We start from the raw sequence: 113,324 nt of genomic DNA on the forward strand, positions 1-113,324 counted from the left end.
TTCCCAACCCCCTCCCCCAAAAGACCGCAGCCTCCTTCGCCGAAGAGAGACAGGAAAAAACAAAAAAAAGGGTTGGCCGTGCAGCCCCCCCCCCCCCCCCCCCCCACCTCTTTCCGGCCAGTGTCAGGCGCTCCGCGTCAGCGCGCGTATCCGGCCCAGCAGCGCCTGTACGGAGCTGTCGGCGACCGCCGCGACCTCGTCGTAGCCGAACCAGCGCAGATCCAGCGACTCGTCGCTGATCGCCTCGACGGCGCCCTCGGGGGCGACGACCGCGTACTGCACGTCCAGATGCCACGCGCAGGGCGTACGGTGCCGGTCCAGAGCCACCGGCTCGGGCCGCAGCAGGCCGAGACCGGCGATCCCGGACTCCTCCGCGCTCTCCCGCAGCGCCGCCCCGGCCAGGGTGGTGTCCTGCGGCTCGCAGTGGCCGCCGGTCTGGAGCCACATGCGCAGCTTGGCGTGCAGCGTCAGCAGGGCGCGCTCGCGCGGCGGGTCGACCACCAGCGCGCTCGCCGTGATGTGCCCGTCGGCGCACGCCTTCCACATGCCGTCGGGATACGCCGCCAGGTGCGCCAGATACTCCTCGCGCAGCCGCTCCTGCCCCTCGTCGGGCGCACTCCACCGCTCCAGGACGCCGACCGCGTCCGCGTGCAGAAGGCTCACTTGCCGGAGTCGCCGTCCTCGTCGGGGTTCTCGCCCTTGTCGGCCGCGTCGCCGGGCGCCTCGGGCTTGCGGTCGCCGCCGCTCGCGGCCTCGCCGAGCATCTTGTCCAGCTCGGAGAAGTCGACGCCCTCGCTGTGCACGAAGCCGTCCGGGTCGTCCAGGTCGGCGGCGGTCGGCAGCATGTCGGGGTGCGCCCACAGGCCGTCGCGGCCGTCGACACCGCGGGCGTCGGTCAGCGAGGCCCACAGCCGGGAGGCGTCCCGCAGCCTGCGGGGCCGCAGCTCAAGACCGATCAGGGTGGCGAAGGTCTGCTCGGCGGGACCGCCGGTGGCGCGGCGGCGGCGCAGCGTCTCGCGCAGCGCGCCCGCGGACGGCAGGTGCGGGGCGGCGGCCTCGTGCACGACCGCGTCCACCCAGCCCTCGACGAGCGCGAGGGCCGTCTCCAGGCGGGCCAGCGCCGCCTTCTGCGCCGGGGTGTCCTCGGGCTGGAACATGCCCTGCTGAAGCGCTTCCTGAAGCTGCTCGGGCTGCGAGGGGTCGAGCTGCCCCACCGCCTCCTCCAGCCGCGCGGTGTCGACCTTGATCCCGCGCGCGTAACCCTCCACGGCGCCGAACAGATGCGCGCGCAGCCACGGCACGTGCGCGAAGAGCCGCTGGTGGGCGCTCTCGCGCAGCGCCAGGTAGAGCCGCACCTCCTCCTGCGGGACGCCCAGGCCCTCGCCGAAGGCGGTCACATTCGCGGGGAGCAGCGCCGCCTTGCCCGCCGGGCCAAGGGGCAGGCCGACATCGGTGGAGCCGACGACCTCACCGGCCAGGGTGCCGAGCGCCTGCCCGATCTGGGAGCCGAACATCGCGCCGCCCATCGAGCGCATCATCCCGATCAGCGGGCCGGACATGGCCTGCATCTCCTCGGGCAGCACATCGCCCATCGCCCCGGCGACGCGCTCGGCGACCGGGTCGACCAGTTCCTTCCACACCGGAAGCGTCGCCTCGACCCACTCCGCACGGCTCCAGGCCACCGCGGAGCCGGACCCGGACGGCAGCGAGGTGGCGCTGTCCAGCCACAGATCCGCCAGCCGTACGGCCTCCTCGACCCACGAGCGGTCGGCGCGGCCGACGGTCGCGTCCTTGACGCCGTCCTGGGTGCCCTGGGCGACCGTCTGGCGGGCGATGTCCTTGGCCATGTCCCAGTTCACCGGGCCGCCGTCGTAGGACAGCATCTGGCCGAGCTGCTGGAAGGCGGCCCCCAGGTCGTTGGGGTTGAGCGAGCCGAACATCGCCGCGAACGGGTTGTCGCCGGCGGCGCCGCCGCCGACGCCACCGAAGCCGAACGGGTTCGGCGCTCCGCCCTGGCCCCCTTCGCCCTTGTTCTTCCGGCCGTCGTCCCCGTCCTCGGGCTCCTCGGGAGGGACGCCGAATCCGAATGGGTTGTCACTCACGGGATTCCTCGGCTCTGTGTTGTGATGGGCTGGGGTTGTGTCGGGCTCGGTGTACGGGCAGTACCTCCAGCCTAGACACGTGTCAGGCAGGATGGCTGCGTACCGACGTCACGCCGATGGCGTGCGCCAGCCGCACCCGTACTTGAAACAACCGTGGGAGACACCCGGTGAGTTCCCCAGAAGGACACGTTCGCCCAGAGCGGAGCGCGGGCAGGGCCGCGTCGGGACCGGTGGTCGCGATCACCGGCGCCGCGTCCGGCGTGGGCCGCCAGCTGGCGCTCAGGCTCGTGGAATCCGACCAGGTCAAGAAGGTCGTGGCGATCGACGAACGGCGCGGTGACGTGCCCGGTGCGACCTGGCGGGTGCTCGACGTGCGGGACCCGGTCATCGCCGACAAATTGCGCGGCGCGGACGTCGTCGTCCACCTCGCGCTCGACCTGGACCTGGAATCCGACGCCAAGGCGCGGTCCGCGTTCAATGTGCGCGGTACGCAGACCGTACTGACCGCCGCCGCTGCCGCGGGCGTGCACCGTGTGGTGCTGTGCACCTCGGCGATGGTCTACGGCGCCCAGGCCGACAACGACGTGCCGCTCGCCGAGGACGCCCCGCTGCGGGCCACCTCGGAGGCCAGCTTCGTGGACGACCTGCTGGAGATCGAACGGCTCGGCCGCCGCGCCCCGCGCGCCCACCCCGGCCTCAATGTGACGGTTCTGCGCCCGGCCGTCCTGGTCGGCGGCACGGACACCGCGCTGACCCGCTACTTCGAGTCGCCGCGGCTGCTGGTGGTGGCGGGCAGCAGGCCGTGCTGGCAGTTCTGCCACGTCGAGGACCTGGTGTCGGCGCTGGAGTACGCCGTCCTGGAGAAGGTCGACGGCGAGATGGCGGTGGGCTGCGACGGCTGGCTGGAGCAGGAGGAGATCGAGGAGCTGACCGGGATCCGGCGCATGGAGCTGCCCGCGGCCATCGCCTTCGGCGCCGCCGCCCGGCTGCACCGCCTCGGCCTGACCCCGTCGCCCGCGGGGGACCTCGCGTACACGATGCACCCGTGGGTGGTCAGCGGCAGCCGCCTGCACGAGGCGGGCTGGCGCCCGCAGTGGTCCAACGAGGAGGTGCTGGCCGAGCTGCTCGCCGAGGTCGAGGGCCGCAATTCGCTCGCGGGCCGCAGGCTCGGCCGCAAGGACGCCACGACGCTGGGCGCGGCGGGCGCCACGGTCGCGCTGGTCGGTACGGCGGCGCTGGTGCGCAGGGCCCGCAAGCGGCGCGGCCTCTAGATCCGATAGATCCGAAGGCGTGTCCGTCGCCCCGCGGCGGTGGAAGCCGCTTTCCGTATCGCGGGCATATGAGGCAGCATGTGCCGCATGGCATCCACGCACGACGAACACGCCGCCCCCGCCGACCGCGCCCGGGCCGCCGACGGTCCGATCCGGCTGCTCGCGATCCGCGACACCCCGCTGTCGCTGGACGAGGTCTTCGCCTCGGTCGGCGACGACGCGGCCGGCGGCACGGCGCTGTTCGTCGGGACGGTACGCGACCACGACGGCGGTTCGGCCGCCGAGGTCACCGGTCTGGCGTATTCGGCGCACCCCAGCGCGGAGGCCGAACTGCGCGGGATCGCCGAGAAGATCGCCGCCGACTACCCGGTACGCGCGTTGGCCGCCGTCCACCGGGTGGGTGAACTGCGGGTCGGCGACATCGCGGTGATCGTCGCCGTCTCCTGCCCGCACCGCGGCGAGGCGTTCGAGGCCAGCCGCCGCTTCATCGACGACCTCAAGAGCGAGGTCCCGATCTGGAAGCACCAGACGTTCACCGACGGCACCGAGGAATGGGTCGGCGTCTAGGGCCTGTCCGGCGGATCGTGAGCGACGCGCGGGGGCGTAACCCCGTACCCCACCGGGCCGTTGGTGCACAGAGCGGTTAATCTGCTCATACGTCCGTTTTGGTGTACATGGGGTCGGGAGTTCGACGTGGCAGCACTCGCTTGGTTGCTCATTCCGCTGGTCGCCGCGGTGTTCGCCGCGGTCTGGGCACGCTGGGCGTCGCACACCCGCACCACCGGGGACGGCGCGTCGCTCGCCGGGTACGAGCGGTTCCGGCAGGCCATGCAGGCCGAGTCGGCGGAGAAGCCGGACACCGAGACGGTCTGAGGACCGGGCACCGGGACGGCAGAACAGGCGCCGCACGGCCGCGTACCCGTCCGGACTCACCCCGCGGGCCGGTTGTCCGGCGGTTCCCGTAGGGTCGTGCCATGCCACGCCGCACCGCGACGCTGCTCGCCTCGACACTGACGCTGATAGCGCTGCTGTGCATCGCGCTGCTGGCTCCCGCACCGTACTCGGAGATGTCGCCGGGACCGACGGTGAACACGCTCGGGAGCTACGACGGCGAAATGGTCATCCAGATCGGCGGCCACAAGACGTACGCGACGTCGGGTCACCTCAACATGACCACCGTGCGGGTCACCGGCGCCGACTACTCCATGAACCTGGTGGAGTCGCTGCTCGGCTGGGCGCGGCGGGACGACAAGGTCGTGGAGCACGACACGCTGTACCCGAAGGGGCAGACGGCCCAGGAGGCCGACCAGCAGAACGCCGAGGAGTTCAGCCAGTCACAGGACAGCGCCAAGTACGCGGCGCTGACCTCGCTGAAGATCCCCGTGCCCTCGCGGGTGATCGTGGCGGCCGTCGTCAGCGGCGGGGCGTCCGAGGGCGAACTGCACGCGGGCGATGTGATCAAGGCCGTCGACGGCACCGCGATCACCAAGGCCGACCAGGTCGCGGGCCTGGTCACCAAGCACAAGCCGGGCGAGAAGGTGGTCTTCACGATCATCCCGGCCGCCGACGCGAAGAAGAAGCTGGACACCACGCAGAAGGTGACCATCACCACCCGCGCCTCGGACGACGGCGGCCCGTCGCGCGCCGTGGTCGGCATCCAGGCGGGCGTCGAGCACCTGTACCCGTTCACCATCGACATCAAGCTCGCCGACGTCGGCGGACCCAGCGCGGGCATGATGTTCGCGCTCGGCATCATCGACAAGCTGACGCCCGACGACCTGACCGGCGGCAAATTCGTCGCGGGCACCGGCACGATCGACGACAACGGCAAGGTCGGACCGATCGGCGGCATCAGCCTGAAGACGATCGGCGCGCGCGACAAGGGCGCGCAGTTCTTCCTCACCCCGGCCGACAACTGCGAAGAGGCCGCCAAGAGCATCCCCTCGGGCCTCACCCTGGTGAAGGTGAAGACCCTGGACGACGCCTTGGCGGCGCTGAAGGACATCAAGTCGGGCAACGACGCGGCGCTGCCGAGCTGCAAGAGCTGAGACCGGCTCGGTCCCGGTCAGCTCAGACCCGGTCAGCTCAGGTCGGTTCAGCCCGGCCGCGCCACCGGGCGCTCAGACCTCGAAGGTCGCCGACAGCGCCTCCGCCAGACCCGGCACCAGATCGGAACCGGTCAGCACCTCGGTCGGCGTGTCCTTGGCCCGCAGCCGTACGGCCGACTCCCGCGCGCCGTCCCGCAGCACCGCGACCGTCATCCGCACCTCCTGGCGCTGCGGGTGCGCCGCCACCCACGTGGCCAGCGAGGCGTCGTCCAGGCCCTCGGGGATGGCCGCCTCGGCGGCGGGCGGCAGCATCAGCCGCTCCACGGTCAGCGCGCAGCCCGCGATCACCTCGGGCCACGCGATCGTCGCCAGGAACTCGTCGAGCGCCGTGCCGGACGGCAGCTCGTCCTGCTCGATCGGGGTCAGCGACCCCGTCTCGTTCGTCTCGGTCAGGCCGAGTTGATCGGCGAGGCCGGGTTCCTGCGTACGGAGCTGCGCGGTGTCGACAAGGGCGAACAGCCGTGCGGGCCGGTCCCAGCCGAGGCCGGACGCGTACTCGTCGATTTCCAGTACGGCACGGGTCAGCGGGCTCGCCGCGAGCGGTGCACCATCGGTCGCATTGTTGGACATGGTCAGTATCCTGCCTCTTCCCTTGCCGGAATCGGGAACCGGCCAAAGCGTAGGTAAGTTGCACCAGTGGGAGTCCGACCCGGGACACCCCAGAAATACGGACAATTCGAGGTGCGCACCTTGGTATTCGAGATGCCGGACCGCGGCGGAGGATCGTCGGGGCCACGGATCAGAGTCGGCCGCCCATCCCGGCGGACCCGGACGTTGCTCATCACGATCGGCGTGCTCGCCGGTCTGATGATCGCGTTCGTGATCTTCGCGGGATTCTGGACCGACTGGCTCTGGTACCGATCGGTTCACTACTCGTCGGTCTTCACCACCACGCTCTGGACCAAGGTCGGTCTGTTCTTCGTCTTCGGCCTGCTGATGGCCGGAGCGGTCGGCGTGAACATCTATCTGGCACACCGGCTCCGCCCGCCGCTCAGCGCGATGTCGCTGGAGCAGCAGAGCCTCGACCGCTACCGGATGGGTCTCGCGCCGTACAAGAAGTGGGTGCTCCTCGGGGTCTGCGCGGTGGTCGGGCTCATCGCCGGCGGATCGGCCTCGGGGCAGTGGCGGCTGTGGCTGCTGTGGACGAACGCCACGAAGTTCAACGTCAAGGACCCGCAGTTCCACAAGGACGTGTCCTTCTACGCCTTCGACCTGCCCTGGTACCGCTTCCTGCTGAGCTTCGGCTTCGCGGCCGTGGTGCTCTCGCTGGTCGCCGCCGCCCTGGTGCACTACCTGTACGGCGGGCTGCGGATCACCTCGCCCGGCGGCCGGGCCACGGCCGCCGCCACCGGGCATCTGTCGGTCCTGCTGGGCGTCTTCATCTCGCTCAAGGCGGTCGCCTACTGGCTGGACCGCTACGGCCTCGCGGTGAAGTCCAGCGGCTTCAAGGCCACCGACAACTGGACCGGTCTGCGGTACGTGGACGCGAACGCGTATCTGCCCGCCAAAACGATCCTGTTCTGCATCGCGGTGATCTGCGCGCTGCTGTTCTTCGCGACGCTCTGGCGCCGCACCTGGTCGCTGCCGATGATCGGCTTCGGCCTGATGGTGCTCTCGGCGATCCTGATCGGCGGCCTCTACCCGGCCATCGTGCAGAAGTTCCAGGTGCAGCCGAACGAGGCGGCCAAGGAAGCGCCGTACATCCAGAAGAACATCGATGCCACGCGGGCCGCGTACGGCATCAAGGACAGCCAGGTGAAGCCGTACAGCGGCACCAGCGAGTCCAGTACGGAAAAGCTGCGGGCCGACGCGGACACCACGGCGAGCGTGCGCGTGCTGGACCCGAACGTGGTCTCGCCCACGTACCAGCAGTTGCAGCAGACGCGCGGCTACTACGCCTTCCCCTCCACGCTCGACGTCGACCGCTACAGCGACGCCAAGGGCAAGGAGCAGGACACGGTCGTCGGCCTGCGCGAGCTGAACATCAACGGCATCCCCGAGAACAACTGGATCAACGACCACTTCAAGTACACCCACGGCTACGGCATCGTCGCCGCCAAGGGCACCGATGTGTCCAGTGACGGCTCACCGGCCTTCACCGAGAAGGACCTGCCGACCACCGGCCAGCTCGGCACGTACGAGCAGCGGGTCTACTACGGCGAGCGGACGACGCAGTACTCGATCGTCGGCGGTCCGACCCAGGAGATCGACTACACCGACGCGGGCGGCGAGAAGCCGTTCACGTACACCGGCAAGAGCGGCGTGGACCTGTCCAACCCGCTGACGCGGGCGGCGTACGCGGTGCAGTTCGGCGAGCCGCAGATCCTGTACTCGGGGGCGATCGGCAAGGGCTCGAAGATCCTCTACAACCGCACTCCCAAGGAGCGGGTGGAGTCGGTCGCGCCCTGGCTGACCATCGACGGCGACCCGTACCCGGCCGTGGTCAACGGCCAGGTGGAGTGGATCGTCGACGCCTACACCACCACCAACGGCTATCCGTACGCGTCGCGCACCACGCTCGGCGACACCACGACCGACTCGCTCACCGACGACCAGCGGTCCGTCATCGCGCAGCAGAATCAGGTCAACTACATCCGCAACTCGGTCAAGGCGACCGTGAACGCGTACACCGGTGAGGTCACGCTCTACCAGTGGGACACCCAGGACCCGGTGCTCAAGACGTGGATGAAGGCGTTCCCGCACACGGTGCAGCCGAAGGACAAGATCAGCGCCGAGCTGATGGACCACCTGCGCTACCCGCAGGACCTGTTCAAGGTGCAGCGGCAACTGCTCACCAAGTACCACGTCACCAAGGCGTCCACCTTCTACACCGGCAGTGAGGTGTGGGAGGTCCCGGACGACCCGGCCGCCCAGACGGGCAAGGCGGTGCCGCCGTACTACCTGAGTCTGAAGATGCCCGACCAGTCGGAGCAGGCGTTCTCGCTGACGTCCACCTTCACGCCGAACGACCGCTCCAACCTGAGCGCGTTCATGGCGGTGAACGCCGACGCGTCCAGCAAGGACTACGGCACGATCAGAGTGCTGCAACTGCCGCCGAACACCACGGTCGACGGGCCCAAACAGGTCCAGGCCAAGCTCAACTCCGACAACAAGGTCGCGCCGCAGATCAACCAGCTCAAACGGGCGGGCGCGGACACCACCGTGGAGTACGGCAATCTGCTCACCGTGCCGATGGACGGCGGGCTGATGTACGTGGAGCCGGTGTACGTACGCGGCGCGGGCAACAACTACCCGCTGATGAAGAGCGTGGTGGTGCTCTTCGGCGACCGGATCGGCTTCCAGCCCACGCTGAAGGCCGCGCTGGACGAGGTGTTCGGCCCCGACGGCGAGTCGACGACGAAGCCGCCGCCGGACGACACCACGCAGCCGCCGACGACGACCAGCCCGCCGACCACCAGCCCACCGGGCGACGCGACGCTGGAGCAGGCCCTGACGGACGCTCAGAAGGCGTACGACGACGGTCAGGCGGCGCTGAAGAAGGGCGACTGGCAGGCGTACGGCGAGGCGCAGAAGAAGCTCTCCGAGGCGCTGAAGCAGGCGCGGGAGGCGGAGAAGGCGGCCAAGGGGACATAAGACGGGGCCGATCGACCTGATGGGTCGACAAGCGGGCTGATCGGGTGACACTCCGCGTCGTGGTACGGTGAGGACACAACGACGCGGGGTGGAGCAGCTCGGTAGCTCGCTGGGCTCATAACCCAGAGGTCGCAGGTTCAAATCCTGTCCCCGCTACTGTACGAAGAGGGCCAAAGTCAACTGACTTTGGCCCTCTTCACTTATATGGGGGATGTTCGGTGAACGGGGTTTCGCAAGCCGCCTTGTCGGGAAGTCGACAAACCGCTGAAGTGACCAATCGGGTTGCGGTATACCAGGTGTACGGCGGTAGTGGACGGTGCGACGATGGACCTCATGGGGGATGGTGCAAGACTGCTGAACACTCGTCAGATCCACGAACGGCGTGGTTCTACGGGCGATGTCGACATGTCGACCGAAAGGTTGGCCCAGGAGTCGGCTTCGACGCCCGTGACCGCGTCCGCGACCGTGCCCGTCACCGCGACCGCGCTGCTGCCCGCACCGCGCCCGTCGGCTGAGCAGCCCGCGTCCGCCGAACTCACCGCGTCCACCGGGACGGTGGCCACCCGGTCCCTGGGGCCCGTCGCCGCCCCGGCCGCCGGGCTCAACGACCTGCCCGGGCTTCCCGAACCGACCGACGAGGACGGCCTCGCGCTCCGCGAGGAGGCCGAGATCGAGGCGCGCCACCGGCACGCCGCCGACCTCGGCGACCCGTACGCCATGAGCGCGCTCGGCACGCTGCTGCTGCGCCGCGGCGACCTCGACGGCGCGGAGCCGTACCTGCGCGCCGCCGTCACGCACGGGGACCGCGCCGCCGCCAACAACCTGGCCCTGCTGCTGCACCAGCGCGGTTACGCCGACGAGGCGGCCGACTGGTGGCGGACCGCCGCCGTGGCGGGCTCCGCGCCCGCCGCGCACGCGCTGGGCCGGCACTACCGCGAGCGCGGCGACGAGCCCGCGGCCGAGTACTGGCTGCGGCAGGCCGCCGAGTCCGGCCACACGCTGGGCGCGTACGCGCTGGCCGACCTGCTCGACCACCGGCGCGAGAGCGGCGCCGAGCGCTGGTTCCGCGCCGCGGCCGAGCACGGCCACCGCGAGGCCGCGTACCGCCTCGCCCGGATATGCGCCGCGCGCGGCCAGAACCACGAGGCAGAGCAGTGGTACCGGCAGGCCGCCGCGCGCCGCCACCGGCGGGCCGCGCTGCGCCTGGGCACGCTCCTGGAGGAGCGCGGCGAGCAGGCGGAGGCGGGCCGCTGGTATCTGACGGCCGCCAGGGACGGCGAGGCGCGGGCCGCCTGCGCGCTGGCGTTCCTGCTGCGCGACGCGGGCGACATCGACCAGGCCGCCACCTGGTGGCGGCGCGCCGCCCAGGCGGGCGACGGCCAGGCCGCCAACGCGCTCGGCGCGCTGCACGCCCAGGAGGGCGAGACGCAGACCGCCGAGCGCTGGTACCGCACGGCCCTGGACGCGGGCGACATCAACGGCGCCTACAACCTCGGCCTGCTCTGCGCGGGCCAGAGCCGCAACGTCCAGGCCGAGCAGTGGTACCGCAAGGCCGCGTACGCCGGGCACCGCGAGGCCGCCAACGCGCTGGCCGTGCTGCTGCTCCAGCGCGGCGACGCGATGGGCGCCGAGCCGTGGTTCTCCAAGGCCGCGGAGGCGGGCAGCATCGACGCCGCCTTCAACCTCGGCATCCTGCACGCCGGGCGCGAGGAGGCCGACACCGCGCGCGCCTGGTACGAGCGGGCCGCCGCCGCCGGGCACGCCGAGGCCGCCCTCCAGGTGGCCATCGCGCTCCAGCGCGACGGCGACCACCACGCCGCCGAGCGGCACCTGCGGTGCGCCGCGGGCGGCGGCAGCCCGGAGGCCGCCTTCCGGCTCGGCGCGCTCCTGGAGCGCAGGCAGCGCGAGCGGGACGAGGGCGACGCGGGCGCGGAGGCCACGGGCAGCGTCGAGGCCGAGGAGTGGTACGAGCGGGCCGCCCGGCAGGGGCACCGCCGCGCCCAGGTACGGCTCGGCATGTGCGCCGCCAAGCGCGGGGACGTGGTGGACGCGGCGCACTGGTACCGGCAGGCCGCCGAGGCCGGTTCGCGCAACGGGGCCTTCAACCTCGGGCTGCTGCTGGCCCGCGAGGGCGCCGAGCCCGAGGCCGCCATGTGGTGGACGCGGGCCGCGGACGCCGGGCACGGCCGCGCCGCCCTGCGGATGGCGCTGCTCTCCGCCCGGCGCGGCGAGCTGGCCGAGGCGCAGCACTGGTGCTCCCGCGCGGTCACCTACGGGCCCGCCGAGGTCGCCGAGCGCGCGGCCCGGCTGACCGCCGCGGTCAAGCACGAGCTGACCGCGTGAGCCGACGGTCGTCAGCGGCGGTTGACCAGGTCATCCGTACGGTTCCTGACCGTTTCCGGCTGAGGGGCGCCCCGCCCGGGGCACCCCTCAGCCGGAATGGCCACCCGCTGCGACGGCCGCCCGCCTATGGATTTGCGCTGGTCAGGAACGCTGGTCTACAGTGAGGGCACAACGACGCGGGGTGGAGCAGCTCGGTAGCTCGCTGGGCTCATAACCCAGAGGTCGCAGGTTCAAATCCTGTCCCCGCTACGGAAAGAGAAGGCCCGGAAGCCATTGGCTTCCGGGCCTTCTTCCTGTGCGACACCGGTCGTCGGCCGGGCTGCGGGGCCGGGTCGCTGGACGCTGCGCGCGCGGCGGCACCGCGCGCTTTCTCTTAGTCTCCTTGTGCGGGCTTCTTATTCGGGCAAAGACCCGCCGAACCGTCTTGGGCGCGGCACCTTCGCGCGCGATCCTGGTCGGGTACGACGGGCGAGGAGGCGGGATTGCTGCGCAGGCGGCGAGGGCGATCCGAGGCGGGTGTCACCGTGGTGGACACGGGACGCTGGCAGCGCTGGTGCGAGGCCGCGCTCGGCGGGCGTCGCGAGGACGCGGTGACCTTGCTCGCGGGCCTGCGCGCCGTCGTCGAGGACGGACCGCCGTACGACAGGGCCGCCGCGCTCGCCGCGCTCGGCGACGCTCCCGCCGACCTCCTGCTGCTGCTCGACCGGCACGCCAGGCCCTGGCACGGCGGCGGCGCCCACCGCTGGGCCGCCGGCGGCCACGCCGGTGTCGATCCGCTGCGTCTGCTGCTGGCCTCGCTCGACGAGGACGGCCGGGTGCGGGCCGGGGCCGTCGAGAGCCTGGCCGGGTGCGGCGGGCCGCTGGCCGTGGCCGCGCTCGCCCTGCGGACGGTCGACTGGGTGCCGGAGGTGAGCGAGCGCGCCACCGCCGCCCTGGTGGCCCGCAACGCGCCGGACGAGGTGGCCGCTGCCGTCCGCGTGCTGCTCAGGCTCGGCGGCAGGCGCCGGGCGGGCGGGCTGCTCGCCTCGTACCGCGCGGTGCTGAGCGAGCCTCCGCACCGCCGCGCCGTGCGGGCGCTGGCCGCCGACTCCGACCCGCTGGCCCGCCGCTTCGGCGTCGAACTCGCCCTGGACCTCGGCAGTTACGTCCGCGGCGACCTGCTGCGGACCGCGCTGCACGACCGCGACCAGGTCTGCCGCAGGCTCTGCGCGCAGCGGCTGCTGGAGCTCGACCCCGACCAGGCGGGCCGGTTGATGTGGGCGCGCGGCGCGGGTGTACGGGAGCTGGCGGTGGCCGCACTGCCCGGCGACGTGCCCGCCACGCGGCTGGTCGCGCCGCTGGCCGACCGGGCCAGGATGGTACGGGCGCAGGCCCGTTGGCAGTTGTACCGGCGCGGGGAGCCGCCCGCCGACGTCTACCGCCGGCAGCTCCGCAAGGTCGGCAGGACGACCGCGCCCCGGCTCGTCGCGGGACTGGCGGCCGGTCTCGGGGAGTGCGGGGACGCCTCCGACGCGGCGCTGCTGACGCGGCTGCTCGGACCCCGCGAGCGCGACCATGCCGAGAACTGGCCGCCGATGGTGCGCAGGGCCGCCGCCCGCGCGATCGGGCGGCTGGCCAAGCCCGCCGAACTGGTCGGCCTGCTCGGCCCGTTGGCGACCGACCCCGATCCGGGCGTGGCGCGCGAGGTGTTCGAGGCGCTGGCCCGGGTGCCTGCCGATGTCCCGGTGGAGACCCTGTGGGTCGGCAGGACCCGTACGGAACCGGCCGTACGCAGGGCCGCCGAGCGGATCGGCGGCAGGGCCTGCGAGCGGACCGTGCCTACGAGCAGTCCGGGCACAGTCCCCGGTAGGTGACCTCGGCCGCCTGGACCGCGAAGCCGAAGCGTTCGGTCGGGGGGAGGGCCGCGAGCGGGTCGCCGTGCGGGTGGACGTCGCGGATGGTGCCGCAGCGGGAGCAGACCAGGTGCTGGTGCGGCCGGTGCGCGTTGGGGTCGTAGCGCTTGGCGCGGCCGTCGGTGGCGACCTCGATGATCTCGCCGATGCTCACCATCTCGCCCAGCGTGTTGTACACGGTGGCGCGGGAGATCTCCGGCAGCCGTGCGATGGCACGCGCGTGCACCTCGTCGGCGGTGAGATGGACATGGTCGCCGTCGAGGACCTCCGCCACCACGCGCCGCTGGGCGGTCAGCCGCCAGCCGCGTTCGCGCAGTCGTTCCAGCAGGTCGCTCATGCGAGCCAGGGTAACAGCGGGGCAACCTGGATCGAAAGGGTCTGTTCCTGACTCTCATCCTCTATTGGCTCTCTTCTTGACTTAGACATTGTCCAGAGTAGGATCAGCTCCGGCGCGAGCCGATGGGCATGCCGGGGGGCCGGACGATCTGGAGGAGAAGCACGTGACGGTTGAGGAGACGGGTCCGCTGACCACGAGTGCGCTGACCACGGAGGCCGGAGCGCCGGTCGCGGACAACCAGAACAGCGAGACGGCGGGCCCCGGCGGCCCGGTGCTCGTCCAGAGCCAGCACCTGCTGGAGAAGCTCGCGCACTTCAACCGCGAGCGCATCCCGGAGCGGGTCGTGCACGCGCGCGGCGCCGGTGCGTACGGCACCTTCACGCTGACCCGTGACGTCTCGCGCTGGACGCGGGCGAAGTTCCTGTCCGAGGTCGGCAAGCGGACCGAGACGTTCCTGCGCTTCTCCACCGTCGCGGGCAACCTCGGCTCGGCCGACGCCGTCCGCGACCCGCGCGGCTTCGCGCTGAAGTTCTACACCGAGGAGGGCAACTACGACCTCGTCGGCAACAACACCCCGGTGTTCTTCATCAAGGACGCCCTGAAGTTCCCCGACTTCATCCACACCCAGAAGCGCGACCCGTACACCGGCTCCCAGGAGGCGGACAACGTCTGGGACTTCTGGGGGCTCAGCCCGGAGTCGACACACCAGGTGACCTGGCTCTTCGGCGACCGCGGCATCCCGGCCAGCTACCGGCACATGAACGGCTACGGCTCGCACACCTACCAGTGGAACAACGAGGCCGGAGAGGTCTTCTGGGTCAAGTACCACTTCAAGACCGACCAGGGGATCAGGAACCTCGCCACCGGGGAGGCCGTGCGCGTCTCGGGCATGGACCCCGACTCCCACCAGCGCGACCTGCGTGAGGCGATCGAGCGCGGCGCGTTCCCGTCCTGGACCGTGCAGGTGCAGATCATGCCCGCGGCGGACGCGGCCACGTACCGCTTCAACCCGTTCGACCTCACCAAGGTGTGGCCGCACGCGGACTACCCGCCGGTCGAGATCGGCAGGCTGGAGCTGAACCGCAACCCGGAGAACGTCTTCGCCGAGGTCGAGCAGTCGGTCTTCAGCCCCGCGCACTTCGTGCCCGGCATCGGCCCGTCCCCGGACAAGATGCTCCAGGGCCGCCTGTTCGCGTACGGCGACGCGCACCGCTACCGGGTCGGCGTCAACGCCGACCACCTGCCGGTCAACCGCCCGCACGCCACCGAGGCGCGGACGCACAGCAGGGACGGCGCCCTCTACGACGGCCGCCACCAGGGTGCCAAGAACTACGAGCCGAACAGCTTCGGCGGCCCGGCCGAGACCGGCCGCCCGCTGTGGGAGCCCGTCGAGGTGTCCGGCGCGACCCGGTACTCCGCCGCGCCCGCGCACGCCGAGGACGACGACTTCGGGCAGGCGGGCACCCTGTACCGGCTCATGTCCGAGGACGAGAAGACCCGGCTGATCGACAACCTGGCGGGCTTCATCGCCAAGGTCTCCCGCGAGGACGTCGTCGAGCGCGCCGTCGACAACTTCCGCCGCGCGGACCCCGACTACGGCAAGCGACTGGAGGCAGCGGTCCAGGCCCTCCGCACCTGACCCGTCGCTCGCCGTTGGCCGAAGAGGCCGGACGCCAAAGGGCTCCGGCCTCTTCTGCGCGTCCGCGTGCGGAACCGAAGGCGCGTGTGTGCCGTTCCGAAGCCGAGCGTGCCGGCCGTTCCGAAAAGCGGTTACGCGCTGGTCAGGGCGGTCGCGGCCGGTGTCCCGGCCGGTGTCGCGGGCCGCTGCCCGGACCAGCAGCGGATGATGTCGCGGACGGAGACCACGCCGATCGGATCGCGGCCCTCAAGGACGACCAGGTGACGGAAACCGCCGTGCAGCATGGCGGCGGCGGCCTCGTCGAGGGTCCACTGCGGGGCGGCGAAGACGACATCGGTCGTGGTGTGGGCGTGGGCGAGTTCGCGGTCGGGGCTGAGACCGTCCCCGATCGCGTCGAGGACGTCGCGCTCGGTGAGGATGCCGAGACCGCAGGTGTCGGTGTCGAGGACTATGGCCGCGCCGACTCGGCGGGCGGACATCAACTGGGCGGCCTGGCGGAGGGTGTGGGCGGGGCCGATGGTGAGTACCACCGTGCTCATCGCGTCGCGGACCAGCATGGGACGGGCACCTCCTTGTGTGAAGCCCTCACACGGGACCGCCGTCCGGCGAGCCGGGAGACGCTCGCGTGAACGGTTTCACAAGTTCACAAGCGGGGGCACCTTCATAGTCACACGCCCCCGGAGGACCGGCAAGGGGGCGCGCGAAGCTCCCGCCGCGAGGTGACCCGCCGCCGCGCGCGGCTCGCGCCGCGCCGCTCCGACCTGCTAGGCGACGCCGTCCGAACCGCCCACGTACCCCAGCAGCTCCTCGTGCAGCAGGCCGTTGGAGGCCGCCGCGTTCCCGCCGAAGGGGCCCGGCTCGCCGTCGAGCGAGGTGAAGCGGCCACCGGCCTCGCGCACGATCACGTCGTTGGCCGCCATGTCCCACGTGCTCAGCTCGGGCTCCGCGCAGATGTCCACCGAACCCTCGGCGACCATCATGTACGGCCAGAAGTCGCCGTAGCCGCGGGTGCGCCAGACGTCGCGCGACAGGCGCAGGAAGCCGTCGAGCCGCCCCCGCTCCTCCCAGCCGCTCAGCGAGGAGTACGCGAAGGACGCGTCCTCCAGCCGGCTCACGCCCGAGACGTGCAGCCGGGTCGCCGACGACAGGCTGCGGCCGGTGTACGCGCCGTCGCCCTTCGCCGCCCACCAGCGGCGGCCGAGCGCGGGTGCGGAGACCACGCCGACCACGCTCTCGTCGCCCTGCTCGCCGCGGACCATCAGCGCGATCAGGGTCGCCCACACCGGAACGCCGCGCACATAGTTCTTGGTGCCGTCGATCGGGTCGATCACCCAGCGGCGCGGCCCCGCGCCCTGGCTGCCGTACTCCTCGCCGAGCACCGCGTCCCGCGGGCGCGCCCGTGCCAACTGGCCCCGGATCAGCTCCTCGGCCGCCTTGTCCGCCTCGCTCACCGGCGTCAGGTCGGGCTTGGTCTCGACCTTGAGGTCGAGCGCCTTGAAGCGGGCCATGGTCGCGGCGTCGGCGGCATCGGCCAGCACGTGGGCCAGGCGCAGATCGTCGTTGAATTCGGGCATAAGCCGAACAGTAGCGATCTCGCCTGGTCCCGGTCATCTCCGCCCTGCGCGCAACCTTGACAGACCAGGACAGCGCGTCAATTCTTTCCGCACGGCCGCTGTCCGCGCCATCGCGCGGACACCTCGTGGCGCCTTGGAGGCAATGATGCCTACAGCGCGGGAATCGCTCCTGGACGCGGCGTTCGCCGCGCTCGGCGACCGGCCCTGGGAAGCCGTACGGATGGTCGAGGTCGCGGCGGCGGCCGGGGTGTCGCGGCAGACCCTCTACAACGAGTTCAGCAGCAAGGAAGGGCTCGCGCGCGCCCTCGCCCGGCGCGAGACCGAGGGCTATCTGGCCGGTGTCGACCGCGAGTTGGCCGCCGCGGGCCGGGTCGGCGCCGACGCGGGGGAGTGCTTCGCGGGCGCCGCGGGCTGGACCCTGCGGTCCGCCCGGCGCAGTCCGGTGGTCGCCGCCGCCCTCACCGGCGCTGACGGCGGCCTGGTCGAATCCCTCAAGGCCCGTACGGTCGACGCGCTCGTCCGCGGCTACCCGCGGCTGCGGCCCCAGGACATCGGATGGGCCTGCGAGGCGGCGATCCGGCTCACCCTGTCGTACGTGATCGCGCCCGCCGCCAGTGACGAGGAGGCGTGTCTGCGGGTGGCGCAGCTCGTCCGCAGCCTGCTGTCGTGGCCCGCGACGGGGGAGGAGCCGTAGCGGCGCACGGTCCGCGCGGGCGCCGCCCGTGAACCGTCAGTGCGCCGAGCCGGAGATCTGGAGGCCGATGACGCCCGCGATCACCAAGGAGATGGACACGATCTTCAGCGTGGAGACGACGTCGCCGAGGAAGATCATGCCGTAGATCGCGGTGCCCGCCGCGCCGATGCCGGTCCAGACGGCGTACGCCGGGCCGACGTCCAGCTTCTTCAGCGACAGCGTCAGCAGACCGAAGGAGCCCAGCGCGAACAGGGCGAAGGCGATGGTCGGCCAGATACGGGTGAAGCCGTGCGACAGCTTGAGGCAGACCGCGAACCCCGTCTCAAGGATGCCTGCGACCACCACGAGCAGCCAGGCCATCGGGTGCCTCCCGTTCCCACTCCGTCTCCGAAACCTGTGTGCGCTGTCGATCATCACACAGCCTGCCCGGAAACCGCCCCTCCGGTCGCCGAAAGGACGTCAGTCTCCCTCGCGCCGCTCGCGGGTGGCCAGCAGCCGCCGCAGCGAGTCCAGCCGGGCGGGCTCGGCGTGCCCCGCCGCGACCCACGCGTCCAGCGCGCACTCCGGCTCGTCGTGCGAGCAGCCGCGCGGGCACTCCTCGGTGCCCGGCTCCAGGTCGGGGAAGGCGTGGATGACCCGCGACGGATCGATGTGGTGCAGGCCGAACGACCGTACGCCCGGGGTGTCGATCACCCATCCCGTGTCGCCCGGCAGCGGCAGCGCGAGCGCCGAGGTGGTGGTGTGCCGGCCGCGCCCGGTCACCGCGTTCACCGAGCCGGTGGTGCGCTGACGCTCCACCAGCGCGTTGACCAGCGTGGTCTTTCCGACGCCGCTGTGGCCGACGAAGGCCGTCACATGCCCGGCCAGCCGCTCGCGGATCTGGTCGACCCCGCCGGTCAGGAAGTCGTCCCTGTTGGTCACCACATACGCCAGGTCCAGCGCGCCGTACGTCTCCAACAGCGGCGCGGCCGGGGCCAGATCGGACTTGGTGAGCACCAGCAGCGGCTTCAGGCCCGCGTCGAAGGCCGCGACCAGGCAGCGGTCGATCATCCGGGGGCGCGGCTCGGGGTCGGCCAGCGCCGTGACGATCGCGAGCTGGTCGGCGTTGGCGACCACCACCCGCTCGAACGGGTCGTCGTCGTCGGCCGTCCGCCGCAGCACCGACTTGCGCGGCTCGATCCGTACGATCCGGGCCAGGGTGTCCTTCGCGCCCGACAGGTCGCCGACGACCGCGACCCGGTCGCCGACCACCATCGACTTGCGGCCCAGTTCGCGGGCCTTCATCGCGACCACCTCGCGGTCGTCGACCAGCACGGTCAGCCGCCCGCGGTCCACGGTCAGCACCATGCCCTCGGTGGCGTCCTCGTGCTTGGGCCTGATCGTGCTGCGCGGCCGGTTCCCCTTGGCGTTGGGGCGGACTCTGACGTCGTCCTCGTCGGGGTTCTTTCCGTAGCGGCGCACGGCGGTCCTCAGCCCCGGCCCGGCGCGGTGGTGTCCGCTGTGTCTGCCGTGTCCGTCGCGTCCGCCGTATCCGTCGGGTCCGCTGTGCCGGTTGTCTCCGCTGTCTCGGTCGTCTCCGGTGCGGCGGCGCCCGGGGTGACGGCGCCCGGCGTGGAGATCCCCGGCGCGGGCGCGCGGCCCGCGAGCATCGCCGTCCACAGCTCGGGGAATTCGGGCAGGGTCTTCGCGGTCGTCGCCACGTTCTCCACCTGGACGCCGTCCACGGTCAGGCCCAGGACGGCCGCGGCGGTCGCCAGCCGGTGGTCCTCGTAGGTGTGGAAGACCCCGCCGTGCAGCGTGGTCGGCCGGATGCGCAGGCCGTCCTCGGTCTCGGTGACGTCACCGCCCAGCTCGTTGATCTCCTTGGCCAGCGCGGCCAGCCGGTCGGTCTCGTGCAGCCGCAGATGCGCGATGCCGGTCAGCACGCTCTCGCCCTCGGCCAGCGCCGCGACCGCCGCGATCACCGGGGTCAGCTCGCCGACCTCGTGCAGATCGGCGGTGATGCCGAGCACCCGGCCGGTGCCGCTGAGGGTCAGCCCCTGCTCGGTCAGCTCGTACGAGCCGCCCATCGCGGTGAACAGCGTGCGCAGCGCGTCACCCGGCTGGGTGGTGCGGCGCGGCCAGTCCGGGATGGTCACCCGGCCGCCGGTGATCAGCGCGGCGGCCAGGAACGGTGCCGCGTTGGACAGGTCGGGCTCCACCGTCAGGTCCCGGCCGAGCAGCGCGCTCGGCGCCACCCGCCACACATTGCGCGCGCCGCCGTCCTGCGGGGCGTCCACCTTGGCGCCGGCCTTCCGCAGCATGTCCACGGTCATCCGGATGTGCGGCTGGGACGGCAGGGTGCGGCCGGTGTGCCGCAGTTCGAGGCCCCGGTTGAACCGCGGCGCGGACAGCAGCAGCGCGCTGACGAACTGCGAGGACGACGACGCGTCCACGGACACGCTCCCGCCGGACAGCGAGCCCGCGCCGTTCACGGTCAGCGGCAGGGAGCCGCGGCCCTCGTCGTCGATCCTGGCCCCCAGCGCGCGCAGCGCGTCGATCACGCCGTGCAGCGGACGCTCGTACGCCCGCGCGTCGCCCTCGAAGCGGACCGGGCCGTCGGCGAGCGCGGCGACCGGCGGCAGGAAGCGCATCACGGTGCCCGCGTTGCCGACGTCGATCCGGGCGGGGCCGTGCAGCCCGGCCGGGATGATCCGCCACGCCTCGCCGCCGGACGGGTTGACCGTCTCGTCGATCTGCACGCCCATGGCGCGCAGCGCGTCGGCCATCAGGACCGTGTCGCGGCTGCGCAGCGGACGGCGCACCCATCCGGGTTCCGTGGAGTGCGCGGCGAGCACCAGAGCGCGGTTGGTCACCGACTTCGAGCCGGGCACCGTGACGGTCGCGTCCACGGCGCGGGGCGCGGTCGGGGCCGGCCAGAGGGCGGTCTGCGCGGTGCTGTCGCTCATGGGGCCCAAGCGTAGTGGCTCAGGCACAGGGAGATAGGACGGCGAATGCGGCGAAATCTGCCGGAAACAGGTGCTGTCACTCTCGGCCACATGCGCCGGGGTCGTGCGCCGGGCTCATGCGCGGGGCCACTGCCGTGGGTCTGTGCGCCGGTCTGCCCCTGTTGCCCCGGCCGTTCTCTCCGCCGGGGCCGCCACGGCCGTCACGGTGGGTGTTCCCCGTCACTCCCGTCACCGCGGTCACCGCGTTATTGGAGGAGCAGCCACCGGGCGCCGCCCACCAGCGAGCAGATCGCGACCGCGTAGAACAGGAGCAGCCACAGGGCCGCCGGAGTGTGCGTGAGCCGGGCGAGCTGGTCCGCGTCCGAGGTGCCGGAGCGCTCACGGCGCCGCGTACGTTGCAGCTCGGCGACCGGCCGCGCGCCGCCGACCAGCAGGAACCACACCACCAGATACGCGAACGCCGCCTGTACCTGCGCCTTGGTCAGCCAGGACACCAACAGGAAGATCGCGCCGGTGACCACCACGGTCAGCGCCCCGTACGCGTTGCGGATCATCACGAGCATGACCAGCAGCAGCGCCGTCGCGCCCCACAGCAGCGCGGTGATGTGGCCGGATGCCAGCAGCCCCGCGCCCGCAAGGCCCAGCAGCGGCGGCGCGGTGTACCCGGCGGCGGCCGTCAGCACCATGCCCACGCCGTGCGGCTTGCCGCGCGAGACGGTCAGGCCCGAGGTGTCCGAGTGCAGGCGTATGCCCTCAAGGCGCCGCCCGGTCAGCAGCGCGAGCAGCCCGTGACCGCCCTCGTGCGCGATCGTCACCGCGTTGCGCGTGACGTGCCACACCCGCCGCAGCAGTACGGCCGCCAGCGCGAGCAGCGCCGTCGCGCCGATCAGCCAGCGCGAGGGATCGGGCTGTGTCCCCGTCAGCCGGTCCCACATCTCGGTGACGCTCGCGACGTTCATGACGTGGCCAGTCCTTGCTACTAGGGGGCTGCGGAGGGGGGTGCCGGGGGCTTGCGAAAGGGCGGACCGTGGGCCGTTCGGGTCCACGGTCGTGGCAGTCTGGCACCTATGTGCGGTCGATATGCGGCGAGCCGGAAACCAGAGGATCTCGCAGGACTCTTCGAAGTCCGTAAGTGGGACCCCACCGAGACCATCGCCCCCGATTGGAACGTCGCGCCGACGAAGGACGTCTACGCGGTGCTTGACCGTCCCGTGCGCGACTCCGGTTCCCCGGAACCGGTCAGACAGTTGCGCGTGCTGCGCTGGGGCCTGGTCCCGTCGTGGGCCAAGTCGCCGGAAGGAGCGGCCAAGCTGATCAACGCGCGGGCCGAGACGGTGCACGAGAAGCCGTCCTTCCGCCGCGCGCTCACCGCCCGGCGCTGCCTGATACCCGCCGACGGCTATTACGAGTGGGTGACGGCGCCCGAGGAGCGCGCGCTGGAGGAGCAGGGCAGGAAGAAGCGGTCCCGCAAACAGCCGTATTTCGTGACGCCCGCCGACGGCTCGGTGATGGCGATGGCCGGGCTGTACGAGTTCTGGCGCGACCGGACGCTGCCCGACGACCACCCGATGGCCTGGTGGGCCACCTGCACGGTGATCACCACGGCGGCCGAGACCGACACCCTGGCCGGATACGCGGGCGAGGGTCCGCGCTCGCTCACCGACATCCACCCCCGGATGCCGCTGATGATGACCCCCGACCGCTGGAACGCCTGGCTCGACCCGGCCACCACCGACCCCGACGCGCTTGGCGCCCTGCTCGCCCCGCCGCCCGGCGGCCTGATGCGCGCCTATCCGGTCGGCACCGGTGTGAGCAGTGTGAAGAACAACGGACCGGAGCTGCTGACGGAGCTGGAGGCACCCGAGGAGGAGACGCTGTTCTGATGACAGCACGCGCAGCACACACAGCGTCCCCGTCCCCCGAGCGGTCGGTGGAAACGGTCGGCACCCCCGCGGGCGAGGCCCGCGTCACCTGGCACCGCGCCCGCGCCGCCCGCGCGGTCCTCGCGCTCGGCCACGGCGCGGGCGGCGGCATCGAGGCGCGCGACCTGGCCGCGCTCGCGGCGGCGCTGCCCGCGCACGGCGTGACCGTGGCACTGGTCGAGCAGCCCTGGCGGGTGGCGGGCAAGAAGCTGGCGCCCGCGCCCAAGACGCTGGACACCGGGTGGACGGCGGTGTGGCCCGCGCTGGCGGAGCCGGGGCTGCCGGTGGTCGCGGGCGGACGCAGCGCCGGCGCCCGGGTGGCCTGCCGTACGGCGAAGGAGCTGGGCGCCGCGGCCGTCCTCGCGCTGTCCTTCCCGCTGCACCCGCCGGGGAAGCCGGAGAAGTCCCGCGCGGCCGAGCTGGACCTGGGCGCCGCGGCCGGGCCGCTGCTGATCGTGCAGGGCGGCAACGACACCTTCGGGCGGCCCGCGGAGTTCCCCGCCGGGTACGAACCGGTCGAGGTGCCGTACGGCGATCACTCGTTCGCCGTACCCAAGCGCGCGGAGTTGACGCAGGACGCGGCGCTGGCCGTGCTGACCGGGGCCGTCAGCGACTGGCTGGCCGGGCTCGGACATGCATCCGCTCGCCCTGGCGGCCGAAAAGGCTGAGCACCTCGACGGTCTCGTCCCCCGCGGGCCCGAACCAGTGCGGCAGCCGGGTGTCGAACTCGGCTGCCTCGCCCGCCCGCAGCTCCAGATCCTTGTCGGCGAGCAGCAGCCGCAGCCGCCCGGAGAGCACGTAGATCCACTCGTAGCCCTCGTGGGTGCGCTGCTCACAGGGCTTGTTCGGCTCGATGATCATCTTGTACGCCTGGAGCGCGCCCGGGTGCCGGGTCAGCGGCAGCACCGTCATGTGGTCCATCTTGCGCGGCACCGTGCGCACCCGCGGGTCGCCGACCTCGGGCGCGCCCACCAGTTCGTCCAGCGGCATCTGGTGCGCGCGGGCCAACGGCAGCAGCAGTTCGAGGGTGGCGCGCCGCTGCCCCGACTCCAGCCGCGACAAGGTGCTCACCGAGATCCCGGTCGCCTCCGCCAGCGCGGCCAGCGTCACCCCGCGCTCCAGCCGCGCCGCCCGCAACCGCGGCCCGACCTCGGCCAGAGTGCGCTCGACGCCGTCGTCCGTGCCTTTGGGTGCTTTCTCCGCCATGCGCCGATTTTGCCATACCGGCAAGCACGTTTGCCGTACGACCCCGGCGCGCACTCCGGACCACCGCCGTGCGACTTCCGCGCGATCCGCCCGCGCGCCCCCTGTGCCACCGGGAATGAGCCGCGCGATACCGGTGTTGTGCGAATCGGCAGAACGATTCGATCCCGCATTGACGAAGCAATCCGTGAGATCTGTGAGAGAGGCAGCCGCATGGTTTCAGCCGCTTGCCGGTCCCGCGCAGAGGCCGCACAGGCCACCGCGCGACCGGACGCAGCCGCGCCCTACCTGAACTGGGCCGAATGGCCGGTCAAGGACGACGGCAAGGGCGCATCCGGCACGTCGATCTCCAGCGGGATATCCTCCGGAACAGGCGTGGCCGCTTTTGGGCGCGCTGACGTTTCTGAGGAGGTGGGTGCGGTCACCGGCACCGACGACAGCACGGCGGAAAACGCGAGTGCGTCCGGTGAGGCAGCACAGGAGAGCAGCGCGGAGCGCACCGAGCGCTTCGAGCGGGACGCCCTTGGCTTCCTCGACCAGATGTACTCGGCCGCGCTGCGGATGACCCGCAATCCGGCCGACGCGGAAGACCTCGTCCAGGAGACGTACGCGAAGGCGTACGCCTCCTTCCACCAGTTCCGTGAGGGCACCAATCTCAAGGCGTGGCTCTACCGCATTCTCACCAACAGCTTCATCAACTCCTACCGCAAGAAGCAGCGCGAACCGCTGCGCAGCGGCTCGGAGGAGATCGAGGACTGGCAGCTCGCACGAGCCGAATCCCATATGTCGACCGGCCTGCGCTCCGCGGAGTCCCAGGCGCTCGACCACCTGCCCGACTCCGACGTGAAGGCGGCGTTGCAGACGATCCCCGAGGAGTTCCGCATCGCGGTCTACCTCGCGGACGTCGAGGGCTTTGCCTACAAGGAGATCGCGGACATCATGGGAACACCCATCGGCACAGTGATGTCCCGGCTGCACCGCGGGCGTCGCCAGTTGCGTGAGCTGCTGGAGGACTATGCGCGGGACCGCGGTCTTGTACCCGCGGGCGCGGCGGATGAGAAGGGCGCGGATTCATGAGTTGCGGCGACGCACATGAGACGGACTGCTCGGAGGTGCTCGGCCACCTCTACGAGTACCTCGACAACGAGATGCCCGACGAGAGCTGCGCCAAGTTCAAGGAGCACTTCGACGAGTGCCACCCGTGCCTGGAGAAGTACGGCCTCGAACAGGCCGTCAAGAAGCTCGTCAAGCGGTGCTGCGGCTCCGACGACGTGCCGACCGACCTCCGTTCGAAGGTCATGATGCGGATCGAGCTGATCCGCTCCGGTGAGGTCGCCCCGGTCCCGGACCAGGCGCCCGACATCCTCGCCACCCCGACCGAGGCCGAGGCCCGCTAGCTCCTGTCTCCACCGCCGGGCGCGCCAGGGCTTCCCCGCCGCCGTCGGCCACCGCCGGGACACCCCCCGGTACCCCTTCGTCCCGGCTCGTACCCCGTTGCGCTTGTGGACGGGGTTCGGGCGTTCGGACGAGGGCGCATACGCCTCACGTCACCCGTGCGGGTGAGCGTCGGCTCCCACGGACGGCCCAACCCCGGCAAACGCCTCTTCCACGACGGGCGCGGCCCTATCCTCCTGACTCTCAACGGGCCGGGAGCCGATCGGGCCGCGCCCGCCGCGCGTTCGCGCACGTTCGCGTACGGAGGAGGCCGCCTCTCGTGTCCGCCATGCCGACACCCGCACGGGTCACCGTGGCCGCCGTGTGCGCCGCCGGGACGCTGTGCGCCGCGCCCGCCCTGCGGCCCGCCACCGCGTGGGGGACCGTCGCCGTACTCGCCGCCCTGTACGCGCTGTGCGAGCCCGGCGTGCTCCCCGACCGCGCCGCGGGCCGCCACCCGCCCGCCGCCGTCGGCCCGTTCCTGCCCGTCCTGCTGGCCGCCGCCCTGCTGCTGCCCCCGGCCGCCGCCGCGCTGGTGGCCGTCCCCGGCTCGCTCGCGGGCCGCGTGGAGCAGGAGCCGCGCCGCGTACGGCGGCTGTGGCGCGCCGCCCACCTGGCCGTCGCCGTCTGGGCCGCCGCGCTCGCCGCCCGGCTGCTCGACGGCCCCCGCGCGCTGGCCGCCGCCGACCTGCCGTACGCGCTGCTGCCCGCGACCGCCGCCGCGCTCGTCCTCTGCGTCACCGCCACCGCGCTCACCGGCGCCGTCCTGGTCACCGCCGAGGGCCGCACACCGCGCGCGGCCTGGGGCGCACCGCTGCTCAGCGGCCTCGCCCCGCACCTGACCTACGGCCTCGTCGCCCTCATGACCGCCGTCCTGTGGCAGGCCCGCTACGGCGCCTTCGCCGCGGTGCTCGTACCGCTGCCGATGTACGTGGCCTGCTGGGGATTCGCCCGCGCCCGCCGGGAACGCGACGCCCACCGGGCGACCGTGCGTGCGCTCGTCCAGGCCGTCGAGATCAAGGACCACTACACGCGCGGGCACAGTGAACGCGTGGGCCGCGCCTCGGTGTTCATCGCCCGCGAGCTGGGCATGCCCGAACCCCGCGTCGACGCCCTGCGGTTCGCCGGAATCCTGCACGACATCGGCAAACTCGGCGTCCCCACCCGCCTGTTGCGCAAGAACGGGCCGCTGACCCCGGCCGAGCGGCGGGTGGTCGAGCTGCACCCGGAGTACGGGCACGAGATGGTCCGCGGCATCGCCTTCCTCGGCGAGGCGCGGGACGCGATCCTGCACCACCACGAACGCCTCGACGGCAGCGGCTACCCGCACGGGCTCGCGGGCGACCAGATCCCGGAATTCGCCCGCGTGGTCGCCGTCGCGGACGCCTTCGACGCCATGACGTCCACCCGCTCCTACCGGCGCGCCCGGCCGGTTCGCGCCGCGCTCGACGAACTCCACGCCTGCGCCGGTACGCACTTCGACCCGGCGATGGTCGCCGCCCTGACGCGTGCGCTGGCCCACCACTCCTGGCCGGTGGCCGCCTCGGGGCCGGTCGGCGCCACCACCGCCGGGCGGGGCCCGCTGCTTCTTCCGGCCGCCGTCTCCGCGCCGGTGCCGCGATGAGGGCCCGGCTCGTCCGGGGCGTGTACGGCGCCGCCCTCACCCTGACGGCCGCCGCCGTCGCGCGTACCGCCCTCACCGGCCTCTCCGCGCCCGGCACCGCCCTCGCCTTCGCCGCCGTCATCGCCGTGGGCGTGACCTTCCGCCTTCCCGCCCCCCTCGCCCCTCTCGCCTTCGGGGTCGACCGCGACACCGCGCCTCTCGCCACGGCGACGGCTCTCGCCTACGCCCTCCTGGCGCCGGGCCGCCACGGCCTCGCCCAAACCGTGGCCGTCTCCGCCCTCGCGGCCGCCGTCCCGCTGACCCTGAGCTGCCCCCGCCCCCGCCACGCAGCCGCCCCCGCCCCGCCCCCCTCACCCAGGTGGGCACCCCCCAGGGCCGTGGCGGCCGCGGGTCCCTTGCGCAGGTGGCTGCCCCCCAGGGGCGCGGCGGGTGAGGGCCCTTTGCGCAGGTGGGTGTCCTCCAGGGCCGCGGCGGGCGCGGGTCCCTTGCGCAGGTGGGTGCCCCGTAGGGGCGCGGGGAACTGCGCGCTCAGCCACGACGCTCCCGCAGGTCACCACCCGCCCCGGCGGGGCAGTTCGGTGGTCTCCGGACCACCGGCCGGTGGGGGCGGGCCGCGCAGTTCCCCGCGCCCCTACGGGGCGGACCCTCCTGGGCAGGCGCGCCCGGGTTCGGGGCGGCATGGGGGGTCGGGGGCCAAGGGGGACGGTGAGGTGCGGCGGGTCGCGGCAGCGACCTTCGCCGGGGTGTGCGCCCAACCCTTCGCGGGAGGCGAAGGCCCCGCGTACGCCGCCGCACTCCTGGCGGTCCTCGGCCTGACGGCGCTGTGCGACGCGGCGCTGGCGGCGGCCCTGGGCGCGGCCAGGACCGGCCACCCGTACGCCCCGGCGCTGCGCGACGAGGTGCGGGCACTGGCGGGGATGGCCAGCGCGGTGTGCGCGGGCGGTGTGGTGATGGCGCTGGCGGTCGCGACCGCCGGGCTGTGGGCGCTGCCCATGGCCGCGGCGCCGCTGCTGCTGGCGCAGATGTCGCTGCGGGGCCAGGCGGCGGTGCGGGCCACGTACCGGCAGACGATCGGGTCGCTGGCGCGGGCCACCGAGGTGGCCGGGTACACACCGGAGGGGCACGCGCGGCGGGTGAGCGAGCTGGCGACCGCGGTCGGCAGGGAGCTGGGCCTGCCCGCCCGCCACCTGATGCTGCTGGAGTACGCGGCGCTGATGCACGACATCGGCCAGCTCTCGCTGGTCGACCCGGTGCCGCGCGGGGCGACGGAGCCGCTGGACGGCGAGCGGCAGCGCGCCATCGCCGCGCTCGGCGGCGAGGTGGTGCGGCAGACCGGCGCCCCGGCCGAGGTGGCGCTGATCGTGGAGCGGCAGGCGCACCCGTACCGGGAACAGCCGTTGGCGGGCCGGATCGTCCGGGCCGTCAACGCCTACGAGGACCTGACGGGGGAGCCGGGCGCGGCCCTCGGCCACCGGCTCGCGGCGGTCGAGCGGCTGCGGTTGGCGACCGCACGTGAGTACGATCCGCAGGTGGTGGCGGCACTCACCAGGGTGCTCGCACGGCGCCCCACCTGGGCATGGTTGGATGCCCACGGGAGTGGCAAGGGTGTCGAGTGAGGAAGCGCGCTCACCGGGGAGCCGCGGACCGCACGGACCGGGTCGCCGGCCCCGGGGGACGGGGGCGACGGCCGGGCTGAGACAACGGCCAAAATGTGCAAGGTTGGAGTCGTACGGGGGGACGCGATCGTAGTGGTGCGGGAAGGCGACGTCCTGGCAGTGATCGGCTGAGCGGGCAGGCGGGTAACGACGTTGAACATCTTCGGAAGAGTGCGGCACCGGCCGTCGCCCACGTGGCGGCAGGCCACTGACCGGGCGTTCTCGCTGATCGGCGACGGCCGTTACGAGGACGCCGGAGCGCTGCTGACCCGAGCCGCCGATCTGGAGCCGTGGCTGTCGGAGTCCTGGTACAACCTCGCGCTGCTGCACAAGTTCCGGCACGACTGGGCGCAGGCCCGGATCGCCGGGCTGCGCGCGGTGGCGCTGCTCGACCGCCCGGTCGGCTCCCCCGACTGGTGGAACCTGGGCATCGCCGCCACCGCCGTGCAGGACTGGCCGCTGGCCCGCCGCGCCTGGCAGGCGTACGGCCTGCGGATGCCCGCGGGCACCGCGAGTCACAACGGCGAGGAGTCGGTACGGCTGCCGCTGGGCAGCGCCGCCGTACGGCTGTCGCCCGAGGGCGAGGCCGAGGTCGTGTGGGGCCGCAGGCTCGACCCGGCGCGGGTCGAGGTGCTCTCCATCCCGCTGCCGTCGTCCGGGCGCCGCTGGGGCGAGGTCGTGCTGCACGACGGCGTCCCGCACGGCGAGCGCGCCACCGCCGACACCGCGGGCGGCGCGGTCTACCCCGTCTTCGACGAGATCGAGCTGTGGGCGCCGTCCCCGGTGCCGACCTGGCTGGTGCTCCTCGAAGCGGACACGGCCGCCGACCGCGACGCGCTGGAGCGGCTGGCGGCGGAGGCCGGGTACGCGGCCGAGGACTGGTCGTCGTCCGTCCGGCTGCTGTGCCGCACCTGTTCGGAGAGCCGGATGCCCACCGACGACGGCTCGATGGCCACGCGCGACCCGCACGACCACGGTGAGCCCGGTCACCCCGGCCATCTCAGCCACCACAGCGCGGGTGTGCGCTGGTCGCCGGAGCGCGAGTGCGGGATCGCCGCCCCCGCGTCCCTGGTCCGCGGCCTGCTCGACGGCTGGGTCGCCGACAGCCCGGACACCCGGGACTGGCGGGACCTCGAAGAGGTCTGCTGAACCGCACGCCCTGAACCGCGTGCCCCGAACGGCGAGGTGCGACGAACCACGAGGTGTGGGGAACACCGTCGTGCGCGGGCCCGTACCCTAGGGGGGTTCGTTTACGGGTTCGCGGAAGGCGTACGGCGCAGATGTCCCAGCAGCACACCGAGCACGGCCACGGTCACCAGCACCACCACGGGCATGACCACGACCACGCGCACAGCCACGACGCGGCCACCGAAGGCTTCCTCGACGACGTGACCGACGCGCAGGCGCGCGAACTGGCGTACCGCGAGCGCGGCACCGTCCGCCCGATCACCGTGGTCGGCAACCCGGTGCTGCACCGGGAGTGCAAGGACGTCACGTCCTTCGACGACGACCTGGACGCGCTGATCGCCGACATGTTCGCCAGCCAGCGCGCCGCCGAGGGCGTGGGCCTGGCCGCCAACCAGATCGGCGTCGACCTCAAGGTCTTCGTCTACGACTGCCCGGACGACGACGACAACCGGCACGTCGGCGTCGTCTGCAACCCCGTACTGGACGAACTGCCCGCCGACCGGCGCCGCCTGGACGACTCCAACGAGGGCTGCCTGTCCGTCCCCGGTGCCTACATGGAACTGGCCCGCCCCGACTACGCGGTGGTGCGCGGCCAGAACGCCAAGGGCGAGCCGATCGTCGTCCACGGCAGCGGCTACTTCGCCCGCTGCCTCCAGCACGAGACCGACCACCTCTACGGCCGCCTCTACATCGACCGTCTCTCCAAGCGCGACCGCAAAGACGTCATGAAGCAAATGGCCGAGGCCACCCCGAAGTTCGAAACGGTCCCCAACGACTGACCCGCCCCGCGCGCCCGCCCGACGGGAAAGGGGCGGCGGAAGGCTCATCGCCCTCCGCCGCCCCTTTCGCCGTTGACCGTTCCAACCCGGGGTCTAGAAGTCCTCGTCCAGGGCGAAGCTGCCCTCCACCGCGACCTGGTAGGCGGACGGGCGGCGCTCGAAGAAGTTCGTCAGCTCCTGGACGCCCTGCAACTCCATGAAGGAGAAGGGGTTCTCCGAGCCGTAGACCGGGGGGAAGCCGAGGCGGGCGAGGCGCTGGTCGGCGACGCACTCCAGGTAGGCGCGCATGGACTCGGTGTTCATGCCGGGCAGGCCGTCGCCGCACAGGTCGCGGCCGAACTGGAGCTCGGCCTCGACGGCTTCGCGCAGCATGTCGGTGACCTGCTGCCGCAACTGCTCGTCGAAGAGGTCCGGCTCCTCCTTGCGGACGGTGTCGACCACGTCGAAGGCGAAGCTCATGTGCATGGTCTCGTCGCGGAACACCCAGTTGGTGCCGGTCGCGAGCCCGTGCAGCAGGCCGCGCGAGCGGAACCAGTAGACGTACGCGAAGGCGCCGTAGAAGAACAGGCCCTCGATGCACGCGGCGAAGCAGATCAGGTTGAGCAGGAAGCGGCGGCGGTCGGCCTTGGACTCCAGGCGGTCGATCTTCTCGACCGAGTCCATCCAGCGGAAGCAGAACTGCGCCTTCTCGCGGATCGAGGGGATCTCCTCGACCGCGTCGAAGGCCGCCGCCCGGTCCTCGGGATCGGGCAGGTAGGTGTCGAGCAGCGTCAGATAGAACTGGACGTGCACGGCCTCCTCGAAGAGCTGGCGGGACAGGTACAGCCGCGCCTCGGGGGAGTTGATGTGCTTGTAGAGCGTGAGCACCAGGTTGTTGGAGACGATCGAGTCACCGGTCGCGAAGAACGCGACCAGGCGGCCGATCATGTGCTGTTCGGCGGGGCTGAGTTTGGCGAGGTCGGACACGTCGGAGTGGAGGTCGACCTCCTCCACGGTCCAGGTGTTCTTGATCGCGTCGCGGTAGCGCTCGTAGAAGTCCGGGTAGCGCATCGGACGCAGGGTCAGCTCGAAGCCCGGGTCGAGCAGATTCTTGTCGGTGGACGTCATTACTGGCAGGCCTCGCAGGACTCGGGGTTCTCAAGGGAGCATGCGATCGCGTCGGCGTCGGCGATCACCGGTACGGGGACGGGGGTGGCGGCCGTCTGCTGCTGGGCTCGGGCCGCGCGGGCGATCCGGGTCGCGGGCCGGGACCGCAGGTAGTACGTCGTCTTCAGGCCCTGCTTCCAGGCGTACGCGTACATCGAGCTGAGCTTGCCGATGGTGGGCGTCTCCAGGAACAGGTTCAGCGACTGGCTCTGGTCGAGGAACGGCGTACGCGCCGCCGCCATGTCGATCAGGCCGCGCTGCGGGATCTCCCACGCCGTGCGGTACAGCTCGCGGATCTCGGCCGGAATCCAACTGAAGCCGTTCACCGAGCCGTTGGCCTCGCGCAGCGCCTCGCGGGACTGCGCGTCCCACACGCCGAGCCGCTTGAGGTCGGCGACCAGGTACGAGTTGACCTGGAGGAACTCACCCGACAGCGTCTCGCGCTTGAAGAGGTTGGAGACCTGCGGCTCAATGCACTCGTAGACACCGGCGATGGACGCGATGGTCGCGGTCGGCGCGATGGCCAGCAGCAGCGAATTGCGCATGCCGGTGGCCGCGATCCGGGCGCGCAGCGCCGTCCAGCGCTCCGGCCAGTTCAGCTCGGTCGCGTAGTGGTCGGGGTGCAGCACACCGCGGGCGGTACGGGTCTTGTCCCAGGCGGGCAGCGGGCCCTGCCGCTCGGCGAGGTCGCAGGACGCCTCGTACGCGGCGAGCATGATCCGCTCGGCGATCCGGGTGGACAGCTCGCGCGCCGCGGCCGAGTCGAAGGGCAGCCGCAGCTTGAAGAAGACGTCCTGAAGACCCATCACGCCCAGGCCCACCGGGCGCCACTTGGCGTTGGAGCGGCCCGCCTGCTCGGTCGGGTAGAAGTTGATGTCCACGACCCGGTCGAGGAAGGTCACCGCGGTCCTGACGGTCTCGTCGAGCCGCTCCCAGTCCATCTCGTCGCCCGCGCCGCCCCCCGGGGTGGCGAAGGCGCCCAGGTTCACCGAACCCAGGTTGCAGACCGCGGTCTCGCCGTCGTCGGTGACCTCAAGGATCTCGGTGCACAGATTCGAGGAGTGCACGGTACGGCCGGGCTCCGCCGTCTGGTTGGCCGTACGGTTCGAGGCGTCCTTGAAGGTGATCCAGCCGTTGCCGGTCTGCGCGAGGGTCCGCATCATCCGGCCGTACAGCTCGCGCGCCGGGATCGTGCGCTGCGCCAGGCCCTTGGCCTCCGCCCTGCGGTACGCGGCGTCGAAGTCGTCGCCCCACAGGTCGACCAGCTCCGGCACGTCGGACGGCGAGAACAGGGACCAGTCGGCGTCGGTCTCCACGCGGCGCATGAACTCGTCCGGGATCCAGTGCGCCAGGTTCAGATTGTGCGTGCGGCGCGCGTCCTCACCGGTGTTGTCGCGCAGTTCGAGGAACTCCTCGATGTCGGAGTGCCAGGTCTCCAGGTAGACCGCCGCGGCGCCCTTGCGACGGCCGCCCTGGTTGACCGCGGCCACCGACGCGTCCAGCGTCTTCAGGAACGGCACGATGCCGTTGGAGTGGCCGTTGGTGCCGCGGATCAGCGAACCGCGCGAGCGGATCCGGGAGTAGGACAGGCCGATCCCGCCCGCGTGCTTCGACAGCCGCGCCACCTGGTGGTAGCGGTCGTAGATCGAGTCCAGCTCGTCCAGCGGCGAGTCCAGCAGGTAGCAGGAGGACATCTGCGGGTGCCGGGTGCCGGAGTTGAACAGGGTGGGGGAGCTGGGCAGGTAGTCCAGCGCGCTCATCAGCCGGTAGAGCGAGGCGACTTCCTCGGCGGCGCGCACCGAGTCGTCCTCGGCGAGACCGCAGGCCACGCGGAGCATGAAGTGCTGCGGGGTCTCGATCACCTGACGGGTGATGGGGTGCCGCAGCAGGTAGCGGCTGTGCAGGGTGCGCAGGCCGAAGTAGCCGAAGCGGTCGTCCGCGCCGGCGGCCAGCGCCTCGTCCACCAGCGCGTCGAGCCGGGTCTTGTGCAGGGCCACGAAGGCGGCCGTGCGGTCGGCGATCAGGCCCTCGCGGTGCCCGACCGAGACGGACGCGGAGAACGACACCGCACCCTGGCCCGCGGCCTCTTCGGCGATGGTCGAGGTCAGCAGCCGGGCGGCCAGCCGCGAGTACGCCGGGTCCTCGGAGATCAGGCCGGCCGCCGCCTCGGTGGCCAGGCTGTGCATCTCGGCCGCGTCGGAGGCGGCGTTACGGCCGCGCAGCGCGGCGGCGGCGACCCGGCCGGGGTCGGTGTCGGTCAGGTCGGCGGTGAGCCGCACCAGCGTACGCAGCAGGTCCGCGCCCGGGCCCTCGTCGGGACCGGCGGGAGGTCCGGGGAGAGGTCCGGAGGGGGGAGCCGAGGGAATCCGGGGGGCGACGGTGCGGAGTTCGGCTGAAGCGGGGTCTGCGGGCGCGATGGTCACGGTGGTGCTCTCTCCCTCGAACGCGGCGACGGCCAGGCGGGGAGGAGCGGGTACGCGTGCGGAGGCGCACCCCTGCTCAGGCATGGGCGTGCCGCGACGCGTCCGCCGGCCCAATCCGCGAGGCCCGGACACAACTGCGCCCGTCGCTTGTGGGCGCTACGGGCGCGCTGGCGGCAGGTCCTCGGGCTGTGCGGGCGTACGCCCGCTCACCGTTGCGGGGCAGCGCCGGATTCGCACCGGCTTCCCCTGCTCGACAGCGAAGTTGAGCATACATGTAGTGCCGCGGTTCGCGTGGAAGCCCAGATGTTGTGTCGTGAGGGCGGGTCGCCGAGGTCGGCGCGCAAGCGCCGGAGGGGATTTTATTCCCTCCGGCGCCCTCAGATCCGCGGGGCCGCGACCGCTGTGAGGGCCGGTTCGCGGCCTGGTTCGCGGTCCGCGCGCGCGGCGCGTCTCGCGTGCGCCCGGCGTGTCGCCTCGGCCTCGCGGGCGGCGTCGGCCGCGCGGATCTGGCGGGTGATCCTGGCCTCGGCGCGCAGGCCCAGGACGGGGACGAAGGAGAGGATGAGGAGGAGGGCGGAGAGGGCTGCGATGTCCAGGAGAACGGTCATGGGTCAATCGTGCTCGCGCCGCTTACCCGCGAACAGTGGCAGGACCGCCGTACTACCGCGACATCCTGCCACGTGGCATCCTCGGGAGCATGCTGAAGAACGTGGCCGCGGTACTGCTCGACGGTGTCCACCCCTTCGAACTCGGGGTGATCTGCGAGGTGTTCGGCCTCGACCGCAGCGAGGACGGGCTGCCCGTGTACGACTTCGCGGTGATCTCCGGCGAGGGCCCGACGCTGCGCACGCACGCCGGGTTCGAGCTGTCGGCCTCCTGCGACATGGACCGGCTGGACGAGGCGGACCTGATCGCCGTACCGGCCGGGGACTCGTACATCGACCGGGACTTCCCGCCGCAGGTGCTCACGGCGCTCAACCGGGCCGTGGAGCGCGGCGCGACGGTGCTCAGCGTGTGCTCGGGCGTCTTCGTGCTGGCCGCCTCCGGCATGCTCGACGACCGGCGCTGCGCCACGCACTGGCGGCACGCGGAACGCCTCGCGAGCCGGTACCCGCAGATCAAGGTCGAGTCCGACGTGCTGTACGTGGACGACGCGGGGGTGATCACCTCGGCCGGTACGGCCTCCGGCATCGACGCCTGCCTGCACCTGGTGCGCAAGGAGCAGGGCAGCGCCGTCGCCAACGGCATCGCCCGCCGCATGGTGGTGCCGCCGCACCGCGAGGGCGGCCAGGCGCAGTACGTGGACCGGCCGCTGCCGCGCGGGCAGAGCGACACCGTGGCCGGGGTGCTGTCCTGGATGGAACGGCACCTGGACCGCGAGGTGACCGTCGAGGAGCTGGCCGCCCGCGCCCACATGTCGCCGCGCACCTTCGCCCGCCGCTTCCAGCAGGAGACCGGCACCACCCCGTACCGCTGGCTGCTGGGTCAACGGGTGCTGCTGGCACGGGAGTTGCTGGAGGCCACCGACCACACCATGGACGCCGTCGCGCTCCGCGCGGGGTTCGGGAACGCGGCGACCATGCGGCATCACTTCGCCCGCTGGACGGGGACCACGCCGCAGGGGTACCGGCGCACTTTCGCCTCGCGCTGAGGCGCGGGTCCCCAAGGCGCGGGTCCCCAAGGCGCGGGCCGCACACCACAACGCGGCCTCGCGCCCCCGGGACCCGCCCCCTCGCGCTCTACTACGCCGGTGCGGGAACCGCCTCCTTCGCCGCCTCCTCCGCCTCCACCACGTAGTCGCCCTTCGCCGTCTCGTCCACGCCGTCGGGGGCCTTGAGGGCGCGCAGGACCAGGGTGAGGACGACCGCGACCGCCGCGTTCAGGACGAAGGCGGTGAGGCCGATGTAGCCGAGCTCGCCGATGCCGGGGATCTTCGCGGAGTTGCCGCCGAAGTGCGACTGGCTGGCGCTGGTCTGCTCGTACGCCTTCCACGTGCCGTACGCCATGCCCGCCGCCCAGCCGGCCAGCAGCGCCCAGCGGTGGAACCAGCGGGTGAACAGGCCGCCGACGATGGCCGGGACGGTCTGGAGGATCCAGATGCCGCCCAGGAGCTGGAAGTTGATCGCGACCGTCTTGTCCATCGACAGCACGAAGACGAGCGCGCCGACCTTGACCACCAGGGACGCGGCCTTGGAGACCTTGGTCTCCTGCGCGGGGGTGGCGTCCGGTTTGAACAGGTCCTTGTAGATGTTGCGGGTGAACAGGTTGGCCGCCGCGATCGACATGATCGCCGCCGGGACCAGCGCGCCGATGGCGATGGCGGCGAAGGCCACCCCGGCGAACCAGGAGGGGAACATGTCCTCGAAGAGCTGGGGGATGGCCAGTTGGGCGTTGTACCCCTTGACGCCCTTTCCGACGCCCGCCGCCAGCGCCATGAAGCCGAGCATCGCCAGCAGGCCGAGCATCAGCGAATACAGCGGCAGGATCGTGGTGTTGCGGCGGATGGTGTTGCGGCTCTTGCCGGAGAGCACGGCCGTCACCGAGTGCGGGTACAGGAAGAGCGCCATCGCCGAGCCCATCGCGAGCGTGGCGTACGCCCATTGGGCCTGCGGCGCCGACACCAGTGAGCCGCGCGGCTTGCCGGTGGCGGGGTTGGTCACCTTGTAGGCCGCGTCCGCCTTGTCGAAGATGTCGCCGAACCCGCCCAGTTTGTACGGGATGTAGATGATCGCGACCACGATGACGATGTAGATCAGCGCGTCCTTGACGAAGGCGATCAGCGCGGGCGCGCGCAGCCCGGAGGAGTACGTGTACGCGGCCAGCACACCGAAGGCGATCAGCAGCGGCAGGTCCTTGACGAACCAGTTGGTGGAGTCGCCGCCGCCCACGCCCATCACGTCCAGCACGGCCTGGATGCCGACGAGTTGGAGCGCGATGTACGGCATGGTCGCGACGATCCCGGTGAGCGCCATCGCGACCGACAGGCTCTTCGACCCGAACCGGCCGCGGATGAAGTCCGACGAGGTCACGTACCCGTGCTTGTGCGAGACCGACCACAGCCGCGGCAGGAAGAGGAACACCAGCGGGTAGGTGATGATCGTGTACGGGACCGCGAAGAACCCGGCGGCGCCCGCGGAGTAGATCGCGGCGGGCACGGCGACGAAGGTGTACGCGGTGTAGAGATCGCCGCCGAGCAGGAACCAGGTCACCCAGGTGCCGAAACCCCGGCCGCCCAGGCCCCATTCGTCCAGGTGCAGGGCGTTCTCCGCGCGTCGCCAGCGGGCGGCGAGGAAGCCCATCACCGTGACCAGGAGGAAGAAGAAGACGCAGACGCCGAGCGCCACGCCGTTCACGTCGTTCGTCACTTGGCCGCACCCCCCTTGCGCGCCCGCTCCTCGCGGCGCACCAGGACGTACGCGGTGTACGTCAGCAGCGCCGCCGCCGGCACCCACGCCATCTGGTACCAGTAGAAGAACGGGATGCCGATGAACCTCGGGGTGAGCCGCGAGTACGAGCCGACCCAGAGCAGCGCCACGAAGGGCGCGACCAGGCATATCCCGGCGATCACGCGCGACGCGGTGACCACCGGCCGCCGCGGCGGTGCGGGGTGTTCCTCAAGTGATAGGTCGTCGGGCATACGTGCGGCTCCCGTCCCCTAGAGCTACGAGTGTGACTCGCGGGAATCTAGGGGAGGGGAGTAGCGCACGTCACCATGTGTGCGGCGATCTCACTCGTGAGAAGTCAAACCGGCGGTCTCAGTCGGTGGGGCGGCTCAGTCGTGCCACGAACTTGTAGCGGTCGCCGCGGTAGACCGAGCGCACCCACTCGACCGGTTCGCCGACGGTGTCGATCGAGTGCCGGGAGAGCATCAGCATCGGCAGGCCGACGTCGGTGCCGAGCAGTCCGGCCTCGCGCGGGGTGGCCAGCGAGGTCTCGATGGTCTCCTCCGCCTCGGCCAGCCGCACGTCGTAGACCTCGGCCAACGCCGTGTACAGGGACGTGTACTTGGCGAGGCTGCGGCGCAGCGCGGGGAAGCGCTTGGCCGACAGGTGCGTCGTCTCGATCGCCATCGGCTCGCTGTTGGCCAGCCGCAGCCGCTCGATCCGCAACACCCGGCCGCCGGCCTTCATGTCGAGCAGCCCGGCGAGCCGGTCGTCGGCGGTGATGTAGCCGATGTCCAGGAGCTGGGACGTGGGTTCGAGACCCTGGGCGCGCATGTCCTCGGTGTACGAGGTCAGTTGGAGCGCCTGGGAGACCTTCGGCTTGGCGACGAAGGTGCCTTTGCCCTGGATGCGTTCGAGCCGGCCCTCGACCACGAGTTCCTGGAGCGCCTGGCGGACCGTGGTGCGCGAGGTGTCGAACTCGGTGGCCAGCGTGCGCTCCGGCGGTACGGGCGTGCCGGGGGGCATGGTCTGGGTGATGTCCAGAAGATGCCGCTTGAGCCGGTAGTACTTGGGCACGCGTGCGGTACGGCCCGCGGTGCTCGCGGTCCCCGCCGTACTCTCCGCGCCACTGCCCGCGTCGCTGTCCATGACGTCTACTCCCGACTGCTGTCGTGCTGCCGTCACCGGCTCCTCCGTTATATGCGGCTCACATCGTGGCACGGCCTGACCTGGAGCGGGGAGGCGGTAGTGGTCGCTTCCCGCTCAGGTGTCGGTCCGATAACAGAGCCGACATGGGTTCTTATACACCCTTGACACCCCCAAAGGTCTAGGCCAAGCTCCGGGTACTGGTCTAAACCATTAACGACCAAATCCCAGACCCACGAGCAGGACGCGGCTGCACACGTGTCTCGCGGTAGCCGACATTTCGGGTGGTGGGGGGAGTTTCGGGCATCCTGAGGAGGGTGGCGTGAAGCGCAAGCTCATCGCGGCGATCGGCGTCGCGACCATGATTGCTGGTATTGCGGCCTGTGGGTCGGACAAGAAGGACGACAAGGCCGCTGAGAAGCCGGCCGACCAGACCGGCACGGTGACCGTCTGGCTGATGGCCGAGGCGCAGACCGCCTGGCCCGAGCTGGTACAGAACACCACCGCCCAGTTCAAGGCGAAGTACCCGAAGGTCAACGTCAAGATCCAGTACCAGCAGTGGAGCGACAAGGTCCAGAAGCTGGACGCCGCGCTCTCCGGTTCCAGCGCCCCCGACGTGGTCGAGCTGGGCAACACCGAGACCCAGACGTACATCCTCAACGGCGCTCTCGCCGAGCTGGACAAGAAGACCTTCCAGAACTCGGACACCTGGATCAAGGGCCTCGAGGACACCTGCACCTACCAGGGCAAGCTCTACTGCGCGCCCTACTACGCCGGTGCCCGCGTCGCGATCTACAACACCGCCGACTTCAAGGCCGGTACGGGCTCCGACGCCTTCCCCGCCACCGAGGACGAGCTGACCGCCGCCCTGGACAAGATCGAGGCGAAGAAGGGCGGCGACAAGACGTACTCGCCGCTCTACCTCCCCGGCCAGTACTGGTACGCGGCCATGTCGTACGTGAAGGCGTACGGCGGCCAGATCGCCAAGACCGACGGCAGCAAGTGGACCGCCGACCTGGAGAGCCCGCAGGCGCAGCAGGGCATCCAGCACTTCATCGACCTGGTGAAGAAGTACAACCACGGCGACCAGACCAAGGACGAGGCGGACCACGCCAACGTCATGGCCCACGAGAAGGCCGGCGTCATCTACGGCAACGGCTGGGAGTCCGGCTCGGTCATCACGCCGCCGAACGGCAACGCCAAGCTCAAGGACGTCATCAAGACGGCCACGATGCCCGGCCCGAACGGCAAGGCGCTGCCCTCCTTCATCGGCGGCTCCGACCTCGCCGTGGTCAACAAGTCCAAGGTGAAGGACCTCGCCAAGGAGTGGATCGCGGACTTCACCGACGAGAAGAACGAAGCCGCGCTGGTCACCAAGGCGACGCTGCCGAACAACACCAAGCAGCTCGAGCCGATGAAGGCCGACCCGGCCACCGCCGCCGCGGCCAACGCCGTGCCGGACGCCTGGTTCACGCCGATCGCACCGGGCTGGGCCGCGATCGAGAAGCAGGGCATCCTCAAGTCGATGCTGCTCGACATCCTCAAGGGCAAGTCCGTCGCCGACGCCACCAAGGCCGCCGACGACAAGATCAACTCGCTGATCAACACCGCCTCCTGACACGGCGGTCGTCACCAGGGGAGGGCGGTCCGCGGTCGCGGGCCGCCCGCCCCGGTATCCCGGCATGGACACCGAAGAAAGGTCAGAGCGGATGAGTGCCGCCGACACGCATGCCACCGAGCCGGTGACGGGGGGCCGCCCGCAGATCCCGCCGCCGCGCTCGACCGGTCCGGTCGCCACGACAGCGGGCCGCGCCGCCGGGCGCAACCGGCAGAGCAGATCGCTGCCGTATCTGCTGATCGCTCCGGCGCTGCTGATCATGATCGGCGTGCTGGGCTACCCGCTCGTCGACACCATCGTGCTGTCCTTCCAGGACGAGCGCCGCAACAACCTCTGGAACGGCGTCGCGGCGCCCTGGGTCGGCTTCGACCAGTACAGCTCGATCCTCGGCGACAGCGAGTTCTGGGCCGTGGTGCTGCGCACCGTGGTCTTCGTCGTCGTCTGCGTCGTCGCCACCATGTCGCTCGGCCTGCTGATCGCGCTGCTGATGCAGCGGGTCTCCAACTGGGTCCGGGTCACCATGAGCAGCGTGATGATCGCCGTGTGGGCGATGCCGCTGCTGGTCGCCACCTCGGTCTTCAAGTTCATGTTCGACTCCGACTACGGCCTGGTGAACCAGCTCCTCACCCGGCTGCCCGGCGTCGACTACACCCGGCACAACTGGTTCCTCAACCCGACCACCGGCATGGCGATCATCGCCGTCCTGGTCGTCTGGGGCGCCATCCCCTTCATCGCCATCAGCCTGCACGCGGCGCTCACCCAGGTCCCCAAGGAACTGGAGGAGGCCGCGCGGATCGACGGCGCCAAGGGCTTCGGCATCTTCCGCTACGTCACCTTCCCGATCATCAAGCCGGTCTTCGTGATGACCAGCACCCTGTCGGTGATCTGGGACTTCGGCGTGCTCGGCCAGATCCTGCTGATGCGCGGCGGCCAGCCCGAGCAGGACTACCAGACGCTCGGCCTGTACGCGTACACCCAGGCGTTCATCTCCAACTCCTTCAGCCGGGGCGCGGCCATCTCCGTGGTCTCCGTCCTGCTGCTGTCGGGTGTCGCCGTCTACTACCTGCGCCAGCTTCTGAAGATCGGAGAGGTCGAGTGAGCACCGCTGTCAAGAGCGGCCCCGCGACCCAGGGCCCCACGGCCGGAGTCGTCTACCGCACTCCGAAGAAGAAGCGCAACGGCTGGAACGTGCTCGGCCTGATCGTCACCGTCATCATGGGCTTCCCGGTGTACTGGATGGTCATCACCGCGCTCCGCCCGAGCCAGGAGATCCTCAGCTACCACCAGAAGCTCTATCCCAGCTCCGTCACGTTCAACCAGTTCAAGCGCGCGATGGACATGCCCAACTTCTGGGACAACGTCAAGAGCAGCGTGATCATCTCGGCGTGCAGCGTCGTGATCGCCATCGGCATCGGCCTGCTCGCGGCGTACGCCATCGGCCGGTTCAAGTTCTGGGGCCGCCGCGGCCTGGTCATCGCGCTGCTGGTGATCCAGCTCATCCCGGCCACCTCGATGCTGATCCCGATCTACATCCAGCTCAACAAGATGGGCGGCCTCAACCAGTACTGGGGCGTCATCGTCGTCTACGCGGCGAGCACACTGCCCTTCGCCGTATGGATGCTGCGCGGCTTCATCGTCAACATCCCCAAGGAGCTTGAGGAGTCGGCGATGGTCGACGGGTGCAGCCAGATGGAGGCGTTCCGCCGCGTCGTCCTCCCGCTGCTCGCGCCCGGCCTGGTCGCCGCGTCGATCTACGCGCTGATGACCGCCTGGAACGAGTACCTGTTCGCCTACGTACTTCTCCAGGACAATGACAAGTACACGTTGAGCATCTGGCTGCTGAAGTTCACCGGACAGCGCGGTACGGACTACGGGGCCCTCATGGCGGGCTCGATCCTGATCGCCCTGCCCGTCGTGATCTTCTTCCTGTTCGTCCAGCGCAAGGTGGCCTCCGGCCTGACCGCAGGCGCGGTGAAGGGATGACCGTCATTACCGTCGACACGCCCGCGGACGTCCTGGCCCGCGACGCCCTCACCGTCCTCCAGCCCGGCTTCCGCGGCACCGAGGCCCCCGACTGGGTGCTGCGGCTGCTCGCCGAAGGGCTCGGCGCGGTCGCGCTGTTCTCCCGCAACATCGAGTCGCCCGAGCAAGTCGCCCGGCTCACCGCCCAGTTGCGCGCGGTACGGCCCGACGTGCTCGTGGCCGCCGACGAGGAGGGCGGTGACGTCACCCGCCTCGAAGCGCGCGGCGGCTCCTCCTTCCCCGGCAACCTCGCGCTCGGCGCCGTCGACGACGTCAAGCTCACCCGGGCCGTCGCCGCCGAACTCGGCCGCAGGCTCGCCGCGTGCGGCGTCAACCTCAACTGGGCGCCGTCCGCCGACGTCAACTCCGACCCCGGCAACCCGGTCATCGGCGTCCGCTCCTTCGGCGCCGAGCCCGAACTGGTCGCGCGCAACACCGCCGCCTACGTGGAGGGAATGCAGTCGGCGGGCGTCGCGACCAGCGTCAAGCACTTCCCCGGCCACGGCGACACCGGCGTCGACTCGCACCACGCGATGCCGCGCATCGACGTCGACCTCGACACCCTGCGCGACCGCGAACTCGTGCCGTTCAAGGCGGCCGTCGCCGCCGGCACCAAGGCCGTGATGAGCGCTCACATCCTCGTCCCGGCCCTCGACCCCGACCTGCCGGGCACGCTCAGCTCCGCCGTCCTCACCGGCCTGCTGCGCGCCCCGCGCGAGCAGGGCGGCCTCGGCTACGACGGCCTCATCGTCACCGACGGCATCGAGATGCAGGCCATCTCCGCCGCCTACGGCATCGAACGCGGCACCGTCATGGCGCTGGCCGCCGGGGCCGACGCGATCTGCGTTGGCGGCGGCCTGTCCGACGAGCAGACCGTGCTCGGCCTCCGCGACGCCATCGTGCGCGCGGTGCGCGAGGGCGACCTCCCCGCCGAGCGGCTGGCCGACGCCGCCGCCCGGGTGCGCGACCTCCAGGTGTGGGCCGCCGAGCGGGCGGCCGCAGCGGAGGGGACCGCGTCCGCCGCCCCGGCAGGGGAGTCCGACATCGGCCTGGAGGCGGCCCGCCGCGCCCTGCGGATCACCCGCCGCGCCGAGTTCACCCCGCTCACCGAGGCGCCCTACGTCGCCGCCCTCACGCCGGTCGCCAACATCGCCGTCGGCGACGTGACCCCCTGGGGCATCGCCGCCGACCTCGCCAGGCTCCTGCCGGGCACGGTCACGGGCACCTACCCCGGCCGCGAGGTGGAGGAGCTGGGCGCCGAGGCGTTCGCCGCCGGACTCCTCGACGAGGCCGGCGACCGTACGATCGTCGTCGTCGTCCGCGACGCCCACCGGCACCGCTGGATGTCCGAGGCGCTCGCGGCGGTCGTCTCCCGCCGCCCCGGCACGGTCGTCGTGGAGATGGGCGTGCCCCAGGCGCCCGCCACCGGCGCCCTCCACATCGCCACCCACGGCGCGGCCCGCGTCTGCGGCACGGCCGCCGCCGAGGCCATCGTGGGCTCCGTCTGACGCGGGCTCCGTCTGACACGACAGAGCGCCGGACGGACTGCGATCAGTCCGTCCGGCGCTCTTTCGCGTTCCGCCGGGCAGGCCCTAGACGCCCTGCCAGGCGGGCTTGGCCGCGAAGGTGGCGCGGAAGTACGGGGCCAGCTTCAGCTTGGAGGCGGCGGCCTCGTCCACGACCACGGTGGCGTGCGGGTGGAGCTGGAGCGCCGAGGCGGGAACGACGGCGGCGACGGGCCCCTCGACGGTCTGCGCGACGGCCTCCGCCTTGCCCTCGCCGGTGGCGAGCAGCACCAGGTGCCGGGCCTCCAGGATGGTGCCGATGCCCTGCGTGATCACGTGGTGCGGCACCTGCTCGATGTCGCCGTCGAAGAAGCGGGCGTTGTCGACCCTGGTCTGCTCGGTGAGCGTCTTGATCCGGGTCCTGGAGGCGAGCGACGAGCAGGGCTCGTTGAAGCCGATGTGCCCGTCGGTGCCGATCCCCAGGAGCTGGAGGTCGACGCCGCCGGCCGCGGCCAGCGCCGCGTCGTACGCCTCGCAGGCGGCCTGCACGTCGTCGGCGGCCCCGTCGGGCCCCATGAAGGACTCCTCCGACAGCCCCAGCGGCTCCACGACCTCCCGCAGCACGACCGAGCGGTACGACTCCGGGTGGCCGGTGGGCAGGCCGACGTACTCGTCGAGCTGGCAGACGCGGGCACGGGCCGCGTCGACGGCGCCCGAGCGGACCTTCGCCGCCAGCGCCTCGTAGATGGGCAGCGGGGTGGATCCGGTGGCCACGCCGAGCAGAGCGTCCGGCTTGCGGCGCAGCAGCGCGGCCATGGCCTCCGCGATCAGCTCGCCGCCTGCCGCGGCGTCCGGGACGATGACAACTTCCACGCTGGGCCTGCCGTTCTGGAGGGGACTTGTGTGGTATAGACCAATCTAGCAGAGCAGGGCCCCGCCGGCGCTGCGCCGGGGCACCTCTGCCCGCCACCAAGACCTCCACCGCGAAGCTGCTGGTCCTCTACGTCCTCGTGGAGGGCCTGCGCGGTGGGGTTCACCGCTCGGGTGCGGCTGCGCGTGGGGCTGAGCCCCTGGGCCACGTTTGCGCGAGGTGGGTGCACCGGATCTAAGCGCCCGGAGGCGAGAGGGCGGCAATAAAAAGGGAATTACGGCGCCCCCACAAAAGACGGCTCCCACCCCACGGCGCCCCCACAAAAGAGCCCCCCCGTCCACAAAAGAGCCCCCCGAAAAAACCCACGGGCCGCGGTGCGCAGCGGGGACCCTCAACCCCGCCGGCACCGCAGCCCGGAGCAGCCGTCGGCGCCTGGCCGGCGGGGTGTGCGGTTCCCCCCGGCGCGATGGGCCGACCTTGAGGTCAGGGCGTAGTCAGGGCAGAGAACGCCTTGCCTCGGTCCGTCCTCCTGTGCGGGGAGGACGGAGGTCTGATGCCACGCGTGTACGCGACACACGAGGTGTCACGTTCGACGCGCGGTACGCGCCACGCGTGGTGTCACGCTTCATTGTGGACTAGACCATTCGGCCTTGTCTACGGTTCCCGGCGACGCTTCCTCGCCAGGCCCCCGGCGGGTCGATGCACCCTCCAGCGAAATCATCTCCGAAAACGGCTCGTCCCGCACCCCCCTCCCCGGCCGGTACGCTCACAGGCGTGCCCTCCATGAACGACCTCGTACGCGAGCACACGGCCCTCGACGACTCCGACCTCGAATGGCTTCATCTGCTCGTCTCGGAGTGGCAGCTGCTCTCCGACCTGTCCTTCGCCGACCTCGTGCTGTGGGTCCCCACCCGCGACGGCACCCGGTATGTGTCCGTCGCGCAGATGCGGCCGAACACCGGGCCGACCTCGTACCAGGACGACATGGTCGGCCACCTGGTGCCGCGCGGACGGCGTCCGCTGCTGGACATGGCGCTCGACGAGGGCCGTATCGTCCGCGAGGGCGACCCGGAGTGGCGCGAGGAGGTGCCGGTACGGGTCGAGTCGATCCCGGTCCGCCGCGACGGCCGGGTCCTCGGGGTGATCGCGCGCAACACCAACCTGCTGACCGTACGCACCCCCAGCCGCCTCGAACTCACCTACTTGCAGAGCGCCAGCGACCTGGCCCAGATGATCGCCCAGGGCGCCTTCCCGTTCCCGGCCGAGCAGGTCGACATGGACGCCTCACCGCGCGCCGGTGACGGCCTGATCAGGCTGGACGCGGACGGGCTCGTGCAGTACGCCAGCCCCAACGCCCTGTCGGCGTACCACCGGCTGGGCCTGGCGGCCGACCTGGTCGGCCACCACCTGGGCAAGGCCACCGCGGAACTGGCCCCGGCCCGCGGCCCGGTGGACGAGGCGCTGGTGAAGCTGGCCAGCGGCTGGGCGCCGCGCGAATTCGAGGTCGAGGGCGGCGACGGCGTCATCCAGCTGCGCGCGATCCCGCTCAAGCCCAAGGGCGTCCACACCGGTTCGCTGGTGCTGCTGCGGGACGTGACGGAACTGCGCCGCCGCGAGCGCGAGTTGATGACCAAGGACGCCACCATCCGGGAGATCCACCACCGGGTGAAGAACAACCTCCAGACGGTCGCCGCGCTGCTGCGCCTCCAGGCCCGCCGGATGGACTCCGACAACGCCCGTGAGGCGCTGGAGGAGGCGGTCCGCCGGGTCGGGTCGATCGCCATCGTGCACGAGACGCTCTCCCAGACCCTGGACGAGCGGGTCGAGTTCGACGAGATCGCCGACCGCGTGCTGTCGATGGTCGCGGAGATCTCACCCGGCCGGGTCACCCCGCGCCGCACCGGCCGGTTCGGCATCCTGACCGCCGAGATCGCCACTCCGCTGTCCATGGTCCTGACCGAACTGCTCCAGAACGCGCTCGAACACGGCTTCGGGCCGGGGGAGTCGGGCACGGTGGACGTCACCGCCACCCGCGGCCGGGAGCGGATCACCATCTCGGTGCAGGACGACGGCCGGGGCCTGCCCGACGGCTTCGACGCCCAGGAAGCGGGCAACCTCGGCCTCCAGATCGTCCGCACCCTCGTGGTCGGCGAACTGGGCGGCACCTTCGACATGGTCCCCGCCGAGCCGCGCGGCACCCGCGTCGTCCTCGAACTGCCCCTGGAGAGCTGAGAGTTCGCCCTTCCTGCGCGAGGGCACAGCAAAGGACCCCGACCTGGAAGGTCGGGGTCCTTCATGATGCTGTGTGCTGCGCGTGTTGGTGGGTGCTGCGCGCTGCGGCTCGGGGGGAAGCGGTAAGTGCGCGTCAGGCGCTGGCGTTGCGGGCCCGGTTGCGAGCGGCGCGGCGCTTCATCGCGCGGCGCTCGTCCTCGCTGAGGCCACCCCAGACACCGGCGTCCTGGCCACTCTCCAGCGCCCACTGCAGGCACTGCTCCATGACGGGGCAGCGGCGGCAGACGGCCTTGGCTTCCTCGATCTGCAGCAGCGCAGGACCGGTGTTGCCGATGGGGAAGAAGAGCTCGGGGTCTTCCTCGCGGCAAACGGCGCGGTGACGCCAGTCCATGGCTGCTCCAACTCCTTGTGTGACAAGCACGTTGCTTGTGAATGTGAACGCTTTCACGAATCCCTACGCAGGCAACGGGACGCCGCCCAGTCTTCACTGGTGCTGGTCCCGCTGAGTGAGGTAGAAGATTCGGGCTCTCAAGGGGGTCGTTGTCAGACCGTCCCGAGCGCCACCTAGAGACTCGCAAACCTCGGCTGGAGATACAACCCCTTCAGAGAAGTTTTTTTGGATTCCTCGGTGTCGCCTCGGTCACAGCCGTACTTCCATGGGGTGCAGGGCAGTCTAAACGTTCGAGTAAAAGGACTTTAGGCTCTTCGACTTACACAATCACACGCAGTGCACGGCGTACGCCTGTGAAGGTCGCGCTCGTTCGCAGCCCCAGGTGGTCACCGTCCACCTGGAAGGGCAATGCCGCCTGCGATTGCAAGGTGAAGTCGGTCAGGTCGTGAAGCGCCAGCGCGTTCTTCCCGCGCGGTCCCCGCTCCGGAGTGGAACGGAGCAATTGCGCCGAGTAACGCGTGGCAGAGGCCATGGACATCTTTGTCACGCCCAGCAGATCGAGGGCGGTGTCGAAGGACGCGCCGGGGGAGGCGTACACCGGTCTGTTCCCGAGATAGGTCCACGGCGAGGTGTTGCAGATTATCGCCATCGCGAGCCCCGACACCGGTTCGCCGTCCGGGCGTTGCAACGAGATCGTGCCGTGCCTGCGGTGCGGATCGGCCAGAAACTGACGTGCGACCTGGCGCAAATACAGCGCGTGCGTGGAGCGCTTGCCCAACTCCCGCTGCTGTTCGACCCGTCCGACCACCCCGGCGTCGAACCCCAGACCCGCGCAGAAGGTGAACCAGCGCGGCGGCACCCCTTCGTCCTCGGTGCCCGGTGTCCCGCTCACCAGACCGAGCCCCACCGTCCGCGAGGACCCCTCGCGCATCGCGTCCAGCAGCGCGCCGGTCGCCTCCACCGCGTCGTTGGGCAGCCCGAGCGCCCGCGCGAAGACATTGGTGGACCCGCCGGGCACCACCGCGAGCTGCGGCAGCGCCTCCGGGTCGGGGCCGTGGTGCAGCAGCCCGTTCACCACCTCGTTGACCGTGCCGTCGCCGCCGAGGGCGACCACCAGGCCCACCTCGCCGCCTTCCGCGGCCCGCCGCGCGAGGTCCCGCGCGTGCCCGCGGTACTCGGTCGTCGCGACGTCCAGCTTGAGGTCGCTCGCCAGTGCGGTACTGATCACATCACGCACCCGCGCGCTGGTGGTGGTGGCGGCAGGATTGACCACGAGGAGAGCGCGCATGGTCGACAGCGTACCTACCGTCTGGTACAGCGGGCTACGCTGGCCGGTGTGAGCCAGCCCTCGAAGAAGACGCGGAAGCCGCCTCAGCGGGTGGCGGAGAAGATGCAGAAGTTCGTGCCGCCGATGCGCGAACAGCCCACCGAGCGCGAGCGGGAGGCAGCCGCCGCCGCGAAGGCCGCCGCCGACGCGGACGCGGGACCGCCGCCGCTGCGGCTGACCGCCGCTGCCGCCGTCGCCGCCGTGGAGGGCCTGGCCGTGGTCGCCTGGGGCGTCACGATGTTCTTCGGCGGCTCGGGCAAGGCCGTGCTCGCCGGGCTGCTTGTCCTCGTCCTCGCGGGCTTTCCGCTCGGCGCCGCGTACGGGCTGCGCAAGGCCCGCCGGTGGAGCCGCGGGCCCGCGCTGATCATTCAGCTCCTGTCGCTGCCGATCGCCTGGACGCTGCTGCACAGCGACGGCGGCGGCTTCGTCGCGGGCGGCGCGGTCCTGGGCGCCCTCGCCCTGACCTGCCTCGTCCTCCTGGCCCACCCCGCCACCACGGACGCCCTGGGAATGAGCCGGACGTCGTCCTGACCGCCCGGACGTCGTCCTGACAGCCTGACGTCGTCCTGACGGACCGCGCGCCCCGGCGGTCCGCGGCCGGTCTCTCGCGGGCGTGCGGGTCCCGGTCGCCCGGGCGGGCCTGGTCGTCGGCCGCCCGCCCGGCGAGGGCTACTCCTCGATCAGCAGCTTGTCCCGGAGCTGGGCCAGCGTGCGGGCCAGCAGACGCGAGACGTGCATCTGCGAGATGCCGACCTCCTGGGCGATCTGCGACTGGGTCATGTTGCCGAAGAACCGCAGCAGCAGAATCGTCTTCTCCCGCGGCGGGAGCTGTTCCAGCAGCGGCTTGAGGGACTCGCGGTACTCCACGCCCTCCAGCGCCTCGTCCTCGGAGCCGAGGGTGTCGGCGACGGCCGGCGACTCGTCGTCGGTGTCCGGGACGTCCAGGGAGAGCGTGCTGTAGGCGTTGGCGGACTCCAGGCCCTCCAGCACCTCCTCCTCGGAGATCTTCAGGTGCTCGGCCAGCTCGTGCACCGTCGGCGCCCGCCCGTGCCGCTGGGACAGCTCACCGGTCGCGGTGGTCAGCGCCAGCCGCAGCTCCTGGAGGCGGCGCGGCACCCGTACCGCCCAGCCCTTGTCCCTGAAGTGACGTTTGATCTCGCCGACCACGGTGGGGGTCGCGTACGTCGAGAACTCCACGCCGCGGTCCACGTCGAACCGGTCGACGGACTTGATCAGCCCGATCGTGGCCACCTGCGTCAGGTCGTCCAGCGGCTCACCGCGGTTGCGGAACCGCCGGGCCAGGTGCTCGACGAGCGGCAGATGCATCCGTACGAGCTGATTGCGCAGCTCCGCGCGCTCGTTGGAGCCCTCGGGCAGCTTGCTCAGCTCGACGAAGAGGGCGCGGGCGCCCGCCCGGTCGTGCGGGTCGTGCGCCTCCCGCTGCTCCTCGCGGTCGGATTCCCGGTCGGAGCCCCGGTCGGACTCGCGGTCGGATTCCCGGTCGGACCGGGGCTCCGCCTCCTGGCGCGCGGAGGGGGGCCCGGCCGGCTCCGCCTGCTGCTCCGGCGGCGCGTCCCGTCGCTCGGGCGGCTCGGGCTGTCCGGGCCGCTCCGGCTGCTCGCGCTGGTCCTGCTGCTCCATGGGGTCCGCCTGCTCCGCCTGCTGCGCCGCGTCCATTCCGTCCATACGGTCGTCCGTGCGGGTCTCCCCGCCGGGTTCGGGGTGCTGCCTGGCCGTGTGCCGCCGCCCGGCCGGCCCCGCGGGATCGGGTTGGGCCGGTACGGAGGCGCGGCCGTGCACCGCGGGCGACTGACGCGCGTCGTGCGCCTCGTCGTGGCCCGCGGGCGTGCCGGGGTCTTCACCCCGGGATAGCTCAGCGCTCATGGCGATTCCCCGTCTTCCCGCACGCGAGAGTCACGACAGCCCTGGACCGGCGCCGCGCTTCTTGTGGAGGCTGATGCTGACGGTCTTGTCCTCGGCGACGGTGGAGTCCACCTCGCCGGCCAGTGCCGACAGCACCGTCCACGCGAAGGTGTCCCGCTCCGGCGCCCTGCCGTCGGTGGTGGGCGCGGAGACCGTCACCCACAACGAGTCCCCGACGAGCCGGAAGACACAGCTCAGCACGGACCCGGGGACGGCTTGCTGCAACAGGATCGCGCACGCCTCGTCCACGGCGATCCGCAGATCCTCGATCTCGTCGAGGGTGAAGTCCAGCCGTGCCGCGAGTCCGGCCGTGGCCGTGCGCAGCACTGACAGATAGGCTCCCGCCGCGGGCAGCCGGACCTCGACGAAGTCCTTCGACCCGGGCTCGCCTGCGATCTGGGACACCCTCACCTCCACGGTGGCACACAGTGATTGCTCTGGTTCGCAGCGACGCTATCGCGATCCGTACCCCGCTGTCGCCCGGACGGCGCACGGTAGGGGAACGGTACGGTATCCGTATCTCTGTCACCCATGGTAAGCGCACGAGCACGGACCGTGGGTAGTGGTCTGCCGACTCAATTCGCATGAGAATCCGCCCGGTTCACCGAGCGTGCGCCAGCGCGGCCAGTTCGGCCAGCGCGGGGCCGGAAAGCCGCTGTACGGTCCACTCGTCCTGCGGGCGGGCGCCGATGGAGCGGTAGACGCCCAGCGCCTTCTCGTTCCAGTCGAGGACCGCCCACTCGAAGCGCTCGTAGCCGCGCTCCACGCAGACCGCCGCGAGCGCGGCCAGCAGCGCCTTGCCGTGCCCGCCGCCGCGCGCCTGCGGGCGTACGTACAGATCCTCCAGGTAGAGGCCGGGGGTGCCGGTCCAGGTGGAGAAGTTCCGGAACCACAGCGCGAAACCGACCACGGTGCCCGCGCCCGAGTCCGAGCCCTCGCCCTCCTCGCTCGAGCCGTCGCCCGCACCGTCCGCCGCGGGCTTCGCGGGCTTCGCGGGCTTCGCGGGCTCCTCGGCGATCAGCGCGTGCGCCACCGCGTCGGGGCCGAACAGGGCCGCGTGCAACTGCTCCTCCGTGGCCCGCGCCTCCTCCAGCGCCCGCTCGTACTCGGCGAGTTCGCGGATCAGCGCGTGGATCACGGGGACGTCGTCCGGGGTCGCGGTGCGGATCATGCCACCAGGTTACGGCTCGATGATGTGACGCAGGTAAGCGCGGGGGTCGGCCAGATAGCGACGCCAGTGGTCGACGATCGCCAGGTCCTCCCAGGCCGTCTCGCGCACACCGCGCTCGCCCACCTCCAGGATGGCCGCGTCGGGGGTCGCGGTGAGCAGCGGGGAGTGGGTGGCGCAGATGATCTGCGCGCCGGAGCGGCCCAGCTCGTGCATGAGGCCCACCAGGTGCAGACAGGCCGTGAACGACAGCGCGGACTCCGGCTCGTCCAGCACGTACAGGCCCACCGGGTGGCTGAAGCGCTCCCGGAAGGCGAGCAGGAAGCCCTCGCCGTGGCTCATGGACTCCACCGGCAGGAATTCGCGGCCGAGCGCGTCCATCGCGGTCTCGGCGCGCAGGAAGAAGCCGCGGCGGCCGGTACGCGGCCCGCCGAGCATCCGGCCGCCCGCCGCCGTGGTGTCGAAGCGGATGCGCTCGCCGAGCGGGGAGCGGGGGCGGTCCGAGACGTAGCGGTAGCCCGCCCGGCCGCCGTGCGGGTCCAGGCCGAAGCCCTCGGCGATGGCCTCGACCAGCGTGGACTTGCCCGAGCCGTTCTCACCGACCAGGAAGGTGACGGGCGCGGTGAAGCGCAGCCCGTCGCGCAGCAGCCCGGCGACGGCCGGGACCGACCACGGCCAGCGGTCCCCGCGGAACTCGTCGTCGCCCTCGGCGGCGGGGAGGTGCGCGTACGCCCTCTCGATGATCATCCGGTCCCTCCGGGGTCGGTGCCCGTGATCACCGCGGCCACCCGGGTGCCCGGCGGGAAGACGCCCTCCTCGGCCAGGGAGTGGACGCCGTGCAGCATCTTCGCCACGTAGACCGGCTCGGGGCGCAGTCCGTGCCGGGCGGCGAAGTCGGCGGCGAAGGCGTCGAGCTCGGGGGTGGTACGGGCGTAACCGCCGTGGTGGAAGCGGTCGTCGAGGCGCCACCGGCCGCGTCGGCCGCCGAACGCCTCCTCCTGGAGCCGCAGCACCTCGGCGGCCAGGAAGCCGCCGCCGCGCAGGACGGGGAAGCCGATCGCCTCCGCCCGGCCGAGCCCGGCCGCGAGCCCGGCCAGGGTGCCGCCGGTACCGACGGCGACCGCCACCACGTCGGCCTCGCCGTCCAGCTCGCGCCCCAGCTCGGCGGCGCCGACGGCCGCCAGCGCGTTGCTGCCGCCCTCGGGCAGCACATAGGCGGGCCCGAACCGGTCGGTGAGCGCGGCCAGCGTCTCGGGCTCGGCCTTGCGGCGGTACGTGGCCCGGTCGACGAATTCCAGTCGCATCCCGTCGGCCGCGGCCCGTGCCAGCGAGGGGTTGAGCGGCCGGTCGGCCAGTTCGTCGCCGCGCACGACGCCGACGGTGCGGAAACCGAGCAGGCGACCGGCCGCCGCCGTCGCCCGCAGGTGGTTGGAGTAGGCGCCGCCGAAGGTGAGCAGCGTGGTGTGCCCGGCCTCGGCCGCCGCGGCCAGATTCAGCCGCAGCTTGCGGTATTTGTTGCCCGGCAGGTCGGGGTGGATCAGGTCGTCCCGCTTGAGCGCGAGCCGCACCCCGCGGGCGGCCAGGCGCTCGTCCGCCACCTCGACGAGCGGCGACGGCAGCCGGGCGTCCAGCGGGTCGGCGGCACCGGAACCGGCGGATTCCGGGGCGGCGGGCGGCGGAAGGGTCACGCCGACATTGTCACCCGGACGTGTGACATTCGCCGGGGGCGGCCGGGTGCCGCGACGATCCCCTGGCGGCACAAGAGAATCCTCCCGGCAGGTCCCACGCGGAGGATTCACGGTGCATTCTTTCCCCGTGCACGAAAAAGTCCCGGGACGACCGGCCACCAGAGCAGCCAGCGTCACTGCGGCCAGTGACGCCGGTGACGCGCTCACCGCCACGGTGCGGGGGCTGCTGCCCTCGCTCACCCCGGCCGCCGCCAGGATCGCCTCGCTGATCGTGGAGGATCCGGCGCAGGTCGCGCGCAGCACGATCTCCGAGCTGAGCGCCCTGGCGGGCACCAGTGAGTCGTCGATCGTCCGCACCGCGCGGGCGCTGGGCTTCGCCGGGTACCCCGAGCTGCGGCTGGCGCTGGCCGCGTCCGCCGCCCGGCAGGCGCCGCGTTCCACGCTGACCTCCGGGATCACCGAGGATGACTCGCCCGCCGAGGTGATCGCCAAGCTCGTGCACACCGAGTCGCAGGCGGTGCTGGAGACCGCCACGCAGCTCGATCCCGAGCAGCTCGCGGGCGCCGTGAAGGCCGTCTGCGGCGGCGGGCAACTGCACATAGCCGGGGTCGGGGCGTCCGGTCTCGTCGCCCAGGACCTCCAGCAGAAGCTCGCGCGTATCGGGCGGCCCTGTCACGCCCACGGCGACTCCCAGTCGGCGCTCACCAGCGCCGTGCTCCTGGGGGCGGGGGACGTCTTCCTCGCCGTCTCGCACTCCGGCGAGAGCCGTGACGTCCTCGCGCCGCTGCGGCGCGCCGCAGCCGAGGGCGCCACGACCGTGGTGATCACCAACCACCCGCTGTCCACCGCCGCCCGGCTCGCCGATTTCATTCTCGTCTCGGCGGGCCGGGAGACGACGTTCCGTCCCGGTGCCATGGCCAGCCGCATCAGCCAACTGGTCGTTGTCGACTGCTTCTTCGTCTGCGTCGCCCAGCGCACCTTCGACACATCCAGCCGCGCCCTGCGCGTCACACACGCCGCCCTGGAGGGCGACCGCACCGGCTGACGCCGGTGGTGCCACCCGCCCCGCCGGGCCAGTCCGGTTGTCGCCGGACCACCCGCCGGTGGTGGGTTGCCCGCGCAGTTCCCCGCGCCCCTGAAAAGCCCGGCTTACCCGGGCGGGGAAGGTTGCGCCCCGTAGGGGCGCGGGGAACTGCGCGCTCAGCCGAAGCGCTTCCGCAGGTCACCGCCCGCCCCGGCGGGGCAGTTCGGTGGTGGCCGGACCACCGGCCGGTGGGGGCTGGTGGCGCAGTTCCCCGCGCCCCGGACGGGGAACTGCGCGCTCGGACATGGCGGGCTGCAAGCCATGCTAGTGGGCCGGGATGACGTCGACGTCGGCCGCGTTCACGAAGGCGACGCGGTGGTTGTAGACGATCTCGTACACCTTGGTCGTGCCGACGAAATCGTGCTGGTCGTACGGGGCGGAGCCGTCGTAGTAGATGGCGAAGTAGGAGTCGGTGTACTCGGCGGGGCCGGCGGAGACGTAGGACTGGCCGGCCGGGATGGTGTATTTGGCGCGGGCGAGCTGGGCGCGGGGGGCGACGCCGCCCTCGAAGGCCACGAAGTCCGGCGGGTAGACGGAGGCTTCGGGGTAGGCCGTGGTGTAGACGGGGATCGAGGTCTTCCCGGCCTTGGGGACGATGCGGGACGCCTTCACCGGGACGGTGGCCGGGTGTTGCGCGGAGTCCTGGAGCCAGGCCTCGGTGCCGCCCCACCAGATCGCGGTCCAGCCGGGCCTGCGCTCGGCGACGACGTACTGCTCACCGGCCGGTGCCTTGTCGCCCCAGTCGTTCATCGCGGTGGTGCCCGCGCTGCCGTCCGGGTGCAGATACGGGTCGGCGACCAGCGGCGCGCTCGTGCTGGGCGCGGTGTGGAGCGGTACGAAGCTCGACGGGACGTCGGTGGACGTCACCGGGCAGTCGAAGGCGCGGTACGGGCCGGGGAACTGCTTGTAGCCCTGCACGTCGTCGCAGTACGTGGTGGTCTGCTTGTTGCGCGCGTAGCCCGGCTTGATGGCGACGACGGCGCTGCCCGGCTTGGCGGTCGCGCGGATCGGCGCGCCGAGCAGGTCGAAGAAGTGCTCCCAGTCCCAGCCGGGTCCGGGGTCCCAGTGCTGGGTGGCGACGCCGCTCTCGGTGCCGCCGGGGATGTTGTCGTGGCCGAGGATGTGCGCGCGGTCCAGCGGGATGTCGTACTTCGCCGCGAGGTAGCGCACGAGCCGGGCGGTGGAGCGGTACAGGTTCTCGCTGTACCAGCTCGCGCCGTGCGTCGCCCAGCCCTCCTGCTCGATGCCGATCGAGTGCTGGTAGAAGGAGCGGTTCGCGCTGTCCCACGCGATGTCCTTGGTGGGGATCATCTGCGTGACGTGGCCGTCCTGCGAGCGGACGACGTAGTGCGCGCCCGCCGCGTAGGTCGGGTCGCGGAAGAGGTCGAGCGTGCCGTCGTACGTCTCGTCGGTGCTGTGCAGCGTGATGTAGCGGACGTCGAGGTTGCCGTGGGGGCGGTCGGCGAGGTCGTGGCTGCCGTAGTCCGCCAGGTCCGACGGGTCGAGCAGGGTGTACGCGCCGGGTATGAAGTCGCAGTTCAGCGACGTGGGGCACTCCGGCTTCCGAGAGCTCTTGGGCGGAGTGACCTCCTTCAGGCCCAGCTTGCGCACGTCGTCGCGGTTCGGGCGCAGGTGCCCGGTCGGCGCGAGGGTGATGTGCTGGCCGTCCTGCGTGGTGCGGGTCGCGCCTGCGCGCATCGTGTCCCACACGCCGTCGGCGAAGGTCTGCGCGACCTTGTTCTCGGTCGACTGGCTGTAGCGGGCGGCGGCGGCGTACCAGCCGTCGATGTCGCGCGGCAGCCTGCCGTGGCCGTAGCCCTTGGCGTACGAGGCGAGGAGCGCGGCGCCGCCGCGGATGTTCAGCGTCTCGTCGCTCTGCACGGCGGCGGTGTCGGTGCCGAGGAGTCCGGCCGCGACGGCGGCGGTGTGCTCGGCCGGGGCCTTCAACAGGTCGGCGTAGCGCGGCGACTGGGTGGTCAGGCCGTCCGCGTCGAGGTCCCCGGCGGTGAGGTTCGTCAGGTTCATCGGGCCGTATCCGGCCTCGGCGTTGGACTGCCCGGCGTGTGCCTCCCACCGGGTCTCGTAGAAGGACACGGCTTCCAGTACGGGCAGCGGTACGCCGAACTCGTGGGCCGCCGCGGTGAATTCCGCCTGCCGGGCGGTCTGCGGGTCGTCCGCCGTGGCGGAGGTCGTGGTGACGGCGGTCACCGAGAGGCCGGCCAGCAGGGAGAGCGCGGCGGCCACGGTGAGGGTTCTGCGGCTGCGCGGTTGTCTGAGCGGGCGGTGCATCCGTGCTCCTCGCGTGTGCGTGGGTCTGCTTGGTGGGGCTGTCGTCCGGGGGTGTTCGGGGGCGTGTGCGGGGGTGTGCGGGGCAAAACTGTCGGGGGTACGTCAAGAAACTGCTCCGCGCAGCCTGTCGAGCCGGACTGGCAGTAAGCAACCACCTGGACGTAAATCTTGGAACTTTTTGCCAGCGCGGCCGGAAATCGTCCTGGCCTTGACGCGTACGTCAAGGTCTAACGTCGTCCGTATGCGCATCGGCGAACTCGCGGAACGGGCGGGCACCACCACCCGGACCCTCCGCTACTACGAGTCCCTGGGCCTGCTGCCGCCGGCCGACCGGTCGGGCAACGGGTACCGGTCGTACGACGAGGAGCATCTGCGGCTGCTGGAGCAGATCCGGGTGCTCCAGGACTTCGGCTTCGGCCTGGAGGAGACCCGGCCGTTCGTGGACTGCCTGCGCGCCGGGCACCCGGCGGGGGACACCTGCGCCGCCTCGCTGGAGGTCTACCGGCGCAAGCTCGCCGAGCTGGACGCGGTCGTCGACCGGCTCCAGGAGGTACGGGCCCAGGTCGCCGCCCAGCTCGCCCGCGCGGAACTGGAGGCCGGGCCGGGCGGGGTGGGGAACGCCGCCGAGCCGATGTGCGAACTGTCCGTCAGCGAAAGGGATTCACCATGACCAGTACCGCCACATCCGTCCCCGCCGTCACCGACGCGACCTTCGCCGCCGAGGTGCTCGGCTCCGACCTGCCCGTCCTGGTCGACTTCACCGCCGACTGGTGCCCGCCGTGCCGGATGATCGCCCCGGTGCTGGCCGAGATCGCCGCCGAGGAGTCGCACCGGCTGCGGATCGTCCAGCTCGACGTCGACACCAACCCGGCGACCCAGGCCGCGTACGGCGTGATGTCGATGCCCACGCTGCTGCTGTTCCGCGCGGGCGAGCCGGTCAAGGTGCTGGTCGGCGCGCGTCCCAAGCGGCGACTGCTCCAGGAGCTGGCCGACGTCCTGTGAGCGGGCGCCCCGAGACAAAAAGCCCCCGTCCGCCGGTACGGGGGACCTGACGGACGGGGACGTTCTGTGATCGTGCCGGTTTCCTCCGGCGCTACATAAGAGTGCGCCGGACGGCACGATGTGACAGCCCATCGCTGTGGCGCACGCCACATTCTTGAATGATGACGGGGACTAGAAAAACGCCCGCGCTCGGCCGTATGGGTGACGGCCGGGCGCGGGCGGTTGACGCTCCGGGGTGAACCGGGGGGTCAGGCCTGCTTGGTCTCCCAGAAGATCTTGTCGATCTGGGCGATGTAGTCCAGGGCCTTCTGCCCGGTCGCCGGGTCGTTCGACGCCTTCGCCGCGCTGAGCGCCTTGAGGGTGTCGTTGACGAGCTGGTGCAGCTCCGGGTACTTCTCGAAGTGCGGGGGCTTGAAGTAGTCGCTCCAGAGCACCGAGACGTGGTGCTTGGCCAGCTCCGCGCGCTGCTCCTTGATCAGAACGGCACGGGTGCGGAAGTCCGCGTCCTCGTTGGCCTGGTACTTCTCCTGGACCGCCTTGACGGACTCGGCCTCGATGCGGGCCTGGGCAGGGTCGTATACGCCGCAGGGCAGGTCGCAGTGGGCGCTGACCTTGACCTTGGGCGCGAACAGGCGAGTGAACATGGCTGTCCTTCCTCGTGATCGTCTTTCCACGTGGGAGATTACTCCCTGGGAGAGTCGTTTTCTCGGGTGCCCCAGGTGGCTTAGGACAAAAGTCTGGTGCCACTCTGGGGTCGGTGGAGGAACGAACCAGGAGGCGCAGGATGCGGGAGCAGGGGGCCAGGCTGTCGTGGCAGTTGGTCGAGGTCACTGGTCCGTCGATGGCACCCACGCTGCTGCACGGGGACTGGCTGCTGATCCAGCGGATCGCCAGTGGCGCCGAGCAGGTGCGTGAGGGCGACGTGGTGGTGCTGCGGCACCCGTTGCAGCAGGACCTGCTGATCGTCAAGCGTGCCGTGGAGCGGCGCGAGGGCGGCTGGTGGGTGCTGGGCGACAACACGTTCGTCGAGAACGACAGCCGGGAGTTCGGCGCGGTGCCCGACGAGCTGGTCATGGCACGTGCGCGGGGCCGGTTCCGGCCACCGGGCGAGGTTCAGCGGTCGGTGGCGGGGGCGGCCTCCTGGGCGGCGTCCTGCGTGCGGCTGCTGCGGCCCGACCGGTCGTTCTCCAGGCGCTTGCGGGCCCGGTAGGCCGCGACGTTGGCGCGGGTGGCGCACCGGTCGGAGCAGTAGCGCCGGGAGCGGTTGGTCGACGTGTCCACGTACGCGTTGCGGCACGGCGCGGCCTCGCAGATGCCGAGCCGGTCGACGCCGAGCGTGGTGAGCTGGACGGCCAGGCCCATGCAGGCGGTGGCCGAGTACGACGCGCCGGCGTTCGCCGCGTGGTCGGCCAGGTGCATGTGCCAGTCGGGGCGTCCCGTGGCGTCGTCCGGATAGTCGTGCCCGGAGATCTGCGGGCTGACCGGGAACTCCAGCATCAGCGCGTTGAGCAGGTCCACCGCCCGGACCTCGTCGCCCTCGTCGGCGGCCTCGAAGATCCCGCGCAGCCGGATACGTACCGCCCGCAGCCGGGCCACATCGGCGTCGACCGCCCGCGCGGCGGCCTGCGTACCGGCGCCGATCAACTCCCGTACGGCCTCGACCGAGGTCAGCGCGTCCGTGCCGCGCTTGGGCTCCTCGGTGTTCACGAGGCGCACGGCGTATTCCGAGTAATAAGCCAGTTCCACTTGTGGTCCTTACTGGGGGCGGTCTAGTCTCGGTAATGGCTGAACGGGCTATCAGGGTATTACGAAACGGAGGCTGGTGTGGCTGTGGCGACGGAGAGTGTCTGGCAGGACTGGCAGCGGAGCTGGGACCGCCAGCAGGAGTGGTACATGCCCGACCGCGAGGAACGCTTTCGGGTGATGCTGGACATGGTCGAGGCACTGGTCGGCACCGCGCCCAGGGTGCTGGACCTCGCGTGCGGTACCGGAAGTATCACGGACCGGCTGCTCCGGAGGTTCCCGGCAGCCAGGAGCACCGGCGTCGACCTGGACCCCGCGCTGCTCGCCATCGCGGCCGGTTCCTTCGCCGGGGACGACAGGGTCACCCTTGTGACCGCCGACCTCAAGGACCCGCGCTGGACCGAGAAGCTGCCGCACGACTCGTACGACGCCGTGCTCACCGCGACCGCGCTGCACTGGCTGCACAGCGACGCGCTCCGGACGCTGTACGGGCAGCTCGCCGGACTCGTGCGCGAGGGCGGGGTCTTCCTCAACGCCGACCACATGCCGGACCCGGCGACCCCCGTCCTCAACGCGGCCGACCGCGCGCAGCGGCACGCCCGGATGGACCGGGCCAAGGCCGAGGGCGCCCTGGACTGGAGCCAGTGGTGGCAGCTCGCCGCCGCCGACCCGGTGCTCGCCGAGCCCACCGCCAGACGGTTCGAGATCTACGGCGAGCACGCCGACGGCGACACCCCGCCGCTCGAATGGCACGCGCGCACACTGCGCGAGGCGGGCTTCTCCGAGGCCCGGGGCGTGTGGAGTTCGCCCAGCGACGCCCTCGTGCTCGGCCTCAAGTAGCCCTGATCGCGCGGGAGTTGACGCCGGGCGTACGACGGAGGGGGTACGGGCCCGAGGCCCGTACCCCCTTGTGGTCCCGCGTCGCGTCACAGTACCTTTGATAGAAAGGCCCTCGTGCGCTCGTGCTGCGGATTGCCCAGCACCTCCCGGGGATGACCCGACTCGACGACGACACCGTCGTCCATGAAGACCAGAGCGTCGCCCACCTCACGGGCGAACCCCATCTCGTGCGTGACCACGATCATCGTCATGCCGTCCTCGGCCAGCCCCCGCATCACGTCGAGGACGTCGCCGACCAGCTCCGGGTCGAGCGCCGACGTCGGCTCGTCGAACAGCATCAGCTTCGGCTCCATGGCCAGCGCCCGCGCGATGGCCACCCGCTGCTGCTGCCCGCCGGAGAGCTGCGACGGGTAGTTCGCCGCCTTGTCGCCGAGGCCGACCCGGTCGAGCAGCCGTACGGCGCGCTCCCGCGCCACCGCCTTGGGCTCGCGCTTGACCTGGACCGGACCCTCCATGACGTTCTCGATCGCCGTCATGTGCGGGAAGAGATTGAACCGCTGGAAGACCATCCCGATGTCCCGGCGCTTGGCCGCGACCTCGCGGTCCCGCAACTCGTGCAGCCGGTCGCCCTGCTGCCGGTAGCCGACCAGCTCGCCGTCGACCCACAGCCGCCCGGCGTTGATCTGTTCCAGGTGGTTGATGCACCGCAGGAAGGTGGACTTGCCGGAACCGGAGGGACCGATCAGACAGAACACCTCGCGGGGCGCGACCTCCAGGTCGATGCCCTTGAGAATGTGCGCGGCGCCGAACGACTTGTGGACGGCCTCCGACTTCACCATCGGCTGGACGCTCATCAGGCCACCTTCGGTCGGCGCAGGGTGGACAGGTTGGACATGACCTTCTGCCACGGCGTGAGCGGCAGACTCCGCAGCGAGCCACGCGCGTAACGCCGTTCCAGATAGAACTGGCCGACGCTGAACACGCTGGTCAGCACCAGGTACCAGACGGAGGCCACGAACAGCATCTCCATCACGGCGCCGGAGTCGGACCCGATGTCGGAGGTGGCGCGCAGCACTTCGGTGTACTGCACCACCGACACCAGCGAGGAGGTCTTCAGCATGTTGATGAACTCGTTGCCGGTCGGCGGGATGATCACGCGCATCGCCTGCGGCAGCACGATCCGCCGCATGGTCCTGCCGCCGGTCATGCCGAGCGCGTGCGCCGCCTCGGTCTGGCCCTCGTCCACCGACTGGATGCCGGCCCGCACGATCTCCGCCATGTACGCGCCCTCGTTGAGGCCGAGGCCCAGCAGGGCGGCCACGAAGGGGGTCATGACGGCGACGGTGTCGTTCTTGTAGATCGGCCCGAGGTTGATCACCGGGAAGATCAGCGACAGGTTGAACCACATCAGGAGCTGCACGTACACCGGGGTGCCCCGGAAGAACCAGATGTACAGCCAGGACACCGCCCCCGTCACCGGGTTCTTCGACAGCCGCATGACCGCGAAGAGCACGCCCAGCACCAGGCCGAGCGCCATCGAGCACACACTGATCAGGACGGTGTGCCACAGACCCTTGAGCACCTGCTGGTCGAAGACCTTGTCCCCGACCGTGCCCCAGATGACATCACCCTGCGAGAACGCGTAGACCAGCCACCCCAGCAGCACGACCACCACGACGGCGCTGACCCAGCGCCCGTAGTGCCGTACCGGGACCGCGCGGATGGCCTCGTACGGCGTGGCCGGCCGTGTGTCCTTCCGCAGCGGGTCCTGCGGCGGGGTGTCCCGGGGCGGGGCGTCCTGCGGCGGGGTGTCGCCCGACGGTTTCTCGAAGGGGGTCGGTGTGCCCGATGCCACGTCAGGAACCGCCGTTGATCGCGGCCGACGCGATGGCGCCGCTGCTCGCGTTCCACTTCTGCAGCACCTGCGCGTAGGTGCCGTCCGCGATGATCGCGTCCATGGCCGCCTTCAGCGCGTCCCTGAGCTGCGTGTTGTCCTTGCTGACCGCGATGCCGAACGGACCGGCGTCGGCGGGGGAGCCCGCGACCTCGAAGTCGTTGCCGTTGCCGGACTTCTGCGCGATGTACGCGGCCACCGGCGTGTCGTTGAGGTCGGCGACCGCGCCGCCCGCCTTCACCCGGGTCTGCGCCTCGGAGTCGGTGTCGAACTTCTGGATCGTCAGACCCTTGGAGCCGCACTCCTTCTTCTGGGCCTCGAACGCGTCGTCGTAGATCGTGCCGCGCTGGACGGCCACGGTCTGCCCGCACACGTCGGCCAGGGACTTGACGCCCTTAGGGTTGCCCTTCTTCACCAGCAGGGAGGAACCGGAGGTGTAGTAGTCGACGAAGTCGACGCCCTTGCCGATCTTCTTGCCCTTGTCGTCCAGACCGCCCTGGCGGGCCTTCGTGTCGCTCATAGCGGACATCACGATGTCCGAGCGGCCGGTGTAGATGGAGGTGATCAGGCCGTCGAACTTGCCGTTGGTGAACGTGAAGGTGACGCCGAGCTGCTTGGCCAGCGCGTCCGCGATGTCCGGGTCGATGCCGACGATCTTGCCGTTCTCGGTCTGCTCCATCGGCGCGTAGGAGGCGTCCGTGCCGACCTTGATCGTCTTGGAGTCCTGGTACTTCTGGGGGAGCTTCGAGAAGAGCGGGGCGACCGCCGAGGTCGCCGAGGACCCCGTCCCACTAGGGGTGACGGTGTTCGCGGGCTTGTCCTTCTTGGTCTGGTCGCCGCATCCGGTCAGTACCAGAGTGCCGGCGACCGCTATGGCGGCGACCGCGGTGAGACGAGTGAGAGCGGCCGAACGCCGGGTCGTACATGCGGTCATCGCTGTGTCCTCCTGCGGAAGTGAGGGGGTCGTGCAGTGGACATGGCACACGCCATCGAGTACCGCCACCGTGTGTGATCTGTGCATCTTGCCATCCGGACACCCCCGGGCAGGGTTCCCGTTGTGTCAAAATCGGATAACGGGCGATCCCCGGGCCTCCACCAGGCCGGCACACCAAGGCCGGACCACGCGGAGGCCATGCCGATCAATTCCCACTCGTCGCCGGAACCGACTTCCGGTAGAACGGGTCCTCACCCCTCATCCGGGGCCCATGGCGTGCGTGCGGCGCGCCTGGCGTCGGCCGTCACCTTGCTCACTCGTACCTGGTGACGCGGACGCCGAGCCCACCTCCACCCCCTTCGGGCGGAGTACCCTCATTCATCATTCAGACAAAGGGGTCAAAAAGTGGCAGCGGAGATCGTCAATCCCCGGACCGATGCGGACAGTACGGACAGGGCGGACGGCGCCGACCGTGCGGACGGCGCCGACCGTGCGGACGGCATGAGCGGTACGGACGACGCGTTCCCCATCGATCCGGTCTTCGCCCTGCACCGCGGCGGCAAGATGGAGGTCACCTCGACCGTGCCGGTCCGCGACGCCGACGACTTGTCGCTCGCGTACACACCCGGTGTCGCCGAGGTCTGCACCGCCATCGCGAACAAGCCGGAGCTGGTGCACGACTACACCTGGAAGTCCCAGGTCGTCGCGGTCGTCACCGACGGCACCGCGGTGCTGGGCCTGGGCGACATCGGCCCCGAGGCGTCCCTGCCGGTCATGGAGGGCAAGGCCATCCTCTTCAAGCAGTTCGGCGGTGTCGACGCCGTGCCGATCGCGCTGGCCTGCACCGACGTGGACGAGATCGTGGAGACCGTGGTCCGGCTCGCCCCGTCCTTCGGCGGCGTCAACCTGGAGGACATCTCCGCCCCCCGCTGCTTCGAGATCGAGCGCAAGCTCCAGGAGCGGCTGGACATCCCGGTCTTCCACGACGACCAGCACGGCACCGCAGTCGTCACCCTCGCCGCGCTGCGCAACTCCTGCACGCTCACCGGCCGTACCCTCGGCGACCTGCGCGCGGTCATCTCCGGCGCGGGCGCGGCCGGGGTCGCCATCGCCAAGATCCTCGTCGAGGCGGGCATCGGCGACGTCGCCGTCACCGACCGCAAGGGCATCGTGCACGCCGGACGCGACGACCTGAACCCGGTCAAGCGCGAGCTGGCCTCGTATACGAACAAGGCGGGTCTCACCGGGCCGTTGGAGGCCGCGCTGGACGGCGCCGACGTCTTCATCGGGGTCTCCGGCGGTACGGTCCCGGAGTCCGCGGTCGCCACGATGGCCCGTGGCGCGTTCGTCTTCGCGATGGCCAACCCCACGCCGGAGATCCACCCGGACGTCGCGCACAAGTACGCGGCGGTCGTGGCGACCGGGCGCAGCGACTTCCCGAACCAGATCAACAATGTGCTCGCCTTCCCCGGGATCTTCGCGGGCGCCCTCCAGGTGCGCGCCTCGGCCATCACCGAGGGGATGAAGATCGCCGCCGCCGAGGCGCTGGCCGCCGTCGTCGCCGACGAACTCTCGCCGCAGTGCGTCATCCCGTCGCCCTTCGACCCGCGGGTCGCCCCCGCCGTGACCGCGGCCGTCGCCGCCGCCGCGCGGGCGGAAGGGGTGGCGCGCCGCTGACCGCCGCCCGGGGTGCGCGGAGCGTCACATGCCGTGGCGGTTCCTCGGGCGCCGGGACCGACCGTAGGGTCGACGGCATGTATGCCGCATACGCCGCACGTATTGACGCCGACAAGCCGTTGAGCGGGTTGGAGTTGGGGGAGCGGCCGGAGCCGTCGGAGCGCCCCGGCTGGACCACCGTCACGGTCAAGGCCGCCTCGCTCAACCACCACGACCTGTGGTCGCTGCGCGGGGTGGGCCTCGGCCGGGAGAGCCTGCCGATGATCCTCGGCTGCGACGCCGCCGGGATCGACGAGGACGGCAACGAGGTGGTGCTGCACTCCGTGATCGGCCAGACCGGTCACGGGGTCGGCCCCACCGAGCGCCGCTCCATCCTCACCGAGCACTACCAGGGCACCTTCGCCGAACGGGTCTCCGTACCGGCCTGGAATGTGCTGCCCAAGCCGAAGGAACTCTCCTTCGAGGAGGCGGCCTGCCTGCCGACCGCGTGGCTGACCGCGTACCGCATGCTCTTCACCAACGCCGGGGTACGGCCGGGCGACGCGGTCCTCGTGCAGGGCGCGGGCGGCGGTGTCGCCACCGCCGCGATCGTGCTGGCCCGCGCCGCCGGGCTGCGGGTGCACGCCACCAGCCGGGACGCGGCCAAGCGGGAACGCGCGCTCGAACTGGGCGCGCACGCGGTGTACGAATCGGGCGCGCGGCTGCCGGAGCGGGTGGACGCCGTCATCGAGACCGTCGGGGCGGCGACCTGGTCGCACTCGGTCAAGTCGCTGCGGCCCGGCGGCACGCTCGTCATCTCCGGCGCCACCAGCGGGCAGAATCCGCCCGCCGCCGAGCTGAACCGGATCTTCTTCCTGGAGCTGAAGGTGGTCGGTTCGACCATGGGCTCCAAGGAGGAGCTGCGGGACCTGCTGGCCTTCTGCGCGGCCAGCGGCATTCGGCCGGTGATCGACTCCGTACTGCCGCTGGACCGCGCCCGCGAGGGCTTCGAACGGCTCGCCGCCGGGGAGCTGTTCGGGAAGGTCGTGCTGACCGTGTAAGCGGTCCGCGTTACGTGGGCGGGAGGTGCAGGGCCGCCGCGATGTGCGCCGCCGCGGCGGACAAGTGGCGCCTCACCTCGCGCAGTTGGGTGTCGTTGACGCCCAGGTCGCGGGCCGAGTCGCGGATGTCGTCGCGGAAGCGGTCCAGCAGGCGTTCGAGGTCGCGGAAGGGGTCGGCGGACGGCGGGGTGTCGTCGTCCGCAGGCTCGGGCGCTTCCGTGTCCGCGTCCGACGTCGCCGACGTGTTCCCTTCCCTCTCCGTCTCCTCCTCCGTCTCCTTCTCCGTCTCCTGGGCGGGCTCGGCCGTGGCGTCGGCCCAGACCGGGGGCGTACCGGGCGCGCCCCAGGGCGTGGTCGGTACGTCCATGCCCTTGCCGAACCGGCCCAGCTCCTTGGTGAGTTCGGCGAGACCGTCGCGCAGCCCCGCCTGCCAGTCGCCGGAGCGTACGTGCGACTGCACCTGCTCCTGGACCTGGCGGGCGATCCGCTCGACCTCCTCGCGCGCGGCCTTGGCCTGGCGGCGGGCGTCGCGCGCCTCCTCCTTGGCCCGGCGGCTCTCCTCCTTGGCGCGCGCGGCCTGCTCGCGCCACTCGTGCTTGGGCGACGGGGGCGTACGCGCCTCCTGCGCGGCGGCGCGCACCTCGCGGCGCAGATCACCGGCGGCGCCCCGGACGTCCTCGCGGATCTCGGCGGCCAGCGTGGAGACGGACTCGCGGATCTCCGCCTCCAGGCCCGCGATCTCGTCGGCGCGGTCGGACAGCTCGCCGCGGCCCGCGTCGGTGAGGGCGTAGACCTTGCGGCCGCCCTCGGTGGAGTGCGTGACCAGGCCCTCCTTCTCCAGTTTCGCCAGCCGCGGGTAGACGGTGCCCGCGGAGGGCGCGTACAGCCCCTGGAAACGCTCTTCCAACAGCCGGATCACCTCGTAGCCGTGCCGGGGCGACTCGTCCAGCAGCTTGAGCAGGTAGAGCCGGAGTCGGCCGTGGGCGAAGACGGGCGCCATGTCAGATGTCCTTCCGGAACGAGGGCGCGTCCTCCAGCGGCGGCCTGCGCAGCAGGGCGATGGCGCCGGAGACGGTGGTGGCTCTCAGGCGCGCCCCGCCGGAACCGATCCGGCCGGTGATGCGCTTGGCCCCCCACTGCCCGGTGACGCGCAATTCGTCGAAGGCGCAGGAGACATGGCCGCTGGTGGTGTTGGCGTCGACCTCCGCGTCGCCCGGTTCCGGGATACGGATGGCGATCTCGCCGGAGACGCTGGTGAGCCGGACGTCCGCCCCCGCGGACGGATCGAGGTCGAGCACCATGTTGCCGCTCACGGAATCCGCTTTCACCTCGGCGCCGCTGCCCTCGACCACGGTGAGGTCACCGGAGACGGTGTTGATCCGCAGGCTGCCGGAGACGGACTGGGCCTCGACGCTGCCCGCGACGGTGTTGGCCCGCACCGGGCCGCTGAGGCCGACGAGGGTCGTGTCCCCGTTGACCCCCTGGACGCTGGTCTCCCCGGCGATCCCGGAGATCACGGCGCCGGCGCCGACGACTCCCACTTCGACCTTGGTGTGCTGCGGGACGGCGAGCGTCACGACCGCGTGACGCTGCCAGCCCTTGGGGTCGAGCCACTTCAGGAAGCCCTTCCACGGCAGGTCGTCGTAGGTCACGGTGAGGGTGCCGCCGCGGTGGTACACCTTCAGCGGCGGGCCGTCGATCTCGGTGACCTCGACCCGTGCGGGGCCGTCCTCGGTGCCGACGACGTTCACGGCGCCGTTGACGATGCGCACGCAGAGGGTGTCGACGGGTTCCTCGAACACGAACTTTTCCGGCTCCGCCACGGTCCGGTCCGACGACATGCCGCTCATCGTGCCCCTCCTCGGGTGCGCCTTGGGACGCAACATATCGCGTCTCGTGCATTCACGATATATCGCGTGGCTCACAAGTCAAGTGGTGTCTTTTTTGCCCGCCCGCCCACCCGTGCGGGTGTTTTCTTCGTCTGCGGGTGCCGCTTGTGCCTGGTCGGTGCCGGTCCGGGGCACCTCCTCGAAATGCGGCTACCTGGTACCTGTGTATCCGGTGCCGTTCTTGTCACCGCATTTCTGCGGGGGCACCCCGGCCCGTCCCCTCCCGGTACGTCGGCGTCCGACGGTCCGGTGGGGGTTACCGGGAGGGGGTGGGTGGGCTCGGGTACGTCGGCGTCCGCCTGCCGGTGGGGTGGCCGGGAGGGGGGTGGGTGGGTACGGGTACGTCGGCGTCCGCCTGCCGGTGGGCGTTGCGGAGGGGGGTGGGTGGGGTCGGGTACGTCGGCGGCTGACGGTCCGCTGTGGTGGTGGTGGAGGGGGTGGGTGGGAGTCCGGCCCCTGCGCCCCCGACCTTCCGGCGGGGTGGGGCGAAGGTGGGTGGTGGGTGGGAGCCCGGGCCCTGTGCGCCCCGACCTTCCGGCGGGGTGGGCAGGGGCTTTGTTGGGCTCTTGGAGGAAGGGCCCGAGCATTCCGACTCACCGGGAGGGGGACCGGCGCAGGGCGGCCCGCCGAAAGAACCCCCCTCCGCCACCCCCACCGGACAGGCGGACGCCGACGGACCGGGAGGGGACGGGCCGGGGTGCCCCCGCAGAAATGCGGTGACAAGAAGGGTGCCGGATGAGCAAGGCCAGGTAGCCGCATTTCGAGGAGGTGCCCCGGACCGGCACCGACCCAGGCACAAGCGGCACCCGCAGACGACAAAGCACCCGCACGGGTGGGCGGGCGGGAAAAGACAAAGACCAAGGACCGAGCCGGAGGCTAGTCCTCGTCGTCGAGCCGCGCCAGCCACGTCGCCAACCGCTCGGTCGGAATCTCGAACTCAGGGTTGAGGTCCACGAATTCGCGCAAGCGCTCGGCCAGCCAGTCGAAAGAGACTTCCTCCTCGCCGCGCCGGGTGGCGAGCTCCTCGATGCCGCGGTCGGTGAAGTACAAGATCTGCTCCGGAACGGGGTGGGACGGTGGTGGACGGGGAAGAACGGGAGGGACGAGACGGGACGTACACCGCAAGGATAGGGAGTATGTCCGAAGGTCCTCGCGCCGGTCCTGGCCGCGGGCTAGCCTTCGGAGACGATCAGTCACTGGGGGTGGGATGGGGGCGCAGGCGGCTGCCGCCGCGGCACCGCGATTAGGGCGGGGCGCGCGATGACGGCGTTCGGCGGTCCCGGAGGGCTCGACGAGCCCGCCGACCCCGCCGAGATCCTGACCCCGCTGGTCAGCGAGGCGACCGTACGCGTTCACGGCCGGGAACCCGGCTACCCGCTGCGGGGCAGCGGCTTCTTCGTGGCGCCGAACTGGGTGCTCACCTGCGCGCACGTCGCGCTCGCCCAGAGCGGCGAGGGCGGTGACGGCGGCGGCCCGGCCGGCCGCAAGGTCTCCGTCGGATACGGCGACCGCATGCTCAGCGGCGTCGTGGAGTGGGCGGAACCGGCGGGCCACACCGGCACCGGCCGCTGGCCGTCCCCCGACCTCGCGCTGATCCGGCTGCTGGACAGCGTCGACCACCCCTGCGTCTGGCTCACCGAGCGCACCGCCAAGGGCTACACCACCAACCAGGTCGCGTACTTCGGCCACATCCCGATGGACGGCGAGGTCGTCGCGTACAACGGCCGCTGCTCCATCAGCGGCCAGCTCGGCAGCGGCGGACTGCTCAAGCTCGGCAATGAGGACGAGATGCCCAACGGCGTCTCGGGCGGCCCGGTCGTGGACCTCGTGCGCGGCGAGGTGATCGGGGTGCTGAAGGCGCGCCGTACCGGCCAGGACGGCGGACTCGCCATCGGCGTGCAGGAGTTGCGCAGGCTGCCCGCCACCGGCACCGCCGCCGACCTGTACCACCGCGTGATGACGGCGCACGACCTCTACCACGCCGACCGTTACGCCTTCGTCGGCGGCCAGGAGGTCACCTGGACCGACGCGCACGGCGAGATCGGCGCCGCCGCGGGCCGCGCCCTGACCCCGGGCCAGCGCACCGCACTGCTCGGGATGCTCGCCCAACTCCCGCCGCCCGCCAGCGCGAAGAGCCTCCAGGACATCGTCGGAGCGGTCCGCGGCAGCCCCGCGCAGGGCCTGCCGACCGCGCCGCGCGCCTGGCGGGACGGCCTGGGCCTGCTGTACGACCTGCGGCGCGGCACCAGCGAGTTGGAGGCGGTGCTGCGGTTCGCGGTGCAGGCCGCGACCGCCGACAGGACCCGCGCCGCGGACGAGGCGGCCGAACGCGTCCTGTGGCACTGGGCGCAGGACACCGCCGCCGACGCGATCGGTCTGACCCGGCTGTTCCGCAACACCCTGGTCACCGAGCGCAAGGCCCGGCTGCGCGCCCGCGGCACCCTGGTCAGCGGCCTGACCGGCGACCTCGGCGCCGGACTCGGCGCGGACCCGGACGTCGGCCTCGGCGCCGACCTCGGCACCGGCTTCGGCGGCCCGGGCACGGACCTCGACGATCAGGGACCGGACAGCGGTACGACCGCGGACGCGGCCACCGCGACCGCGGCCGACGCGGGCCCCGGCGGCCGGCCGGACCGCCGTATCCGCCCCGAGGCCCTGCTGGAGATCATCCCGCGCGGCTGGGAGCCGGGCCGCCTCGACTGGCGGGTCTGCGTCGTGCCGGAGAACGGCGAAGTGGAGTGCGTCGAGGAGGACTTCCGCGGCACCGCGCTCGACGACCTGCCGGTCCGGCTGCGCGAGCCGCTGGACGAGGTGTTCCGCCGCTGCGACCAGCCCGGCTACCCGGCGCCGCTGCAACTGGCCGTCCCCGGCGCCCTGGTGGGCTTCCCCGTCGAGACCTGGCCGCTCGGCCCCGGCGGGCGCGCGCTCGGCGCCGTACGCCCGGTCGTGGTGCGCCGCACCGACGCGCCGCCCGACGACGACCCGGCGGTGACCGAGGCCAGGCACGGCCGTTGGCACACCCTGCACCAACAGCGGCCGCGCGCCGACCTGTTCGACTGCGACGACGGTACGCCGGGCCCGCTCCCGGCCGACGACGAGCTGCGCGACCGCGCGCGCGACACGCTGCCGGCGCTCTGCCGCAGCGCCGCGACCGCCCCCGAGGAGCTGCACCGCCTGGTGACCTCCGGCTACCCGGTCGCGGTGTGGCGCAGGGAACCGGTCGCCCCCGAGACGGCCTGCGGCGACTTCCACCGCGGCGTGAACCGTACGGTGCGCGCCGCGCGCACGGCCGCACGGCTGCCCCGCGCCCTCGCCGTCCTGCGCGCGGCGGTGGACGCGGGCGTGCCCGAGGCGTTCTGGTCGGTGGGAATCACCCTGCTCTACGACGATCCGACTCGCCCCCTACCGGGGACCGACGAGCTGTTGGAGACTCCATGAGGACGAGGTATCGAGGTGAGTGAGATGACCGACGCCAGCCCCGCCGGCGAGTGGCTCATCTACCGGGGCACGGGAGAACCGCACACCGGCATCGACGGACTGCCAGAGCCGCCGCCCTGGCGGGACTTCGACGGCGGCCCACTGGTCCAGCAGGGCCCCGGGCCCGACAGTTCCTCCGCCCGCAGGCTCGGCGCGTACCGGCACATGGCCGAGATGCACCGGCCCAGCCCGGAGGAGCTGGAAATGGTCAACGCGGCGCTGTACCTGCGCCGTCCGCTGCTGGTCACCGGCAGCCCCGGCACCGGCAAGAGCACCCTCGCGCACGCGGTGGCGTACGAACTGGGCCTCGGCCGCGTGCTGCACTGGCCGATCGTCAGCCGCAGCGCGCTCCAGGACGGGCTGTACCGCTACGACGCGATCGCCCGCCTCCAGGACACCCAGATCGCGGCGAATTCCGGCACCGCCCCGCCCGGCGGCATCGGCAGCTACATCCGGCTCGGCCCGCTGGGCACCGCCCTGCTGCCGACCGCCAAGCCGCGGGTGCTGCTCATCGACGAGCTGGACAAGAGCGACATCGACCTGCCCAACGACCTGCTGAACGTGATGGAGGAGGGCGAGTTCGGCATCCCCGAGCTGGAGCGGCTGGCCGAACGCGAGCCGCAGGTCGAGGTGTTGACCGACGACGGCGCCAAGGTCTCGCTCCGTGAGGGCCGCATCCGCTGCCGGGCCTTCCCGTTCGTCATCCTCACCAGCAACGGCGAGCGCGACTTCCCGCCGCCGCTGCTGCGCCGCTGCATCCACCTGGAGCTGGGCCGCCCCGACCACAAGCGGCTGTCCACCGTGGTCCGCGCCCACCTCGGCGACGAGGCGGCGACCGTCGGCGACGACCTGGTGACCCGCTTCCTGGAACGGTCGCGCAGCGAACTCCTCGCCACCGACCAGCTGTTGAACGCGATCTTCCTCACCCATCACGCCGCGCCCCCCACCCGCAGCCGGTTGGCGGACATGCTCATCCAACGGCTCGACCGGCCCAGGTGAACCGGCCATGGCCACTCGGAGACCCGACCCGCAGGCCCCCGACCCGAGGACGCCCGACCCGAGGACACCACCCTCCGCAGACACCGACACCGACACCGACACCGCCACCGAGCGGCCCGACCCGCTCGCGTCCGTCGTCGGCGCCCTGACCGAGGCCGGACTCGACCCGGGACCCACCGAGTTGGCCGACGCGCTGTGGCTGGCCCGCTGGTCCCGCCCGACCTCCCCCGCGAGCGCCGCGGGGGAGGCCCGCGACCCCGGCGGCGCCGGTACGGGCAGCGGCGCGCACCACCCGGGACTGTCCGGCGTCACCGACCCCACCCCACCCGGCGGCACCGTACTGCCGCGCAGCCTCACCGACCCGGACGACGACCGCCTCGTCCAGCTCTATCCGGGCGTCAGCGCCCCCGGCCGGGCGCGTACGGGACCGGCCGCCGCCGCGCTGTCGGTCGCCGTGCCCGAGGCGGCGACGCTGCCCCGGCTGCTCGAACTCCAGTCGGCACTGCGGCCGTTGCAGCGCTACCGCAGCCCCGCGCGGCCGTTGCGCGAAGTGCTCGACGAGTCGGCCACCGCGGAGAACAGCGCGCGCGCCGCCGGACTGCTGCTGCCGGTCTTCCGGCCGGTGCTGCGCGGCGACGCCTCGATGCAACTGCTCATGGACGCCTCGTCCTCGATGTACGTGTGGGAGCGGATGCTCCGCGAGCTGAGCCAGGTCTTCGAACGGCTCGGCGCCTTCCACGAGGTGCAGGTCCGCTATCTGCACGCCACCCCGGACGGCGACCCCGCGGTCAGCGGACGCTTCGACCCCGAGGCGGTCGGGATGCGCTCCGCCGAGCAGTTGAGCGACCCCACGGGCCGCCGGGTGACCCTGCTGGTCAGCGACTGCGCGGGGCCGCTGTGGCGGTCGGGGCAGGCGCACCGGCTGCTGCACCGGCTGGCCAGACACGGCCCGGTCGCCGTACTCCAGCCGCTCCCGGCCCGGTTGTGGGCCAGGACCCGGCTGCCCGTCTCGTACGGCGTGCTGCACCGCGGCGAAGGGCTGCTGCCCGCCTCGCCGCCGCGCTTCTCCTCGGGCACCGGCGGCTCCTCCCACTACGTGCCGGCCGCACCCGCGGGCGACGCGCTGCCGGTGCCCGTACTGCCGCCCACCGCCGAGGCGTTGGGCGCGTGGGCGCGGCTGCTGGCGGGCACTGGCGCGGCCCGCGTGCCCGCCGCCGTCGGCTGGGTGCGCTCCGACCAGCCCGCGACCCCGGCGCCCGTACGGCAGTCCCCGGTGCCGCCGGTCGCCCTGGTCGGCCGGTTCCGCTCGGCCGCCTCGCCCGCCGCCGCCCAGCTCGCCGTCTACCTCGCCGCCGCCCCGCTCTTCCTGCCCGTCATGCAGCTCGTCCAGCGCACGATGCTGCCCGACTCGGGGCCCGCCGAACTGTCGGAGGTGCTGCTCAGCGGCCTGCTCAAGCGCATATCGGGCGACGACGCGCGCGACCACCGCTGGTACGAATTCGCCGACGGCGTACGGGACGTGCTGCTCGGCCCGCTCGGCAGGGACGAGGCGCTGCTGGTGCTCAAGCACTGCTCGGAGTACGTCGAGCAGCGTTTCGGCAAGAGCGGCCCCAACTTCCCCGCGCTGGCCATCACGCAGCTCACCGAGGGGCCGGGGGACCGGCTCGCGGACGCCGCCGTCGCCACCGCGGCCCGCGCCACCGCGCTCGCCGAGCAGGCGTCGACCGTCGTCGCCGAGTCCCCGCAGCCCTTCGCGGAGGTCGCCGCCCGGGTGCTGGAGCGCTTCATGCCGCTGCCGGGGAACACCGGCCACGACCGGCTGGCCGTGGGAGCCGGTACGGGACAGCCGTCGCCCGCGGTGCAGCGGGCGAGGCAGTTGGTGGCGCGCTTCACCGAGGAGGGCATGGTCCAGAATCTGCTGGACGCGGTGCAGTTGCTGCGCCGCGCGGCGGACGAGGAGCGGGTGCGCGGCTCGGACCCCGACCTGTGGAGCGAGCTGGCGCAGAATCTCATCACGCTGTGGCGGCTGCGCGGCGGGGCCGCGCTGCTGCGCGAGGCCCAGGACGCGGCGGCGACGGCCGCGGCGCACCCGGGCTCGGTACCGGCCCGCGCGGTGCGCGCCCGCGTGTTCCAGGCCGCCGCGGACGAGCGGGCGGCGAACGGGGACACGCGGGGCGCGTTGGAGCTTCTGCGGCGCGCGGACCGGGAGTTCAGCGCGGTCTGCGCCGCCCCGGGACTCGACCCGCAGGACGTGCTCGGCGCCACCCTGGAGCGGGTCAGGGTGCTGGAGGACCAGTGGCAGCTCAGCGGCGACGCCGGGCTGCTCCAGGAGACCGTGGGGATGCTGGAGGCGTTCGCGGACTCCTGGCCGCTGTCCGACGGCCGCCCCAGCGCGCTGTCGCTCGCCCACGGCCGCGCCCTGCTGCGGCTGGCGGGCACGGCGGGGGAGCGGGAGCGCGAGCAGGTCTACGCGCTCCAGGCCGCCGAGTACTTCGCCGCGGGACTGGACGCGCTGGAGCGCGAGGAGGCGGCCCTCGAAGCGCGGACCGCCGCGCTGCTGTCGCTGGTCGACGCCCATCTGCTGGTCGGCGGACGGCTGCCGGAGGCGCAGCGGCTGGTCGACCGGGCGCTCGGCGAGACCCGCGACCGGCTGGCGCGGGCCTCGATCCTGCTGCGTGCGGGCCGGATCAGGGTCGCCCGGCACACCGAGGGCGGCCCGGCCGGTGAACTGGAGGCGGCGGCGGGGCGGTTCGCCGAGGCGTGCCGTCTGACCCCGCGCGACCGCCCCGAGTACAGCGAGATCGTCGCCGAATGGGGCGACGCGCTGCTCGGCCGCTCCGCGCTCCCCGGCGGCGAACTCTTCGTCAACCGGGCCGTGCAGGTCCTGCGGGACTGCCGGATGGAGACCCCGGAGAGCGACCCGCGGCTGTCCGGCAGGCTGCTGATGCTCGGCCGGGCTCTGGTGCTGCGCTACCGGGCGGAGCAGGACCTGGTGGACCTGCGCGAGGCCGAGCACGTCCTGGGCCTGGCCGTGCAGCCCGCCGTGGACCCGGCGCAAGTGGCGCGGATCTGGTACGAGTTGGGAGAGTCGCACCGGCTGGGCTACGCGCACACCCAGCGCGGTGAGCGCCTCGACCAGGCGGCCGACGCCTACCGCCGCGCCGCGGAGGCCGCGGGCACGGCGGCCGACCGGTCGGCGGAACCCGGCCCCATGGTGCGGCTGTCGGCGCTGGCGCATCATTGGCGTGGCGTGGTCTACGAATTCGCCCGGCGCCCGCGGGCCGCTGCCGACGCCTACCGGGCCGCGCAGGCCGAATGGCGGCGGCTGCCGGACGACGGAGGGGACGGCGCCGCGGACGAGGAGGCACGGCAGCGGACCGCCGAACGGCTGGCGGCGCTGACACGGACGAACTGAGCCCGGGGCGACCGGCCCCGGTCCGGCCGCCTCGGACCGACCGGCCAGGACCCCGCGCGAATCCGGGCCGCGACAACTGCATCCCCCCACGAGCCACCACGGGACGAGAGCTGAGGCCGACGATGGACGACCGAGCGTACGGCGGGGCCGAGCGGCCCCCGGACGAACCCGCTCACCACGACGAGGCGTTACCCGAACGCGCCGTTCACGAAAGGGCTGTTGACGAGAGGGCGGTCCCCGAGCGGCCAGTCCTCGAACGGCCAGCCCCCGAGCGGGCAGTCCCTGAGCGGGCACCATCCGACCGGGCGATCCCCGAACGGGCACCTTCCGACCGGGACCTTCCCGAGGCGGTGTCGCCCGAGCACGCCCCCGCCTACCGGATTCCGGCGGACGCCGACATCGACCTGCTCGGCCTCGACCTGGAATCGCTGCGCACCGTCGAACACCCGGTGCTGTCCGCCCTGGTGAGCGATCTGCGGGCGCGCGCGGCCGGTCCCGGCGGCGAGGCGCTGTGGGGCTTCGAGAGCGACCCCAGCGCGCCGGAGGCCACCGGCTGACGCCGCCCGGCGCACCGGGCACCGGCGCGCGCGACCACCGCCCACGTACCCCCGTATCGCGTGAACTCCTGACGGAACGCCGCTTTTGGCCGTGCTCCAGGGCGAATACGGCCAATTCCTTGCCGAGGTGTTTACTTCCGGCCGCCCAGCGGGAACAACCGCTGGGGCCGACGGGGCGGCCTGAGGTACACGGGGGAGGTGATGTGGTGCGTCATCCGGCCGACGACAGGCCGCGGACCGGCAGTACGGCGGCCGAAGGGGCCTTCCCCCTGCGGCAGTTCATCCTCAAGACGCACAGCCGCTGCAATCTGGCCTGCACCTACTGCTACCTCTACGCGGGCCCCGACCACGGCTGGCGGGACCGCCCCCGCGCCGCCCCCGACGCGGTGACCCGGCGCACCGCCGAACGCATCGCGGAACACGCCGCGACCCACCGTCTGCGCGATGTCGCCGTGGTGCTGCACGGCGGCGAACCGCTGCTCAACGGCGCCGACGCGCTCGCCGCCGACGTCGACCTGATCCGCCGCACCGTCCCCGCCGACTGCGCCGTGCACGCCAGCGTGCAGACCAACGGCACCCTGCTCACCGCCGACCGGCTGCGCGTCCTGCGTGACGCGCGTATACGCGTCGGCGTCAGCCTCGACGGCGGCCTGCCCGCCCACAACGCCGCGCGCGTCGACCACGCCGGCCGCCCGTCCTGGGCCGCCGCCTCCGCCGGGGTGCGGCTGCTCGCCGAGACCGCGCCCGAGGCGTACGGCGGACTGCTGTGCGTCGTCGACCTCGCCCACGACCCGGTCGAGGTGTACGAGTCGCTGCTGGCCTTCCGGCCGCCGCGGATGGACCTGCTGCTGCCGCACGGCAACTGGACCGCGCCGCCGCCGGGACTGCCCGCGTCCGCCGACGACCCCGCGCCGTACGGGAGTTGGCTCTCCGCCGTCTTCGACCGCTGGTGGGGCGCGGAGCGCCGGGAGACCAGGATTCGGCTGTTCGAGGAGTGCGTGGCGCTGCTGCTCGGCCTCCGGTCGCCCGTAGAACGGCTCGGGCTCCAGCCCTTCACCGCCGTCGTGATCGAGACCGACGGCAGCATCGAGCAGGTCGACTCGCTCAAGTCCGCGTACGAGGGCGCCGCCGCCACCGGGCTCGACGTCTTCCGCAACAGCTTCGACGACGCGCTCGCCCACCCCGGCGTCGCCGCCCGCCAGGCCGGACTCGCCGCCCTCGCCGCCACCTGCCGCGCCTGCCCGCTGGTCACCGTCTGCGGCGGCGGCCACTACGTCCACCGCTACCGGGAGGGCTCCGGCTTCCGCAACCCGTCGGTCTACTGCGCCGACATGGCGCTGCTCATCCGGCACATCGCGCGCCGCCTCGCCGAGGCGGCGGCCCCGGCGCCCGCCGCGTCCCGCGTACGGCGGGAGACGCCGTGACCACCGCCGCTGCGCCCGTGCTCGACGCGGTGCTGCCGGTGCTCGGCAGCACCGGCAGCGGGCCGGACTCGCTGGAGCTGCTGGTCAGCCACCAGCGCGGGCGGCGGCTGCTGGTGCTGCGCGCGCTGCTCGACGCCGTGCGGACCGCGCCCGCCGGGTCGCTGCCCGAGGGGACCGCCGAGCGCGTGCTGGGCGACTGGCGGCTGCTGGAGCGGGCCGAGCGCGCGGACCCGGCAGCCGCCCGCCGCGTCGTGCACTACCCGCTGACCGGCGCGTGGGCCGAGCGCAGCCTGCGGGCGCTCACCGTGGCGGGCCAGGCGCCGCGGGCCGCGGAGGCGCTGCCGCACCTGGGCGCGCTCGCCGCGTCCGCCGCCGCCCGCGCGGGCCTGCGCTTCAGCGCCGACGTACCGGTACGCGACGGCCTGTTGACGCTGCCGACGCTCGGCGGCTACCGGCTGCCGGCCGCGGGCCCCCCGCGCAAGCCCGGCGCCGCCGCGCCCCGGATGCGGGTGGACGGCGACGGCAACCGGCTCTGGCTGCGCCCCGAGGAGCGCACCCGCCACGCGGTCGAGGTGCGCAGGGGAACCGACGGCGTGTGGCGCTCGGCCGCCCCTGGCTGGCGCCCGATCCAGGCGCTGTGGCCGCAGGAGGACCGCCCCGACGGCCACCCGGTGCTGATCGACGACGCCGACCCGTACCGCGCGGAGGGCCGCCGCGCCAATCCGTACGGGCTGTCCGCCGCCGACCGGCTCGCCGACGAGGACCGGGCCAGATGGCGTACCGCCTGGCGCGAGGCCCAGCCCTGGCTGCGGCTCGGCGACGGCACCCGGGCCCGCGAAGTGGCCGCGCTGCTCGACTGCTTCGTGCCGCTGGACGGCGCCGCGTCCGCGCAGTACAGCGCCACCTTGGGCGACGCCTTCGGCGCGCTGCTCAGCAGTACGCCGATGGGCGGCCTGAAGATGGCCGCCGCGCTCGTCCACGAGTTGCAGCACACCAAGCTGCTCGCCCTGGCCGGCGTCACCGCGCTGCACACCGCGGACGACACCGCCCGCTACTGGGCCCCCTGGCGGCAGGACCCGCGCCCCTTCGACGGCGTCTTCCAGGGCGCGTACGCCCACCTCGCGCTCGCCGACTTCCACCTCGGCGTCGCGCTGGCCGCCGCGGACCCCGCACAGCGCGACGCCGCGTGGGCCGCGCACTGCCGCTGCCGCCTCCAGGTCGAGGCCGTCCTGCCGCAGCTGCTCGGCTCCAACCGGCTGACCCCGCAGGGCCGCACCCTGGTCAACTCCATGGCGGCGTACCACACTCGGCTGGGACGGCACACGCCGCCGGAAGGCCACCTGGCGCGCGCCACGGCGTACGTCGAGACGGCCCGGGTCATCTGGCGGCGAAAGCGGGTCTGAACGGGCGTCTTTGGGCGCGCGAAACGGCATGACCGTACGTCAACGGGGGAGTAAAGCAGTGTAGTTTCTGGCGAAAGTCACCTGTGCCGTCGGGCGCACCTGGCTCACTGTCGATCCACTGACCCGCCAGAGCACTACGCGCGTATCACGAGGGAGTCGCACGCATGGCCGGAGGGCGTAACGCCGCCTCAGCAGCACGGGGGCCGGGAATCGTCACGATCAGTTACGCGGGCTACAACAGGGCCTGGGCGGCGTGGATCGCGAGCAGACTCGAACGGCACGGCCAGCAGGTGGCGCTGCAACGCTGGGACGCCGACCCCACGGACTCCATCGAGCGGATGTTACGTGACCTGCTGCTGTCCGAGGGCCGCGTGCTGATCGTGCTCAGCGAGTGGTACTTCCGGCTCGGCCCGCGCACCCACGAGGAGTGGAACGTGGCGCTGCGCGCGGTCGTCCCCGACCACAGCGAGCGCTTCGCCGCGGTCTCCGTCACCCCGGCCGCGCTGCCCAGCGCCGTCGCCTCCCTCGGCGCCGCCGACCTGTGGGGCCTGGGCGCGGCCGAGGCCGAGCGGCGACTGCTCGGCAGGCTCGGCATCACCCCCTCCCGCGCCTCCTCCAGCGACACCCTCAGCGGCTCCGGCGGCCCGCGCTTCCCGCTGGAACAGCCCGACGTCTGGGGCGGTGTCCCGCGCCGCAACACCCGCTTCACCGGCCGCGAGGAGCTCCTCGGCGACCTGCACAACCACTTCACCCAGGCCGAGCCCGGCGCGGGCGTCGCCACCCTGCACGGCCTGTCCGGGGTCGGCAAGACCCACATCGCGACCGAGTACGTCTACCGCTTCGGCCCGGAGTACGACGTCGTGTGGTGGGTGCGCGCCAGCGAGCGCGGCACCCTGCGCGAGAAGCTGGCGGGGCTGGCGCCCGCGCTCGGCCTGGTCACCGGCCGCGAGTACGGCGAACGGCTGCGCGCGGTACGCGACGCGCTGCGCCGGGGCGAGCCCTACTTCCGCTGGCTGGTGGTCCTCGACGGCGCCGACCAGCCCGAGGACATCCACGACCTGGTGCCCACCGGGCCCGGCCACGTCCTGATCACCTCGCAGAACCGCGAGTGGGCCGAGCACAACAGCGCCCTGATCGAAGTGCCCGTCTACAGCAGGGCGGAGAGCGTCGCCTTCGTACGGCGGCGCGCGCCGCGGCTGGACGACGCCGACGCCGACAAGCTGGCCGACGCCCTCGGCGACCTCGCACTGGCCCTGGACCAGAACGCGGGCGCGCTCAACGACTCGTCCATGCCGGTGGACGACTACATCGAGCTGCTGCGGCACGGCGCGGACGTCGAACCCGGCCTCAAGGTCGCCGCCGACTTCCAGATGACGTACTACACCGCCTTCTCGATACTGCTCAACCGGCTCCGCGAGGACAAGCCGGAGGCCGTCGACCTGCTGCGGCTGTGCGTCTTCTTCGCGCCGGGGCCGATCCCGGTCCGGCTGCTGCGCGACCTGCCCGTGCGCGACCTGCCGGAACAGCTCACCGGGCTGATGGAAGACCCGCTGCTGTGGAACTCGGCGATCAGCAAGCTCGCCCAGTGGGCCGTCGTGCAGTCCGACCCGCCGGAGGCCGAGGACGACGAGGCCGCGGGCAGCGCCGAGGTCGTCCAGATGCACCGGCTGGTCTACCAGGCGGTGCGGGCCGACATGCCCGCCGCCGAGCAGAACCTGTACTCCCAGGTGGTCCGCAAGATCCTGGCCGCCGCCGACCCCGGCCGCCCCACCGACACCCGGCTGTGGCCGCGCTACGCCGAGATCGTCCCGCACCTGGAGGCGTCCGGCGCGCTGCGCAGCACCAACCCCGACATCCAGCTCATGATCGTCAACTGCCTGCGCTACCTGCACCTGTCGGGCGAGTACCGGGCCGGACTGCGGCTCGCCGAGGCCACGGCCAAGCACTGGCCCGAGCTGCTGGAGCCCGGTCACCCGCGGCTGTGGGACCTGGTGAACAACCGGGCCAACATGATGCGCGCCATGGGCGACTACGTCGCCACCGAGGCCCTGGACCGCGACGCCTTCGAGACCCTGCGCGCCGACCGCGGCGAACAGGACCTGCTGACCCTGCGCGCCGCCAACGGTCTCGCCGCGGACCTGCGCAACCTCGGCCGCTACGACGAGGGCCTGGAGACGGCCCGGTTCGTCGAGCGCGGCTACGCCCGACTCGTCGGGGAGCAGGACCCCCGCACCCTGCTCGCCAAGAACAACCTGGCCGTCACCTACCGGCTGCTCGGCCGCTACCAGGAAGCCCTCGACCTCGACGGCGAGATCCTGGAGGCGCGCCGCGAACTGCTGCGCGCCCGCAACATCGTCACGCTCTCCTCGGAGAACTCCTACGCGTACGACCTGCGGCTGCTCGGCCGCTACGACCAGGCCACCTCGGTGCAGGAGCGCAACGCCGAGACCCACCGCACCGTGCTGGGCGCCGACAACCCCCAGACGCTGCGCGCCGAGCACAATCTGGCGCAGTGCTACTACCGGGCGGGCGACCGGCCGCGTGCCGCCCATCTGATGGGCCGGCTGCTGGAGCGCTGCGAGCGGGTGCTGGGCAGCACCGACCCGCTGTCGCTGCGGGTCGCGGTCACGTACTCCAGTTTCGAGCGGGAGCACGGCGACCTCGACCGGGCCAGGGAGCTGTCGGAGTTCGTACTGCGGCACTACCGCTGGCAGTTCAACGCCCGGCACGCGTTCGTCGCCGGCGCGCTCGCCAACCACGGCCTGCTGCTGCGGGCGGCCGGCGAGCGGCAGCAGTCGCAGATCGAGATCGAGGACGCGCTGACCGGCATGTCCCGCGCGGTCGGCGACGACCACCCGTGGACGCTGGGCTGCGCGCTCAACGCCAGCGGCGCCCGCAACTTCGCGGGCGACCCGGAGAGCGCGGCCGAACTCTCCCGCGCCACCGCCGAGCGGGCCACCGCCCGGCTCGGCAAGGACCACCCGCTGACGCTGTCCTGCCGGATCGCGCTCGCCACCGACCTGCGCAACATGCGCAAGCGGCAGGAGGCCGACAAGATCGAGGAGGAGGCGCTGGCCGCGCTCTCGGCCACCCTCGGCCCGCAGCACCCCCACACGGTGACCGCCCGCTCCCGCACCCGCCCCTACTGGGACTTCGAGCCCATCAGCTCCTAGGGCGTGTCCGGAACGTCTCGTCTGGCTGGCGGCGCCTGGCACGCGCCCCGCGCGAACGGCCGCCGGCCCCGTACCCCTTGAGAGGGTGCGGGGCCGGCGGCCGTTCGCGACGGGCGGGAGGTCAGATCGAGAAGACCTCTTCGATCAACTGCTGCTGCTGCTCCTGGTGCCGCTTGGCGGAGCCCACCGCGGGCGAGGACGACGCCGGGCGGGACACCCGGCGGAGCCGGTCCGCGTTGTCCGGGGCCGCGCCGAGCAGCAGGTCCAGGTGGTCGATCAGATTGAGCGCGATGAACGGCCACGCGCCCTGGTTCGCGGGCTCGTCCTGCGCCCACACGAACTTCTGCGCCTTGGTGTACGGCGCGATGGCCGCCTGGATCTCCACACCCGGCAGCGGGTACAGCCGCTCGATGCGGATGAAGGCCACGTCGGTCGCCCCGCGCCGCTCCCGCTCGGCGATCAGGTCGTAGTAGACCTTGCCGGAGCAGAAGACGACCTTGCGGACCGCCTCGGGCTGCACCGAGGTGTCGCCCATCACCGGCTGGAACTGCCCGGTGGTGAAGTCCTCGGCCTTCGACGCCGCCGCCTTCAGCCGGAGCATCGACTTCGGGGTGAAGACGATCAGCGGCTTGTGGTGCGGGTTGTGCACCTGCCAGCGCAGCAGGTGGAAGTAGTTGGCCGGGGTGGTCGGGGTGGCGACCGTCATGTTGTTCTGCGCGCAGAGCTGGAGGAAGCGCTCGATCCGGGCCGAGGAGTGGTCCGGGCCCTGGCCCTCGTAGCCGTGCGGCAGCAGCAGGGTGACGCCGGACGTCTGGCCCCACTTCTGCTCGGCCGCGGTGATGTACTCGTCCACCACGGTCTGGGCGCCGTTGACGAAGTCGCCGAACTGCGCCTCCCACAGCACCAGCGCCTCGGGCCTGGCCAGCGAGTAACCGTACTCGAAGCCCATCGCCGCGTACTCGCTGAGCAGCGAGTCGTAGACGTTGTAACGGGCCTGGTCCTCGGACAGGTACAGCAGCGGTGTGAAGTCCTCGCCGGTCTCCCGGTCGATCAGCACCGCGTGCCGCTGGCCGAAGGTGCCGCGCCGCGAGTCCTGGCCCGCGAGCCGGACCGGCGTGCCCTCCAGGAGCAGCGAACCGATCGCCAGCGTCTCGCCCATGCCCCAGTCGATCGTGCCGTCCTCGACCATCGCCGCGCGGCGCTGGAGCTGCGGCAGCAGCCGCGGGTGGACGGTGACGTGCTCGGGGATGTTGACCTGCGACTCGGCGATCCGCTTGACGACCTCGGCGGAGACCGCCGTGGGCATCGCGACCGGGAACTCCGGCTGCACGGGCGTCTCGTGGCTCGCGGGCGGCGCGGACGCCGCCTCGCGGACCTCGGTGAAGACCTTCTCCAACTGCCCCTGGTAGTCCTGGAGCGCCTGCTCCGCCTCTTCCAGGGTGATGTCGCCGCGGCCGATCAGCGACTCGGTGTAGAGCTTGCGCACCGAGCGCTTCTTGTCGATCAGGTCGTACATCAGCGGCTGGGTGAACGCCGGGTTGTCCGACTCGTTGTGCCCGCGGCGGCGGTAGCAGATCAGGTCGATCACGACGTCCTTGTTGAACGCCTGCCGGAACTCGAAGGCCAGCCGCGCCACGCGGACCACGGCCTCCGGGTCGTCGCCGTTGACGTGGAAGATCGGCGCCTCGATCATCCGGGCCACGTCGGTGCAGTACATCGACGAGCGCGCGGACTCCGGGGCGGCGGTGAAGCCGACCTGGTTGTTGATCACCACGTGCACGGTGCCGCCGGTGCGGTAGCCGCGCAGTTGCGACATGTTGAGCGTCTCCGCGACGACGCCCTGGCCCGCGAAGGCCGCGTCGCCGTGCAGCGCGATCGGCAGCACCGTGAAGTCGGTGCCCGCCTTGTTGATGATGTCCTGCTTGGCGCGGGCGATGCCCTCGATGACCGGGTCGACCGTCTCCAGGTGCGAGGGGTTCGCGGCCAGCGAGACGGTGATCTGCTCGCCGTCGAGACCGGTGAAGGTGCCCTCGGCGCCCAGGTGGTACTTCACGTCGCCGGAGCCGTGCATCGACTTCGGGTCGAGGTTGCCCTCGAACTCGCGGAAGATCTGCGCGTACGACTTGCCGACGATGTTCGCCAGCACATTGAGCCGCCCGCGGTGGGCCATGCCGATCACGGCCTCGTCCAGCCGCGACTCGGCCGCCGCGTCGATGACCGCGTCGAGCAGCGGGATGACGGACTCGCCGCCCTCCAGCGAGAAGCGCTTCTGGCCGACGTACTTCGTCTGGAGGAAGGTCTCGAACGCCTCGGCCGCGTTGAGCCTGCGCAGGATGCGGAGCTGCTCCTCGCGCTCGGGCTTGGCGTGCGGGCGCTCGATCCGGTCCTGGATCCACTTGCGCTGCTTGGGGTCCTGGATGTGCATGAACTCGACGCCGACGGTGCGGCAGTACGAGTCGCGCAGCACCCCGAGGATGTCGCGCAGCTTCATCAGTGACTTCCCCGCGAAGCCACCGACCGCGAACTCGCGCTCCAGGTCCCACAGGGTCAGTCCGTGCTCCAGCACGTCCAGGTCGGGGTGCTTGCGCTGGCGGTACTCCAGCGGGTCGGTGTCGGCCATGACGTGGCCGCGGACCCGGTAGGAGTGGATCAGCTCGAAGACCCGCGCGGCCTTGGTGACGTCGTCGTCGTGCGCGGTGTCGATGTCGGTGCGCCAGCGGACCGGCTCGTACGGGATGCGCAGCGCGGCGAAGATGTCGTCGAAGAAGTCGTTCTCGCCGAGCAGGAGCTGGTTCATGATCCGCAGGAACTCGCCGGAGGCGGCGCCCTGGATCACCCGGTGGTCGTACGTGCTGGTCAGCGTCATGACCTTGGAGATGCCCAGCTTGTTCAGGGTGTCCTGCGAGGTGCCCTGGAACTCGGCCGGGTAGTCCATCGAGCCGACGCCGAGGATCATGCTCTGGCCGGGCATCAGCCGCGGCACGGAGTGCACGGTGCCCAGGCCGCCGGGGTTGGTCAGCGAGGCGGTGACGCCGGTGAAGTCGTCCATCGTCAGCTTGCCGTTGCGGGCGCGGCGGACGATGTCCTCGTAGGCCTGCCAGAACTCGAAGAAGTTCAGCGTCTCGGCCTTCTTGATGGCCGCGACGACGAGCTGGCGGTCGCCGTTGGGCTTCACCAGGTCGATGGCCAGACCCAGGTTGACGTGGTCGGGCTTGACCAGCGTCGGCTTGCCGTCCTTCTCCGCGAAGGAGTGGTTCATCGCCGGCATCGCCTTGAGCGCCTGCACCATCGCGTACCCGATCAGGTGCGTGAAGGAGACCTTGCCGCCGCGGGCGCGCTTGAGGTGGTTGTTGATGACGATGCGGTTGTCGAACAGCAGCTTCACCGGGATGGCGCGGACCGAGGTGGCGGTCGGCAGCTCCAGCGAGGCGTTCATGTTCTTGGCGACCGCGGCGGCCGGGCCGCGCAGCGTCACGTACTCGGTGCCCTGGGGCTCCGGCGCGGGGGCGGCCTGCCGGGGCGCCGCCTGCTTCGGGGCGGGCGCGGGCGCGGGAGCGGCCGGAGCCGCCGGTGCCTGGGCCGCGGGCGCCGGGACGGGCGCGGGGGCCGCCGCGGGCGCCACGGGGGCGGCAGGCGCGGCGGGGGAGGCCACGGGGGTGCCGTTGGCGACCGGCTGCGCGGGAGCGGGAGCGGGAGGGGCGGCGGGCGCCGGGGCGTCCGTCGCGCCCGCGGGGACCGGCTGCGCGGCGCCTACGGCGCTGCCCTCGTCGGGGGACGTCGCGCGAGCGGCGGCGCCGGAGGCGCCGCCCTGGCCGGGGGCGGCCGCCGAATCGGCGGAGCCGTCCGGCTTGTAGTCGGCGAAGAAGTCCCACCAGGCTCGGTCTACCGAGTCCCGATCCTGGAGGTACTGCTGGTAGATCTCATCGACCAGCCACTCATTGGGGCCGAAGCCCGCTGCGGGGCCTTCGCCCTGCGCTTCGTGGTCGGTCGAGACACTAGAGCTATTGGGGGACTGTGACGACACGGCGGCAACCGCCCTCTTCCGCTTCACAAGATGGTGGACAGCGGAAATAAAGGCTACGCCTACTGGAGGGGTCGATGCAGGCCCGGGGCCCTTACGTCGCGCATGTCACACCCGAAGACTGGTTTCAGTGCTGTTCCTGGCGGGAAATTGATCCCTCTTGGGGGTCGTTCGATCAGCCGCGCTCGCACGGCGTCGGTGCGGCGGAGGGCGGCTGGGGGGCGGCCGCGAGCGGCTCGCCCCAACTTTAGGTCAAGGTTGCGCCGTGGAGACACCCGGAAGGGTGACGTGGATCCGGCAGCCGCGAGGGGATTCGGCCACTTCTATCCGCCCGCCGTGCAGGTCCACCGCCCAGCGCGCGATGGCCAGACCGAGCCCCGTCCCGCCGTCGCCGCCCGGATGCGCGCCGCGGTGGAAGCGGTCGAAGACGCGGGTGCGGTCGGCCTCGGGGATGCCGGGCCCCTCGTCGCGCACGTCCAGGTCGAGGCTGCCGGGCGCGCCGCCGCGCCTGGCCCGTACCGTCACCCGGCCGCCCGGCGGGCTGTGCTTGACCGCGTTGTCGACCAGGTTGGCCACCACCTGGTGCAGCCGCTCGCCGTCGGCGTAGGCCGTCAGTTCCGGGGGTGACACGTCCAGGTGCAGGTGGACGTCGGCGCGCGGCCGGGAGCGGGAGCCGGTCGCGGAGGAGCCCTCCATGCCCAGGCTCGCGGTGCGCAGCACCGCCGACAGGTACGGCCACACCTCGAAGCGCTTGGCCTCCAGCCGGACCGCGCCGCTGTCCAGTCGCGAGAGGTCCAGCAGCTGGGTGACCAGCTTGCCGAGCCGTTCGGTCTGCTGGAGCGCCAGCCGCATGGTCTCGGGGTCGGCGGCCGACACCCCGTCCACCACGTTCTCCAGCACGGCCCGCAGCGCGGCGATGGGGGTGCGCAGCTCGTGCGAGACATTCGCCACGAGTTCCTTGCGGTGCCGGTCGACGGCGGCCAGATCGGCCGCCATCTGGTTGAAGGTCTCGGCCAGCTCGCCGACCTCGTCCCTGCGCACCCGCGCCACCCGGCGGCTGTAGTCGCCGCCCGCCATCGCCTTGGCGACGGCCGTCATCTCGCGCAGCGGCGCGGTCAGGCCGTTGGCGACGATCTGGGTCAGCAGCAGCGAGGCGATGATCGAGAAGATCGTGATGACCCGCAGCTCGGTCGCCGAGTGGATGGCGACGATCACCAGCAGGGTGGTGATCAGCACCGAGATGATCACCAGGAGCTGGAGCGCGGCCTTGATGGAGCGGTACGGGTCCCAGGGCCGCAGCGCGTCCCACACGCGCCGCCACAGCCGGCGCCACCACCGGGTCATGGCGCCGGGGTCTCCAGCGCGTACCCGACGCCGTGCACGGTACGGATGCGCTCGGCGCCGATCTTGCGGCGCAGCGCCTTGACGTGGCTGTCGACGGTCCTGGTGCCCGACGCGTCGGCCCAGTCCCACACCTCGGCGAGCAACTGCTCGCGGGAGAGCACGGCGCGCGGTTGCTGCGCCAGGCAGACCAGCAGCTCGAACTCGGTCGGGGTCAGGTGCACGTCGGCGCCCCTGACCCGGACCCGGCGCTGCGCGTGGTCGATCTCCAGGTCGCCGAGCTGCATGCTGGCGCCGCGCGGGTCGTGCGCGGCGATCGAGGCCCGCTCGACCCGGCGCAGCAGGACGTGCACGCGGGCGGCCAGCTCGCGCATCGAGAACGGCTTGGTCATGTAGTCGTCGGCGCCGACGCCGAGCCCGACCAGCATGTCCGTCTCGTCGTCGCGCGCGGTGAGCATCAGCACCGGCACCGGCCGGTCGGCCTGCACCCGGCGGCAGACCTCGAGGCCGTCGTAGCCGGGCAGCATGACATCGAGAACCAGCAGGTCGGGCTGCCAGGTGTGCGCGGACTCCACCGCGGAGGGACCGTCCCCCGCCGTCCGCACCTGGAATCCCTCGGCCTGCAGCCTGGCCGCGATGGCCTCCGTGATGGTCTGGTCGTCCTCGACCACCAGCACCCGGCGCTGCGTGCCCGTCGTCTGCGCGCTGTCCAATTCCGCCCCACAAGGTCGTCCTGGTTACGGGGGAGCCTACGGGGCAGGTGGGCGCCCTGACTACGCGGCGTTGATCGCCAGGTGCACGACATCCGGAACCCCACGCGTCACTTCCACCTCCAGAGTGCGTACTCCGGAGAAGCCCGCGGTCCGCAGCGCGTCCTCGAAACCGGCCGACGGGCTCGCCGACCACACGGCAAGGACGCCGCCGGCCGTCAGCCGGTTCCGGCAGGCCGCGAGGCCCGCGGGGCCGTACAGACCGCCGTTGTCGTCGGTGACCGTCCAGTCCGGGCCGTTGTCGATGTCCAGGCAGAGCGCGTCGTACCGCTCGCCGGGCTCCGCCACGTACGCCACCAGGTCCCGCTCGACCACGGTCACCCGCGGGTCGTCCAGCGCGCCCGCGGAGAACGGCGCGAGCCGCCCGTCGCGGTGCCAGCCGACGACCGCGGACTCGCGTTCGACGACGGTGATCCGGGACCAGCCCGGCCGCGCGGCGGCGCGCGCGAGGGAGAATCCGACGCCGAGACCGCCGATGAGCACCGAGCGGCCGGGCCGGTCCGCGCTGTTCGCCGGTTCTTCGTCCAGGTATTCCAATGCCGCGTCGACCAGAAGGCGTTCGGACCGCCCGTCGGAGGTGTCCATGAGGAAACACCCGTTCGCGATGATCTGGAGCAGGTCGCCGTGCCGTCGCAGCACCACCTCCCCGTACGGGCCTTCCTGCCGGTCGAGCACCACGGGAGCGGTGTGGTCGAAGGCGCGGGTTCCGCTGTAGGAGGATGGGTGTTGGAGGGTCATACGGCCAGTTTGGCGTATGCCGCACGAGGTCATGACCTTATGTCGGCCACCTTTCCATCGGGCGTTAACTGCTCGGTCGTGAGAACTTCATTTCCTCTGCATCGGGGCATGACCTGGGCGGCGAACCGGCGGCGTAAATTCCGCGCATGTCCTCCCTACTGAAGAATCGACTGACCAGGCGGGTGCTCGCCCCCGCTGCCGCACTGGTCGACCGTCGCGTGCAGAGCTCCGCCTCCAAGCTCCGCAAGGAGATCGAGAGCGACCGCAGGTCGCAGGTCGCCGATCTCGACTCGATGCGCAAGAAGGTCGCGGAGCTGGGCGACCAGCAGTTCGCGATCGGTCTGCTCTTCGACAAGACCGGACGCAGCGGTCCCCGGCTGCCCACCCCGGACCGGATCGACACCCTGGTGCGGGAGATGGTCGCCGTCTCGGGCCGCGACGAGGCCGACGCGCGGCGCAATGTGACGATCGCCTTCCGCAATGTGATCGCGCTCGAAGCCCTGGCCGTCGGCCGCCTGGCCGGTTCCACCTACAACATCTGCGGGAAGCTGGCCACGGTCCCGCTGCTCGACCCGCCCAACGAGGACGTGCTGGAGATCGGCACGCTGCACGGCCTGTTCTCCGCCGCGCTGATGCGGATGCTGCACCGGGCCGGTGTCGAGGCGCGGCTGACCATCGTCGACCCGCTGGCCGGGACGCAGCTCCAGCCGGGCGCCCGGCCGGTCGGCGAGCCCACCGGCACGCCGGTGCGGATGGACGTGGTGCGCGCGAATCTGGCGCTCGGCGGCAAGGCAGGGGAGCGGGCCAGGATCGAGCAGGGCTTCTCCGGCGACCCGGACACCCGGGCCGCGGTCTCCGACCGGAAGTACGGCGTGATCATCGTCGACGGCGACCACTCGGCCGAGGGCGTCATGGCCGACCTGGAGTGGGCAGAGAAGATCGCGGCGCCCGGCGGCATCGTGGTGCTCGACGACTACGGGGACGCCGCATGGACCGGTGTCCAGGAGGCGGCGGACAAGTACCTGGAGACCGGGGAGTCCCGGTTCGAGATGCTGGGCCGGGTCTCCACCTCGGCCTTCCTGCGCGCCAGGAGCTGACCGGGGGAGCTGCGGGGGACCGCCGGGAGCGGGGATCGCCGAGGTCGGGACCGGCCAGGTCGGGGACCGCCCGGGTCGGGGATCGCCGGGAGCTGGATCGCGCAGGTCAGGACCGCCGAGGCCGGGGATCGCTGAGAGCGAACGCGCCCCGGGGAACATTCGAAGTGCCCCACGCATTGAGTCGACATAGCTCAACTTGATTGCCGAAGGGGAGATCATGGCTTCGACGCCCACAACGCTCACTCTGCCCGTGCTGCCCCTGTCCGACGAGGTCGTCCTGCCCGGCATGGTCGTGCCGGTCGACCTGTCGGACACGGAGGCGCGGGCCGCGGTGGAAGCCGCGCACGCCGCCGCCGGATCCGGCGGCCTCGCCGGTGACAGCGGCGACAACAAGCCGAAGGTGCTGCTCGTTCCCCGCGTGGACGGGACCTACGCGGGGATCGGGGTGCTCGGCACCGTCGAGCAGGTCGGCCGGCTGTCCGACGGCGACCCCGGCGCCGTGATCCGGGGCCGCTCACGCGTGCGGATCGGGGCCGGTACGACCGGGCCCGGCGCCGCTTTGTGGGTGGAGGGCACGCCGGTGGAGGAACCGGCGCCCGCGGAGTCGCCCGGCACGGTCGCCGAGCTGATGAAGGAGTACAAGGCACTGGCCACGAGCTGGCTGCGCAAGCGCGGCGCCTGGCAGGTGGTGGACCGGGTCCAGCAGATCGACGACCTGTCCCAGCTCGCCGACAATTCCGGCTACTCCCCTTACCTCACCACCGAGCAGCGCGTGGAGCTGCTGGAGACCCTCGACCCGATGGCCCGGCTCAAGCTGGCCGTCCAGTGGCTGCGCGACCACCTCGCCGAGCAGGACGTGGCCGAGAGCCTGCGCAAGGACGTGCAGGAGGGCATGGAGAAGCAGCAGCGCGAGTTCCTGCTGCGCCAGCAGCTCGAAGCGGTCCGCAAGGAACTGGCGGAGCTGAACGGCGACCCGGAGAACGAGAGCGAGGACTACCGCGCCCGCGTCGAGGCCGCCGAACTGCCGGAGAAGGTCCGCGAGGCCGCCCTGAAGGAGGTCGAGAAGCTGGAGCGCTCCTCGGACGCCTCCCCCGAGGGCTCCTGGATCCGCACCTGGCTGGACACCGTCCTGGAACTGCCGTGGAACACCACGACCGAGGACACCTACGACGTCCCGGGCGCCCGCGCGGTGCTGGACGCCGACCACTCGGGCCTGGACGACGTCAAGGAACGCATCACCGAGTACCTGGCCGTGCGCAAGCGGCGCGCGGACCGCGGCCTCGGTGTCGTCGGCGGCCAGACGGACGCTGCTTCCGGCAAGAGCGGCGGCGGGCGGCGGGCGGGCGGCGCGGTGCTGGCCCTGGTCGGGCCGCCCGGAGTCGGCAAGACCTCCCTCGGCGAATCCGTCGCGCGCGCCATGGGCCGTACCTTCGTCCGGGTGTCGCTGGGCGGCGTCCGCGACGAGGCGGAGATCCGCGGCCACCGGCGTACGTACGTCGGCGCGCTGCCCGGCCGGATCGTGCGGGCCATCAAGGAGGCCGGGTCGATGAACCCGGTGGTGCTGCTCGACGAGATCGACAAGGTCGGCTCCGACTACCGGGGCGACCCGGCGGCGGCGCTGCTCGAAGTCCTCGACCCGGCGCAGAACCACACGTTCAGGGACCACTACCTGGAGGTCGAACTCGACCTGTCCGACGTGGTGTTCCTGGCCACCGCCAACGTCCTGGAGACCATCCCCGAGCCGCTGCTCGACCGGATGGAGCTGGTCAGGCTCGACGGCTACACCGAGGACGAGAAGGTCGTCATCGCCCGCGACCACCTGCTCCCGCGCCAGTTGGAGCGGGCGGGCCTGGCCGAGGACGAGGTGGCGCTGGAGGAGGAGACGCTGCGCAGGCTGGCGGGCGAGTACACCCGCGAGGCGGGCGTCCGCAATCTGGAGCGCATCGTCGCCCGGATATTGCGCAAGATCGCGGCGCGGCACGAACTGGGCGACCAGGAACTGCCGTTCACCGTCGGCCCCGACGACCTGCGGGCGCTGATCGGACGGCCGCACCACGTACCGGAGTCCGCGCAGGACCCGGAGGAGCGGCGCACGGCGGTGCCGGGCGTGGCCACCGGGCTCGCGGTGACCGGCGCGGGCGGTGACGTCCTCTACATCGAGGCGTCGCTGGCCGACCCGGAGACCGGCGGATCGGGACTCCAGCTCACCGGCCAACTGGGCGACGTCATGAAGGAGTCGGCGCAGATCGCGCTGTCCTTCCTGCGGTCGCACGGCGCGGAGCTGGAACTGCCGGTCGGCGACCTCAAGGAGCGCGGCGTCCACCTGCACGTGCCCGCGGGCGCGGTGCCGAAGGACGGGCCGAGCGCCGGTGTCACCATGACCACCGCGCTGGCGTCGCTGCTCAGCGGGCGCCGGGTCCGTACCGACGTCGCCATGACCGGCGAAGTGTCCCTGACCGGACGGGTGCTGCCGATCGGCGGCGTCAAGCAGAAGCTGCTCGCCGCGCACCGCGCCGGGATCACGACCATCGTCATCCCGAAGCGGAACGAGGCGGACCTGGACGACGTCCCGGCCGAGATCCTGTCGGCCCTCGACGTCCACCCGGTCAGCGACGTCCGCCAAGTCCTGGCGCTGGCGCTGGAGTCGGCCTCCGCCGAGGCCGCCGAGGCGGAGGTGCCGCTGGCCGCCTGACGGCCTCCGGCCGCGGGTCCGGTCGAAGGCCGCGGTCCGGCCGTGAAGACCGTGGCCCGGCTGTGAAGGCCGTGGCCCGGCTGTGAAGGCCGTGGCCCGGCCGTGAAGGCCGTGGTCCGGTCCTGAACACGCGAGTTCCCCGCACCCTTGGGACGAGGGTGCGGGGAACTCGTGCGTGCGGGAGCCGCCGCGAGGTGACTAGCCCAGGGCGAGGGCCTGGAGACGGGACAGGTCTCCGTTGAAGCGGTCCTGGTCACCGGGGAAGGTGCCGGAATCGCCGTACTGCCAGAAGGTGTAGAAGCCGTAGCCCGCGGGCAGGGTGCCGACCGTGCTGGTGTACTTCGCGATCCAGATCGGGCTGGTGGTGGCGAAGCCGCTGTTGTTCCCGGTGCAGGTGTTCCACCAGTCGAAGGTGGTGTAGATGACCGGGTAGACACCCTCACGCGCGTGGTACTGGTTGGCGAAGGCGTGGATCCAGCTCACCATGCTGGCCTGGCTCAGGCCGTAGCAGGTCGCGCCGTAGGGGTTGTACTCGATGTCCAGCGCGCCCGGCAGCGTCTTGCCGTCGCCGGACCAGCCGCCGCCGTGGGCGATGAAGTAGTCGGCCTGCGCGGCGCCGCCGGAGGTGTCGGGGGTGGCGAAGTGGTACGAGCCGCGGATCATGCCCACGTTGTACGACCCGTTGTACTGCTGCGTGAAGTACGGGTTGGTGTACGACGTGCTCTCGGTCGCCTTGACGTAGGCGAACTTGCCGCCGTTCGCCCACGCGGTGGCCCAGTTGACGTTCCCCTGGTAGCCGGAGACGTCCATGCCGAGCGTCTGCGTCGCCATCGGGGTGACGGTCCCGGCGGACGACGACGAGGAGGCGCTGGAGCCCTCGTGCGCCTTGATGGTGGAGCCCATCCAGTCGAGTTCGGGGTGCGTGAGGTGCCCCGTGCCGCTCGCCGCGCTGGCGGAGCCGGGCAGGACGAACACCATCGCGAGCATGGTGACGAACAGACCGGCCAGCAGGCCGAGCCTCTTCCGGACCGAGCCGGGGCCGTGCACGACGGAGAGATCTCCGTGGGACATTCGTGCCTCCATGGTGGGGACTCGGCATGGCCTTGCAGTGGCCATGACAGATTTGAAGGTAGAGGCGCGACTCCGGGCGTGAAAGGGGGTCAGGAAACCGCCGATGGTCTACTCCTGCGAAATACTTGACGTGCTGCGGAAACAACCGTGAGTGAAGGAAACTTTCAGGCGTTGAAAGCGGGAACGGTGTGAACGAGGCGAGACAGGCGGCGGAAGCGGCCGGATCCGACGACAGCGACATGGACGCGCTGGAGCGCGAACTGACCGTGCTGTTCCGGCGCGCCCGCGCCACCTCGGGCGACCTCGCCCGCGCCGTCCACCCGGAACTGGAACCCGCCGCGTACGGCCTGCTGGTCCGGCTGGAGGAGACGGAACCCGAGCGCGCCACCGAACTCGCGGCGTACTTCGGGGTCGGAAAGGCCACCATGAGCCGCCAGTTGCGGGCCATGGAGGAACTGGGCCTGGTCACCCGCGAGCCCGACCCCGCCGACGGCCGCGCCTTCCTGATGCGCCTGACCGCCGAGGGCCGCGAGCGCTTCTCCCGCGTCCGCACCGCCCGCCGCGAGCGCTACCTGCGCCAGCTCATGGCCTGGGACCGCACGGACGTCGCGGAGCTGGCCCGCCTGCTCCAGCGCCTGAACAACGAGGAGTAGCGCGCGCCCCGCGCGGCTACAGCTCCACCAGGACCGCTGTCGCGTCGTCGTGGCGCTTTCCGCCGGGGGACTCCTCGGCGGCCTCGCGGGCGCGCACGCGGGCGATCAGGGCCTCGGGGCCCGCCTTGCGGAGCAGGGTGAGGACATCGGGCCAGGCGTCGTCGCCGAACACCTCGACGGTACGGGCGGCGCCGTCGGTGAGCGCGGCCAGCGCGCGGACCCGGGAGCGCGGGGTGCGGCCGGCGACGGCCCGCGAGACGACCGCGGGATCGGCGGCGGCGGTGAAGAAACCGCCCTCCAGATTGCGCAGCGGCCCGACCCGTACGCCCGCGGCGCGCAGCCGGTCGATCCGGTCGTCCAGCACCGCGGTCACCTCGCCGTCCGGCGACTCCAGCAGCAGGGCCGAGTCCGACAGCACCAGGTGCTCGACGTACTCCTCGTCCCAGCGGACGGCGACCACCGTGGCCTGCGGGGTGAGCGGGTGAGAAAGATCACAGGTGTCACGGTGTGCCGCGGCCGTCCTGCCGATCGCGGCGGACAGAGCGTCGGGAAGCGTCATCTCCGGCCGGGAAACGGACAGTTCGAGCAGCGCACCGCCGACCCGGGCGGTGAACCACGGCACCGAGTGCACGCAATCTCCGTTGTCCGGCGGCGGCGTCACCCCGTCCAGCAGGACCACGGCGCCGCCCTGCCCGGAAGCGGGCAGGGCCACGGAGACGAAGTCCTCGTTCGGACGGTCGGGGGTGCCGGGCGCGGTGGCCATCTCGATGCGCATGGGACCAGTGTGCGGGACCCGCGGGTACGGACGGCGGCCCGCGGGTGTCCCGGCGGTGGCCGGACGGCGGCTCCCCGGCACCCCGCGCGGCGGCCCGGCGTTCGAAACCGCGCCCCCCGCGGACGGCCCCATTGGTACGGACCGGGGCGCATGGGCATATGCGCGCGGGCATCCTGCCAAAGGTCGCAGCACCGCGCCAGTGCCGTCCACGCCGGGCGAAGTGTCCCCGCGCACGCCGGACTTGTCGGTCAACTCCTCGTTGCGATTCACTCGTTCGAGTGTCCGGGGGAGCGACGCGTGGCACCTCTCCGGGCGGGGCTGCAAGGGTCGGAGGGACTTCTGCATATTCCCCGGGGACACTCCCGGGCCCGCCGGCGATACGTGATTGCGAGCACCGAAGTTGCGTGAACGACGTCAACCGCGAGAGCGGAGGGTCCGGCAGCGTCTGCTCGCCGCCCTGCTCGTCTGCGCCGTGACCGTCCTGGCCGCCGCCGCTCCAGGCGTCGCCCTCGCGGTCCGCGACCTGTCGCGGGCCCAGGACCGGGCGGACGCGGCCCAGCTCACCACCCGCGCCACCGTGCTCGCCCACTCCCTCGCCGACGAGCGCGACGACCTCGCCGCCTTCGCCGCCGACGGCCGTGACGCGGCCAGCGGCGACGGCCTGCCGGAGGACAGCCGCTCCCGCGTCGACCGCCAGGTCCAGGACGTCGCCGCCGACGCCCCCGCCGGCCTGCGGACCGCGCTCGCCGCGCTGCCCCGCGTCCGGCAGGGCGCCCTCGGCGGCGACGGCGGCCCGCAGAGCGTCATCAGCGCCTACCAGCCGCTGCTCGACGCCCTCGGCAGGACCGCGGGCCCGGTCACCGCGCCGCTGACCCGCGCCGTCACCGCCGCCGCCGTCCAGCGCGGCCTGCTGGTCGCCGCGCTCACCGCGGGCGGCACCCAGCCGGAGCTGACCGCCGCGGCCCAGGTCGCCCACGTCCAGGAACAGGCCGCGCTCGCCGAATTCCGCGCCACGGCCCCCGCCGACCTGCGCGGCCAGTACGACCAGACCGTCACCGGCGCCGACACCGCGCAGGCCGACCGCGACCTCGCCCAGCTCCTAGACGGCGGGCAACTCACCCGCTCCGACCGGGCGCTGGGCGCGAAACCGGTCAACGCGGCGCTGACCGCCAGGATCGGCCTGATGCGTACGGTCGAGGCGTCCGCCGCCACCGACGAGGCCCGCGCCGCCGCCCACGACCGCGACGACGACGTCACCGCGCTGGAGCTGCGGGCCGCGCTCGCCGCGCTCTGCCTGCTGCTCGTGGTGGGCGTCCTCGTCACCGTCTTCCGCAGCCTCACCCGCCCGCTGGCCGCGCTGCACCGCTGGTCCCGCGCCGACGCCGAGAGCGGCCAGGGCGCCGAGGTGACCGGCACCGACGAATTCGCCGCCGTCGCCCGCCGGGCCAACGCGCTGACGCAGGAGGCCCAGGCGCTGCGCTCGCGCTCCGCCGACCTGGCCGCCGACCGCATCCGCGCGCTCGGCGTGCACGGGGCGCTCTCCGCCGAGCGGGACACGCTGCTGCGCCGCCAGGACGAGCTGACCCGGCAGCTCGCCGCCGCCACCACGCAGGGCGCCGCGCAGCTCACCTACGTCAACCTCAGCCTGCGCACCCTCGGCCTGGTCGAGCGTCAACTCACCCTGATCGAGGGCCTGGAGGACCAGGAGCAGGAGCCGGACCGGCTGGAGACCCTGTTCAAGCTGGACCACCTCGCCACCCGCATGCGGCGCAACAGCGAGAACCTGCTGGTCCTCACCGGCACCGAGCACAGCCACGGCGCCGCCGCCCGCCCGGTCCCGCTGGTCGACGTGGCACGCGCCGCGATCTCCGAGATCGAGCGGTACGACCGGGTACGCATCCAGGTGCTCGCCGTCGCCCGGATCGCGGGCCGCGCCGCCGACGACATCAGCCACCTGCTGGCCGAACTCCTCGACAACGCCACCTCCTTCTCCGCCCCGCACGCCGAAGTGCACCTGTCCGGCTGGCTGCTGGAGAGCGGCGAGGTCATGCTGTCGGTCGAGGACGCGGGCATCGGCGTACCGCCGGAACGCCTCGGCGAGCTCAACGCGGTACTCGCCGACCCCGACCCGGCCCCGCCCGGCACGGTCTCCGGCATGGGCCTGTACGTGGTCTCCCGGCTCGCCCACCGGCACGGCGTCCGGGTGCAGTTGCGCCCGCAGAAGCTCGGCGGCACCGCCGCCGTCGTCGTGCTGCCGCGGGTCCTGCTCCCGGCCGCGCAGCCCGACGAGCAGCCCGCCACGCCGGTGGAGGCCGCGCTGGCGGGCGAGCCGATGCCCGCGGCCACGACGCCGGCCGGCGCCGGGGCCGACGCCCCGTCAGCCCCGGAACCGGCCGCCGAACCCGCCTCCGCCGCACCGGAGTTCGGCCGGGCGCCCGCGCCCGCCGCCGACCCGGCCGTACCGCGCCAGACCGAGCACACCCGCCCGGCTCCCGACGGCGGGACCGCGCCAGGACAGGGCGCCTCCCGGCCCAGGCACCGTAGGGTGTCCGCAGCCGACACGCCTGCCGCGCCCGTCGGCGGCAGCCTCACCGGCAAGGGCCTGCCGCAGCGGACCCCGCGCAGCACCGGTCTGACCGGAGAGCCCGCGACGCGCGAGCCGCAGCGCGGGGGACCGGTCGACGCCGAGGCGCTGCGGCGCAAACTGGGCGGTCTGCAAAGGGGATTGCAGGCCGGACGGCGGGACGTCGAGGAGGAGATCACCAGCGGATCAGGACCGGTCGCCGGGGCAGGAGTGGTGATACCGGAGCAGGGAGCCGGAGCGGGACCGGGAGCGGTGGAGGGCACCGCGGTCACGACCACGGACGTGCGAGGGGACGACCAGGGGGACGCAGGCCCAGCCGAAACCGTTGAGGAGGCGACCCGTTGAACGCGGTCGGCACGCAAACGAAGGACTTGAGTCATGAGGCGCGCAATCTCCAGTGGCTGTTGCAGAGCTTCGTCGAGGAGGTGCACGGCGTCCGCTCGGTCGCCGTGGTCTCCTCCGACGGCCTGCTGCTGATCACCTCGCACGCCGAGGCCGACGCGTCGCCGCCCCCCGCGACGCCGGCCGACGAGGACCCGGCGGTCCCCGCCCCGCGGAAGAACCCCGCGGGGGACCGCGGCGACCTCGCCGCCGTCGTGTCGGGCCTGGCCTCCCTCACCGTCGGCGCGGCGAAGCTGATGGACGGCGGCAAGGTCCGGCAGACCACCGTCGCGATGAGCGACGGCGCGTTGTTCGTCATGTCGATCAGCGACGGCTCGCTGCTGGGCGTGCACGCGGGCGCCGACTGCGACATGAGCGTCATCGCCTACCACATGGCCCTGTTCGTCGGACGGGCCGGACACGTCCTGACCCCCGCACTGCGCAGTGAGCTGCGCCACGCCCTGGAGAGTGCCCGCTGATGCCGTCGCTGCCCCAACGCGGAGCCGACCGGCGCACCGCGCGCGTACGCCCGTACGCTTTGACCGGCGGTCGCACGCGGTTCGGCCATGTGCTCATGGTCGAGACGTTCGTGGCCACCGTTGACGGTCCGGGCGAACAACTCGCCCTCACCAGGGGCGACTGGGCCGAGCGCGTGATGCCCGAGCTGCGGGCGATCGTCGAACTGTGCCGCAGAATGCGGTCGGTGGCCGAGATCTCCGCACTCCTGCGGATGCCGCTCGGCGTCGTCCGTGTCCTGATCAGTGACCTGGCGGACCAGGGAAGGATCCGCGTGTACGGAACCGGGCACGGGCCCGGCAGCCCCGACCGCGCGCTGCTCGAAAGGGTGCTCAGTGGACTTCGCAGGCTCTGACCAGCAGGACGGCCTGCAAGAGTGGCAGAAGGAACGCGGCAGGGCGCCGGTCTCCACGAAGATCGTGGTGGCGGGCGGCTTCGGCGTGGGCAAGACCACCTTCGTCGGCGCCGTCTCCGAGATCGCACCGCTCACCACCGAGGCGGTGATGACCCAGGCCAGCGAGGCCGTCGACGACCTCGCCGCCACTCCCGACAAGACCACCACCACGGTGGCCATGGACTTCGGCCGGATCACCCTGGACCAGGACCTGGTGCTGTACGTCTTCGGCACGCCGGGACAGCAGCGCTTCTGGTTCATGTGGGACGACCTCGTGCGCGGCGCGATAGGCGCGGTCGTGCTCGCCGACACCCGCCGACTGGCCGACTGCTTCCCGGCGTTGGACTACTTCGAGGGCACCGGTCTGCCCTACACGGTCGCCGTCAACCAGTTCGAGGGCACGGCGCAGTACACCCCGGACGACGTCCGTGAGGCACTGGCCGTACCCGCCCACATCCCCGTATTGGTGATCGACGCTCGCAAGCGGTATTCAGTGGTGGAGGCGCTGCTGGCGCTGGTCGGGCACGCGCTGTCCGAACAGCCCATGTAGTGGCCGCGGTTGCCGCCGCGTTACGAAGTCCATCGACCTGAAGCGAGCCGTTGTGCGCAAGATACTCATCGTCGGAGCCGGGCAGGCCGGGCTCCAACTCGCCCTGGGCCTCCAGTCCCAGGGCTATGACGTCACCGTGATGTCCAACCGGACCGCCGACGAGATACGCGGCGGCCGGGTGATGTCCACCCAGTGCATGTTCGCCACCGCGCTCCAGCACGAACGCGACCTCGGACTGAACTTCTGGGAGGACCAGGCGCCGCGCATCGAGGGAGTGGGTGTCTCCGTCTCCGCGCCCGACGCCTCACGGCCGATCGACTGGGTGGGCAGGCTGCGCGGTCACGCGCAGTCCGTCGACCAGCGGGTGAAGATGGCAGGCTGGATGGAGACCTTCGCCGAGCGCGGCGGCAAGCTCGTCATCCATGGTGTGGCCGTATCGGATCTGGACTACTTCTCCCGCGCCTACGACCTGGTGCTGGTGGCCGCGGGGAAGGGCGAGATCGTCTCCATGTTCCGCCGGGACGCCGCCCGTTCGCCCTACGACGCCCCCCAGCGGGCGCTCGCGGTGTCGTATGTGCACGGACTCGGGCCGCGCCCCGAGCACCCCGACTTCTTCGCGGTGCGCTGCAATCTGGTGCCGGGCGTCGGCGAGTTGTTCGTGATGCCGACGCTGACCACCTCGGGCCCGGCCGACATACTCTTCTGGGAGGGCGTGCCCGGCGGCCCGGTCGACGTCTTCCAGGGCGTCAAGGACCCCGCGGAGCAGCTCCGCCTCACACTTGACCTGATGCGCCGCTTCACGCCGTGGGAGTACGACCGGGCGGGCTCGGTCGAGCTGACCGACGCGGGCGGCACGCTCGCCGGGCGGTACGCGCCGACCGTGCGCGAGCCGGTCGGTGAACTGCCCTCGGGCGGGCTGGTTCTGGGCGTCGCGGACGTCGTGGTGGCCAACGACCCGATCACCGGCCAGGGTTCCAACAACGCCGCCAAGTGCGCGGCCTCGTACCTGGCGAGCATCGTCGAGCGCGGCGAGCTGCCCTTCGACCGCGCGTGGATGCAGAGCGCCTTCGACCGCTACTGGAACCACGCGGCGCCGGTCACCAAGTGGACCAACGCGATGCTCGCGCCGCCGCCGGAGCACGTCCTCGGCCTGATCGGCGCGGCGGGCGGGCTCCAGCCGGTCGCCGACCGCTTCGCCAACGGCTTCGACGACCCGGCCGACTACGAGGAGTGGTTCTTCGACCCGGAGCGCGCCGGGGCGTATCTCGCCGAGGCGCAGGCCGCGGCGGGAGCCGGGCCCTCCGCCTAGGCGTCGGACCCGGCTCCCACGGGCCGCCGGACAGGCCCTAGCTCGCGCCCCCGCTCGCGGTGGCGGAGGGCGTGGGCGTCGGGCCGCCGGACGGGGTGTCCGAGGGCGTCGGCGTCGGGGTGATCCTCGGCGGCGGCGTGCTCTCGCCCGGGGTCGGCCGGGTGACGGGACCCGTGGAGTGCGGCGGCGGCGTGGCCGGCGCGGTGCCGGTCGACCCGCCGGAGGTCCTGGGCTTGGGCGCCGGGGGCGTCACCTGCGGGCTGAACGGCGTCGGCTGCTCGGCCTGCTTGGGGATCTTCGGCAGGGTGTAGTCCCCGGCCGGGGCGCTGCCGAGGTCCGGGCGGACGGCGCCCAGTATCGGGTTGGCGGCGATCGGCGAGACCTTCACCACCGAGCCGGGGCGCGGCGCCTGGACCACCAGTCCGTCGCCGATGTAGATCGCCACATGGGTGGCGCCGGAGAAGTAGATCACCAGGTCGCCGGGGCGCAGCAGTTCGAGCGGCACGTGCGGGAGCCGCGCCCACTGCTCCTGGCTGGTGCGCGGGATGGTCACCCCGGCGTGCGACCACGCCTGCGAGGTCAGCCCCGAGCAGTCGAAGGAGTCCGGACCCTGCGCGCCCCACACATACGGCTTGCCGAGCTGCATGAAGGCGTAGCTGATGGCCCGCTTCCCCGCGTCGGACGGCAGGCGGCTGTCGGCGTCGGAACCCAGCGCCTTGGAGTCGAGGAACTCCTGCTGCGCCTTGTTGACGCCCTTTTCCTCCAGCGACTGCAATTCGCTGATCTGCACGCCGGTGAGCCCGGCCAGTATCGACTCGACCTCCTGGAGGCGCTTTTCCACCGTGTTCTTCTGCGCCTGCTGGACGGCCAGCGCGGACTGCGCCTTGTCCAGCGCCTGCTGCGCCTGGGTGTTCAGCTCGTTCAGCCGCTGCTCGCCGCTGGTCAGCTCGGCCAGCACGTCCTGCTGGTGGTCGGCGGCCCGGTCCAGGACGTGCCGCTGCCCGAAGAAGTCCTGCGGGGTCTGGCCGGTCAGCATCGACAGGTACGGCGACACGCTGCCGTCCTTGTACATCTGGCGGGCCATCAGACCCACCTCGTCGCGCTTGTCCGCGACCGAGACCCGCTGGTCGGCGAGTTGTGCGTCGACCTGGTCGGCCTGGGCGCGCTGCCGGTCGGCGGTCTCCTTGGCCTTGTTGAACGACTCGGTCGCCGTCTCCGTCTGCGCGTAGAGGGTCTGGAGCCTGGTCAGCAGATCGGGCAGCGAGACCTCCGCCGCGGGCGGTGGGTCGTAGGGTCGCGCCGCCGCTTGCTGGGCCGGCAGAGCGAGTGCCGCGGCGGCGAGCAGAGTGCCGCAGACCGCGGCCGAACGCAGCCACCTCCTGGTACCTCGGGCCACTGACTACCCCTCATCTCCCGTAACCGGTCGGTAACACGCTACGCGATCCGCATCCTGCCACGAATTGTCATATGTTCGACAGAGGGAATAGGCGATTCCGCGCAACCCGGTCACTCTCACAGGTGATCTTCGCCGTGCGATCACCTTCCGGACATAAAAAGCGTACGGCCCGGTCACCGCCCTCGGCGGCCGGGCCGTACGCGTTTCAGGAGCCGTCACCGGCTCGGTCGAAGGCCGGCCGACGGATCGGCCGAGGGGTCAGCCGAGGGGTCAGCCGACGGATCGGCGGGGGATCTGCGGGCGGTTCAGCCGAAGTAGCTGGTGAAGTTCTTCTGGAATTCCCAGTTGCTGAACTTGTCCCAGTTCACCGACCACGTCATCAGGCCGCGCAGCGCGGGCCAGGTGCCGTGGGTGGTGTAGCCGCCGCAGTTGGTCTTCTTGGTCAGGCAGTCGAGCGCCTGGTCGACGGCGGCCGGGGCGGTGTAGCCGTTGCCCGCGTTGACCGAGGCGGGCAGGCCGATCGCGACCTGGGAGGGGGCGAGCGCCGGGAACATGTTGGCGGTGTTGCCCGCCACCGGGAAGCCGGTGAGGAGCATGTCGGTCATCGCGATGTGGAAGTCCGCGCCGCCCATGGAGTGGTACTGGTTGTCCAGGCCCATGATCGAGCCGGAGTTGTAGTCCTGGACGTGCAGCAGCGTCAGGTCGTTGCGCATCGCGTAGATCACCGGCAGGTACGCGCCGCAGCGCGGGTCCTGGCCGCCCCACGGGCCCGAGCCGTAGTACTGGTAGCCCATCTGGACGAAGAACGTCTCGGGCGCCATCGTCAGCACGAAGCCGCTGCCGTACTTGGCCTTGAGGGTCTTCAGCGCCGAGATCAGGTTGACGATCACCGGGGTGGTCGGGTTCTTGAAGTCGGTGTCACCGGTGTTCAGGGACAGCGAGTGGCCCTCGAAGTCGATGTCGATGCCGTTCAGGCCCCAGGTGTCGATGATGCCGCTCACCGAGGAGACGAAGGCGTCGCGGGCGGCCGTCGTGGTGAGCTGCACCTCGCCGTTCGCGCCGCCGATGGACAGCAGCACCTTCTTGCCCTTGGCCTGCTTGGCCTTGATCGCGGCCTTGAAGTCCGCGTCGGACTCCACTCCCGGGCACTCGCTGGCCGAGCAGCGGGTGAAGTGGATGCTGCCCGAGGTCGGCGAGCTGGTCTCGCCGAACGCCAGGTCGATGATGTTCCAACTGTCCGGCACGTCCGCCAGCTTGGTGTAGCCGGAGCCGTTGGCGAACGTCTCGTGCAGATAGCCGACCAGCGCGTGGGTGGGCAGTCCGCCGGAGGGCGGGGGCGAGGTCGGGGGAGTGGTCGGCGGCGTCGTGGGAGGCGTCGTCGGCGGGGTGGTGGGGGGAGTGGTCGGGGGCGTCGTCGGCGGCGTCGTGGGCGGGGTCGTCGGCGGGGTGGTCGGCGGCGTGGTCGTGCCGCTGCCGGGGCCCTGGAGCGAGACGTCGTCGGCGAGGTACGCGGGCTGGCCGTACCAGCCGTGCACGTAGACCGCCGCGCTGGTCTGGCTCGCGCCGGTGGTGAAGGACACGCTCAGCGCCGCGTAGCCGCTGCCCGTGCCGGGCGTCCACGTACTGGTGCCGCCGTCCACGCCGAGGTAGACGTACGCGCCCTTGACCTGGGCGGTCAGGGTGTACGTGGTGTTCGGCGCGACGGACACGTTCTGCTTGCACTGCGCGGTGCCGCTCGCGCTCGGCGTGCCCTGGAGGGCGTAAGTGCCGCTGTGCGCCTGGCCGCTGACGACGGCGGCGGTGCCCGCGTCGCAGCTCCAGCCGGACAGGCCGCCGGTCTCGAAGCCGCCGTTGGTCAGGAACTCGCCCGCGCTGGCGGACGGGGCGAGCGCCACGAGCCCGCCGAGCGCGACGGCGCCCGCGAGGGTGGCGGAGGCGGCGATGAAGGTTCTGCGTCTGTTGCGCGGTGCGGTGGAGAGCATGGGGGGATGCTCCTTCGGTGAGGACGGCGCATGTCACCGCGCAGCAAACAGGTCCAGACCAATGCGTGTCAATGGTCCGGACCAATACCCGGCCCTTTGACCTGTGGAACCGTCCGGTTCGGCCGCCTTTGCGCCGCGCGCCGCGCGGCCCGGTCCGACGCGATGTCCCGCGTGGCCGCGCGGGCCCGTCCGGCGGGGCGTCAGGCGCCTTTGCGCCAGGGCCACTTGGGGCCGTCCGGGCGGTTGCCCTCCGGGTCGTACACGAAGACCCAGCGGGTACGGCGGGAGCCGCGCGGGCCGGGGCTGGGCTCGCGGTGGTAGACGTGCACCACCGGCGGACCGCCCTCGGGCGTGGGTACGGGCACGGTGTAGACGCGCGGCGGCTGCCCGGTCATCCCGGCGAGCACGCCGAGCACCCGCCCGTCCAGCGGGCCCCCGACGAATTCCGTGTCCTCGTGTCTCACCCGCTCAGGATGGCACGGCGGGCGGCGCGGGGTTCCCCGGTCGGGGTCAGGAGGGGTCGGGGAGCAGATGTGCGACCGCGTCCGCGATCGGCGCGAGCCGCCGCGCCAGCCCGCCGGCCGGGCTGCTCGGGGTCTCCAGCGCCAGCGCGCGGGCGGCGGCCTCCGCGGCCTCCGGGTCGGTCGTCGCGGTCACCAGCAGCAGCCCGATGAAGTGGTCCACCAGCCACGCCCGCAGCTCCGCGACCGGCGGCTGCTTGCCCTCGTCCAGCCAGATCAGCGATATCGCCTCCACGCAGGCGATCCACGACCTGACCATCATCGCCAGCCGCGGCCCCGGCGCCGTCACCCCGAGGTGGTGCAGCACCTGCTCCGCGGCCCTGCGCCGTACGTCGTCCACGATCGCGTCCGTACGGCTGGTCTCGGCGACGCTGCCGCCGCGCAGCAGCGCCCCGTACGCCGCGTCGTGCTCGTCCACATACGCCAGGTAGCGGTCCAGCGCGTCCGCGAGCCGTTCGGTCGGCGGCCCCTGCGAGGGGACGCCGAAGCGGCCGATCAGCTCCTGCGCCGCGTCGTGCACCGCGGCCTCGTACAACTGCTGCTTGCCGCCGGGGAAGTAGCGGTAGACCAGCGGCCGGGAGACCCCGGCCGCCGCCGCGACGTCGTCGACCGACACGTCCTCCGGCCGCCGGTGGCCGAACAGGTCGACGGCGGCGGCCAGCAACTGCGTACGGCGCTGCTCGACGCTCATCCGGCGGTATGCGGGCGCCGCGCTGCTGGTCATGTCCAGCAGACTATCCGCCCGCACACGTGAACGGGTCGGCCCGGGCGCGGGGCTTCGCACGGGTGTCCGGGTCCGCGGGCGCGGCCGGGTCAGCCGAGCAGTCCGGAAGAGCGCCACAGCTTGCGGCTCGGGCCCTTGATCAGCCCGATCTCGTCCAGGAAGTCCATCAGCCGCTTCGCCGACTGCCGCATCACCTCGCGGCGGTGCGGGCTGGTGCGGGCCGCCTCGGCCGCCCGGACGGGGTCGAGGCCCACCGACGCGTAGACCTGCGGGCTGATCAGCGAACGGGCGATGGTCCTGGCGGCCTGCGCGGAGGTCAGCCGGGTGAATTCGACCTCCCAGCGCGGCGCCGTCACCATCTGGCGGCGCAGCTCCTCGCGGGCGTAGCGGATGTGCCGGGCCTCCTCGACCACGTGAATCCGGGTCACGCCCTGGACGAAGGGCTGCACGCGGTCGTCGGGGAAGGTCAGCCGCTGCATCCAGTCCAGGATCTCCTCGGCCAGCAGCGTGCCGGTGAAGGCGCCGGGCGTGGTGGACACCGTCTTGATCAGCCGGCCGAGATTGTGGTCGAGGCTGCTGGGGCGGTAGGTGGGCGTGCCCATCTTCGTCACGGCCCGCGCGAACATCTTCGAGTGCCGGCACTCGTCGGCGATCTCCGTCAGCGCGTACCGCACATGGTTGCTGGTCGGGTCCAGGTCGTAGGTGTGCCGCAGCAGGAGCTGCATCAGGATCGTCTCGAACCAGACGCCGATCGAGCACAGCGACGCCGCCTCGTGGCGGCTCAGCTCGACGCGCTGCTCCTGCGACATCCGCTGCCACAGCGGGGTGTCGTACAGCGACACCAGCTCCGGCGGCCAGAACCACTTGCCTTCCTCGAAGGGCGCGTCCCAGTCCAGCTCGGTGTCCGGGTCGAACGAGTGCTTGGCGGACGCGGCCAGCAGCCGCTCCGCGGTCTTCTCGCGGTCGATCAGGCTGGTGTCCATCGTGAAGTGGCCTCCGGCGCATGAGGGTTACCTGCGGTACGACTCTTATGAGACTCTGTGTCAACAAGCCCGTCAAGACCCCGCGCACGTGGAATGGAGCCGCCGATGTCGACGGAAGCCCTGTACACGCAACCGCCCACCGAGTGGATCTGGCAGGTCCCGGCCCAGGGCGCCGCCCGCTTCTCCTGGGAGTACGGCGACGGCCGCGAACGCCTGCTCGCCCTCTACCAGAAGGGCAAGGACAAGCAGTGGGACGCGGCCAAGCGCATCGCCTGGGACCTGGAGGTCGACCCGTACGACCCGCTCGGCACCCCCGACGAGGCCATGTCCATCTACGGCAGCCGCTACTGGGACGCGATGAACGCCCGCGACCGCGGGCTGCTGCGGCAGCACTACACCTCCTGGCAGTTCAGCCAGTTCCTCCACGGCGAGCAGGGCGCGATGATCTGCGCCGCCCGGATCGTGGAGTCCGTCCCCGACCTCGACGCGAAGTTCTACTCCGCCACCCAGACCATGGACGAGGCCCGGCACGCCGAGATCTACGGCCGCTTCCTCCAGGACAAGGTCGGGATGGTCTACCCGATCAACGACAACCTCCAGGCGCTGCTCGGCGACACCCTGCGCGACGCGCGCTGGGACATGCCCTACCTCGGCATGCAGGTGCTCATCGAGGGCCTGGCGCTCGCCGCCTTCGGCATGATCCGCGACACCACCACCAAGCCGCTGCCCAAGCAGATCCTGGCCTACGTCATGCAGGACGAGGCCCGGCACGTCGCCTTCGGACGGATGGCGCTGCGCGACTACTACAAGCAGCTCACCGACGCCGAACTGCGCGAGCGCGAGGACTTCGTCATCGAGGGCTGCTACCTGATGCGCGACCGGCTGCGCGGCCTCGAAGTCCTGGAGAACTTCGGCATCCCCACCGCCGAGGCCGCCGAGATGACCGAACGCTCCGAATTCCTGCACCTGTTCCGCAAGCTGCTCTTCAGTCGCATCGTGCCGTGCGTGAAGGACATCGGCCTGTGGGGACCCCGGCTCCAGAAGGCGTACCTCGACATGGGCGTCTTCGACCTCGGTGACTCCAACCTCGACCAGCTCATGGACGAGGACGAGGAGATCGCGGAGAAACTCGACGCGGAACGCTTCGCCGCCGAGGAGCAGGCCCGCGTGGCCGAGGTCACCGACGCCATCGCGCAGGGGGCGGCCCCGCACTGACCCACGGCGAGCGGATCGTACGCTTGTCCGATGAACGAGGGAGCCGGACCGGAATCGCGGCGCGAGACACGCCGGGCCAGAGCACGCCGCCGACGCAGAAACACCGTCGTCGGCGGTACGGCGCTGCTGCTCGTCGCCGCCGGTTCCCTGTACGTGGCCTACGGCCGCGGCGGCTCCACCGAGGCCGGACCCGCACCGGACTCGCGCACCGCCGCGACCGGCGGCGCCGCGCCCTCCTCGACGCCGACGGCGGACGCCGCCGCGCGCCCGGCCGAGCCCGTCGGCACCGTGACCCTCGCCTTCGCCGGGGACGTGCACTTCACCGAGCGGACGGCGAACCGGCTCGGCATCGACCCGGCGCTCGGGCCGATGTCGACGGCGCTGGCCGCCGCCGACTTCTCGATGGTCAACCTGGAGTCCGCGATCACCACGCGCGGCACCCCGCAGCCGAAGAAGTACCACTTCAGGACCGGCCCCGACGCGCTCGCCGCGCTCCAGCGGTCCGGCGTCGACGCCGTCACCATGGCCAACAACCACGCCGTGGACTACGGCGCCCAGGGCCTGGCCGACAGCCTCGCGGCCAAGCGCGTGGCGCCGGTCCCCGTGGTCGGCATCGGCGCCGACGCGGCGCAGGCGTACCGCCCGTACACCGAGACCGTCAACGGCGTACGCCTCGCGGTCGTCGCCGCCAGCCAGGTCTACGACATCACCAACGAGAACTTCCGGGCCACCGCCACCGCCCCCGGCATCGCCTCCGCGCTCGACCGCCCCCGGCTGCTGAAGGCGGTCAGGGACGCCAAGGCGCACGCCGACGTCGTGGTGGTCTATCTGCACTGGGGCACCGAGGGCCAGAGCTGCCCGGGGCCGGAGCAGAAGTCGATCGCGGCCGACCTGTCGGCGGCCGGGGCCACCGCGGTCGTCGGCACCCACGCCCATGTGATGCTCGGCTCCGGCATGCTCGGCCCGACCTATGTGGCCTACGGGTTCGGCAACTTCCTCTGGTACGGCTCCTCGCCGTACCCGCACTCCGACGAGACCGGCGTCACCACACTGACCGTCCGCCGCGGCAAGGTCACCCGCGCCGTCTTCGCGCCCGCCCTCGTCGACGGCGCGGGCGTACCGCAGCCGCGGACCGGCGCGGCGGGACAGCGGATCACCGACCGGTACGAGCAGTTGCGCCGGTGCACCGGGCTGACGTCGCCACCAGGGAGTTAGCCGGACGTCCGGGTTCTGTAACGGCAGTGTCGCCGACGTGCCCATGGCGGAACCGACGCGGAGGCAGCAGCATCTATTCGGTCGCGGAGCCGGGGGGACGGCCGGCCGTGCGGACAGCGCGTGGAACACGGCGCGGACCGGGTCGATGGAATCAACGAGGCGGGCGGGTACAGACGATGACCGGAGGGCGATTCTCGGTGGGGCGACTGAGGACGATGCCGCAGGCGGCGGCCATCACGATGGCGGTCCTGGTGGTGGTGATCGCGTCGGTGGCCACCGCGGTCCTGGCACACGGGCACGGCAAGGCGTCGGCGAACAACGGCACCGGCGTCATCGGCGGGGTGAACGGCGGCGGCAAGGGCGGCGGCAACGGGAGCGACGGCGGCGGTACGGGCGCGGGTTCGACCGGCCCGTCCGGCACACCCACCAGCCACATACCCACCGTGGCCGCGGTGCCCGACACGATCGTGCACGCGCCGGAAGCCGCGGGCAAGGCCGTCAACATCACCATCGACGACGGACCCGACCCGGTCTGGACGCCCAAGGTGCTCGACGTCCTCAAGCAGCACGGCGTCCACGCCACCTTCTGCATGATCGGCCCGCAGGCCAAGGCCCACCCCGATCTCGTACGCGCCGTCGTCGCCGCGGGACACCGGCTGTGCGACCACACCGTGACCCACGACGAGTCGATGGACCACAAGCCCTTCGCGTACCAGCAGAAGGAGATCATGGACGCCTACGCCATGATCGAGGAAGCCTCGGGCGGCGCGCCCGTGCAGTACTACCGCGCCCCCGGCGGCGCCTTCACCCCGGCCAGCCGCGCGCTCGCCGCCCAGCACGGCATGCGCCCGCTCGGCTGGAACGTCGACACCAAGGACTACACCAAGCCCGGCGTCGGCACGATCGTGCAGACCATCAAGTACGAGCTGAGCAACGGCCCGACGATCCTCTTCCACGACGGCGGCGGCGACCGCGAGCAGACTGTGGACGCGCTGGAGCAGATCCTGCCCTGGCTCAAGGGGCAGGGCTACGCCTTCAGCTTCCCCAAGGTGAACTGACCGCCGTCGCACGGCACTTGTCTCCGACGGCACGTCAGCGCGCGCTCAGCACCGCCTGCATGACCGCCCGCGCGACGGGCGCCGCGTTCCCGCCGCCGGAGATGTCCGCCCGTACCGCCTCCGCGTCCTCGACGACCACCGCCACCGCCACCGACGCCTGCGTACCGCCCGGCGGCTTCGCGTAGGAGATGAACCAGGCGTACGGCGTCCCGGTGTTGTCCACACCGTGCTGCGCGGTGCCGGTCTTGCCGCCGACGACGACACCGGGGATCGCCGCGTTGGTGCCGGTGCCGTCGGTGACCACCGCCTCCATCAGCTGCTGGAGCTGCTGCGCGGTGCCCTCGCTCATCGCCCGGTGCAGCGTCCGCGGCCCGTCGGCGGAGACCGTCGCCCCGCTGTGGTTGGTCACCGAGTCCACCAGGTACGGCGCCATCAGCACCCCGCCGTTGCCGACCGCCGCCGCCACCATCGCCATCTGCAACGGCGTCGCGGTCGTGTCGAACTGCCCGATCGAGGAGAGCGCCACCTGGTCGGGGCTCATCCGCGTGTCGAAGTTGCTCTTCGCGACGGACGGCGGAATCCGCAGCCGCGTGTCGTTGAAGCCGAACGCCTGCGCCTGCGCCCGCATCCCGGCCAGCCCCACATCGGCGCCCAGCTTGGCGAAGACGGTGTTGCACGACACCCGGAAGGCGTCGTACATGCTGGCGTCGGCGCAGCCGCCGCCCTCGTTGGTGAGCGTGGCCGTCGAACCCGGCAGCCGGTACGGATCGGGCGAGCGCGTCGGCGCCAGCAGATCGGTGACCTTGCCGCTCTGGAGCGCGGCGGCGGCTGTGACGACCTTGAACGTCGAACCCGGCGGATACGTCTGCCGGATCGCCCGGTCCAGCATCGGCTGACTTGTGTCCGTGGTCATCCGCGTCCACGCGTCGTTCACCGCCGCGCCGGTGCCCGACAGCGCCGCCGGGTCGTACGACGGCGACGACACCAGCGCCAGAATCCGCCCGGTCGCCGGATCCACCGCGGCCACCGCGCCCCTGCGGCCCGCGAGGCCGGTGTACGCCGCCCGCTGCGCCGCCGCGTCGATCGTGGTGTGCACATCGCCGCCGCGCTGCCGCGCCCGGGTGATCTCGTTCCACAGCGGCACCGACGCCAACTGCGAGGCCGTGCCCGACAGCACGCCGTCCTCGGTGCCCTCCAGCAGCGTCGTGCCGTACGTCTGCGAGGCGAAGCCGGTCACCGGCGCGTACAGCGGCCCGTCGGCGTACGTCCGCTGGTACCTCAACTGGCCGCCCGCGTCGCGTGATCCGGTCACCGGGGAGCCGCCGACGAGGATGTCGCCGCGCGGCTGGTGGTAACGGGTGATCGCGATCCGCCGGTTGGCCGGGTTGCCGTCGTACGCGGACGCCTTGACGACCTGCACCCGCGCCGCGTTGAGCAGCAGCGCGACCAGCAGCAGGAAGCAGAAGGCGGCGGCGTGCCGCACACAGCGGATCACCGGGTCCGCTCCAGCGGCGCGAGCTGGTCCGGCGGCCCCTCGGGCAGATCGGGCGCCGGGCGGCGGGCGCTGTCGCTGAGCCGGATCAGCAGCGCCACGATGATCCAGTTGGTCACGACGGACGAGCCGCCCTGCGCGAGGAACGGCATCGCCATGCCCGTCATCGGGATCAGGTCCATCACCCCGCCGGTGATCACGAAGACCTGGAGCGCCAGGATCGAGGCCAGGCCGACCGCGAGCAGCCGCCCGAAGGGATCGCGCAGCGCGAGCCCGGCCCGGAAGCCGCGCGCCACCAGCAGCGCGTACAGCAGGAGCAGCGCGGTCAGTCCGAACAGGCCCAGCTCCTCGCCCGCGGTGGCCAGGATGAAGTCCGACTTCGCGGCGAAGCCGATCAGCGCGGAGTGGCCCTGGCCGAGCCCGGTGCCGAGCACCCCGCCGTTGGCGAAGGCGAACAGCGACTGCGAGATCTGGTTGGGGCCGATGCCCGCGTCGATGGTCGCGAACGGGTGCAGCCAGTCCTGCACCCTGCTGTGCACGTGCGGCTCCAGCGCGCCGACCGCGCACGCGCCCACCCCGGCGAGCAGCAGCCCCACGGCGATCCAGCCGGTCCGCCCGGTCGCCACGTACAGCATGATCACGAACAGGCCGAAGAAGAGCAGCGAGGTGCCCAGGTCGCGCTCGACCACCAGGACGCCGACGCTGAGCAGCCAGATCGCCACCACCGGGCCCAGCACGCGGCCGGTGGGCAGTTGCAGCCGCCACACCCGGCGGCCCGCGTACGCCAGCGCCGCGCGGTTGGCCGACAGGTAGGCGGCGAAGAAGACCGCGAGCAGCACCTTGGCGAACTCGCCCGGCTGGAAGGAGAATCCGGCGACCCTGATCCAGATCTTCGCGCCGTTGATCGCGGGGAAGAAGATCGGCAGCACCATGAGCAGCAGCGCGGCGGTCACGCTGATGTACGCGTAGCGGGCCGGTGTCCTGTGGTCGCGCAGCGCCAGCACCACCGCGATGAACAGCGCCACCCCGAGCGTGGACCAGATCAGCTGGGTGGGCGCCGCCCGGCCGCCGAGCACCGGCTCCAGGTCGAGGCGGTAGATCAGCACCAGGCCGAAGCCGTTGAGCAGCACGGCGATCGGCAGCAGCAGCGGATCTGCGTAGGGGGCGCGGGCCCGGACCGCGAGGTGGGCCAGGAGCGCGAGCACGCCCAGGCCCGCGCCGTAGGCCGCGGCGTCGGGCGGCACCGCGCCGTTCCTGGCCAGGCCGACCTCGGCGTAGCCGTACACCGAGATCAGTACCGCGGCGACGATCAGCGACAGCTCCACACCGCGGCGGCGGGGCATCCGCAGGGCGGCCGGGGGAGCGTCCGCCGCCGCGGCGCTGGTTGCGCTCATGGGCTGCAACCTAGCAAGGGGTGGGGTGTATGTCCCTTAAGTCGGCTTCCCGGTGGGCCGCCGATGCCTCACGGGGCGCTGTCGGAGGTGCCGCGTACGCTGGCCGAGTGACACCCCCGGACGAACTCGCCGACCTTCCGTACGCCGATCTGCTGCGTCCTCACACCGGCCCGCTGGCCGTCGAAGGGGACTACGACACCGTCCACTTCGACCGCCTCGCCTTCGAGGACGAGGCGGCCAACGGCTCCCGCTTCCTGGAGTGCGCGGTCACCGACTGCACCTTCACGGACACCACCCTGCGCCGGTCCCGGATCAACGACCTGTGGGCCACCGGCAGCCGCTTCACGGGCGTCTCGCTCGCTGAGAGCGACTGGCTGGACTCCTCGCTCACCGCCTGCTCGCTGGCGGGTGTGGAGGCGTTCGGAGCCGTGCTGCGCCGGGTCACCTTCCGGCGCTGCAAAC

Annotated in this window: 96 protein-coding genes, 2 tRNA genes, 1 pseudogene and 1 riboswitch (1 of these 100 cut by a window edge); of the genes and pseudogenes, 52 read left to right on the forward strand and 47 right to left on the reverse strand. The window is 72.0% G+C overall.

Features of this window, described 5'->3' with window-relative positions; genetic code table 11:
- Positions 1-123 precede the first annotated feature (123 nt).
- Positions 124-663: an NUDIX hydrolase gene (locus tag ACZ4EF_RS21390; protein ID WP_391044330.1), complete on the reverse strand. Its 540-nt coding sequence runs from the start codon at positions 661-663 to the stop codon at positions 124-126.
- On the reverse strand, positions 660-2,102 hold the full coding sequence (locus ACZ4EF_RS21395; RefSeq protein WP_355347395.1) for a zinc-dependent metalloprotease: 1,443 nt from the start codon (positions 2,100-2,102) through the stop codon (positions 660-662). The genes ACZ4EF_RS21390 and ACZ4EF_RS21395 overlap by 4 nt, the downstream gene beginning before the upstream one ends.
- Positions 2,103-2,269: 167 nt before the next feature.
- On the opposite strand from ACZ4EF_RS21395, the gene ACZ4EF_RS21400 reads away from it, so the two are divergent.
- From ACZ4EF_RS21400 to ACZ4EF_RS21415, 4 genes are all read left to right on the forward strand, one after another.
- Positions 2,270-3,373 carry an SDR family oxidoreductase gene (locus tag ACZ4EF_RS21400; RefSeq protein ID WP_355347392.1) on the forward strand — a complete coding sequence of 368 codons (1,104 nt, stop codon included), beginning with the start codon at positions 2,270-2,272 and terminating at the stop codon, positions 3,371-3,373.
- 87 nt (positions 3,374-3,460) lie between these two features.
- Positions 3,461-3,940: a molybdenum cofactor biosynthesis protein MoaE gene (locus ACZ4EF_RS21405; RefSeq protein ID WP_401306525.1), complete on the forward strand. Its 480-nt coding sequence runs from the start codon at positions 3,461-3,463 to the stop codon at positions 3,938-3,940.
- Positions 3,941-4,066: 126 nt separating this feature from the next.
- A complete protein-coding gene (locus tag ACZ4EF_RS21410) occupies positions 4,067-4,246 on the forward strand; it encodes a hypothetical protein (RefSeq protein WP_355347386.1) in 180 nt (59 codons plus the stop codon).
- A 101-nt stretch (positions 4,247-4,347) separates the two neighbouring features.
- Complete coding sequence (locus ACZ4EF_RS21415; protein ID WP_401306521.1) at positions 4,348-5,421, forward strand: YlbL family protein; 1,074 nt, start codon at positions 4,348-4,350, stop codon at positions 5,419-5,421.
- A gap of 72 nt (positions 5,422-5,493) precedes the next feature.
- Here the strand turns inward: ACZ4EF_RS21415 and ACZ4EF_RS21420 are convergent, their stop codons facing one another.
- The gene (locus tag ACZ4EF_RS21420; protein ID WP_355347380.1) at positions 5,494-6,051 is read right to left on the reverse strand and encodes a PPA1309 family protein; all 558 of its coding nucleotides are present in this window, start codon (positions 6,049-6,051) and stop codon (positions 5,494-5,496) included.
- A 132-nt stretch (positions 6,052-6,183) separates the two neighbouring features.
- On the opposite strand from ACZ4EF_RS21420, the gene ACZ4EF_RS21425 reads away from it, so the two are divergent.
- The 5 genes from ACZ4EF_RS21425 (at position 6,184) to ACZ4EF_RS21445 (ending at position 13,271) form a co-directional block, all read left to right on the forward strand.
- The gene (locus ACZ4EF_RS21425; protein WP_467506145.1) at positions 6,184-9,075 is read left to right on the forward strand and encodes a UPF0182 family membrane protein; all 2,892 of its coding nucleotides are present in this window, start codon (positions 6,184-6,186) and stop codon (positions 9,073-9,075) included.
- 82 nt (positions 9,076-9,157) lie between these two features.
- A tRNA-Met gene (locus tag ACZ4EF_RS21430) sits at positions 9,158-9,231 on the forward strand.
- Between the two features lie 249 nt (positions 9,232-9,480).
- Positions 9,481-11,418 (forward strand): tetratricopeptide repeat protein, encoded by a 1,938-nt coding sequence (locus ACZ4EF_RS21435; RefSeq protein ID WP_467506060.1) that lies wholly within the window; start codon positions 9,481-9,483, stop codon positions 11,416-11,418.
- Positions 11,419-11,593: 175 nt separating this feature from the next.
- Positions 11,594-11,667, forward strand: a tRNA-Met gene (locus ACZ4EF_RS21440).
- Between the two features lie 275 nt (positions 11,668-11,942).
- On the forward strand, positions 11,943-13,271 hold the full coding sequence (locus ACZ4EF_RS21445; RefSeq protein ID WP_391161621.1) for a HEAT repeat domain-containing protein: 1,329 nt from the start codon (positions 11,943-11,945) through the stop codon (positions 13,269-13,271).
- On the opposite strand, the gene ACZ4EF_RS21450 is transcribed toward ACZ4EF_RS21445, so the two are convergent.
- On the reverse strand, positions 13,237-13,647 hold the full coding sequence (locus tag ACZ4EF_RS21450) for a Fur family transcriptional regulator (RefSeq protein WP_355347371.1): 411 nt from the start codon (positions 13,645-13,647) through the stop codon (positions 13,237-13,239). The two genes, ACZ4EF_RS21445 and ACZ4EF_RS21450, sit on opposite strands and share 35 nt — an antisense overlap.
- A gap of 187 nt (positions 13,648-13,834) precedes the next feature.
- Here ACZ4EF_RS21450 and ACZ4EF_RS21455 point away from each other — a divergent pair, with 187 nt between their 5' ends.
- Positions 13,835-15,286: a catalase gene (locus ACZ4EF_RS21455; protein WP_467506147.1), complete on the forward strand. Its 1,452-nt coding sequence runs from the start codon at positions 13,835-13,837 to the stop codon at positions 15,284-15,286.
- A gap of 131 nt (positions 15,287-15,417) precedes the next feature.
- Here ACZ4EF_RS21455 and ACZ4EF_RS21460 read toward each other — a convergent pair whose 3' ends face one another.
- Together ACZ4EF_RS21460 and hisN are read right to left on the reverse strand one after the other, a co-directional pair.
- Positions 15,418-15,843 carry a CBS domain-containing protein gene (locus tag ACZ4EF_RS21460; protein WP_391044343.1) on the reverse strand — a complete coding sequence of 142 codons (426 nt, stop codon included), beginning with the start codon at positions 15,841-15,843 and terminating at the stop codon, positions 15,418-15,420.
- Positions 15,844-16,050: 207 nt separating this feature from the next.
- Positions 16,051-16,860, reverse strand: coding sequence for a histidinol-phosphatase (hisN, locus tag ACZ4EF_RS21465; protein WP_355347365.1), 810 nt, complete (start codon positions 16,858-16,860; stop codon positions 16,051-16,053).
- Between the two features lie 145 nt (positions 16,861-17,005).
- Between hisN and ACZ4EF_RS21470 the strand changes: the two genes are divergently transcribed.
- The gene (locus tag ACZ4EF_RS21470; protein WP_391122323.1) at positions 17,006-17,554 is read left to right on the forward strand and encodes a TetR/AcrR family transcriptional regulator; all 549 of its coding nucleotides are present in this window, start codon (positions 17,006-17,008) and stop codon (positions 17,552-17,554) included.
- A 36-nt stretch (positions 17,555-17,590) separates the two neighbouring features.
- Here ACZ4EF_RS21470 and ACZ4EF_RS21475 read toward each other — a convergent pair whose 3' ends face one another.
- From ACZ4EF_RS21475 to ACZ4EF_RS21490, 4 genes are all read right to left on the reverse strand, one after another.
- The gene (locus ACZ4EF_RS21475; RefSeq protein ID WP_355347359.1) at positions 17,591-17,914 is read right to left on the reverse strand and encodes a DMT family transporter; all 324 of its coding nucleotides are present in this window, start codon (positions 17,912-17,914) and stop codon (positions 17,591-17,593) included.
- A 99-nt stretch (positions 17,915-18,013) separates the two neighbouring features.
- Positions 18,014-19,015 (reverse strand): ribosome small subunit-dependent GTPase A, encoded by a 1,002-nt coding sequence (rsgA, locus tag ACZ4EF_RS21480; protein ID WP_391044347.1) that lies wholly within the window; start codon positions 19,013-19,015, stop codon positions 18,014-18,016.
- A gap of 8 nt (positions 19,016-19,023) precedes the next feature.
- Positions 19,024-20,502: a 3-phosphoshikimate 1-carboxyvinyltransferase gene (gene aroA, locus ACZ4EF_RS21485; protein ID WP_467506064.1), complete on the reverse strand. Its 1,479-nt coding sequence runs from the start codon at positions 20,500-20,502 to the stop codon at positions 19,024-19,026.
- 245 nt (positions 20,503-20,747) lie between these two features.
- Entirely contained in the window at positions 20,748-21,461 is a 714-nt protein-coding gene (locus ACZ4EF_RS21490; protein ID WP_355347350.1) for a M50 family metallopeptidase, read from the reverse strand.
- Positions 21,462-21,569: 108 nt separating this feature from the next.
- Here ACZ4EF_RS21490 and ACZ4EF_RS21495 point away from each other — a divergent pair, with 108 nt between their 5' ends.
- Together ACZ4EF_RS21495 and ACZ4EF_RS21500 are read left to right on the forward strand one after the other, a co-directional pair.
- Positions 21,570-22,385 carry an SOS response-associated peptidase gene (locus ACZ4EF_RS21495; RefSeq protein WP_355347347.1) on the forward strand — a complete coding sequence of 272 codons (816 nt, stop codon included), beginning with the start codon at positions 21,570-21,572 and terminating at the stop codon, positions 22,383-22,385.
- On the forward strand, positions 22,385-23,092 hold the full coding sequence (locus ACZ4EF_RS21500; protein WP_355347344.1) for an alpha/beta hydrolase family protein: 708 nt from the start codon (positions 22,385-22,387) through the stop codon (positions 23,090-23,092). Before ACZ4EF_RS21495 ends, ACZ4EF_RS21500 begins: the two co-directional genes overlap by 1 nt.
- Here the strand turns inward: ACZ4EF_RS21500 and ACZ4EF_RS21505 are convergent.
- Positions 23,031-23,630, reverse strand: a complete 600-nt coding sequence (locus ACZ4EF_RS21505) for a helix-turn-helix domain-containing protein (protein WP_391044359.1) — start codon at positions 23,628-23,630, stop codon at positions 23,031-23,033. The genes ACZ4EF_RS21500 and ACZ4EF_RS21505 overlap by 62 nt on opposite strands.
- 408 nt (positions 23,631-24,038) lie before the next feature.
- Here ACZ4EF_RS21505 and ACZ4EF_RS21510 point away from each other — a divergent pair, with 408 nt between their 5' ends.
- From ACZ4EF_RS21510 to def, 6 genes and pseudogenes are all read left to right on the forward strand, one after another.
- Positions 24,039-24,704, forward strand: a complete 666-nt coding sequence (locus ACZ4EF_RS21510; protein ID WP_391044361.1) for a sigma-70 family RNA polymerase sigma factor — start codon at positions 24,039-24,041, stop codon at positions 24,702-24,704.
- Entirely contained in the window at positions 24,701-25,024 is a 324-nt protein-coding gene (gene rsrA / locus ACZ4EF_RS21515; RefSeq protein WP_355347335.1) for a mycothiol system anti-sigma-R factor, read from the forward strand. Before ACZ4EF_RS21510 ends, rsrA begins: the two co-directional genes overlap by 4 nt.
- 317 nt (positions 25,025-25,341) lie before the next feature.
- Entirely contained in the window at positions 25,342-26,685 is a 1,344-nt protein-coding gene (locus ACZ4EF_RS21520) for an HD-GYP domain-containing protein (RefSeq protein ID WP_467506067.1), read from the forward strand.
- A 683-nt stretch (positions 26,686-27,368) separates the two neighbouring features.
- Positions 27,369-28,301 (forward strand): annotated as a pseudogene (locus tag ACZ4EF_RS21525) (HD-GYP domain-containing protein); the annotation flags it as partial.
- Positions 28,302-28,493: 192 nt separating this feature from the next.
- On the forward strand, positions 28,494-29,489 hold the full coding sequence (locus ACZ4EF_RS21530; RefSeq protein WP_188283420.1) for a tetratricopeptide repeat protein: 996 nt from the start codon (positions 28,494-28,496) through the stop codon (positions 29,487-29,489).
- A 131-nt stretch (positions 29,490-29,620) separates the two neighbouring features.
- Positions 29,621-30,307: a peptide deformylase gene (def, locus tag ACZ4EF_RS21535; protein ID WP_355347329.1), complete on the forward strand. Its 687-nt coding sequence runs from the start codon at positions 29,621-29,623 to the stop codon at positions 30,305-30,307.
- Positions 30,308-30,400: 93 nt separating this feature from the next.
- Here def and ACZ4EF_RS21540 read toward each other — a convergent pair whose 3' ends face one another.
- The 3 genes from ACZ4EF_RS21540 to ACZ4EF_RS21550 form a co-directional block, all read right to left on the reverse strand.
- Positions 30,401-31,414: a ribonucleotide-diphosphate reductase subunit beta gene (locus ACZ4EF_RS21540; RefSeq protein WP_355347326.1), complete on the reverse strand. Its 1,014-nt coding sequence runs from the start codon at positions 31,412-31,414 to the stop codon at positions 30,401-30,403.
- Complete coding sequence (locus tag ACZ4EF_RS21545) at positions 31,414-33,819, reverse strand: ribonucleoside-diphosphate reductase subunit alpha (protein WP_467506149.1); 2,406 nt, start codon at positions 33,817-33,819, stop codon at positions 31,414-31,416. Before ACZ4EF_RS21545 ends, ACZ4EF_RS21540 begins: the two co-directional genes overlap by 1 nt.
- Positions 33,820-34,049: 230 nt before the next feature.
- A riboswitch (cobalamin riboswitch) is annotated at positions 34,050-34,148 on the reverse strand.
- A 105-nt stretch (positions 34,149-34,253) separates the two neighbouring features.
- Positions 34,254-34,484, reverse strand: coding sequence for a hypothetical protein (locus ACZ4EF_RS21550; RefSeq protein WP_391044369.1), 231 nt, complete (start codon positions 34,482-34,484; stop codon positions 34,254-34,256).
- A gap of 89 nt (positions 34,485-34,573) precedes the next feature.
- On the opposite strand from ACZ4EF_RS21550, the gene ACZ4EF_RS21555 reads away from it, so the two are divergent.
- The gene (locus ACZ4EF_RS21555; protein WP_355347320.1) at positions 34,574-35,527 is read left to right on the forward strand and encodes a helix-turn-helix domain-containing protein; all 954 of its coding nucleotides are present in this window, start codon (positions 34,574-34,576) and stop codon (positions 35,525-35,527) included.
- Positions 35,528-35,618: 91 nt separating this feature from the next.
- Here the strand turns inward: ACZ4EF_RS21555 and mctP are convergent, their stop codons facing one another.
- The 3 genes from mctP to ACZ4EF_RS21570 all read right to left on the reverse strand — a co-directional run bounded on the left by mctP (position 35,619) and on the right by ACZ4EF_RS21570 (position 38,408).
- On the reverse strand, positions 35,619-37,241 hold the full coding sequence (mctP, locus tag ACZ4EF_RS21560; protein WP_467506070.1) for a monocarboxylate uptake permease MctP: 1,623 nt from the start codon (positions 37,239-37,241) through the stop codon (positions 35,619-35,621).
- Entirely contained in the window at positions 37,238-37,513 is a 276-nt protein-coding gene (locus ACZ4EF_RS21565) for a DUF3311 domain-containing protein (protein WP_467506072.1), read from the reverse strand. The genes mctP and ACZ4EF_RS21565 overlap by 4 nt, the downstream gene beginning before the upstream one ends.
- A gap of 118 nt (positions 37,514-37,631) precedes the next feature.
- Entirely contained in the window at positions 37,632-38,408 is a 777-nt protein-coding gene (locus ACZ4EF_RS21570) for a GntR family transcriptional regulator (RefSeq protein ID WP_355347422.1), read from the reverse strand.
- A gap of 319 nt (positions 38,409-38,727) precedes the next feature.
- Here ACZ4EF_RS21570 and ACZ4EF_RS21575 point away from each other — a divergent pair, with 319 nt between their 5' ends.
- From ACZ4EF_RS21575 to ACZ4EF_RS21590, 4 genes are all read left to right on the forward strand, one after another.
- A complete protein-coding gene (locus ACZ4EF_RS21575) occupies positions 38,728-40,023 on the forward strand; it encodes an extracellular solute-binding protein (RefSeq protein ID WP_355347311.1) in 1,296 nt (431 codons plus the stop codon).
- Between the two features lie 91 nt (positions 40,024-40,114).
- Positions 40,115-41,122, forward strand: a complete 1,008-nt coding sequence (locus ACZ4EF_RS21580) for a carbohydrate ABC transporter permease (RefSeq protein ID WP_355347308.1) — start codon at positions 40,115-40,117, stop codon at positions 41,120-41,122.
- A complete protein-coding gene (locus ACZ4EF_RS21585) occupies positions 41,119-42,006 on the forward strand; it encodes a carbohydrate ABC transporter permease (protein WP_391044377.1) in 888 nt (295 codons plus the stop codon). The genes ACZ4EF_RS21580 and ACZ4EF_RS21585 overlap by 4 nt, the downstream gene beginning before the upstream one ends.
- Positions 42,003-43,553, forward strand: coding sequence for a glycoside hydrolase family 3 protein (locus ACZ4EF_RS21590; protein WP_401306479.1), 1,551 nt, complete (start codon positions 42,003-42,005; stop codon positions 43,551-43,553). The genes ACZ4EF_RS21585 and ACZ4EF_RS21590 overlap by 4 nt, the downstream gene beginning before the upstream one ends.
- Before the next feature lie 84 nt (positions 43,554-43,637).
- Here ACZ4EF_RS21590 and nagB read toward each other — a convergent pair whose 3' ends face one another.
- On the reverse strand, positions 43,638-44,423 hold the full coding sequence (nagB, locus tag ACZ4EF_RS21595; protein WP_391161610.1) for a glucosamine-6-phosphate deaminase: 786 nt from the start codon (positions 44,421-44,423) through the stop codon (positions 43,638-43,640).
- A 781-nt stretch (positions 44,424-45,204) separates the two neighbouring features.
- Between nagB and ACZ4EF_RS21600 the strand changes: the two genes are divergently transcribed.
- Complete coding sequence (locus ACZ4EF_RS21600) at positions 45,205-46,653, forward strand: sensor histidine kinase (RefSeq protein ID WP_355347416.1); 1,449 nt, start codon at positions 45,205-45,207, stop codon at positions 46,651-46,653.
- A gap of 133 nt (positions 46,654-46,786) precedes the next feature.
- On the opposite strand, the gene ACZ4EF_RS21605 is transcribed toward ACZ4EF_RS21600, so the two are convergent.
- Both ACZ4EF_RS21605 and ACZ4EF_RS21610 read right to left on the reverse strand, forming a co-directional pair.
- Positions 46,787-47,044: a WhiB family transcriptional regulator gene (locus tag ACZ4EF_RS21605; RefSeq protein ID WP_031520293.1), complete on the reverse strand. Its 258-nt coding sequence runs from the start codon at positions 47,042-47,044 to the stop codon at positions 46,787-46,789.
- Between the two features lie 319 nt (positions 47,045-47,363).
- On the reverse strand, positions 47,364-48,332 hold the full coding sequence (locus tag ACZ4EF_RS21610) for a diacylglycerol/lipid kinase family protein (RefSeq protein WP_355347298.1): 969 nt from the start codon (positions 48,330-48,332) through the stop codon (positions 47,364-47,366).
- A gap of 48 nt (positions 48,333-48,380) precedes the next feature.
- Between ACZ4EF_RS21610 and ACZ4EF_RS21615 the strand changes: the two genes are divergently transcribed.
- Positions 48,381-48,902, forward strand: a complete 522-nt coding sequence (locus tag ACZ4EF_RS21615; protein ID WP_355347295.1) for a hypothetical protein — start codon at positions 48,381-48,383, stop codon at positions 48,900-48,902.
- Between the two features lie 138 nt (positions 48,903-49,040).
- Here ACZ4EF_RS21615 and ACZ4EF_RS21620 read toward each other — a convergent pair whose 3' ends face one another.
- From ACZ4EF_RS21620 to ACZ4EF_RS21640, 5 genes are all read right to left on the reverse strand, one after another.
- On the reverse strand, positions 49,041-50,255 hold the full coding sequence (locus tag ACZ4EF_RS21620; protein ID WP_467506075.1) for an RNA polymerase sigma factor SigF: 1,215 nt from the start codon (positions 50,253-50,255) through the stop codon (positions 49,041-49,043).
- A 30-nt stretch (positions 50,256-50,285) separates the two neighbouring features.
- Entirely contained in the window at positions 50,286-50,699 is a 414-nt protein-coding gene (locus ACZ4EF_RS21625; protein WP_188283433.1) for an ATP-binding protein, read from the reverse strand.
- 196 nt (positions 50,700-50,895) lie between these two features.
- A complete protein-coding gene (locus ACZ4EF_RS21630; protein WP_467506077.1) occupies positions 50,896-51,465 on the reverse strand; it encodes a GNAT family N-acetyltransferase in 570 nt (189 codons plus the stop codon).
- A 9-nt stretch (positions 51,466-51,474) separates the two neighbouring features.
- Positions 51,475-52,209 (reverse strand): AAA family ATPase, encoded by a 735-nt coding sequence (locus tag ACZ4EF_RS21635; RefSeq protein WP_467506079.1) that lies wholly within the window; start codon positions 52,207-52,209, stop codon positions 51,475-51,477.
- A complete protein-coding gene (locus tag ACZ4EF_RS21640) occupies positions 52,206-53,150 on the reverse strand; it encodes a 1-aminocyclopropane-1-carboxylate deaminase/D-cysteine desulfhydrase (protein WP_467350864.1) in 945 nt (314 codons plus the stop codon). Before ACZ4EF_RS21640 ends, ACZ4EF_RS21635 begins: the two co-directional genes overlap by 4 nt.
- A 127-nt stretch (positions 53,151-53,277) precedes the next feature.
- On the opposite strand from ACZ4EF_RS21640, the gene ACZ4EF_RS21645 reads away from it, so the two are divergent.
- Positions 53,278-54,195 (forward strand): MurR/RpiR family transcriptional regulator, encoded by a 918-nt coding sequence (locus ACZ4EF_RS21645; RefSeq protein ID WP_355347285.1) that lies wholly within the window; start codon positions 53,278-53,280, stop codon positions 54,193-54,195.
- A 303-nt stretch (positions 54,196-54,498) separates the two neighbouring features.
- On the opposite strand, the gene ACZ4EF_RS21650 is transcribed toward ACZ4EF_RS21645, so the two are convergent.
- Positions 54,499-56,523 carry an N-acetylmuramoyl-L-alanine amidase gene (locus tag ACZ4EF_RS21650; RefSeq protein WP_467506082.1) on the reverse strand — a complete coding sequence of 675 codons (2,025 nt, stop codon included), beginning with the start codon at positions 56,521-56,523 and terminating at the stop codon, positions 54,499-54,501.
- Positions 56,524-56,764: 241 nt separating this feature from the next.
- On the opposite strand from ACZ4EF_RS21650, the gene ACZ4EF_RS21655 reads away from it, so the two are divergent.
- Positions 56,765-57,193 (forward strand): MerR family transcriptional regulator, encoded by a 429-nt coding sequence (locus ACZ4EF_RS21655; protein WP_391044389.1) that lies wholly within the window; start codon positions 56,765-56,767, stop codon positions 57,191-57,193.
- Positions 57,190-57,525, forward strand: coding sequence for a thioredoxin (gene trxA, locus ACZ4EF_RS21660; protein WP_355347276.1), 336 nt, complete (start codon positions 57,190-57,192; stop codon positions 57,523-57,525). The genes ACZ4EF_RS21655 and trxA overlap by 4 nt, the downstream gene beginning before the upstream one ends.
- 248 nt (positions 57,526-57,773) lie before the next feature.
- Here the strand turns inward: trxA and sodN are convergent, their stop codons facing one another.
- Positions 57,774-58,169 (reverse strand): superoxide dismutase, Ni, encoded by a 396-nt coding sequence (gene sodN / locus ACZ4EF_RS21665; RefSeq protein WP_355347273.1) that lies wholly within the window; start codon positions 58,167-58,169, stop codon positions 57,774-57,776.
- A 140-nt stretch (positions 58,170-58,309) separates the two neighbouring features.
- Here sodN and sodX point away from each other — a divergent pair, with 140 nt between their 5' ends.
- Positions 58,310-58,735, forward strand: coding sequence for a nickel-type superoxide dismutase maturation protease (gene sodX, locus ACZ4EF_RS21670; RefSeq protein ID WP_355347270.1), 426 nt, complete (start codon positions 58,310-58,312; stop codon positions 58,733-58,735).
- Here sodX and ACZ4EF_RS21675 read toward each other — a convergent pair.
- Positions 58,639-59,271, reverse strand: coding sequence for a CGNR zinc finger domain-containing protein (locus tag ACZ4EF_RS21675; RefSeq protein WP_401306459.1), 633 nt, complete (start codon positions 59,269-59,271; stop codon positions 58,639-58,641). The genes sodX and ACZ4EF_RS21675 overlap by 97 nt on opposite strands.
- Positions 59,272-59,349: 78 nt before the next feature.
- On the opposite strand from ACZ4EF_RS21675, the gene ACZ4EF_RS21680 reads away from it, so the two are divergent.
- Complete coding sequence (locus tag ACZ4EF_RS21680; protein WP_391044393.1) at positions 59,350-60,108, forward strand: class I SAM-dependent methyltransferase; 759 nt, start codon at positions 59,350-59,352, stop codon at positions 60,106-60,108.
- Positions 60,109-60,194: 86 nt separating this feature from the next.
- Here ACZ4EF_RS21680 and ACZ4EF_RS21685 read toward each other — a convergent pair whose 3' ends face one another.
- From ACZ4EF_RS21685 to ACZ4EF_RS21695, 3 genes are read right to left on the reverse strand one after another with little or no spacing between them, the layout of a single operon-like run.
- The gene (locus tag ACZ4EF_RS21685) at positions 60,195-60,962 is read right to left on the reverse strand and encodes an amino acid ABC transporter ATP-binding protein (protein WP_355347265.1); all 768 of its coding nucleotides are present in this window, start codon (positions 60,960-60,962) and stop codon (positions 60,195-60,197) included.
- The gene (locus tag ACZ4EF_RS21690) at positions 60,962-61,963 is read right to left on the reverse strand and encodes an amino acid ABC transporter permease (protein ID WP_391044396.1); all 1,002 of its coding nucleotides are present in this window, start codon (positions 61,961-61,963) and stop codon (positions 60,962-60,964) included. Before ACZ4EF_RS21690 ends, ACZ4EF_RS21685 begins: the two co-directional genes overlap by 1 nt.
- Position 61,964: 1 nt before the next feature.
- A complete protein-coding gene (locus tag ACZ4EF_RS21695; protein ID WP_355347262.1) occupies positions 61,965-62,936 on the reverse strand; it encodes an ABC transporter substrate-binding protein in 972 nt (323 codons plus the stop codon).
- Between the two features lie 405 nt (positions 62,937-63,341).
- Here ACZ4EF_RS21695 and ACZ4EF_RS21700 point away from each other — a divergent pair, with 405 nt between their 5' ends.
- A complete protein-coding gene (locus ACZ4EF_RS21700) occupies positions 63,342-64,613 on the forward strand; it encodes an NAD(P)-dependent malic enzyme (RefSeq protein WP_467506086.1) in 1,272 nt (423 codons plus the stop codon).
- Positions 64,614-64,690: 77 nt separating this feature from the next.
- Complete coding sequence (locus ACZ4EF_RS21705) at positions 64,691-65,653, forward strand: zinc-binding dehydrogenase (protein WP_355347256.1); 963 nt, start codon at positions 64,691-64,693, stop codon at positions 65,651-65,653.
- A gap of 10 nt (positions 65,654-65,663) precedes the next feature.
- On the opposite strand, the gene ACZ4EF_RS21710 is transcribed toward ACZ4EF_RS21705, so the two are convergent.
- The 3 genes from ACZ4EF_RS21710 to ACZ4EF_RS21720 form a co-directional block, all read right to left on the reverse strand.
- Complete coding sequence (locus tag ACZ4EF_RS21710) at positions 65,664-66,653, reverse strand: PadR family transcriptional regulator (RefSeq protein WP_467506088.1); 990 nt, start codon at positions 66,651-66,653, stop codon at positions 65,664-65,666.
- A 1-nt stretch (position 66,654) separates the two neighbouring features.
- On the reverse strand, positions 66,655-67,503 hold the full coding sequence (locus ACZ4EF_RS21715; RefSeq protein ID WP_391044403.1) for a DUF4097 family beta strand repeat-containing protein: 849 nt from the start codon (positions 67,501-67,503) through the stop codon (positions 66,655-66,657).
- Between the two features lie 915 nt (positions 67,504-68,418).
- Positions 68,419-68,592 (reverse strand): DUF6104 family protein, encoded by a 174-nt coding sequence (locus tag ACZ4EF_RS21720; protein WP_355347247.1) that lies wholly within the window; start codon positions 68,590-68,592, stop codon positions 68,419-68,421.
- A 210-nt stretch (positions 68,593-68,802) separates the two neighbouring features.
- Between ACZ4EF_RS21720 and ACZ4EF_RS21725 the strand changes: the two genes are divergently transcribed.
- The 7 genes from ACZ4EF_RS21725 to fxsT all read left to right on the forward strand — a co-directional run bounded on the left by ACZ4EF_RS21725 (position 68,803) and on the right by fxsT (position 81,990).
- The gene (locus tag ACZ4EF_RS21725; RefSeq protein WP_467506090.1) at positions 68,803-70,980 is read left to right on the forward strand and encodes a VMAP-C domain-containing protein; all 2,178 of its coding nucleotides are present in this window, start codon (positions 68,803-68,805) and stop codon (positions 70,978-70,980) included.
- A gap of 24 nt (positions 70,981-71,004) precedes the next feature.
- Positions 71,005-72,018, forward strand: coding sequence for an AAA family ATPase (locus ACZ4EF_RS21730; protein WP_188283451.1), 1,014 nt, complete (start codon positions 71,005-71,007; stop codon positions 72,016-72,018).
- A 7-nt stretch (positions 72,019-72,025) separates the two neighbouring features.
- The gene (locus ACZ4EF_RS21735; RefSeq protein WP_467506092.1) at positions 72,026-75,433 is read left to right on the forward strand and encodes an SAV_2336 N-terminal domain-related protein; all 3,408 of its coding nucleotides are present in this window, start codon (positions 72,026-72,028) and stop codon (positions 75,431-75,433) included.
- Positions 75,434-75,783: 350 nt separating this feature from the next.
- Entirely contained in the window at positions 75,784-75,990 is a 207-nt protein-coding gene (gene fxsA / locus ACZ4EF_RS21740) for an FxSxx-COOH cyclophane-containing RiPP peptide (RefSeq protein ID WP_401306441.1), read from the forward strand.
- Positions 75,991-76,196: 206 nt separating this feature from the next.
- A complete protein-coding gene (locus ACZ4EF_RS21745) occupies positions 76,197-77,414 on the forward strand; it encodes an FxsB family cyclophane-forming radical SAM/SPASM peptide maturase (RefSeq protein ID WP_391044813.1) in 1,218 nt (405 codons plus the stop codon).
- Positions 77,411-78,817: an aKG-HExxH-type peptide beta-hydroxylase gene (locus tag ACZ4EF_RS21750; protein WP_355347235.1), complete on the forward strand. Its 1,407-nt coding sequence runs from the start codon at positions 77,411-77,413 to the stop codon at positions 78,815-78,817. The genes ACZ4EF_RS21745 and ACZ4EF_RS21750 overlap by 4 nt, the downstream gene beginning before the upstream one ends.
- Before the next feature lie 164 nt (positions 78,818-78,981).
- Entirely contained in the window at positions 78,982-81,990 is a 3,009-nt protein-coding gene (gene fxsT, locus ACZ4EF_RS21755; RefSeq protein ID WP_355347232.1) for an FxSxx-COOH system tetratricopeptide repeat protein, read from the forward strand.
- A 121-nt stretch (positions 81,991-82,111) separates the two neighbouring features.
- Here fxsT and ACZ4EF_RS21760 read toward each other — a convergent pair whose 3' ends face one another.
- The 4 genes from ACZ4EF_RS21760 to ACZ4EF_RS21775 all read right to left on the reverse strand — a co-directional run bounded on the left by ACZ4EF_RS21760 (position 82,112) and on the right by ACZ4EF_RS21775 (position 88,860).
- Positions 82,112-86,014, reverse strand: a complete 3,903-nt coding sequence (locus tag ACZ4EF_RS21760; RefSeq protein ID WP_467506095.1) for a multifunctional oxoglutarate decarboxylase/oxoglutarate dehydrogenase thiamine pyrophosphate-binding subunit/dihydrolipoyllysine-residue succinyltransferase subunit — start codon at positions 86,012-86,014, stop codon at positions 82,112-82,114.
- A 249-nt stretch (positions 86,015-86,263) separates the two neighbouring features.
- Positions 86,264-87,355: a HAMP domain-containing sensor histidine kinase gene (locus ACZ4EF_RS21765; protein WP_355344450.1), complete on the reverse strand. Its 1,092-nt coding sequence runs from the start codon at positions 87,353-87,355 to the stop codon at positions 86,264-86,266.
- Positions 87,352-88,065: a response regulator transcription factor gene (locus tag ACZ4EF_RS21770; RefSeq protein WP_188281597.1), complete on the reverse strand. Its 714-nt coding sequence runs from the start codon at positions 88,063-88,065 to the stop codon at positions 87,352-87,354. The genes ACZ4EF_RS21765 and ACZ4EF_RS21770 overlap by 4 nt, the downstream gene beginning before the upstream one ends.
- Before the next feature lie 60 nt (positions 88,066-88,125).
- The gene (locus ACZ4EF_RS21775) at positions 88,126-88,860 is read right to left on the reverse strand and encodes a spermidine synthase family protein (RefSeq protein ID WP_401852440.1); all 735 of its coding nucleotides are present in this window, start codon (positions 88,858-88,860) and stop codon (positions 88,126-88,128) included.
- A gap of 146 nt (positions 88,861-89,006) precedes the next feature.
- Here ACZ4EF_RS21775 and ACZ4EF_RS21780 point away from each other — a divergent pair, with 146 nt between their 5' ends.
- On the forward strand, positions 89,007-89,957 hold the full coding sequence (locus tag ACZ4EF_RS21780) for a class I SAM-dependent methyltransferase (protein WP_401852438.1): 951 nt from the start codon (positions 89,007-89,009) through the stop codon (positions 89,955-89,957).
- Between the two features lie 217 nt (positions 89,958-90,174).
- A complete protein-coding gene (gene lon / locus ACZ4EF_RS21785) occupies positions 90,175-92,649 on the forward strand; it encodes an endopeptidase La (RefSeq protein ID WP_467506098.1) in 2,475 nt (824 codons plus the stop codon).
- Positions 92,650-92,847: 198 nt separating this feature from the next.
- On the opposite strand, the gene ACZ4EF_RS21790 is transcribed toward lon, so the two are convergent.
- Positions 92,848-93,720, reverse strand: coding sequence for a lysozyme (locus ACZ4EF_RS21790; RefSeq protein WP_467506100.1), 873 nt, complete (start codon positions 93,718-93,720; stop codon positions 92,848-92,850).
- A gap of 239 nt (positions 93,721-93,959) precedes the next feature.
- On the opposite strand from ACZ4EF_RS21790, the gene ACZ4EF_RS21795 reads away from it, so the two are divergent.
- Entirely contained in the window at positions 93,960-94,373 is a 414-nt protein-coding gene (locus tag ACZ4EF_RS21795; RefSeq protein WP_355344462.1) for a MarR family winged helix-turn-helix transcriptional regulator, read from the forward strand.
- Positions 94,374-94,389: 16 nt separating this feature from the next.
- On the opposite strand, the gene ACZ4EF_RS21800 is transcribed toward ACZ4EF_RS21795, so the two are convergent.
- Positions 94,390-95,148, reverse strand: a complete 759-nt coding sequence (locus tag ACZ4EF_RS21800; protein ID WP_467506102.1) for a hypothetical protein — start codon at positions 95,146-95,148, stop codon at positions 94,390-94,392.
- Between the two features lie 400 nt (positions 95,149-95,548).
- Between ACZ4EF_RS21800 and ACZ4EF_RS21805 the strand changes: the two genes are divergently transcribed.
- The 5 genes from ACZ4EF_RS21805 to ACZ4EF_RS21825 are packed head-to-tail and all read left to right on the forward strand — an operon-like array spanning position 95,549 to position 100,882.
- Positions 95,549-98,077 (forward strand): sensor histidine kinase, encoded by a 2,529-nt coding sequence (locus ACZ4EF_RS21805; RefSeq protein ID WP_467506104.1) that lies wholly within the window; start codon positions 95,549-95,551, stop codon positions 98,075-98,077.
- On the forward strand, positions 98,074-98,592 hold the full coding sequence (locus ACZ4EF_RS21810) for a roadblock/LC7 domain-containing protein (RefSeq protein ID WP_467506106.1): 519 nt from the start codon (positions 98,074-98,076) through the stop codon (positions 98,590-98,592). The genes ACZ4EF_RS21805 and ACZ4EF_RS21810 overlap by 4 nt, the downstream gene beginning before the upstream one ends.
- Positions 98,592-98,984: a DUF742 domain-containing protein gene (locus ACZ4EF_RS21815; RefSeq protein ID WP_188281760.1), complete on the forward strand. Its 393-nt coding sequence runs from the start codon at positions 98,592-98,594 to the stop codon at positions 98,982-98,984. Before ACZ4EF_RS21810 ends, ACZ4EF_RS21815 begins: the two co-directional genes overlap by 1 nt.
- A complete protein-coding gene (locus ACZ4EF_RS21820; protein ID WP_355344424.1) occupies positions 98,965-99,573 on the forward strand; it encodes a GTP-binding protein in 609 nt (202 codons plus the stop codon). The genes ACZ4EF_RS21815 and ACZ4EF_RS21820 overlap by 20 nt, the downstream gene beginning before the upstream one ends.
- A 52-nt stretch (positions 99,574-99,625) precedes the next feature.
- Positions 99,626-100,882, forward strand: coding sequence for a styrene monooxygenase/indole monooxygenase family protein (locus ACZ4EF_RS21825; RefSeq protein ID WP_355344421.1), 1,257 nt, complete (start codon positions 99,626-99,628; stop codon positions 100,880-100,882).
- Between the two features lie 37 nt (positions 100,883-100,919).
- On the opposite strand, the gene ACZ4EF_RS21830 is transcribed toward ACZ4EF_RS21825, so the two are convergent.
- From ACZ4EF_RS21830 to ACZ4EF_RS21850, 5 genes are all read right to left on the reverse strand, one after another.
- Positions 100,920-102,278: a C40 family peptidase gene (locus tag ACZ4EF_RS21830; protein WP_355344418.1), complete on the reverse strand. Its 1,359-nt coding sequence runs from the start codon at positions 102,276-102,278 to the stop codon at positions 100,920-100,922.
- Positions 102,279-102,583: 305 nt separating this feature from the next.
- On the reverse strand, positions 102,584-104,260 hold the full coding sequence (locus ACZ4EF_RS21835) for a chitinase (RefSeq protein ID WP_355344415.1): 1,677 nt from the start codon (positions 104,258-104,260) through the stop codon (positions 102,584-102,586).
- Positions 104,261-104,460: 200 nt separating this feature from the next.
- The gene (locus ACZ4EF_RS21840) at positions 104,461-104,724 is read right to left on the reverse strand and encodes a hypothetical protein (protein ID WP_355344412.1); all 264 of its coding nucleotides are present in this window, start codon (positions 104,722-104,724) and stop codon (positions 104,461-104,463) included.
- A 46-nt stretch (positions 104,725-104,770) separates the two neighbouring features.
- Positions 104,771-105,505: a TetR/AcrR family transcriptional regulator gene (locus ACZ4EF_RS21845; RefSeq protein WP_355344409.1), complete on the reverse strand. Its 735-nt coding sequence runs from the start codon at positions 105,503-105,505 to the stop codon at positions 104,771-104,773.
- 89 nt (positions 105,506-105,594) lie between these two features.
- Entirely contained in the window at positions 105,595-106,488 is an 894-nt protein-coding gene (locus ACZ4EF_RS21850; RefSeq protein ID WP_467506110.1) for an AurF N-oxygenase family protein, read from the reverse strand.
- Positions 106,489-106,593: 105 nt separating this feature from the next.
- Between ACZ4EF_RS21850 and ACZ4EF_RS21855 the strand changes: the two genes are divergently transcribed.
- The 3 genes from ACZ4EF_RS21855 (at position 106,594) to ACZ4EF_RS21865 (ending at position 109,976) form a co-directional block, all read left to right on the forward strand.
- Positions 106,594-107,703, forward strand: coding sequence for a ferritin-like domain-containing protein (locus ACZ4EF_RS21855; protein ID WP_355344403.1), 1,110 nt, complete (start codon positions 106,594-106,596; stop codon positions 107,701-107,703).
- Between the two features lie 30 nt (positions 107,704-107,733).
- A complete protein-coding gene (locus tag ACZ4EF_RS21860) occupies positions 107,734-108,918 on the forward strand; it encodes a CapA family protein (protein WP_467506112.1) in 1,185 nt (394 codons plus the stop codon).
- Between the two features lie 215 nt (positions 108,919-109,133).
- The gene (locus ACZ4EF_RS21865; RefSeq protein WP_467506114.1) at positions 109,134-109,976 is read left to right on the forward strand and encodes a polysaccharide deacetylase family protein; all 843 of its coding nucleotides are present in this window, start codon (positions 109,134-109,136) and stop codon (positions 109,974-109,976) included.
- Positions 109,977-110,010: 34 nt separating this feature from the next.
- Here the strand turns inward: ACZ4EF_RS21865 and ACZ4EF_RS21870 are convergent, their stop codons facing one another.
- Both ACZ4EF_RS21870 and ACZ4EF_RS21875 read right to left on the reverse strand, forming a co-directional pair.
- Entirely contained in the window at positions 110,011-111,471 is a 1,461-nt protein-coding gene (locus ACZ4EF_RS21870) for a peptidoglycan D,D-transpeptidase FtsI family protein (protein ID WP_467506116.1), read from the reverse strand.
- A complete protein-coding gene (locus tag ACZ4EF_RS21875; protein WP_355344391.1) occupies positions 111,468-112,862 on the reverse strand; it encodes an FtsW/RodA/SpoVE family cell cycle protein in 1,395 nt (464 codons plus the stop codon). The genes ACZ4EF_RS21870 and ACZ4EF_RS21875 overlap by 4 nt, the downstream gene beginning before the upstream one ends.
- 107 nt (positions 112,863-112,969) lie before the next feature.
- Between ACZ4EF_RS21875 and ACZ4EF_RS21880 the strand changes: the two genes are divergently transcribed.
- On the forward strand, positions 112,970-113,324 hold the 5' portion of the coding sequence (locus tag ACZ4EF_RS21880; RefSeq protein WP_391044447.1) for a pentapeptide repeat-containing protein. The gene runs 299 nt beyond the window's last position; the window shows 355 of its 654 coding nt (coding positions 1-355); it begins with the start codon at positions 112,970-112,972; its stop codon lies beyond the right edge, outside the window.

Source organism: Streptomyces sp. NPDC025721, assembly GCF_055558595.1.

What these genes read in the sequence shown, in the direction of transcription:
- ACZ4EF_RS21635 (WP_467506079.1), bottom strand. Translation starts at nt 52,209, where the DNA reads ATGATCATCGAGAGGGCGTACGCGCACCTCCCCGCCGCCGAGGGCGAC.
- ACZ4EF_RS21815 (WP_188281760.1), top strand. Translation starts at nt 98,592, where the DNA reads ATGCCGTCGCTGCCCCAACGCGGAGCCGACCGGCGCACCGCGCGCGTA.
- ACZ4EF_RS21555 (WP_355347320.1), top strand. Translation starts at nt 34,574, where the DNA reads ATGCTGAAGAACGTGGCCGCGGTACTGCTCGACGGTGTCCACCCCTTC.
- ACZ4EF_RS21470 (WP_391122323.1), top strand. Translation starts at nt 17,006, where the DNA reads ATGCCTACAGCGCGGGAATCGCTCCTGGACGCGGCGTTCGCCGCGCTC.
- ACZ4EF_RS21630 (WP_467506077.1), bottom strand. Translation starts at nt 51,465, where the DNA reads ATGATCCGCACCGCGACCCCGGACGACGTCCCCGTGATCCACGCGCTG.
- ACZ4EF_RS21505 (WP_391044359.1), bottom strand. Translation starts at nt 23,630, where the DNA reads ATGGCGGAGAAAGCACCCAAAGGCACGGACGACGGCGTCGAGCGCACT.
- ACZ4EF_RS21875 (WP_355344391.1), bottom strand. Translation starts at nt 112,862, where the DNA reads ATGAGCGCAACCAGCGCCGCGGCGGCGGACGCTCCCCCGGCCGCCCTG.
- sodN (WP_355347273.1), bottom strand. Translation starts at nt 58,169, where the DNA reads ATGTTCACTCGCCTGTTCGCGCCCAAGGTCAAGGTCAGCGCCCACTGC.
- ACZ4EF_RS21860 (WP_467506112.1), top strand. Translation starts at nt 107,734, where the DNA reads ATGAACGAGGGAGCCGGACCGGAATCGCGGCGCGAGACACGCCGGGCC.
- ACZ4EF_RS21420 (WP_355347380.1), bottom strand. Translation starts at nt 6,051, where the DNA reads ATGTCCAACAATGCGACCGATGGTGCACCGCTCGCGGCGAGCCCGCTG.
- ACZ4EF_RS21855 (WP_355344403.1), top strand. Translation starts at nt 106,594, where the DNA reads ATGTCGACGGAAGCCCTGTACACGCAACCGCCCACCGAGTGGATCTGG.
- def (WP_355347329.1), top strand. Translation starts at nt 29,621, where the DNA reads ATGTCCCAGCAGCACACCGAGCACGGCCACGGTCACCAGCACCACCAC.
- ACZ4EF_RS21475 (WP_355347359.1), bottom strand. Translation starts at nt 17,914, where the DNA reads ATGGCCTGGCTGCTCGTGGTGGTCGCAGGCATCCTTGAGACGGGGTTC.
- ACZ4EF_RS21590 (WP_401306479.1), top strand. Translation starts at nt 42,003, where the DNA reads ATGACCGTCATTACCGTCGACACGCCCGCGGACGTCCTGGCCCGCGAC.
- ACZ4EF_RS21710 (WP_467506088.1), bottom strand. Translation starts at nt 66,653, where the DNA reads ATGGCGCCCGTCTTCGCCCACGGCCGACTCCGGCTCTACCTGCTCAAG.
- ACZ4EF_RS21540 (WP_355347326.1), bottom strand. Translation starts at nt 31,414, where the DNA reads ATGACGTCCACCGACAAGAATCTGCTCGACCCGGGCTTCGAGCTGACC.
- ACZ4EF_RS21730 (WP_188283451.1), top strand. Translation starts at nt 71,005, where the DNA reads ATGACCGACGCCAGCCCCGCCGGCGAGTGGCTCATCTACCGGGGCACG.
- ACZ4EF_RS21835 (WP_355344415.1), bottom strand. Translation starts at nt 104,260, where the DNA reads ATGCTCTCCACCGCACCGCGCAACAGACGCAGAACCTTCATCGCCGCC.
- ACZ4EF_RS21705 (WP_355347256.1), top strand. Translation starts at nt 64,691, where the DNA reads ATGTATGCCGCATACGCCGCACGTATTGACGCCGACAAGCCGTTGAGC.
- ACZ4EF_RS21850 (WP_467506110.1), bottom strand. Translation starts at nt 106,488, where the DNA reads ATGGACACCAGCCTGATCGACCGCGAGAAGACCGCGGAGCGGCTGCTG.
- sodX (WP_355347270.1), top strand. Translation starts at nt 58,310, where the DNA reads ATGCGGGAGCAGGGGGCCAGGCTGTCGTGGCAGTTGGTCGAGGTCACT.
- ACZ4EF_RS21415 (WP_401306521.1), top strand. Translation starts at nt 4,348, where the DNA reads ATGCCACGCCGCACCGCGACGCTGCTCGCCTCGACACTGACGCTGATA.
- ACZ4EF_RS21610 (WP_355347298.1), bottom strand. Translation starts at nt 48,332, where the DNA reads ATGCGCGCTCTCCTCGTGGTCAATCCTGCCGCCACCACCACCAGCGCG.
- ACZ4EF_RS21450 (WP_355347371.1), bottom strand. Translation starts at nt 13,647, where the DNA reads ATGAGCGACCTGCTGGAACGACTGCGCGAACGCGGCTGGCGGCTGACC.
- ACZ4EF_RS21580 (WP_355347308.1), top strand. Translation starts at nt 40,115, where the DNA reads ATGAGTGCCGCCGACACGCATGCCACCGAGCCGGTGACGGGGGGCCGC.
- ACZ4EF_RS21495 (WP_355347347.1), top strand. Translation starts at nt 21,570, where the DNA reads ATGTGCGGTCGATATGCGGCGAGCCGGAAACCAGAGGATCTCGCAGGA.
- lon (WP_467506098.1), top strand. Translation starts at nt 90,175, where the DNA reads ATGGCTTCGACGCCCACAACGCTCACTCTGCCCGTGCTGCCCCTGTCC.
- ACZ4EF_RS21460 (WP_391044343.1), bottom strand. Translation starts at nt 15,843, where the DNA reads ATGCTGGTCCGCGACGCGATGAGCACGGTGGTACTCACCATCGGCCCC.
- ACZ4EF_RS21600 (WP_355347416.1), top strand. Translation starts at nt 45,205, where the DNA reads ATGAACGACCTCGTACGCGAGCACACGGCCCTCGACGACTCCGACCTC.
- ACZ4EF_RS21490 (WP_355347350.1), bottom strand. Translation starts at nt 21,461, where the DNA reads ATGAACGTCGCGAGCGTCACCGAGATGTGGGACCGGCTGACGGGGACA.
- ACZ4EF_RS21565 (WP_467506072.1), bottom strand. Translation starts at nt 37,513, where the DNA reads ATGCCCGACGACCTATCACTTGAGGAACACCCCGCACCGCCGCGGCGG.
- ACZ4EF_RS21735 (WP_467506092.1), top strand. Translation starts at nt 72,026, where the DNA reads ATGGCCACTCGGAGACCCGACCCGCAGGCCCCCGACCCGAGGACGCCC.
- ACZ4EF_RS21790 (WP_467506100.1), bottom strand. Translation starts at nt 93,720, where the DNA reads ATGTCCCACGGAGATCTCTCCGTCGTGCACGGCCCCGGCTCGGTCCGG.
- ACZ4EF_RS21620 (WP_467506075.1), bottom strand. Translation starts at nt 50,255, where the DNA reads ATGAGCGCTGAGCTATCCCGGGGTGAAGACCCCGGCACGCCCGCGGGC.
- hisN (WP_355347365.1), bottom strand. Translation starts at nt 16,860, where the DNA reads ATGCCCGAATTCAACGACGATCTGCGCCTGGCCCACGTGCTGGCCGAT.
- ACZ4EF_RS21725 (WP_467506090.1), top strand. Translation starts at nt 68,803, where the DNA reads ATGACGGCGTTCGGCGGTCCCGGAGGGCTCGACGAGCCCGCCGACCCC.
- ACZ4EF_RS21800 (WP_467506102.1), bottom strand. Translation starts at nt 95,148, where the DNA reads ATGCGCATCGAGATGGCCACCGCGCCCGGCACCCCCGACCGTCCGAAC.
- ACZ4EF_RS21570 (WP_355347422.1), bottom strand. Translation starts at nt 38,408, where the DNA reads ATGGACAGCGACGCGGGCAGTGGCGCGGAGAGTACGGCGGGGACCGCG.
- ACZ4EF_RS21715 (WP_391044403.1), bottom strand. Translation starts at nt 67,503, where the DNA reads ATGAGCGGCATGTCGTCGGACCGGACCGTGGCGGAGCCGGAAAAGTTC.
- trxA (WP_355347276.1), top strand. Translation starts at nt 57,190, where the DNA reads ATGACCAGTACCGCCACATCCGTCCCCGCCGTCACCGACGCGACCTTC.
- ACZ4EF_RS21650 (WP_467506082.1), bottom strand. Translation starts at nt 56,523, where the DNA reads ATGCACCGCCCGCTCAGACAACCGCGCAGCCGCAGAACCCTCACCGTG.
- ACZ4EF_RS21435 (WP_467506060.1), top strand. Translation starts at nt 9,481, where the DNA reads ATGTCGACCGAAAGGTTGGCCCAGGAGTCGGCTTCGACGCCCGTGACC.
- ACZ4EF_RS21780 (WP_401852438.1), top strand. Translation starts at nt 89,007, where the DNA reads ATGTCCTCCCTACTGAAGAATCGACTGACCAGGCGGGTGCTCGCCCCC.
- ACZ4EF_RS21685 (WP_355347265.1), bottom strand. Translation starts at nt 60,962, where the DNA reads ATGAGCGTCCAGCCGATGGTGAAGTCGGAGGCCGTCCACAAGTCGTTC.
- ACZ4EF_RS21775 (WP_401852440.1), bottom strand. Translation starts at nt 88,860, where the DNA reads ATGACCCTCCAACACCCATCCTCCTACAGCGGAACCCGCGCCTTCGAC.
- ACZ4EF_RS21845 (WP_355344409.1), bottom strand. Translation starts at nt 105,505, where the DNA reads ATGACCAGCAGCGCGGCGCCCGCATACCGCCGGATGAGCGTCGAGCAG.
- ACZ4EF_RS21795 (WP_355344462.1), top strand. Translation starts at nt 93,960, where the DNA reads ATGGACGCGCTGGAGCGCGAACTGACCGTGCTGTTCCGGCGCGCCCGC.
- ACZ4EF_RS21405 (WP_401306525.1), top strand. Translation starts at nt 3,461, where the DNA reads ATGGCATCCACGCACGACGAACACGCCGCCCCCGCCGACCGCGCCCGG.
- ACZ4EF_RS21765 (WP_355344450.1), bottom strand. Translation starts at nt 87,355, where the DNA reads ATGACCCGGTGGTGGCGCCGGCTGTGGCGGCGCGTGTGGGACGCGCTG.
- ACZ4EF_RS21500 (WP_355347344.1), top strand. Translation starts at nt 22,385, where the DNA reads ATGACAGCACGCGCAGCACACACAGCGTCCCCGTCCCCCGAGCGGTCG.
- aroA (WP_467506064.1), bottom strand. Translation starts at nt 20,502, where the DNA reads ATGAGCGACAGCACCGCGCAGACCGCCCTCTGGCCGGCCCCGACCGCG.
- ACZ4EF_RS21695 (WP_355347262.1), bottom strand. Translation starts at nt 62,936, where the DNA reads ATGACCGCATGTACGACCCGGCGTTCGGCCGCTCTCACTCGTCTCACC.
- ACZ4EF_RS21655 (WP_391044389.1), top strand. Translation starts at nt 56,765, where the DNA reads ATGCGCATCGGCGAACTCGCGGAACGGGCGGGCACCACCACCCGGACC.
- ACZ4EF_RS21865 (WP_467506114.1), top strand. Translation starts at nt 109,134, where the DNA reads ATGCCGCAGGCGGCGGCCATCACGATGGCGGTCCTGGTGGTGGTGATC.
- ACZ4EF_RS21605 (WP_031520293.1), bottom strand. Translation starts at nt 47,044, where the DNA reads ATGGACTGGCGTCACCGCGCCGTTTGCCGCGAGGAAGACCCCGAGCTC.
- fxsT (WP_355347232.1), top strand. Translation starts at nt 78,982, where the DNA reads ATGGCCGGAGGGCGTAACGCCGCCTCAGCAGCACGGGGGCCGGGAATC.
- ACZ4EF_RS21425 (WP_467506145.1), top strand. Translation starts at nt 6,184, where the DNA reads ATGCCGGACCGCGGCGGAGGATCGTCGGGGCCACGGATCAGAGTCGGC.
- ACZ4EF_RS21550 (WP_391044369.1), bottom strand. Translation starts at nt 34,484, where the DNA reads ATGACCGTTCTCCTGGACATCGCAGCCCTCTCCGCCCTCCTCCTCATC.
- rsrA (WP_355347335.1), top strand. Translation starts at nt 24,701, where the DNA reads ATGAGTTGCGGCGACGCACATGAGACGGACTGCTCGGAGGTGCTCGGC.